The sequence below is a fragment of the Lysinibacillus sp. AR18-8 genome (assembly GCF_001705465.1).
GTDB classification, from domain to species: domain Bacteria; phylum Bacillota; class Bacilli; order Bacillales_A; family Planococcaceae; genus Lysinibacillus; species Lysinibacillus capsici.
The window spans coordinates 288,357-383,755 of the sequence record NZ_MDGU01000006.1 but is presented as its reverse complement, the minus strand read 5'-3'; the positions used below and the strand labels follow the sequence as shown (position 1 = coordinate 383,755).

Sequence of the window (95,399 nt, the reverse complement as noted above, 5' to 3'; positions counted from 1 at the left end):
ATATAGTATGTATATTTAAATCTATTTTCTGTTCATTATAAGTAGACTCTAGCTGAACAAAATAGATTGTAGTAATATCAATGTATTAGATTGTTCATTATAAGTTGTTCAATTAAAGGAGTCGATACATAATGATTTTTGGTTATGCACGGGTTAGTTCTGTTGATCAAAATTTAGATCGCCAGCTGAAGGAGCTTGAAGCTTTCGGATGTGAAAAAATTTACAGTGAAAAAAAGTCAGGAAAAGATTTTGCTCGTTCTGTTTATGGTGAAATGAGATCGAAAATGCGGTTTGGTGATGTGTTGGTCGTTCATGATTTAAGTCGGTTCGGGCGGAACAAACAAGAAATCCTTAATGAATGGAAGCAAATAACAGAAGATGAAATTGATATTGTTGTTTTAAATATGCCAATCCTTGATACACGAAAATATAAAGAACTAGCAGGTGTTGGCCAGCTAGTGTCCGATCTCGTTTTGACACTTCTTTCGTGGATGGTTGAAGAAGAACGGAATCGAATTAAAACAGCACAGTCAGAAGGTATCGCTATTGCTAAAGAGCGTGGAGCTTTCAAAGGCAAGCCTAGAAAATATCATGCTGAAGCAAAGGGAAAGGATCGTCTTATCTATAATGTAGTGGTCCAATTATTAAAACAAAATGAATCAGTAGTGAATATTCATCGAGAAACAGGTCTTGCTAGGAATACTATTTATTCCATTAAGAAGCAATTAGAATTTGAAAAAAATACATCCCAGTCAAAGTGACTCTAGCCTTTGAATGACTGCTTGGACTTTTTCTGGACTTTTTCTGGACTTTTTCTGGACTTTTCTTGGACTTTTTTTCGGAAAATCTGTGCTAAAGTATTAGTATCAGAAGATTATGTCCTGAAGAAAGAAAAAATTTTGACAGGATACATAAAGGGTCTTTCCTATTTATAGGAGAGATCCTTTTCGCTTTTGAAATATTAATATTTTTGATGGGAGGGAAAAGAGAAAATGGAAGAACGTCCAAAGCAACAAATCTATGGGTATGAACTTGAGCCAGTGGATATTTCAGATATGTTGTCTTTTGTAGAAAGTAGGCAGGAAGTACACGGCAATAAACCAAAAGTTACTTTGAGCATGTACGGAGATGATGGAAAATGGCATGTTGACGCAGCTGTACGCTACAAAGGTCGTGAAGGAAAGGATGAGTTTCAACCTTTCTTATTAAAATCCTATAAACAACTGTGGCGTGCGGAAAAATATGCGAGGGAAATTGCTGAAGAATATGGCTTTTCAAATGAAGGACTTAATCCTTCATTAACTAATACAGAAATGTTCTTACAGTATCAGAAACGAAAGCATGTAAAGGATACATTCACAAAAGACATGCAAAATGAAATCGAACAACATGGTACTGAATTAATGAAGGTTGTCGAAACACAGGCAGTTGGTGAAGAAAATGACCAATCTTTCTTAACGAAGAAAGAGGTGGAACATTTAATAAGTGAGCAATTTAATCGTATTGAAATAGGTATCGAACAAATGCTCAATTCTGTGGATCAACAATCAAAGAAGAAGACATTCGCTGACTATCGTGATGAAATGAAAAATCTTCTAAAGGAATGTCGCCAGCATTTCAAAGATTCTATTATTGAACGTACATTAACATCCAAACAAAAAATGGATGACAAGGTAATTGGGCTACGGAATGGTGTTCGCGATAGTATTTCTGAAGTAAAAGATTCAGCTAAATCAAAGTTGATGCAGAGCATTCTTTATATGAACGAACGCTTAAAGGACTTTACAACTGTTATCGATCAAAAGTTGTACGAGCATGAGCCAGTACAACTTGATAGGAAGCAAAACAAAGCTATGGCTGCACAAGCTCATGAACGATAGGGATTCCCCAAATTTGGGGAGTCCTTTCTATTTTAAAAAACTAAGATACTAAAAAAAGGATGGGGATTATAGTGAAAATGACAAAAAACCTTAAACGTAAAGTGATGGCTGTGCCATTCGCTGCTGTGGCATCTATGATGCTAATGACATCAGCATTTGCTGCAGAAACAGAAACAAAACCAGTTAACCAGGTAGATCCAATTGTAGAAGTAGCACCAGTAAAAGCAACAACGCAGCAAAAACTACAATCAAACAATGATAGTGAGCGTCGACAAGCATTAGAAGAAACGTTTAACGTGAAGCTTTCTGACACAGATATTTGGGCAGATAAAGCAGGTGAGTATACTTATGATATGTATGGAAATAAGCATGAGTATACACCACACGAAGCACTTAAAGCATTAAAAGTTTATGCAACAAATGCAAATCGCCAAGAGTTAATTCAATACGGCATTCGAGAAAATGACTGGCAACCATATCGTGCATTTGAAGCTGAAAAAACACCAGCGTACTTTGAACTTGTCGATGGTAAATACGAGTACAATAAAATTTTCTGGGGAAATTTAATTGAACATGATCTTACAAATTTTAAAACAAAATTGGCCGATAACTGGAATGACCTTGAAAAGCGCGCTGTAATTGAGGCTGAAATGAAAGCCTACATTAAAAAGCAGGCTGCTATTTTTAATGAAGCTCCTGGAATCGTTCCTTACGTAATTGGACTTAATCACACTGTAACTTTGGCGAAAGAAAATGGTGTTGCTGAAGTAGCAAAAGATTACTTTGACAGTAAATATAATCATCCTGATGTTATGGCAAAAGGTATCTTTAAAGATGGTTCTAATCCATTTAAAAAATAATGTGTTTGATAGTTTATTAATGTTCGACAGGCAGCTTGGGGCTGGAACTAAATATTAATGCATTCAAGAGAGGGGGCGTTGGCCACTCTTTTTTTATTGCCCTTGAAGGGAGGTGGAGAATTTTGAATAACTACAAAGCAGAGATCACTCTAGCTATTATCGTTTTAGTTTTATTTGGTGGGATGGTAGCCTTTGCTACTGGTGTAGTCGATCCTCTAATGGCGAAAATCGGTGCTGGATGGACGAAAATGGTAGACAACGTATTTGGCGGAATTGGCGTTTAAAAAGACAGCCTTTTAGAAGAGATCGTGAGGGACTCTTCTTTTTTTATTGCTCTAACTCAATTGAAGGGAGGTATAGGAATTGAATAACTACAAAGCAGAGATCACATTAGCCATCATCGTTTTAGTTTTATTCGGTGGAATGGTAGCCTTTGCCACTGGCGTAATCGATCCTTTAATGGCGAAAATCGGTGCTGGATGGACGAAAATGGTAGACAACGTATTTAGCGGAATTGGCGTATGATAAAGGCTTAATTTAGCCCTAGGGGCAGGGAGTCATGAGGAGCAGAAGATAACGATCTTCTGCTTTTTTATTTTATCGAAAGGAGAATTACAAATTGACACCATCAGAAAGAAAGCGTCAAAGCAAAGTAAAGCCAGAAGGATTTGCTGAAACTGAGGCCTTAGTAAAGGAAATATTTGAGGCACAGGGACAGTCTTATTTTGATTGGCTACATCAGCAACATCAAGCTCTAATTCTTGAATTTAGCTTAGAAAATAAAGGAATGATAGCTTCTCTAGCTAAGGAAAAGGAGGTATAAAGCATGGATAATGCCATTACACTTATAAATGAGATTGCAAATGACGTACAAAAATTTGCGCCTGCAGTAGCTGGCTTGGTTTTAATTATTATTGGCCTTGTTTGGATGTTTGCAAAAGATCCTCAAAAGAAAGAAAGTGCGCAGTCTTGGATGATGAACGTATTTATCGGATTCGCCATTGTTTATCTAGCTGCATCTTTCGTTGCTTGGATGACAGGAAAAGTATCTGGATTCTGATCTAATATTTTACTGAGGGAAAGCAAGGGAAGGAGAAAACAATGTGTTACGAAAATTATTGATTCGTTTCAAGGATGACGGTGATTACTTTCGAGAAATTGATGAAGAACGGAATTATTTTTTTACCGAAGCAGAAGGAATTATTGATAGGATTCGTGACAGAATTGCAAAAGAAAAAAGGGCAGCCTCTACCAAGTCTTTTGAGTTTTGGATTGATGGCCAATGTTTAGTTATCAGCCAAGTTCATTTTGACAAAAAAGATAGCCTCCAAAAACAGCTTGAGCATACAATTCTAACATTTGATAGTTGGGAAGAAGATATACGACATAAGTATGTCAACACCCTAAAGGAGTATGTTGAGGAGGAAAAGCAGCTGTTTATTAATAAAGAGTTTGCGACATTTGCGATTCGCTTTGATCAACTATTCGGTGTTTCTGCTTTTGAACCGTTCCCTATTTATTTAGATGGTTCACAACTAAATCAAGTATATGGGACCATGCAACCACTTGTTAGAACAGGCTTTTATGCAGAACTTGAGCAAATGATGGCAGCTATAAAAACTGCTTTAGAAAAGTTAGTCCTCGATGCTCAAAAGACTTTGCAAGGTGAGCAAACAGACTTTCTTCAACAGCAAAAATTGTTAGAGGAAAAGGTAAATTTGATATTGCAAGAGGATACAGCTTTCAAACAATTTACTCAATATGCTGGTGCAAGTTTTCAGTCTGTAGGAAAACATCGCATTGAGGCTTTATGTCCCAATTTCAAACTATATCAGTCTGTTCAGCTAATCCTTTTTTCAACTTTTGTAGAACAATATAGTTTTGCTGAAGCTTATGAAATTCATTTAACACTGGTTACGGCTTTAAAAGAAAAATATGATGCTATTTTATCGCAAGGCTTCTCGCTTGCTAATGATGAAATGATTGAATCTCTTGTTTTAAGTCCAATTCTACAACAATTTAAGTTGGATATTGAAAAGCAATTACAGAGAGATGAGGTGAAGGAGGATGAGCCACAATAAATTACTTTATCAAGATATAAATGAGATGTTGGCCGAATTAAATGCAAAGGATCGAGGCAGATATTTCATTTGTACGTGTCCAGAGTGCCAGCAACAGGAAGCGTTTATCTATAAAAACAATATGAATTTCATTCAATGCAATCGAGAAAATAGTTGTGGTGAGCGTTTTATTTTATCCTACGAAGAAAAAGAGGCTGAAATCTCTTACTCTACTGATCAAGATAAAAGAAAGGGACTTAGCGTTAAGGAGTCTAAGCAGCTGGCCGACTTTACAAAATTAATGAATCATGTCCTACAAAATATCGAAAGTGACACCTTAGACAAGGGTTATCGAGGACTTTCACGTGCAACTACTTCCCCGTTCATTGCTGATTTTTCTAATCCAGAAGGCGTGAAATTTATGTTTGAATATGCGAATGGATTATTACCGAAGAATTATGCGGATAATCATTGGATGTGTCAAAGAAACCTTGTCTTTCCGTTATTTAGTGAGGATGGTCGTATAGATCGAATTTTGTTACGTTCATCCATTAATCCAAATATTGAGCCTAAAGAAATACAACTAGTTGTGAATCCCTCAAATGAAGCGAGGGATTTTTTTGTTGATATTCCTGAAGAGGCAAAAACCGTTGTTATTGGTGAAGCTATTTTGGACAGTTTATCATTTCGTGAAATCGATAAAACGCTTGGAATTATGGCATTAACAGGTTCTCGGAAATACCGAACTCTCTGCAACTATATAAAAGAAAATCCAGAAAAATTTAAGAATAAGCGATTTCTTATTGCTATGGACGATGATGTTGCTGGCTATAAAGCTTCCAAAGAAATCGCTAGTTGTCTGGAAGAAATACATGCTGATTATCAAATTTTTATATACCCTGAAACGTGTAAAGATGGAAATGACTTTTTAGTAAAGGAAAAGGAAAAATTTCAGCGATATGTTCAGTTTTTTGATAAGAAATTTGAGTCAAACAGCAGAAATTATATTGATATTAAAAAGTCCATGCAACATGTAGTAATATGCAATTCGAGAATGGATGCTTTATCGTTCCGAAGTGTTGATGCAGAATGTGGCGTATTAGTTATACAGGGAGAGGACAATGTTGATTTTAAAGAACCTATCCAGAAACTAATGTTAAACAGGGATTTACAGCATAAAACATTTATTCTAGCTATGCCACATACAGCTGAAGGTCAGAACAAAACACATGAGTTGATTGGATTTTTTGAGAAAATGAATTTAGAGTACAAAGTTTTTGAATATCCTGATGATGCCTTATCGCCAATAAAATTTTCTCTGGATGATCATAAGTCTTTTGAGAAATGTGTTAATCAACAACTTTTCAAAAAAGAAAATCAAGTGCGGAAACTTCAATATGAACGATAAGACACAAGGAAGGAGATATTATGACGACTTTTTTGAAATGGTTTGTACCACTACTAGCGTTCGTAGCTTTTATAGGGTTTATTGCCTACGGGGCATCAGTTCAGAATATAACGACACGTACAATGGCCGAAACTGAAGTGGTTTTGGAAACTGCTCATGTAGGAGCCATTCGAACAGGCTTAAATGAGCAGGGACGATCAGAGAAGGACGCTTTGTATATAGACAAAAAGGAATTAGTAGAAAATTTGTTGACTGAAATTGCAGCAACTCAAAAAAATCTTACCTACAAGCTCCAAGTAAATTATGCATTTGTAGATGCAGGAGGTAAAGTAACATCCATTGATAAAGATATTCGCGGTATCCAATACCGTATTCGATATATTGATGAAAAGGGTAAAGTGAAGGGTACTGCTGAACGACACTTAACACTGAATGAATTAGAGTAGGTACTCACCAAATTTGGTGAGTGCCTTTTACTTTAAGGGGAGGGTGGTGAAGCACAGGCATGTCAAATCTAAAAGGTGCAATTTTGGCGATGGCACTATGGGTTGGTGTAGTGTTTCCTTTCTTATTAAGTTTTGGAATCGACTCTTTGCAACAACGTGCTTATCTCAGTACAACAGAAAAAATAGCAGAGCTTCTTAAACAAGAAGGTGGCGTTTCCGAACAAGTACAACAGGTAGCGAATAATTTAAAGGGCAAAGGCTACATAGTGACCTTTTCTAAACCTAGTTTAGTTCAGTTTGGAGAAGAAATTGTTATTAATTATCAATATGAGTATCAAAATGTACGTGGTAAACAAAAGTTAGCTACACAAAATAAAGTGGTAATAGACAAACGTATAGTCGCAGGTGGCGGTAATCCTACCACGCCAAAGGAACCTCAAACATATTCTGTGACAACGCCTGAATCGTTAAATGCCAATGGTGAATTTACGTTTAACATACCAGGATTAAAAAATATACTAAATGTAACTTCAAATACTGGAAATGTTGAAATTGTGCGTGTTAACGGTGAAGAAGTAACAGCGAGAGTTTCTAATGGAGCCATCTCAAAGAAAGTTCAAACAGGTGGAGCATTTATTCCAGCTGATACGAAATTTGTTCGAGTTACAGAAAAACGAAGTAGTCCTAGAGTAGCGAAATACTTGAATTATAACCAAGATGGGTATGTAGGTAAGTTACAATATGTTGGATACTCAGGAACAGCACCAAGTAAACAAGTAACAGGTGATAATTTGTGTATACATTTGGTAGCTGGAAGTTTTTCAAATTATGTTTATAAAGATGGAGAATGGACTCGTTCTAGCGGAACAACAGGTTGTAGTAACACTGTTTTCAAGTACAAAGAAACAGATCCAAATGGTGTAACTTGGGTAGGCGATTTAATTGATTATGTGGATACTTTCTTTGATGAACCTAAGTATGTTTATAGATCTGGGGAATCATCACTAGAATTATTAAACGGTGTCGAATATCCAAATAAACCTGATCTTAATTCCATTGTCCCTAATCCTAAAAATGGAGATACCCTTGAAATTTTAGCTACTAAGGGTATTCGTAAATTTACTGGTATAGTTTATGACAATTCTAAAGGTAATCCAAGTTGGGATTACGAAGGATACGTCACAAGATCAGAATCAGATACACGTACTTACGCCAACTACTATCAATATCAACTACAATTTGAGTATATGAGTAATTGAGTACGATAAAACTTTCTACCTTTAAGTGCTTGAACCGAAAGGTTTAGCAGAATGGTGAGTCATTTCACAAGAAGGGAGTGAGAGATTTCATATGTCTAACCTAAAAGGTGCTATTCTGGCCACAGCGTTGTTTGCAGCTGTGGTTTTTCCTTTTCTTCTCATGATGTCTATCGATGCTTTCCATCAACATGCCTTTTTAAAGATGACAGAAGAGGTTACAGAGCTTGTCAAAGAAGAAGGCGGTGTATCTGAACATGTTTCACAAGTAGCTGAAAGATTAAAGAAAAAGGATTTAACGGTGACTTTCTCTAAGCCAGGACTTGTTAAATTTGGAGAAGATATTGTTATTGGGTATGAATACAACTATCAAAATGTGCGTGGTAAGAAAACGCTAGATGGTCAAGATAAAATCGTGATTATGAAGCGTCCCACTGGTAAAAATGGTGGTAATTCTAATGAACCTAATCTGCCAACTGAAATTGCAAAGTCATACTCTACAAAAACACCTGAGTCATTGCAGCCAGATAAAGAGTACACATTTACGGTACCAGGATTAAAAAATCTACTGGGTGTATCTGCAGATATGGGGAAAGTAGAAGTTGTACGTGTTGAAGGGGAGAAAGTGACCGTTAAAGTATCAGGTGGAAAAGTAGTAAAAACAGTACAAACAGGTGGAACAAATACGCTGGCAGACGAAAAATATGTGACAGGTGAAGATACAGCTGCGTATAACCAAAATGGTTATACTGGCACCCTAGAACGCTATCTTTATAGTGGGAAACTTATGCCAGCTGATAGTAAGGTGATCACGACAACCAAAACATCGTTATTTACTAGCATTTTCCCAGGTTCTATTGATTATGGATCAGATGGCTATCATGGTACTTTGTTGAAGAATGGAGATCCAGTTAAAACGATCTTTAGTGGTGAATACACACCTTCAGATACTAAATGGATAGAAGGTGCTACAGCTGAAGATTACAATAAAAACGGTTATACAGGCAAGCTTGAAAGATATGTTGTAAGTGGCGTATACATCCCTAGCGAGAGTAGATATGTAGAGGGTCAGGATCAAGCCTATTACAACCAAAATGGCTATACAGGTATGTTAGAACAATATGTTGCTGGTTGGAAAGAGGTATTAGTAGATCGTTATGCTGATTATGTTGTACCTACGGGATTGAGCTGTCCTGCGGTATATCCAGGTGGCAGTTATCCTTTGTATGACTACACAGAGGATGTAATGGGGGCAAAAACATGTTATTACAAGTATACTGTTTCTGAAAATATCATTATTAACAAATATCGTGGCACAGTAACAAAACCAGGTATAGACACACGTGTATATGCTTATAAGGGAACAGTAACGAAGCCAGCTACTGATACACGAATATATGAATATGTACAGGATTACACTGGTACGGTTACAAGACCTGAAATGGATACACGTATTTATAAATACCGCGGAACAGTGGTAAGACCAGCCTCTGATACGCGTACTTATGAGAATTATTACCAGTACAATCTTAATTTCCAATATAGGTAGGTGAACTGATTAGATCAGATCAACTACTTCAATTAAATCAAGTGTACTGTAGAACCTTCTTTTAATGAAAGGGGTGAGAGATTTCATATGTCTAACCTAAAAGGTGCTATTCTGGCCACAGCGTTGTTTGCAGCTGTGGTTTTTCCTTTTCTTCTTATGATGTCTATCGATGCTTTTCAGCAACATGCCTTTTTGAAGATGACAGAAGAGGTTACGGAGCTTGTCAAAGAAGAAGGCGGTGTGTCTGAACATGTTTCACAAGTAGCTGAAAGATTAAAGAAAAAGGATTTAACAGTGACTTTCTCTAAGCTAGGGCTTGTTAAGTTTGGAGAAGAGATTGTTATTGGGTATAAATACAACTATCAAAATGTGCGTGGTATGAAAACGCTAGATGGTCAAGATAAAATCGTGATTATGAAGCGTACCACAGGTAAAAATGGTGGTAATTCTAATGAACCTAATCTGCCAACTGAAATTGCAAAGTCATACTCTACAAAAACACCTGAGTCATTGCAGCCAGATAAAGAGTATACATTTACGGTGCCAGGGTTAAAAAATCTGCTGGATGTATCTGCAGATATGGGAAAAGTAGAAGTTGTACGTGTTGATGGGGAGAAAGTGACCGTTAAAGTATCAGGTGGAAAAGTTGTAAAGACGATACAAACAGGTGGAACAAATACGCTGGCAGATGAAAAATATGTGACAGGCGAGGACTCAGCTGTGTATAACCAAAATGGTTATACAGGCACCCTAGAACGCTATCTTTATAGTGGGAAACTTATGCTAGCTGATAGTAAGGTGATCACGACAACTAAAACATCCTTATTTACTAGCGTTTTCCCAGGTTCTATAGACTATGGATCGGACGGGTATAGAGGTAATTTGTTGAAGAGTGGAGATCCAGTTAAAACGATTTTTAGTGGTGAATACACACCTTCAGATACAAAATGGATAGAGGGTGCTACAGCTGAAGAATACAATGAAAATGGTTATACAGGAAAGCTTGAAAAGTATCTTGTAAGTGGAACGTATACTCCAAGCGATACTAAGTATATTCAAGACCAAAATTCAGCCAATTATCATCAAGATGGTTACTTTGGATATTTAGAACGTTATCAAGTTGAAGAATTCACTACAATAAGCGAGGTTTATCCTAACTTGGGGACGGGTGGTTGTTCTCATTTTTATTATATAAATGGACAATCTTTAACTTTAGTAAATCGCACGATTGATGGGGATACTACAACTTGCTTTTACAGTGGATATATTTTGGTAGATAAGTATAAAGGAATGGTCACAAAGCCTGCAGTTGATACACGCGTATATGCTTATAAGGGAACAGTAACAAAACCAGCTACAGATACACGTATTTATGAGTACGTCCAAAATTACACTGGTACAGTTACAAGACCTGAAATGGATACACGTATTTATAAGTACCGAGGAACAGTGGTAAGACCAGCCTCTGATACGCGTACTTATGAAGATTATTACCAGTATGAATTGAATTTCCAATACAAATAAGGTGAGATATATGAAAAAATTTCTCAAAAAGTCAATTTGGTTTTTGTTTTTTGTATTTGTAGCTGCTATAGCTTATATAAATACGGACTATGGGAATATTGCCCCTCAAAGAGAGCAACAAGAAATCAAACACGTTCAGATGTAACTACTACATCCAGAGCGTGTTTTTTGTTGGAATTTGAAAGAAAGGAGTAAGGTCTATGAATGAAACAAAATATTTACAACGTTTAGCACAACCTAAAGGACTTCTTGTTTTCTCTATAGTTTTTTGGTCACTCATGTTTTTTGTTTCGAATTTTGTGCTTGCATTCCTTCAATCTATACTGGCATCATTTCATCAATTCCAGGCAGATCCCAAGAGTGTATCTTTTTCGATTGATTGGCGAAGCTTTTTAGATTTTCAGTCAACTTGGATTCCGTTTTATATAGGGTTTGCAATTCTAAGCACGATAGGATTTGTGAAATTTATCTATAAAATTCGCTTGAATTTTGTGGATTTGAATAAAGGGCAGCACGGCACTAGTGAATTTGAACAGGTGCGTGAATTAAAAAAGCAATACAAAATTATACCTGCTGCAGAAAAAGAATATGACGGTGATGGTGGCGTCATTATTTCAGCTTTACAGGAAAAAGGGCGTCCGTACCGTCTATTAATCGATGAAGGACCCATTCATACGATGGTTATTGGGATTACGAGATCGGGTAAAGGGGAAACTTTTGTATTTCCTCAGATAGATGTACTGAGTCGAGCCAAAAATAAGCCCTCCTTAGTTGTCAACGATCCAAAAGGGGAACTTGCAGCTGCTAGTTATGACACGCTAATTGCTCGTGGTTACGAAGTGCATGTATTTAATTTAATACAACAATACATGGGAATGGGATTTAATCCATTACAAGTAGTTATCGATGCGTGGAAATCAGGAAATACGAGTTTAGCGCAACAGTATGCGAATAGCGTAGGGTTTATGCTATACAATGATCCATCAGCAAAAGATAAGTTTTGGTCCAACTCAGCTCAATCTTTGGTGACAGCAATCATTTTAGCCTTGACTGAAGATGCGCTCCTGACTGGTAAAGAAGATACGATTAACTTATATTCTGTGGCTAATTTCCTTTCTACACTTGGAAGTGATAATAACGAGGAGACAGGTGAAAACGCATTAGATTTATTCTTCCGAGCCAGAGATGAGGTCAATCCAGCTCGCATGATGTATGCAACAAGTAACTTTGCTGCTGGTAATACACGCGCAGGAATTTTCTCATCAGCGATGGATAAATTGCAAATTTTCACATTAGAACCCAATGCAAAACTTACAAGTTACAACAGTTTAGATTTAACAGAAGTCGGATTTGGCGACAAGCCAATCGCGATTTTTATGGTAACGCCTGACTATGATAAATCGAACCACGTTTTGGCCAGTATTTTTGTGAGTCAATTATATCGAGTAAATGCTGAGAAGGCTACTATGAGTCCTAGTGGCAAAATGAAACGCCATGTACATGCTTTACTTGATGAATTTGGGAATATGCCAGTAGTGGATGGTATGGACGGTATGGTTACTGTAGGGGCTGGCCGAGGGTTTAGGTTCCATTTAATTATACAAGCTTATTCTCAAATGAAATCCCTATATGGTGATGACGCAGATACAATCATTGGTAACTGCTCTAACCAAATATATATTTTAACGAAAGATAAAGCGACAGCAGAACAGTTCTCCGCGCTCATTGGTACAAAAACAATTACAGATGTGAGTCGTAGTGGGAAATTACTGTCTACAGATAAGTCGCATAGTGAATCCGTGAAAGAACGTGCATTACTGATGCCAGATGAATTAATGCAGTTAAAAGAAGGGGAATCTGTAGTCGTTCGTGCTAATAAGCGTCAAGATAATGAGCGTAGAAAAATTGTGCCTAAGCCTATTTTTAATACGGGCGTTACAGCTGCTAAGTTCCGTTGGGAGTATCTAGCAGAGGACTTTGATAATAGTAAGTCCATATTATCTCTACCCATTATGTCCACTAAGTATCACAATTTAAAGATGTCTGAAATGGTCTTCACTTCAAAAAGTGAAAGAGACCTTTTTGTTTGTATGTCTTCAGCGATGAGTACAGCAGAGTTTTCTAATTTGACAAGTACCTTGTATCAACTATTACAATCAACGGATGATTATTTAGATGAAATCCCTACCTGGTCATTTTTACAGCTCTTTAGTTATCTTACTTACGGATCAACGATTGAATCAATACCTATTGAACGTAGAATTTTCAAGGATTTAAAAAAATACTTACCAGATAAAGTTTTGAGGGAATGGACAAGTATTTTACGAAATCAACGCGAAAAAACGATGCAAAATAAAATGTCTTCAGCTCAAGATGAAAAGATAACAAATATTCAAAAATTGATTATGGAAGGAAGCGAATGAAAGCATGTTTGAACAGGTACAAGAATTAAAAAGACAATATCAAATTATTCCAGCTACCTCCAAAGAATTTGAGGGCGATGGTGGTGTGATTATTTCTGCCTTGCAAGAAAAATTTCGCTCTTACCGTCTACTGATTGATACTAGACCAGTTCATACGATGGTTATTGGGCCTGCACGCGCAGGCAAAGGAGAATCCTTTGTTTTCCCAATGATTGATGTACAAAGTCGTGCTAAAAATAAACCATCCTTAGTCATCAATGATGCTAAAGGAGATCTTGCGGCTGCCAGTTATGAAACTTTAGTTGCTCGGGGTTATGATGTTTACGTTTTTAATGTGAGTCAACATTGTACAGAAATTGATTTAGATTTAACTGATGTAAGATTTGGCGACAAGCCAATTGCTATTTTTGTGGTTTCAACTGATTGGTCAAGTCGCATGTTAGCGAGTAAGTTTATAAGTCATCTATATCGTGTCAATGTAGAGAAAGCGAAAATGAGTCCTAGTGGTAAAACGAACCGCCTAGTACATTTTTTACTAGATGATTTAGGTAATATGCCACCAATTGAAAATATGGGTGAGATGGTGGCTTGTGGTGCTAAAATGGGGTTCAGATTTCACTTGATTTTTCAATTAATGTATCAAATAAAAAATTTGTATGGAGAAGAAGCAGATACGATAATTGGTAACTGTTCCAACCAAATTTTTATGGGAATTAATGATATAACTACTGCAGAAAAACTATCAGCTTTCATTGGGATGAAAAAAATTATAGGTGTGAGTCGAAGTGAGAAACTTTTGTCTATAGATGAATTAATGCATTTAAAAGCAGGGGAGTCAATAATTGTTCGTACCAACAAGGGGCTTAAACCGATTTTTAATAGAGGCATTACTGCAGCTAAATTTCGTTTTGAGTATTTAGCAAAGGACTTTAATAAAAACAAGTCAATCTTATCCTCACCATAAAATTAGAAAATTACTTGGAAGGAGTTATTAAAGATGTTTAACGAGTTGCTTAAAGAACGGTTGCTTGACGCTCATTTAGAATTTTTCGGAAAAGATAAAAAGAAATTTCTAATCCATCGTATTTTATACGCTGTGGTTGTAACCATGCTGTATACAATGATCATTATGGTGATTAAAAAACCAATATTGTTAATTGGTTTGCCAGCTGGCTTTTATCTAGGATGGAAATTTGCTTATATCAAATTGCTGGCAACCAAAAAAAAATATTGATGTAAAAAATTCCTTTTTGTTTCCGCAATTTTTGCAGAGCTTCATAGCATTACTGCCAAGTTCAGGAAATGTCTATCAAACATTGAAAGTAGCGTTGAAATATACGCCTGATCCATTGGATAAAGAATTGATCAAACTTATTCAGAAAATCGAGAATGGAAATGATCGAAATGCCTATTTAGAATTTGCGGATTATATAGGTTCTAGTGAGGCTTACATGGTTATGAATATGATTTACCAATTTAGTGAACAAGGTGTAGAAAAGGAATCTATACAGGAATTAGAGCGATATATCCAAAACCTTCAGGAAAATAAGGTTGATGAATTGATACAACATAAGATGAATGCAAGCGATAAATTTGGTTTATTTCCAATTCTAATATCGCTTTTTTTAGTGGGTGGATTTGCTGGTGTCATTTTCTTGCACTACATGACGAATGTGACAGATGCATTAAATACCATGCCTAAATAGACTTTAAACAATATGACAAAGGAGGATGGTGGTGAATGTCTAAGGAAACGTTTGAAATTATTGAAAATGTTGCCCTTTTGCGAACTGCTGATACGGGATGGACAAGGGAATTGTCAAAAGTAAGTTGGTATCATAAACCAACTACTATTGATATACGGTGGTGGTCTCCTCAAAAAGAAAAAGCAGGAAAAGGCGTATCACTTACGATGGAAGAAGCCCAACTATTGTTGGAAGGATTGCAAAAATGTTTGTCTATTGAACAAATGGAGGTATAAAAAATGAACGTAATGAGCGATCAGGAACGTCTAGAAGAAAGAATTAATGAAATATTGGAGCAAAGTTTTTTAGGGCCTTATTTGAAACAATTAACTATCACAGATATTAGATTTAATGGAACACAATTGAGGATACAAGATAATGAAAAAGGACGATATTTAGCGCCAGACCAGCCAAGTAAAGAAGACGTGCAAAGACTTGTGAAACAAATATCAGATATTCAAAAAGGTAATTTTTCGCACACTGAGCCACAATTGGATACAGAAATCGGTATTTTACGGATCAGCGGCACACATCAACGTATTAGCATTGACGGTGTTAATCTTGCCATTCGTGTTTCTCGTCCTCATTTAGCGATTAGTTCAATAGCTGCTTTAGTGACAGGAGATCATGAGCCCGTAGAGCAATTGTTTAAAGTATTAACGCTTGCCGAAAGTAATCTTATCATTTGTGGACAAACAGGTTCAGGAAAGACAGAATTTCAAAAACTGTTAGTTGGATATACAGCTGAAGATGCAAACATTGTATTAATTGAAGATACACGGGATAGTCATATAAAAACATTATACCCTGAAAAGGATATTACAAGTTGGAAAACAATACCTGGTGTGTTTGAAATGAGCGATGGTGTGAAAGCAGCACTTCGAAATAACCCTGATTGGACCATTATCGCTGAGATCCGAGGTGCAGTAGCTGCAGATGTATTAGATAGTGCTAAAACCGATCATGCCATTATCTCTACTTTACACGCTAAAGGGGCCATGAATATCCCATCTCGCTTGATTCCGATGATTCGACAATCACCAGCTTATGCGATTATTGATGATCAATTAATTGGAAATGAAATCGTAGAATTTTTACGTTGGGGTTGCTATTTACAAGGGACAAGGACCAAAGAAGGAAAAACTGTTCGAAGAATCAAAGAATTGGCCGAGTATACGGAGTTTACTTCTAAAGGAACAGTAGGAAATTATGTGTATAGAGAAGTGAAAGTAAGGGATCAAAAGACAGGTGAATATCGTATCGAACAACGTTATCATCCTTTATCAGAAAAAACATTGGCGGAACTAGAAGATAAAGAATTAATTCATTTAGTTCCAGACGTATTTTTGCCAAAAGGGAGGCAGTAAACTGTCATGAAACAATTATTAAAAGAAGCTCGTGTTTTGTTCTATGGCTGGGAAATCGCGTTTTATTTACTAATATGGTTCTTGGCCAACTATCAGTTTTTCTATCTCATTTCAAAAGAGCGCACCATTAGTATTATTGTTGGCTGCATAGGTGCTCTCTTTTTCTTTTTTGTCTTTACGGTACAAAATCGCCAATTAAAAAAATATCAAATGCATTTAAGTGAGCTATTAAAGTATGTCACGAACATGATCTTCTTTCTACAAACAGGTGAAAATGTGCTTCATGCATTTAAGGAAACGAAAGCAACTGTCCATCCAGACATACAAAAAGCAATTGAAATCAGTATTCAACAGTTAGAAAAAGAGGCTCAATTAAATACAAAACAGTTTGAAAAGTATGATTTTCCTACCTTAGATCAGTTTCATCAAAATTTAAAGATTCAATATGAGCATGGCGGTAATCCAGGTGACTTATTTAGCCAAATACATAAAAACATGATATTTGAGCTAAAGAAACGTGATGAATTATACCGTAAACGTAGAGGTTTCGCGATGGCCGTGTACATGTTGCTAGGCATGGTAATGGGGATCTCATTAATGCTGCGTTTTATCGTTGGGGAACTATGGGACACGTTTTTAAACGTTGGTTATGCTGGTCTAGGCGTGTTACTAATAACACAAGTATTTGCTTTTTTAAACCTATACTTTTTACAGAAAAGAAGTATGGATATATCGATTCGCTACTAAATATATAAAACAAAGGGATTCGCCAATTTTGGGGAATCCTTTTAAAAAGGGGATTATACAATGGTATTGCCGTTTGATACACATGAAATTTATATTTCAATTGACCGTTTTGATGAAGAAGGAGGTTACGCTGATTATTATAAGTTGAAAAGTGATTTTACTAAAATAAGTGTTGAAAAAATACCTATGACAACAAGGGATAAACCTTTAATAGTATTAAACGAGTCGCAATTCCTTTCAGCAAAGTCATTTTTAATGAATAAGCAAAACCCATTTCAAATGAGTAAAGATGAAGCGATTATTTATTATAAAATTGGGTTTATTACTAAAGATGAGCTAGACAACTTCATTCATACCTAGTCATTTACTTTAATTATAAAATTAGTTTTGTTGTAATTAGCAACAAATTGGGTTATACTAATACTATCAAATGAAGTATATACAAAGGGGTGTAAAACGATGGAGAAATCTTTAAATTACGAACAAACTTTCAAAATCGAAGTATTAAACGAATTTTCTAATGGTGTCTATGCACGATTACTAAATTTTATCTTGAAAAATGGTGTTGATAAAAACGATAGTAATAACTTTTATGTTAGTCTGTTACAACAGTTCTCAGAAATGCTTAATGTAGACTTATTTAAAATGTCAAATGTTGAATTAGATAATGTTAAGTCTTATTGGGAGAATATGAACGATTACATTAAAGGAATCACAAAGGAAAAATCAGCATGAATAAGTTTGATCTCGCTTATTTTTCAGAAGATGAGTTCCAGGAACGTTTGCAATTTACCATAGATAGATTAAGTAAAAAAAAGAAGCCTTTTCAAAAGCCAGTTGCTTATCTTTTAGGGGGACAAGCAGGTGCAGGGAAAACTACATTACATGCTATTATAAAGGATAAATTGAACAACGATGTTATAACCATCGATAATGATACATTTAAACAAATGCATCCTAATTTTGATTTACTGGTTGAAAAATACGGTAAAGATTATGTGGCACATGTTACGCCCTTTTCTAACAAAATGACTGAAGCCTTGATTGAACATTTTAGTAGCCAGGGTTTCAATTTAACTATTGAAGGCACTTTACGAACAATTGAAACGCCTATGCAGACTGCTACATCTTTAAAAGAAAAAGGCTATGAAGTCAACCTTTATGCAATGGCAGTATCAAAAGATTTGTCTTATCTAGGTACAATAGAGAGATATGAATCAATGTATTTAATCGATCCACAAACAGCAAGATCAACTGATAAGGTTATCCATGACACAATAGTTTCAAATTTGCCTGATAACCTCGATATGCTTTTTAATAGTGGTTACTTCGCTGAAATTAGTCTTTTCACAAGAGAAGGAACAAAAGTATATTCTAGTGTTGATACGCCTTCTATTAGTCCAAAACAAATTATTTATGAAGCTTTAAATCAAGAAATACCCAAAGATGTATTGATTAATAAAATTGATCATATTATCCAATTGACTAAACACAACAATCATCAAGTGCCAGATCTGTTACATTGGCGGAAGGAACTGATACGACAACCTATTTCTCCTTTCCAAGACGATGAGAAGAAACAAGACAAAGTATTTAATAAAGTAAATAAAAATAAGGTTTTTGAACGTTAAGGAAGAGATGTCATTGGAAAAAGTATATTTAAGCCAAACTGATATTGGAAAATTGACCGAAAAAGTAGGCTGGGGAGATCGTCGGAAAATTGCTGTTCTAATAGGCAGAAATCAATTTCCTCCACACGATGTACGAATAGGAAGTACGAAAGGTTGGAAAAAAGAAACGATTGACCAGTGGTTCGAAGACGTAGTGGAGAAAGATTTAAAGAAAAAGCCAAAAATACCTCTGAAGCCACAAGTCTAAGGTAGCCTAAAACTATGAGAAAAGTACACATAAAAAAAGAGGATTCGCCAAAAATGGTGAGTCTTTTTTCATGGAAATAAATTGATTATTTTAACATATATGGTATAATGTAGTTATAGAAACTTCCTATTTAATAGTTATTGGTTAGAAATATAGATTGAGCAAAAAAATACCATTTGTTGAAGGAGGAAAACGAAATGAGAAACAAATTATTTATGGCGACATTAGCAGCTGCTATTGCTGTTCCAGTGATGGTGGCACCTATTCCGACTCATTATGCTGAGGCTGCAGGAACAAAAGGAACTGTAGTATTGGCCAATAATCCTTTCAAAGATGTAAAAGTAAATTCTCCATACTATAAAATTATTCATGAAATGCGAGATGCTGGGATCATTCAAGGCTATGAAGACGGTACTTTCCGTCCAGATACAACAATCAGCCGTCAACACGCTGCTGCATTAGTTAGCCGTGCGCTGAAAATCAATGATTTAACACTTGAAAAAACAAAGGAATTTAAGCAGCCAAAGGATCTACGTACAGATAGTCCTTTTTACAATGACATCAAGGACTTAGTAGAGGCAGGGCTTTTAGAATTAGACAGCCAGGGCAATGTAAACCCGAATAAGCCTTTGACACGTGGGGAAATGGCGAAAATTATTGCTGTAGCTTTCAATCTTGAAGTGAAGGCAGATTATGTGTTTGGGGATGTAAAAGGTTCAAAATATGAGGAATACGTGAAAGCATTATATTCAAATGGCGTAACGACAGGTTATGAGGACTATACGTTTAAATTGAATGGTTCTTTAACGCGTGTTCACTATGTCCTTTTCATGCACCGTGCTATGAATATAGATGCTGATTTCGTAGCAGAGCCAATTCCAACACCAACACCGAAACCAACGCCAGAACCAAAACCTGATCCTAAACCAACAACTAAGAGTCCAGTTAAGTATAGCGATTGGAGCTATCAGGATATTAAAACAAAAATCCCTCGTCCAGCTGGCTATGTAGCAGGTGAACATGAGAAGAAGAATGCTGAAATTTTAAAAGAGCTTATCATAGAAAATGGACATAGAGGTAAGGGGAGTTTTAATATAGAGTCCAAATCTTGGAATTCTTCTTCATTTACATTTGAAGAAAAATTACGTTTCAATGCCGAATATGCTGGTGTAACTTACGAGGAATACGTCTCCATTATTAATCAAGTGATTAAAACAGGAGAGGTTTATGATGGTGGAACCTTTGCAATGTACTTTAATTATCAAAACGGAATGATTTATGAATCTGGAACAGATCAAGCTCGGTAATAAAATATCAAATTTCAAAGACCTTTATTTTAAAGGTCTTTTTTGTATGGAGAAAGGGTGAATATACGTGTTAAAACGGGTTATTTCTATTTTTTGCTTAATTATTTTATTATTTTCTATCTTTAACTTTGAAGGTAATAAGCCCCTAGAAGTGGCTGCTGCTACCACAGCCCCCATTAAGGACACTATAACTCTTACAGTGAAGTTTCCTGATACTGTTGGAGAAGGGTTTGGAATAGAACCCACTGATCCTGAAGAAATTCATCAGATGGTGGATAGTAAAGGAAAAACGCACCCACACCGTACAGGATGGGGAGCTATTAAATATGAGTGCGTAAGAACAGATACAGATTACATTGCTGGTTATGACTACTATGGGAACCCTATATGGGATGTTCATACAGTGTCAGGTTGGAGACAAAAGGAAGACTACAGCACAGAAGATAGCCATGTTCCACATCAGCCTGCTGAAGTTAAAAAAGAGATCGTTGAAAAGTATGGAGAAGAGATGTACGAACTAGCAGAAGCTGCAGGCGCTGTATTCTATTATGACGACACAACACCCATTCCTGCTCGTTTCCTTACAGGAGATATAGGGGACTATAACCGACGAGTAAACGGTACAACAGGTCGCTATTCGATTTATTATAAAGACACTACCTATACTGATAGTCATTGCCAGAATGGAGAAAAGGCTTATTTTTATAGAAATAATGATTTCTTTGTCACAACAACTTTTGATGTTGAGTGGAAAGAGCCAGAAGATAAGCAAGGAACAGGTTTAGGGAGAGCATATTGGGAATTAGAAAGAACGGATAAAAATGACCTCAGTGAAGTAGCTGTCTATAGTAGCTTTAAGGGAGAATATGATAAACATGTTGCAGTTCGAAACATTAAACATACAGTAAATCTTGATACGAAACATGTTGAACAAGAAGGAGCGATTGAATTTACGATAAACGCAAAACAAGTCCAAAACAAGGACATGCAGTATGGCTTTGAATATGAGTATACCAACAAAGAAATTGGGTGGGTTTGCACAGGGAAAGGCGAAGATCAAGAATGTCATTGGGATGATCGTCCCGATTGGCGAGCTGTCCAAAAATTTGAGTTGAACGGTTCTATACCAGTTGATCATCAACAAAAGAAAACTGAAAAATCGGATAAACTAGATAACATTTTAGTAAAAAAATGGGTCGTTGGTAGAGAAGATAAGTATGGTCCATCGAAAGAATCAAAAGCGTATTATGAACAATATCATCGTGCTGAAGGGAATGAATGGCAGGATGAGATAAATTTAAAAACACAAACTACTTTGCCTATGACACCAGGAAAATTATTGTATAGCGTAGAGCTACCTTCAGGTAAACATAAAGACGGTGACTTTTATCCACTTATGAAAACACAAAGTTCGGGTACTTATAAAGCAGCTGAATTAGACGAAAGCCTACAAGCTGAGTTTGAGGATGGCGTACAGCTTCAACAAAAAGTAATGAAAGATATGGGGATGAAAGGTGATCAACGGCAGTTCGAAGGGGAATTTGTTTCTGATTTGTTTTTCACGGCTTCAGGAACTGGCTTTATGTCAGGTTATAAATATGCTGAAAAAGTGAAGCAAGCTATTAAGAGCGATCAAGGACTACCGAGTTTCGCGCAAGTAGTACAAGAGGGTGCAGCTAAAGGGGAAGCAGACTTTGTTCAATACACAAACGTGCCATTTGAGGACGAATGGGTCTTTACAAGTTCAGAAGAGGATCTTCCTCACTTACAACGTTATTCTTTACCTATTACACCGTATTCTCAATTAATGCCGAATGAAACGTACAAAAATCAATTAGAATTAGTGGATATGGGATTAAGCGATCTGAGCTTTACATTTGATCAATCCTTTAGCTTTGAACATTTCTTATTTGGTTCGGGGTATGATGATGCCTGGATTATTGAGCAGCCAGAATCGAGGGTACCTGTGACAGAATTTGAGACGGTGGAGTTAACGCATGAACAAGTGAAAAAACTTGCTAAAGCTGAACGACAACACTCTAATAACAAAATTCATAACTTCCGATTTGTGGATCGGACTTTTCCTGATAAAGTAAGAGAAATCCGAGGCGCGCGATAAAATGACTATGATTTATCTGATAATCACTCCTATCCTAGTCTTTGTTATTTCATATTTTTGTGCAAGATATGTCGTATGGCCAATTTTTAAGATGATTAGTCAAAAAGAGGATTCACCAAAAATGGTGAGTCCTTTTTCTATTAAAAAGTTTGAATGTAGAAAATAAGAAGGGAGGATTCGTTCATGGAAGATAATGAAATTATCGAGAAACATAAGATACTGGAATCCATTTTGCATGTGAGTGATGGCTTTCTTTGGCAAGATGTGTTTAGGGCGCTTGGAAGTGGCATTATCTACACATTAAGCTGGTTGAATCAATTATTAGAAGACATAGTGACCAAAATTATTACACTCAATGATTTTTATGCTACGGGCGCAATGGGAGAGTTTATGGATAAAGCAAGACCATTAATATGGATTGTATTCTTTATAGCTCTTGTGGTTCTGGGCTTTCAATTTATGTTAAATAAAGTGGAAAAACGGAATGAAATTCTACTGAATATTGTGATGGCCGTATGTTTTATCGTCATCATTCCAGATTTAATGTCTAATATGCAGAAGATTATTGGTGTCGGAATTGAACAAATGAATCCTGAAAATGAGACGCTTGCTAGTAATATGATCAAAAGTAATGTGGCTGACGTTTTGTATTATGCCGAACATGATTTTCAATTTGCCAGTAGTACACGTGGGGATGAAAGTTCACCTCCAAGACCTGCAAGTAAAGAAAATAGTTCCATAGGAACTACAGATTATACCTATGCAAATCGTTTTTCGGATTCATCAGCGTTGCACATCCCCTTTTTACAAAAGCTTGACTTGCACGAAGATGATGGCTGGCTTTTTAAAGAAGATTGGGTAAAGCAATTAAGTGATGAGTCAAAAGAGGTTTTAAAAACGAAATCAGTTCCGACAGGTGTTGGCGACAGTTATCAAGTCGAAGAATTACAAGATAATGCCGTCCCTATGACGAAAATAGGTCGAGAAACTTATTATCGTTATCATGTCAATTGGCTGTCTTTAATTGTGTCCTTACTGGTAACGTCTATTGCGTTAGGTATCACAGTTTTAAAAATTGGCCGTGCAATTTTTGATCTAGCGTTCCATCAAATTTTTGGTATGTTCATTGCAGCTAGTGACCTTACAGGTGGACAACGGACAAAAAAAGTATTGGTGGAAATGGTCAATACTTTTGTCGTGATCTTTATAATGACGGGCCTCCTCCAACTATTCGTTTTGTTTGTTAATTGGGCAAACGGATTAAAGACGGATATTGGGATGTTCGGTGTCGTCATACTCATGATTGCTGGTGCTTGGGCATTGATTGATGCTCCTGATATTGTTCAACGTATGCTTGGTATTGACGCAGGTTTACGCAATGGATGGCAAGCGATGATGGGAGCTTATGCAGGAGGTAAAGCATTGACAGCTGGCGCACAGGCTCTTAAAAACGTAGCTCAAAAAGGTGCTGCTACTGTAGTAGGTGGCGCAAATATGGCGAAGAGAACTGTCGAAGGAATGCGTACAGAAACACCGTCAGAGGTAGGAAAACGTACTTCTGTGCCAGCGATACCTGGTAGTGGCGATGTAAAAACCATGCCAAAATCAGATGAACAGCATTCAAATTCTACTATGGGGGGTACTTCAGATTCTATCCCGTCATCGGTTGAAAGTGATGGATTGAATGCACATGATCAGATAGCTGCAACTTCACAAGATTATGAGCCAATTCCATCTAGTGATAACAGTAACCAAGTGGGTATGCCAGGCAGTATGGGAAGTGTTCAACCTGGTCAAATACCAAGTCAAGGTGGAAAGGAAAAAGGAAGTCCACCAATCCAACCAAAGACAGTAACAACACCAGCTAAACCACCAACAAATACAAGCACAAGTGATGTTTCACAACGGGGTGCTATGCAACGTCAAGAAAGTCAACCTATATCAGGAAGTCCTAGTGTTGATTCTTCAATACAAAGTGTAACTGGTCAAGATGACAATATGCATCATGGACCAATTCAGCGACAAGAACATGAGCCAATTCCATCTAGTGAAGCAATCCCGTCTGAAGGGATCTCACTACAGCCAAGTACACCAGGCGTGACAAGACAAGTAGATACAGCAGCAACTATTCCAACAGGAGGTCCAAACGTTCGTCAAACAAGTGAGGCAATCCCGTCTGAAGGGATCTCACCACAGCCAAGTACACCAGGCGTGACAAGACAAGTAGATACAGCAGCAATTATTCCAACAGGAGGTCCAAACGTTCGTCAAACAAGTGAGGCAATCCCGTCTGAAGGAATCTCACCACAGCCAAGTACACCAAGTTCGACAAGCTCAGGAAATGTTCCAATAAGGTCGAACGTCCGACAAACGAGTGAAGTAATCCCACCTGGAAGGGTTACACAACAGGCAGGCACATCAGGAGTAATAACACCATCGAGTACAGGAAATGTGTCGACAGGTTCAAACAAACGTCAAACAAATGAAACAATCCCATCTGTAGGAGTTGGACCACAGCCAAATACACCAGGAGTGACAGCTCCAACGGTTATAGGAAATGGGCATCAAACTGTTACTAGTGGAGTAATTCAACAAGGTTCATCAGGAAATGTCCAACATGTTGCACCGCAAAATTCAACACAGGCACAAGTAGTTAGTCAACCAACAGGAGGATCAAACGTTGTACAGCAAGGACCAGTTGTTTCGACTGTATTAGGACAAGGTGGTACTGTTCAGCCTAATCAAAAGTCAACTACCATTGATCCTAAAACATATGGACATAAACAGGTGGTGCATACAAATACCATTCTTGGTGGTAATCCATCTGTACAACAATTGAAAGAAAGCGTGACACGTGCTGGTAATAGTGGTTTTACACTTGGTCAAAATATTCGTCGTATGACCAATAATATAGGAAAAAGAAAAAGACAAGGGAGTGACCAAGAATAATGTATGATATTCCAAAAGAAATTAAGGCAAAGCCTAAAATTGTTGGTTTAGAAGTAAAGGAGTTAATCATTTTATTGGTTAGCTTCTTTCTTTTTTTCACCGTATTAAAAGATTTAGTACATGGTATTTTGTTTATTCCTTATATATTGATGGCAAGTGGTACCTTGTTTTGGATGGTATTACCTTCCAGAAATAACTCTCGACTCAAAAATTACATGTCATTGTATTTATATTTCAAGCGTAATAAATACACTTATCATGCAGTAGATGTCAAAAAAATAATGAATGATTACTTATATGGAAAGGGGGATCATCGTGAATAAAGAGGAAATCAAGCCTATTATTGTCCCATCTTATACCGAGGAAAAAGTGTCTAAAAAAAACTTCCTTAAAAAGTATCCTTTTTTTCTAAAAAATAAGAAGGCAAAAAAGAAGGTTGAAAGAAAATCTCATGTTTTACGGAAGACCCCTATGATTATGCCATTTTTAGATATAACTGAAGAGTACATTGTGATGAAGAAAGGCTACTTTATGGACATCTTTCAAATTACGCCAAATGATTTGCATTCACTAACGGATGACGATATTACAATAAAACTGTTAGAAAAAGCTCGCTTTTACCGTAGTTCGGCATCTCAACATAAAGTAGTAGGGCTAAACTTTCCAGCCAATACAGAAAAGCAGAGGCTCTATTGGGAGAGAAAAAAAGAAAGAACGACAGATCCTTTACGCATACGTTTTATCAACCGTAAGTTATTTGAGTTAGAATTTTTAGAGCGTGAAAGAACAAATCGTGAATTCTTCTTGTTCATCTATGCTGAATCAGCTCAGACTTTAGAGGATGAAAAGAAGCAAGTAGTGAGAGGGCTACGACAATCATTCCCTTTGCAAAGTTTATCAATTGAAAAGAAGCAAGACATTTTATTTATGATGTCAAATCAAAACTCAAAATAATCAGGAAGGAGAGGATTAACAATGAAGCTATTAGACTCTGTTTTGAAATTTAAACAGCCAGTTGAAACAAAGCGAGAGAAACAAGAGAGAGAGTATAATCCCACTTTTTTAGCTGCCATACAGCCACAAGGCGGTATTCAATTTAAAGATAAATACATCCAAAAAGGAGATGGTTATGAGGCCTGTATACATATATGGGACTATCCAACGGGTGTATCAAAATTATGGTTAGAAAAAATATTTTCCATGCGTGATGTCATTGTCACGATGGATATTGCCACAATGCCTAAAGATGAAACCGTTAGTTCGATTAATAAAAGTATGTTAGAGCAGACCGTACGTTATTCAAGTGGTAAACATCAATCTGAAAAAATGGATGCTCAAAATAGTTATCAAGAGTTAGAAAGACTTTATCAGGAAATTTCACAAATGGGTGAGGTCGTAAAACTTGTTGATATTCGTTTATTTGTACATGCCAAAACAATGCATGAACTGGAACAAAAAATACAAGCAGTTGAAACGGATTTAGTTTCGTATGGATTTAAGGGAACGACATTCCTTAATGAAAGTAGTTGGGAATGGCAGTCCCTTTTTGTTCCTTATCAAGAGCAACAAACATTTCCAAATAAAAGAGAAAGTAAAGGCATACCAGCGCTTTCATTAGCTGCAGGTTTGCCTTTTCATTTTTCAGAGCTTAACGATCCCACAGGCAGTTATTTAGGCACGACATTTAGTGGTGGTAATGTTATTTTTGATCTGTTTCATCGAGACAAACAGCGTACATTTTTTAATGCCGTTGTTGCTGGAACGATGGGGAAAGGAAAATCGACACTGCTGAAAAAGCTGACAACAGATAATGCTTGTCGTAGTAATGTGATACGGGGTTTTGATGTAACAGGCGAATTTGCCACGTTAGTAGAAGAATCTTTGAATGGCCAATTAATTAGTTTAGATGGCAGTCAAGGTATCATAAATCCTTTGCAAATTTATCGTATTTCAGACGGCACAGATCAAAAAAGTGAAGAACTTAGCTTTATGCAGCACCTTTCTAAAGTTACAACCTTCTATCAATTTTTAACGAATAATCCTTCAACGGAAGACTTAGAAGAATTTAAAAAAGTATTACGTTTGTTTTATGTATCTTTAGGTTTTCAAGAACGGATTCAAAGTACGGGTGTAACCCAGTTAGCGAATGAAGAATATCCGACATTCAGTGAATTTTTACAGTATGTGCGGAATGAATTATATGAGGATTTACCGCAACGTATTATTCGTAAAGAGTTGTCTATGACTAGAGCCAATCGTCTAGAAAAAATTGAATTAGTAATTGATAATTTAGTACACAGTTATGGTCATTTATTCGATGGACACACATCCATTCCAGCTTTTACAGATGAACAAGTGATTTTCTTTTCTGTCCGTAATCTAACAAGGTTAGAGAAAAATATATTTAATGCCCAAATGTATAGTGCATTAACGTTGATATGGGATAATCTTATTCAAATTGGTACACCTCAAATGCGAGCAATTTATGAAGATAGTAATTTCAATGAAGAGGATGTTATTCGGTTTTTCCTGGTTATCGATGAATCTCATCGTTTTATCAATGCCAATAATCTTTTAGCTGTGGACTATTTAATCGATTATGAACGAGAAGCCCGTAAGTATTTTGGTGGAATTGTATTAGCTAGTCAATCCATTCGAGATTATGTACCTGACCATGCAGATTCGGAAGTTGTGACAAAGATTCGTACTTTATTTGAATTAACACAGTACAAATTTATCATGGGACAAGACGCCAATACATTAGATGCTATGCGAACGATTTTTGAGGGACAAATCAGCGAAAGCGAATTGGCTCAAATACCGCAGTTCCAACAAGGAGATTGTCTATTGTCTATTAATGGAGTAGGGAATTTAATGTTCAGCGTAGAAGCATCAGAAGAAGAGTTGGCAATGTTTAGAGGGGGAATGTAACGTGGAACGTTCTACAATGTCAAAATTAATCTTGGTACTATTCATTGGTTTGGTCATGTTAGGTTTCATGATAAAAATGTTCTTCTATGATGGTAAAAATAAAGATGATACAGGCTTTGAGGGAGAAAATGAATACAGCTACACAGAACCAGTAGAGGAAGAAAGAACAGACTCAGAGACGGAAACCGATAAAGATCAACAAATACCTGTAGGGAATACTGAAATTGATTATGACGCTGAGTATGGGGCTAAATTCGGTGAAGATAAGGTACAGGCAGCAGAGAAATTAGCGGAAAAAGTTATGCAAGCTTGGTTAGAAAATAATACAGATATGGAGATGTGGAAGGAAATTTCTACAGCTCCTTTTTTAATTGTTGTGCAAAATGAAGTAATGGCTCCAAAGGATCAACTAACAAGGAAAGTCCAGTCACTTGATGTTTCTCCTACAAAGGCTTCAGGAGATCAAGATATACAATTCATGGTCTATGCCACATGGGATGTGCTTTCTGCAGGTAAAAAAGTTAGAGAACAATCCAACATGTATAAAATATCTTTGACACTTTCTGAGTCGGGAGAATGGTTTGTAAAAGAGTTGAGTCGTGTATGAAGCAACTCATTAATTTTATTGGACAGCAGATTGGTAAAAAGATTTTGGTATGGATTGCAGGGTCGTTAGGGTTTTCATTCTTTGCGTTTGTAGCTGTCATTTTGTTGGCCATCATCATGATAATAGGTGCAGTAGGAGGCTCAACAAACAATCATTCTATTGGAGGAAATGGTTTATCAGCTTGTTCTGTGACAGGAGAAATCGATGAAGTAAGCTGGAATGCAGCCTTTTCAAATGCAGGGGCTTTCACTGGAAAAGGAGATTTATTTATAGAACTTGCTAGATTAAATGGCATTGATCCTGTATTGGCTGCAGCCATTGCTTTTCACGAAACAGGTCGAGGTACATCCAATGCGGTTGTAAATAAAAACAATCCAGGAGGCATCATGGACCCAGCTACAGGTTGGTCTAAGTTGATGCATTTTTCCACATTAGAGGAAGGGTTGTCATACACAATGGCGAATTTAAAGCGTCGCATTATTGATGACGGACTCTCAACAATTGAGTCATTAGGGAGTGTTTATGCACCCATCGGGGCAGCAAATGATCCGAACGGATTAAATGCACATTGGGTACCAACGGTCACGAAATTTGCTAGTGAGTTGGGTGGATTAACGATGAATTGTTCGCCTATGGGTTCTCAAATTGTTGGAAATGAAGCTTTTAAAACGATTTTAAACGAGATGTTAAAGTACGAAGGATGGTCCTATGTTTGGGGTGGTTACAATCCAAATATGGGCTTTGATTGTTCAGGATTAATGCAATGGTCTTACGCAAAAGCAGGCATCCAACTTCCACGTACAGCCTATACACAATACAAATTTGCTCAACCAATAACACGGGATCAATTGCAACCAGGCGACTTAATTTTCTTTAAAAGTGCTAATTACGCACCAGTTACACATGTCGGTATGTATGTAGGAAACGGAAAAATGTTTAACTCGCAAAACGATGGTGTGCGTTATGATGACGCGTTAACAGGTTATTGGGGATCTGTCATTGTGGGTTATGGAAGAGTGGCCGATTTCTCTGAATAAAGGAGGGCGTTAAATTGTGAAATTAAAAATAAATAAAGGCTTAGAAAATAAATTTTATGTAAGTCTGATGTCGTTTCTCATCATTAGTTTTTTGATTATCTTCACATCCAAGTTGTGGATGTATGATGATAATCCAATTAAACAAACACCTTTTAACAAAGACATAGTTGGTTTAGAACAAACGACATTAATCTTAAAAAAATGGCACTATAATCCCGAAAAAGGGTTCATGGAAGTATTGCTGGAAACACGACACACAGGTTCAGATAACGTAAAACCTACATTTGCATTTGCGGCCAAAGCGTCCAAATCATTGGAGTCTTACCCTGTGAAAATTATCTATCAAAAAGATAATCAGTACGTTCTTCATATTTCAAAAGTGCCTGAAGAGTATTCTGTTATTGGTTTATTTGTTAAGGAAATTCGTGATCAAAAAATACTTGAAAGTGAGGCAAGGGACAAACTGTTGGCTGAAAAAGGCGCTGTCGATCCATCAGCTGTTTTAGATTTACCACAGCCGAAAGAAAAGATTATTGTTGGCGATTATCGAAAAATAAGTGAGGATAAAACCTTGAAAGAAAAGACACAGTTCGCCTATCAAGAAGAATTTATTGCGCTTGAAATTGACCAAATTGATAAGAAGATTCGTACATTGGAAGGAGAACAGATTCCCTTACAAGATGACATTATTGCATCAATACAAAACGAAATGAAGCATCTAGAAAGTGAGCTTGCCTATAAGACGGAAGACGAAAAACAAGAAGTACGTCTACAACTTGTAAAGAAAAAAACAGCGATTGAAAACGTCAATGAGAAGAAAAAAGACTATCAAAATCGACTAATAGAATTACAAAATAAGCGAAAGAAGTTGCAAGAAAAAATTGACATGATTGGCTCCGATGAAATGAAAAAGAATGTAGTTGAAGTCGAATAATACTAGTAGTAAATGGATTGATTTTAGCAAAAAAGCTAGGAAGAAAACAGGAAGAACGTAAGAAATTTCAGGAAGAAAACAGGAAGAATTGCTCTTTTTTATGGGGACACCGAAATACTAGGCTCTGCCTAGTCTATCACCCCAGGTGATAGCAGATTTCCCTTATGCTCTTTCACTCAATAGCCTGCGCTCGCAGGCTATTTTCAGTTTCGCCTCTTTTAGAGACGAAACGCTCAACGCCCTAGCGACTTTGAAGTAAAGGAGAGATTGCACAATGGCCGAAATAAAGGCACGGGTTGATCCAGCATTAAAGAAAAAAATAACAAGCATGGCCAAAAAAAAGAAGATGACACAAAATGATTTTATTAATCTTCATTTGAAACGAATAACGACTCCAAATTTATTTCAAGAAGAAAAAAATCGCTTCGAAGAAATGCTGGGGATGCATATAGAAGTGTTTGCAACATTTGCAAAATCGAATGAAGAGTTGCTGAAGAAACTGATTTCAATTGAGGGCATTTTAAACCAAGAAGTTCAAAAGGTTTTTGAGCAAGAGGTGAACGAATAATGAGTGACATATTAATTCGAGATGTCGATGAATTAGCAATAGATAAAATTGATAAAGCTGCTAAAAAAGCAAAGGTGTCACGCCAGGTTTATTTAAAATCCTTGCTTGAACGAATTGCATATTTTGATGTGTTCATTGAAGAACGAGATCGCTTTGAAAAGGTTGTAATGTCTTCACAGAAACAAATGGAACAATACTTACTACAGCAAAGTGAACTATATGAAAGTGTATTGCGAATTGAATCCATGCTGTACTTATTATTAGATAGTGATGCAGAAGAAATAAATCAACAACTGACAGAATTAGTAGGAAAGGAAGTGAAGTTAAGTGACAGTAACGAAAAATAAAAAAAATTTCTGGTTAACGGATTCTACAATACTAAAGCTCGAACAGTTAGCAACTGAAAAAAATTTAACTCTTGGTGGTGTTATAGAGTACCTAATTGAGACTCTTTATGCTCATGAAACTTCTCAAAATCAAGCCCTTTTAGCAGAAGTAGAAGCAATGATGCACAAACATTTACACAGTATATTGGAGCCAATTACAGAAGACTTAAAACGAGTACGTATAACAGGGAATGTTATTGATCGTAATACTCAGATGATGCTTGAATTTTGGAATCACTATTTCATTATGACAGATGCAAAACAGTTAGGTTCTACTGATCGATTAAAAACAGTGCCTTTTACTCAAGCTGAGGAATTAATAAAAAATCGTATTGCACATAATCGTCAAAAGAAAATCGATCAGGAAACCAAAAGAGCTTTGCCAGATAATCAAGGTTCTTAATGGATAGAGGGAGATAAAGATGAATAATTCTCCTGGCGTTGTTTTAAAAAGTCGCTTTGTTATGCCATCCAGCGAGGAGTATCAGGATTTTATTAGTTATATTGATCGTGATGCTGCGAAAGTGAAGGAGAAAATTATTACTGATGAAAATGATTCCTTTTCTGTTTTTTATCAGTATATGGACTATATGGGAGATGAAAACAAGCAAGGTGCATTGTTTTCATCTACTGAAGATATTATCAATATGGATCAAAAAAATTCATTAAAAGATTTGTTCAAGCAGGCTCAAGAAAATGGTTCTCCACTATGGCAAGATGTGATTAGTTTTGATAACACTTGGCTACAAAAGTATGGATTAATGGATGAGGGTGGACAGGTTAATGAAGTGAAAATGAAAAATATTGTGCGCGCTGCAGTAAACGAAATGTTAAAAGGAGAGAATATGATCGATAGTGCGGTATGGTCTGCAGCTATTCACTACAACACAGACAACCTTCATGTTCATATAGCGACAGTTGAGCCGATACCTACACGGGTTAAAAAGTGGACAAAGAATTTTGAAACAGGTAAATGGGAAGAACAACTACGTGCCAAACGAAAACAAGGTTCCCTTGATAAAATGAAGTCGAAAGTGGCCAACCTTATTATGGATCGCACAAAAGAACGTAATCTTATAACCGATTTGATACGAGGTAGTGTGAATTTAAAAAAGGAAAAGGGAGTCGATTTATCTACACATCGTCAAACGAAAAGGCTTTTTCGAGAGGCACTTCAACGATTACCGCAAGATCGTTCTCAATGGAGGTATGGTTATCAGTCAATTGATGGGGCAAGGCCGTATATTGATCAGATCGTTGATATATATTTAAAACGTTACTATAAAAATGAAATGATAGATCTTCATCGGCTACTGGATGAAGAAGTTGAAGTCATGAAAGAAAAGTATGGAGAAGGTAGCAAGTATCAAAACTATAAACAAACAAAATTAGATGATTTAAAAAAACGTATGGGTAATGCGGTTTTAACTGAAATGCGTGCCTATCAAAAGGAAGCCGATCATCGTTGGTTTGAACTATCTAAATCCCAAAGGAAGTATCAAGCTCCTATGTATCGTCAAAATTTACATGTTTCTAAAGGGTTAAACCAGGCACTAAATAATTTGAATTATCGGTTACGAAAAACGTACCACGACTTTAAAAAAGAACGAAACATGGAAGAATTTGACCGCATGTTAGATGGATACGAGCGTTAGAGGAGGTTGTTAAATGTCCTACCAAGTCAAATGTGAATCATGTAATAAAGTGCTTGATGTAATTAGAGAACCTTATCATGGGGCAATGTGTATGTCGTGTATTGATAATAATCTAGATATTGTTGTGATGTCTGCTCCAAAAGAAATTGGTTTCTTTGACGAAAATAGTAGATGGATTTCCCCCATGAACTATTTAATTCAGAACCTTGATGGAAAAAATTATCTTATACATCGAGAGCTGGCTTTGGATGAACTATGTGAGTACGATGATGACCAAACTTTTTATTATCGATCACAAAAATATCTAAAAGAACTTACAAACATGCCCTCGAAAGAGGCTGCAGAAGAAATCATTAAAAGCTGGTGGAATGCATTTAATGAATTAAAAAATTTTGAAAATAAGAGGGATGGCAAAAATGAACAACATTCAATATGCGTTTATTAAAGAGTTAGAAGAACAGCATGTTACGCTTCGAGTAAATAGTGTAGATCTAAAAATAGATCTAACAGAGGATAATCGACAGTTTATCTTTGGGGCAATTCAACAAGGTACATTTATTGTGCCATTCAATCAAGAAAGCCATGAAATAATTATGGATACCTCATTACTTGAATATTTTCCTGAAACAGAACGTCATGAATTAGCAGATGCCCATTTGATACCTGAAGAACTTTAAAGGAGTAGAGATTATGGTGATGACACGTAAAAAATATACAGCAAAAACAGCAGAGGAAAAGCAAAAAGAGATCGAAGAATTATCAGAGAAAATGACCAATCAACTAAGCTCCTATTTTATAACTGAGGATGCTTTAAAAGAGCATTTAGCTTTTATGTCAATATTTTATAACTATTCCTTGCGTAACATGGCTTTGATTCAAAATCAGTTCATGGGTGCAAAAGCAGTAGGTTCATTTAAGTTTTGGCAGGACAAGGGTGTATCTGTTAAAAAAGGTGAGAAGGGGATTCAAATATTTGTCCCTACACCTGTCACATATTTTAAACGGGATGATGAATGGATACAGATGCAATTCGCTAATTCAAGAGAGAAAGCACAAATTAAAAATGGCGTGCTAGAAACTGAAAAAAAGTTGTTTTTTAAAATTGGCCATGTATTTGAATATACCCAAACAGATGCAAGAGAGAAAGGGATGCCTGTCTCTGAAATCTTTGGCCAGTATCACCAGGATGGAGTGATAGAAAATGAAGGTGAAATGTTAGCAGCCTTGCATAAAGTATCTAAAAATATTGGGTTTGAAATATTACCAGTACCTCCACGTGAATTAGGAGTAGCGAAAGGAGTTGCTTATCCATATGAAAAAATAATTGCCTTAAACCCACGAAATACAGCTTACGAAAATGTTACTACGTTACTTCATGAGTTAGCACATGCTAGGCTGCACACTCCTGATGTTCGAGATAGCTTTACTACAGCAGAACGTGAATTTCAAGCAGAAATGGTGTCCTATGTCGTGGCCAGTCGATATGGAATTGATACTGAAAATTTTAGTCTTTCTTATTTGGCCAGCTGGACACAACAAGGTAAAGAATTAAAAGATAAAGAGATGTTATTAAATGGTGTGAGAACAGCAGCGAGTGAATTTATAGAAACCATCGATAATCATTTTTTAGAAATACGACGTGCAAAAGAGAACGAATTAATGAAGCCTGTGCAGCTGCTATTAATCGAGTACGGGGCTTTATCGAATGCCAGCTTGCGTGCAATTGAAGCTGAGGACTTAAAAGAAATTATTCATGACATAATCACTAATAAGGTTGAGCAATTACAACATCCAGCATTTAAACAGGAATTGGATCAACTTAGAAGTGTCAGTGATGATTTACTTACCTTTGAGCAAGTAAATGCAGATTTTATCCAGGTGTTTAATAATACGTTTAAAGATAATTTTGCCCTCATTAATCAGCAAGAAGTGACTAATCCGAAGATCCTAATCCAATGGTCTGAAAGTGAACTAATGTCTAATGAATTAATGGGGTTTGCTGAAGGAAATGAACGCATGGCGCTGCTTGAAAAGGAAGTGTTTTCTGATAAAGAAAAAGCATATAGTTATCTCAAAACTCGATACCATGTATTAATTCCAAACGGAGATACAGTCGATCTAGTTAATCCAGATCGATTGGATATTGGTGATGGAGAGTACAAGAGTCCATATGATCAACTCATTGCAGAAAATAAGCTAACTGATCCGCAACATCAGGAAATTTTAAAGGAACTCGCTTTGTATGCTGATGAAAAGCAGCGTGGTGGCCAATTAACTGAGTCAGTCCAGGTAGAGAAAGAGTTGCAACAAAAAATACCTGGTGCTCATGATGAAGTATTGAAAAATGAAGTGGGTACCAAACACAAGCGAAGATGTATTGCATATGAACGTTAAGGAAGCGCAGTCAATTTGACTAGCGTTATTTTTATTGAAAAATTAAAGAGGCTTGTCCCTTCAAGCCTCTTAAAAAGTATGTAAAAGAACGCTTGTTCTCCTGATTTAATTATAATATGTCGGGAGGAAAAAAGCTATGAACATTAACAAAAATACTATTTATAACATGGATTGCCTAGAGGGTATGCAGTACATACCAGACAAGTCGGTTGATTTAATCCTGACAGATCTTCCTTATGGAACGACTACCTGTCGTTGGGATACGATTATTCCGTTTGAGCTTTTGTGGGAGCAGTACGAGCGAGTTATCAAAGATAACGGAGCTATTGTATTAACGGCAAGCCAGCCATTCACTAGTAAATTAATTATGTCCAATCTTAAACTGTTCAGATATGAGTGGATTTGGAAGAAAGGAAAGCACACAACAGGATTCCCAAATGCCAATAAGATGCCACTAAAAAATCATGAAAATGTATGTGTCTTTTATAAAAAACTGCCGACATACAATCCGCAAGGAGTTATATATTGTAAGCCTGTATTAATAAAAAATTCTCCTAAAATGAAAATACTAGGAGATAGAAATGAAACATTAAGTAAACCACATATCGTGAAAAGGAAAAACTACCCTAAGTCAGTAATTGATTTTCCACGTGACAGCAAAACTTGGCACCCGACACAAAAACCATTATCACTATTTGAGTATCTTATCCTAACTTATACAAATCCAGGTGACACAGTGTTAGATAACTGTATGGGAGCCTTTACTACAGCTGTAGCATGTGACAATACAAAACGTTCCTGGATTGGTTTTGAGTTGGATTCAGAATACTGTGAAGGGGGGAAAGAACGAGTAAACGAAAATAGACAAAAGTTAGGTTTAAAACCAGTTGAAATTTTGTCCTTAAAAAAGTAAAAAGTAATATTTCATTTTAAAGAGATCAGGACTCATCAAAATTGGTGAGTCTTAGCAGTTAAACGACTATTGTTTTTATCATTTTATCGAGGGAGATGAGTGTATGGCTGAAAAAATAAAAATGATTGCGGTAATAGAAGTTGATGAAAAAATAGCGAAAGATCACAATTACAACATTGAAGAGGAGTTCAAATGGCTAGTTGATAGTGGTATATCATTAAGAAATCTTGTGAGTGTTCCTCCTGATTTTGATATTAATGATTATCTGCAGCAAGAAAATAAACAAATGAAAGAGAAAAAAATAATTAGAAAACAAGACAAAGGATTTTATGAACGTTAATGATAAGATTTCTTAAAATCTAACAAATATTCAAAGGTTAAGGATTCATCAAAATTGGTGAGTCCTTTTTCTTATCAAAGGGAGTTTTTTCAGGTTTTGTAGATCGAATTAAATTATTAGAACGGTAGGAGCGTGTAATATGGTAATTTTAAATCCTTTAAAGAGGTTGAGTGCGTGGTTTTTGATATTAGTAATGCTTTATTTAAGTATCGATGGAATGTGTGTTTTAACAACCATTATTAGTGGATTTGATGGGAAAGAACGTGAATGTATTGAGGGCCTTATGAGCATTTTAGTGACAATTTCCATAACCGTATCACTAATTTTAAAATTTGTGTTTCGGATGTCAAAGAGCTTATTAGAAAGCTTTTTGCTTTGTTTATCTTTATGTACATTGTTAGGTTTATCGTTTTTAGGAAACGAGGGACGTACAACATTATTAATTGTACTTTATCTTGTTTTGAATACGGTTCTATTTTTAGTTCAGAAAATAATTTTTCATAAAAAGCAAAAAAAACATAATTTAAACAATCAACTAGGATAGTGGTTGCTGTGCTGATCTACTTGTAAAACGAGATCTTGATAAATTTGACACTCTAACTTTTAAGACGGCAACTAATCATATTAAATTTCGAATAGGTGGTTATCAAAATGGGATACGTATGTATTTTTGCAGAAAAACCTTCACAAGCAAAAGCTTATGCCGAAGCTTTTGAAGTAGCAAAAAGGGAAAAAACACACATTGAATTAAAGCCATGCAGTACATTTCCAGATGGAGCAGTCATCACATGGGGAATTGGACATCTTGTTGGCTTGAAAATGCCAGGAGAATATCGAGAAGAATGGAAGAACTGGGATATTAAAAATTTACCTATCATTCCAGTGCAATTTGAGTATAAGGTTTCAGAGGATAAAAAAGAACAATTTAATGCTGTAAAGAAGCTATTTAATAACGCTGATGTAGTGATCAACGCATGTGACATTGATCGTGAAGGTAGCAATATATTCTATTCTACTTTGAACATGACAGGTGCAAAAAATAAAACGATTAAACGGCTCTGGATTAACTCACTTGAAGTAGATGAAATTGTCAAAGGCTTTCAATCCTTACAATCAAATGAGAAAGATTTATTAATGTACAGCGAAGCAAAAACTCGTCAGATTTCTGATTGGTTGGTTGGCATGAATGCTAGTCCGTTGTATAGTTTGCTCATACAAGGAAAAGGTCTTAATACTAGTCTAAGTGTTGGTCGTGTACAATCTCCGTTGGTTTATATGATTTATCAACATCAAAAGGAAATTGAAAATTTTGTATCTAAACCATTCTTTGAATTAGTTGGCCATTTTAAAACAGTAAATGGAGCATATTCAGGAAAGGCAAAGGTTAAGACCTATACATTAGAAGAATTAACTTCATTTTTAATAGGAAATAGCCTTGCACTTGAAGAAAAAAACGAAGGTGTTGTCCTGGATTTAGATAAAAAAGAAAAACGTACAAAATCACCCAAATTACACTCCTTATCGACTTTACAGGAGGTTGCGAATAAAAAGTGGAAGTATAGTCCTGCAAATGTCTTAAAAATAATGCAGTCACTATACGAAAAAAAAATCTGCACTTATCCACGTACCGATACAAACTTTATCACTGAAAACGAATTTTTATACTTGTCAAATAACGTAGAGCAATACATGAAATTAATTAATGTTGACTTTTCACCTAATAAAGAAGCTAATAAACGTTATGTAGACGGTTCTAAGGTCCAGGAGCATTATGCCATAATACCAACTAAGACAATACCAAATGAAAGTACAATAAATGCTTTATCTGCTGAAGAAAAAAATATTTATGATGAAGTGCTGCGAAATACGTTGGCTATGTTCCACAACGACTATATTTATGAGGAAACAAAAATTATAACAGCTGTACATGATATTGAATTTGAAACAGTTGGAAAAATCGAGCTACACAAGGGTTGGAAATCTTTATTTATGCAATCAAGTAACGATGAGAATAATAAAATAGAAGCCGATAAGGTACTTCCTAGCGTTTCAAAAAATGAAAAGGTGTTAAGTGTCCTCCAAAGTAAAGAAGGGCGTACAACGGCTCCAAAGCCCTATACAGAAGGTGATCTAGTTAAAGTAATGAAAAACGCTGGGAAAACAGTAGATGATGAAAGTGATAAGGAAATCTTAAACGAGGTGGAGGGATTGGGGACTGAGGCCACACGTTCTAGTATCATCGAAACCATTAAGAAAAATGAGTATATTACAGTAACGAAAAATATTGTTTCTGTGACGAATAAAGGCAAGATTTTATGTGAAGCAATAGAGGGTACTTTACTTGCAAGTCCTGTAATGACTGCTAAATGGGAGGGAAAGCTAAAAGAAATCGGATCTGGAAACAGTTCACCTGAGAATTTTATTTCTAATATTAAAGCTTTTATCATGAGTTTAATTCAGCAAGCACCGCAAAAAATAGGACAAGTCAGTAACATAGAGCAAACAATAAAGATAGAACAAGCAAACAATAACAAAAGTAACTGTCCTTGTTGTAAGAAAGGTCTAATGATAGATCGTAAAACTTTTTTAGGGTGCAGCGAGTATAAAAATGGTTGTAAGTTTACGATTAATAAAATAATCGCAACTAAAAAGCTTACGGAGAAAAATATCAATGATTTATTAGAAAAAGGGATTACGTCAATCATAAAAGGTTTTAAATCGAAAACTGATAAATCGTTTGATGCAAAACTAAAAGTAACTGGTGACAAAGTGACATTTGAATATTCTAAATAGGTCATTTTATTAGCGAGTCATTTCTTGAAAATGGACCGTAAGAAAGGAGACTAATCGTGCTAGGAACTAAGGCAAGACAAAAAGTAAAAAATCCTACTTTAATTTTGGGTTATATAATTGCTACTTTAGTGGGATGTTTAGGTAGTTACCTGGTCTTTTTATGTCTATGGTCATTATATGGAGTGCCACACTTGATGTTTTCGTTATTGGCTATAAGTAGTGGTGGAATTATTAGCTTTATTTTAGCTATTTTCTTGATGGGTAAAATATTTGATAAGCTTTATTTTGACTGACTATATAGTGAGTCTTTTTTGTTTTAAGGAGGTGATTTAGAATTTCTTATTTTTAATCACATAATGTATGGATGGCAAAGTTACATTTTAATTATTATTAGTTATTTTTAGGATTCATCGAATTTGATGAATCCTTTTAATTTGAGTTAACTGGATAAATGATGAATTAGTATTTCTTTTGTATAAGGCACTGACATATTTCAAAAGAATAAAGCTATAACACATGTGATTTAAAATACTTAAAGGGAGTATCAGGATTGAAATTTTTGAATGCTGAGATGTTGAATTGTTTGAAACCATAATAAGAATATTGATGGTTAAAAGAATTCTATAAATAGTTTTCTATATAGTCTGCGTTGAAAATAGATTATATATGTAAAATATATTTTAATATTGATTTTATGAGAAAATATGGTTATTATATTTTGGAGGATATATTAAAAAGAACTACTTATATAATATTATAGAACTACTTATATAATATTATATTCCTATTTTATGTATTACTTTTTATATTTATAACTTTATATAGGATTTTGGTTATAAATTAAATTAAACTGAAAAGGAACTACAATGAAAAGATACAATTAAAGCTCTTAGGGATACAGATTTTATGGTTAATACAAAGTGTTCACCTGACAGATATTTTTATCCAGAATGATTATTTACTATAAGGCAAAAGAATTAAACAATTAAAGTTATTAATTTCAAAACCTTCAATAAGTATAGCCCCGTTCTAAGAAAAGAACGGGGCTAAAAATATAGTTGTTTAATTTGTGCGAAAAGAAATTACTTTGAATTCCAAAAATTTTAACACATCTTACATAAGTGTGTAAGAGAATTAAGAGATACAAATAAAAGGGAACAGGAATTAAAGTTAAATAAAAACACCTTTAATTTCTCTTATGAAGCTATTATAAGCAGCATACACAAACAACTTGAAGCATTTAAAGTGAAAGGTGAGGAAGGAACTGAAATATGAAAAGTGGAATTGGTTACTTTAAGATATCCAAAGGAACCCAAAAGTTCGATCTGGACAAATTGAAATTCCTTTTAAAGTAAAAAATTGAATATTTTAGCTTATTTAATTTCAATAAAACCAGCAGAACAATAGCACTGCATGGATGTCTGATATACTGTAGACGTATGTAAAATGTGTACTTATTACCTCTTACAAACTATCTTTGAAATGCAGAAGAACATATAATCAGTCAGCTAGATGTCCAAATGATTATTACCATAATCCAGAAGAAATATAAAGGCGGTATAAGAAAGGGAGATTATTTAAAGATGGTTTATAGGTAGTTTTCAGAAATGCTTTACCTTATAATACTTCACTGGAAGGTTTGCCTCTAGTCTACTTTGTTTTAAAATAAAATTACCTATTGGATCCATTATTTTTATATTTTAAAGGACACGTTTCAGAGACAGTTGTCATTCTTCCCTACTACTTCACTCCTGTGGTGTATCAGCAGTCACTCAATATTCACAGTAGTTGCCCCATGACCATATACTTAATAAATACGAAAAATAAATCATGTATGAAAGGTGAATATAATTGAATACTACATCATCGATTATCTTTTTAAAAACTATTGCTCCTAAATTTATGTCCTATCTGCTTCCTAAAGTTACAAATACAAAAATTTTTCGTGATATTAAAGATAAATGGATAAGAGACAATTATACGCAAAAAACTACACTTATTTTTAAAGCAGCTATTGAAGACGCAAAAGCAGTATTGAATATTCCTGATGAATTAGCAGTAGCTTTATTAGACGATTCTATAAACAGAAATGAGGTATTCCGCTGGATTTTAGAAGAGGCACCAGCAAGTATTAATACACACGAACTAAATCTCGACCCCTATATGGAATCGTATCGAGAGTACCAAGATTTAATAAAACCCTTTTTTGAATTAATAGCTCTTTGTATGAATGACTATAAAACAAAAAATTGGGATCCAGAATTTTTAGAACTACTATACAAAATCGGAACTTTAGAAGAAACAATTAAAGAAGGCTTTAATACAGTGATTGAAAAGCAAGCTTTAACTACTAATTTAGTTGAAGAGAATAATAGTTACTTAAAAGAAATAATTACCCCTACTGAATTTAATGATTTAAATGATCTAATGAAAAAAGGTCTCTTAAAAAGTGCTCGAGAAAAAGCTATTGAAAGATTAAATAAACCAAATCTAAAGCCCGACGAAACTTTAGAGCTACATATAGTAATAGCAAATACTTTTATTGAAACTAGAGAATTTGAAAAGGCTATTCGACACCTCTACACTGCCATCACACACTGCAAAAACGAAGCTAGAAAAGAACGTTTTTTAGCTCTTATAAACATATTTGAAGAACGTTTTAATAAAGCAGAAATTCACATTGGAAAAGCTATTGAAATAGGTGGAGAGACTTCTGAAAACCTTAGTGTCTTATTAAATGTATTAATAGGCCAAAATAAATATAAAGAAGCTATTGATATTATTGAAAGTCAATCAGACGGAAAATTCGAGGAAACAAAAGCTAGTATATGGATTCTTTTGCAAGAGTTTGAAAAAGTCATTAATCTTGCAAGTGAAAAACTACAAGATAATCAATTTAATATAGTTTGGTTATTAATAAAAGCTGAAGCATTAGTATTACAATTAGAGACTAATCTGTCTAGAAATAAAATTGTATATCCAGAACTTACATTTAAAGGGGTGCTACCACTTCTTGAAAGTATTGAAAAGCAAACAACCGAGAACTTTTATATTTTAGATAGAATAAAAGAGTTAAAAGCTTGTCTTTACTTTAGAACAAATAGGTTTTCAGAAGCTAAGATACTGTATGAAGAATTATTTCAAAAAGACAAAAATTACAGTAGTAAAATATTTGACAATCTACTTCTTAATATTATTGGTTCTAATGAATGGGAAAAATCTATAGTTTTATTAGAAGAGAAAAAAACTATCGATGGTTTAGACTTAGATGAAATGTTACTCTTAGCTGATTCATATATAAATTCAAGCATTCCTGCTAAAGCAGTACAACTTCTACAAGAAAACCAATTACTGGGGGAGCCTAACGATACTAACTTCTCATACTATTTTAAATATATTGATGCGTTGTTTGCACAATTAAAGCATGCGGAAATTATAGAATTAATTAATACATTTAATATCGACGAGTTTAATAGTTCGTTCAAAGACATTTTAAATGGATATTATGCCTTTAAAAAACAAGATTGGGAAAAGACGATATCTCTTTTAGAACCCAATTTAGATAAATTCAATTATCAAGATAAGGTATCTATAAAAGTAATCTTAAGTATAGCTTATTACAATAAACACACTAAAGATGATTATATAAAGTTAAAAGAAATTATAATTACAATTCCTAATTGGATACAACACGAATCTATAGTTAGTCGCTATATCCAAACTCTCTATGAACTTGGTGAATACAAAACAATAGTTGACTTTGAGGAGAAATTGCCTTTTAAATCTGTTATCCTATCTGAGGTAATTGCAACTATTTATTTCAATTTTGGATGGTATGAAAAGGCAAAGCTTAATTATTTATCACTATATCAACAAACTAGAGAATTAAAATACCAATTAAGTTACGCAAATTGCTTTTATCAACAAGGGGAGATTCAAACTTGCCTTGAAATTTTATCTGCTGCGGAAAATGAAGTAAATAAACGTGGAAATATAGAAGATTACCAGTTAATAAGTTTTGCCTATAAAGAAGCAATGGAATATAGGAAATCAATGGAATATGCGTATAAAGCTCTCCTGGTAGGAAAAAATTCCGCAAAAATATGGGGATTTTATTTTTACAATTTTTCAACGCTGAATCAGTTCATTAATGCTCCTGAAGAAAACTGGATAAAAGAATACCAAAATATTATTAAAAACTTTGAAAGTACATTTCCAGATGATGATCCTATTTTCAAAAAAATTACAGTATTAGAAAATGATGAAGTATCTTCTGAATTAATTTCTAACTTAAAACAGCCAAAGGAATCTACAGAAGAACCTATTTCATTATTTATTAAGTATAAACTACCTATAAATTTTCTAGTCAATATCTTAAATCGAAACCCCTTTGAAACATGGGCATATGTAATTAATAATAAGGATCTTCCTATAAAGGTTATAAATGGGTCTATAGAGGAATTAGTGTCAGGTTTAAAAATTGCTTTATATTCAAAAGGAATATTATGTGATTTTACTACCTTACTAATGTTAAATCATTTAAATTTACTTGACATGCTTAAATCAGAATTCAAGTTATATATTCAACAAGAACAATTTGATTCAGCCTTACATGAATATTACAATAATAAACTTTCTATTCACAATGGTATTAAGACAATGTCATATGAAAATGAAAAAATACAAGTAATCGAATACTCTCCAAGCCAAGTAAAAGAAGCAGTACAAAATCAAGAGTATATACTTAACTGGATTAAAGAAAATTGCATAATGGTTGGTAATGTTATTAAAGATCAAGTTTCTAATCCTAAAGACATTCCATTCTTAGAAAACATTTTTGAAATATGTAAAAATCAATCACTAAATCTGTTAATTGATAGTGCAACTGTAAGAGATATAGCTAAAAATGAATTTAATATTAACTGTATTTCTACGCTAGATATAATGAATTTATTAAAATTCAGAAAAATTCAAACGCAAGAAGAACAAAATTTCTTAATGGGTAAACTAATAATGGCTGGTTATACATTAATACCAATTACAGATGAAGTTTTCACTTGTTATATAAAAGAGAAAAATTACGTTACGGATTATGAAATGCAACTACTTTTTAATTATTTTAAAAATGAAGATTTAAAGGTAGAATTTTTGATAGATTTAGTCTCAAATATTCTTTATTGGCTATGGACTGAAATAATCCAAATAAACGATAAACATACAATAACTAGGTTTATTTGTGAGTATATTTGCTTTAACCGAAATAAAGACTTTATCATATCTAATATAATGGTGAGGACTGAAACAAAATTCAATCCTTTTTCAGTACATCAAAAATTACTGTTGAAACAATTTTTAACGGAATGGCTTGCTAAGTCCTAAACATTTCAAATAATTTAGTAAAATTTCAAATCGTATTTACAATGAAGTGGGAAAGTATAACCTACGATATTTTAAAATATCAGTACTGATTCACACCACCTAAGTGGTTTTATAAAAGAAACACAACACTCGTTTACAATATGGGTGTTTTTTTGTGGTTTAACCAAGAGGAAATAGGGTAAAGCATGTACTCCCAATCATTAGATATTTCAAATTATTTTAAAGTGATAATTTCATCCATACGATTAGATACGTGTACCTCCTCTTTTTTTAATGAATGTGCATAAACTTTATAAATCGTCTCTGGAATATCGCCAACTAAAGCAGCAACTGTAGATATCGGAATATTATTAGATAATTGTATCGTCATGAAAGTGCGCCTTAAGTAGTGAGGTGTAAAATGATTATTTTTGGGGGAGTTAGGGAAGAAAGTGATTAGTTGAAAGAAATTGTACAGTAAAAATTTATAATTTAAATAACTTTTCAAATTCTTCTTCTTAATTTATGTTTTTCGACCTATATAAAATAATAGTCTTATCTGAAATTAATTTACCTTATTAGAAATTAGCTTTATTTATTTTAGCTATTTACTAATTTAATTTAAAATTTTGCTTAACGCGCTGCCAAGTATTAGTAATATTATATTAGCCCCAACAAGCCCCAACATAGTCCCAAAACGAGCCCCAACTGTGTGCATTATTTTGCGTTACTATGCATTGTAAAGAAAAATGAAAAACCCCAAAAGCTGCATATAACAGGCTTTTAGGGCTTTGTAGGGTACATATTACAAAATAAAAAAATTAGTCCGTGAAACATAAAGATGATAAGTAACCTAACATTAATAAAAGACCAATACCCATTGCGATGCTCATGCTTTGTACCTCCTTTAAAAAAACGACACATTATTCATAAATATTGTACAATGAATTATAGAAATATGAAACCTTTTAATGGCGAGAACGTATATAATAATAGGAGAATTACCAATTTGTACATAAAGAGTAGGTGACAATAAATGAAAACGTGGGTTAAGAAAAGTATAGTCATCATGGTTGCGTTTTTAACATTTGGTTTAATAACGCCTACACATGAGATTTGGGAAGCATTTGATCAAAATCCTTCGAACCGTGCATCTATCGGCCCTTCATCAGGGACAAGCACTGCTTTAGCGGCTGAGCATGATGACAGCAGTGACGAGCAGCTACAGATACAAGAGGAAGCGATTGATTATAATGCCTTACTGGTGGATGCAGCTAGAGAACAATCGTACATAAAATTTGGCACAAAAATTGGTCCAAAAATTAGCAATGAATTCGACAGCATCATCTTCCCAAAAATGGAGGAAGCTATTGCAATGACAGTGGCTAATCTTGATGATCAAACTGCTGCATCTTTAACCATCTCTGAAAGGCCAAGTGGTAATTACGGTGAGAAAATTTTCAATGTCATCAACAATGAAACAGGCACAGATTTAATTCGTTTCCATGTGCGCACAGAAAAAAGACCGCAGGAAGGCTACTACTACAACTTCCATTACCACAGTGTCGAGGACAACTTCATGGCACACAACAACCTTGGCGATATCTATTGGGAAAAAAACACACCACCTAAGTGGTTGTCATAATAAGTACGAAACACTCGTTTACATGACGAGTGTTTTTTTGTGAATATCTCAGCGTTTGTAAAATGTCATTGAGTTATAACTTTTAATTTTTCAGAGTGGGGGAGGTAGGGGAAAGCATGTACCCTAAAAAGTACCCCAAACTCTTAAGTTTTTGATTTTCTTAGATTTATCAATTGAATTGTAGCGATAGCTGATATCAATAGCTACATTGAGCACTCTCGATTGAAGGTGCTTTCCATCAATATGAACAGGACTTTTGTTTATGATTGATTACCCTATATGCAAGTCCTTTTGTTATGCTTTCACAGCCTCTCCCGTAACTCCACATAGGGCTTTATAGCACCACTTATAGATAGCAATTTATTTATTGAATATTTGCTCATAACGGTGGAAGAATGCCACAGCGTGCGCTCTTGTTAGAGAATCATTTGGTTTAAACTCTGCATCCGTTTTAGTAGTTGTTAAGTCGAAGTCACGTAGAAACTGGATGGCTTCTGGCTGAGATACTGTTTTTCCATAATGCATAGATGCTAGGATACGAGCAAAATTACCACGTGTGATGTCTTTGACAGCATATACCTGTTTAGACGTTGATATACCACCAAGCGTTGGTAGAGCGTACTTACTTGCTAGTTGATAGTTTACATCTGCACTCCATGAAGAACTAGGTTTTGTTGAAGCTAATTCATCAGACTTAAAGTAACGGAAAAGTACAGATAACATCTGATTTTCTGTTAAATTCGTGTTTGGTTTCAGTAAGTTTTCGTATTTCTTTGTTGCAGGGTTGTATACGTTTGGATAACCGCTGATAAGTCCTTTGTTTACTGCCCATTGAAAATCCTCTGCCCAGTACTGGTCTGCCTTGTAATCAGCGAACTTTGATACATCTATACTACCTACTGGAGTTGTAGGAGTTGTAGGTGTTGAAGCTGAGTAGTTTAAATAACTTGATGCTACATACCCCTCTGTCCCGTCATTTCTTTTCACAGGATACCAAACAAAATGGTTTTTCTTCGTTGATACGGCTTCATATTCAAAAGGGCCCGTAATGGTAACAATTTCGCCTTTACGTAAAGTACCCATAGAAGGACTATCCGTAGTAGGTTTTGTCCTAACTGTTACATTAGTTGTTGCATTAACTTTTTGATTTGTTTTAAAAAAGTACTTTGATTTTGTTAAAGGTAAATCAAAATCATAGTTCATCGCTGAAAATTTAATATTTTCCCTGCTGTTAGAGTCATATTGAAAATGTTCGCGTGTAAAAGGCAGCTCTGTTAAGTCTATTAATTCTAATCTCTCAATAATTTGGAGAATTTTTTCTTGATAGGCATTTGCATTTCTTTCCCCAGTTGCTTGGACAAATGGACTATTTACCGGCTTAGTACCGTTATAAGCCATGATAGCGAAGTACCAATGTTCCAATATATCTCTTTTCCCACCGTTGATGCTAGGCAAATCCTTACGCTTAAACATATCATCTAGAGTCTCCACACCAGCTCGAATATTATAGACAATATCGCTTTTTAGTCTATCTTGATTGTAGTCAGCTTGATTGGTAATTTGCATAATGCCAATTCCATTATCAGCTGTCACAATCGCTTTACCATTCATATCGAAATGACGCCAATTTCCACTTTCACCTTCCGCTATTGCCTTCACAATTTCAGGAGGAACATTATAACTCAGTGCTGTTTCGGTTAACAAACAGTTCATTGTGGAATAATCAGGGTTGACCTTCGATGCCGAATCATACTTACATGTATTTGCAATATCATTAGCTAATACATTTTTATCTATATTTATAGTTAGAGAGAGGGCACCAATGACAATACCACTAATCAATGGTTTCAATATCTTTTTCATATCTGGTTATTACACTTCCTTTCATATTTTCCAAAGTTAAAAGATTCAGATATATGTTATCATAAACCCAATATTTGGGATAGGGGTAATATTCAATGTTTCTTTCATTTAACAGGGTAGAGTGATAAATGATAGTCCTAACATATGATTCGGGGAAAGGGGTGTTAGTGTAACAAAATCTGTCATTTGGAGTATATGTATCAGTAAGTCAGCCGAATCTGCTTCTACGGGTTTTTATATTCATGCAGATTATAGTAGGTGGAGTCGTATATATGGTGACAAATTATAAAGAAGTAAAATACAACGTTGCTGGAAAATTTTTTCAACAACTTATAAAAACTATCCATAGGCTGATAGAACTTATGAAAAAATATTATATGAATACTAAAAAATAAAAAGATGCAAAAGAAGATTTGGTTAATACCCTCATCTTCTTTGGTGGAGGAACAAATATGATAAAAAGATCAATTTTGTTATTTTTAGTTACTTTCCTTCTGTTAACTGGGTGCAATGAACGAAATCAAGACAATATTTCTTTCCCTGTATTTAATTGGAATGGTCATAATTATATTGTTACTAATGAACCGATCCCAAATGATAAAATAGAAGAAAAAGTCGGAGAAATAAAAGAACAAACAACAGATTTACCTACAAAACACGAAGAGGGTTACAGGCTGAATACCGGAACGAATATATATAAAATAAGGGCTGTGGAAATTACGAATGATATTGATAGCAATATGGCGATAGAGATAGAAGAAGGTGAATATAGAGTAGCGAGAATAATTGTTGACATAAAATAATAGTATTTAGCTTATGCCATTTGATGCTCATTTTTGGAGAAAAAGTTACACACCTATAATATTTTGATAAATTAAAGGATTCACATACACAAAAAAACTCAAACCATTTTTGTCTGAGTTTCAGTACAAAAGGTATTGGTTAAACGAAATATGCTGATTGATGAAACAGCTAAATGACTGGGATGGACTTAGTATTTATTAAAAGGAAAAATGTCATGGGCAAACTCCTATCTTATGTACAAACGAATATGACCTAAAAAACATAAAATATTCTAATCGAAATAATAGAAGTGAGGATACATTTGTCTAATAATCATGGATTCAATAAGCTTTGCAATGATTGCGAGGGATGTGAAGACTGTAAAAGTTTCTCCAAGTTTAGGGTTTCTAGTTGTCCCAATGTGCCAACTCAAGAAGAACCAGTACAATTTATCCCAGCTTATGGTTCAATATATAACGTAGCTGGAGGAAATCCTACTATTGATCCAAATGTTAATTTCGACACAGTCGGACCTTCCAGTGGAACAACACCAAGTACAATTGATGATTCTATTACTGTTAATAGTCAAGGGGTATATACTGTTACGTTTACAATTGAATTAAGAGCAAGTTCAGGAGGCATATCGAATAATATTATTTTCCGCCTCTCTATAAATGGGACTCCTCTTGCAACAAAACAGATTGAATATCAAACCTTTGTAACTGCTGCTAATATTGAAGTAGATTTAGTATCAAGAACAGACCAATTAGCGTTAAACCAGGGTGATGTTATACGAGTTGCCATAGTAAGTTCAACGGGAGTCATAACTTATGATAATGCTGCATTGGTAGTAACAAAAGTTGCATAGGTTAATCAAATACAATGAACTATGCGATATAGTGAATTACGTTAATAAACGGTGTAAATTGATATTATTAAGTTTTATCAAAAGTATACGAAATACGCTAATCAAATTTCCATTACAAAATAAACACGTTCACTGTACGTGTATGTTGGAAACAAGTGAAAGACCACTCAATATTTAACCCCAATCTTAATAAACTTGCAAGAATTTAAAAAGCCTTAAAAACCTACACAGCACCTAAGTGGTTATCATACTAATTACGAAACACTCGTTTACATGACGAGTGTTTTTTGTGCGAAAAAACAATACTGAGAGAGGTAAGTGAAAGTATGTACACTAATAATTTTCTAAGATTGCATGGTCATAGAAGACATTTAACAGGAAATAATTATAGCCCCTGCCTTCTGCCAGTATTTCAAAAGGCAAGGAAAAGGAAGAAATCAGTCGCTTGATGGAGGAATGTGGGATTGAATTTGTCTTTTCTTGCGCTTCCCCGGGAAATTTTTTTATTTCCTAAACAAACATTTGAACATTTTGTTAAAGGGAGATAGGGGGGACTGCCAAATGAAAGTACGACTCAAATTGATATCCAACTACTATAAGAAAAATAGCTACCTGTTAAGGCAGCCATTTATTATTCCGCAACATTGCCCATAGCAATAGAAATTCGATTCCAACTGTTAATTTGATTAATCAAGATAACCAAATCGACATAAGCCTTTTCATCAAAATGCTTGCGCACACGCTCATATAATTCATCAGGAACGCGTTTTTTTGGAATAAGCGTAATATGTTCCGTTAATTCTAATGCTACTTTTTCAGCATCTGAATAAAAAGTACATTCTCTCCAAGCGCTAATGCAGTATAAGCGCTGTTCAGTCTCTCCCATTTTCTTCGCATCAGCAGTGTGCATGTTGATGCAATAGGCACAGCCATTAATTTGAGAAGCTCTAATTTTAATAAGCTCACGAAGCTTTCTCTCAATACTACTTTTTTTAGTGTATTTTTCCATTTCCATCATTATCTTCATAGCATCTGGTGCAATTTCATAATAATTCATACGTTGTGTCATTGTGAATCCCTCCATTATTTATTAGCTAATTCAACTGATAATTGATCCGCTTGATAAAGTGCATTTTGCAAGACATCTTCTGTATTCAATAAGGCTGTTCCTTGGACACGAAGAATATTAAAATCTTCTATTCCAAGAAAGGCAAACATTGATTTAAGGTATTTGTAGGAATACTCCACTTCGGTATACCAATCGCCATTTGTATAAATTGAACCACTTGCCTGTATGATGATCATGCTCCTTCCATCATTTAATAAGCCCACAGAACCATTTTCCGTATATTTGAATGTTTCTCGCGCAATTAGAATGTTATCCATATAATCCTTTAGCTTTGAAGGAATATTAAAATTATGCAAAGGCATTACAATTAAATATTTATTAGCACTTTTAAATTGAACTAAAATTTCATTCATGCGTTCCAAAACTTCATTTTCTTCGTGTGTTAAAGGATCTCCATTTCGTGAATGTTCCCAGCCACTTAAAACAATTTTATCTATCATCGGAACAACGTTTTCATATAGATTAATTTGCTCAATTACTTCATCATCCTGTTTATTTTCTTTGTATGTCCCTAGAAAATGATCTAATACTTGAAGGCTCAAAGATGTCTTTGACTCCACTTCAGGGTGTGCATTTATCACAAGTAGTTTACGCATAAAAATCCTCCAGTTAAATAAAGTTGTTACTAATCGTCGATTAATTTAATCGTTGATTAATTTTGTCTACAATATACGCTTTTCATTTTCGTTTGTCAATCTCATTCATTTATGTATAGCTAAAATGTGTTACTATCATGGTAAGCAAAATGTTTTTTAAGAGGGTGAAATAATGAAATATAGTGTGATGGTTGAATATGCCCTACACAGTCTTGTTTATTTAATTGATGTACCAAAAAATGAAAGTATAGGAATAAAGGATTTATCAGAATTTCAAGGATTATCGGAGACCTATCTTTCAAAAGTTTTAGGGAAATTGTCCAAGGAAGGCATTGTTAGTTCGGTATCTGGTGTTAAAGGGGGTTATCGACTCAATAGAAAACCTGAAGATATTACATTTTGGGATGTTGTACGAGCTGTTGAAGGTGAAGATCCGATATTTCAGTGTAAGAATATTAAAGCGAATTTTGCTTATCAAAATAAAAAACAAAAGTGTGAGTCTTGTTCAAGTCAATCGAACTGTACGATCAATAGTGTCATGCTGGAAGCGGAAGAACACATGCGAAATTATTTAAGAAGCAAAACGATAGCGTGGTTAGAAGAAGAATTACTTAGGATTCTACCAAAGGAGCAAATAGAAGAAGCAAAAAATTTTTTTAAAAAAACAAATTGATAACTTGAATCGAATCATTTTGAATGTATGTAAATTCGGTTTACCTGAATGAAAATCTAAAGCGGGAATTTTATCCTGAAGGAATTAACCAAAATTGTGAAAAACAAAAAACCGGCAAGGATGCCGGCTGCGGATGTTGAATAAAAGCTATTTTGAATTATTTTCGTTAGCAAATTTACCAGAAGCAAATTTTTTGTTTGCTTCAGCTTGTTGAATTTGTTGTCTGATTTGGTTAACATCAGTTTCATTCCCAAATTCAACGTTCGTTGACTTCATTGCATTCATAGAACCAGAAGCCTGTTGCTTTTTAGCTTCAGCTTGTTGAATTTGTTGTCTGATTTGGTTAACATCAGTTTCATTCCCAAATTCAACGTTCGTTGACTTCATTGCGTTCATAGAACCAGAAGCCTGTTGCTTTTTAGCTTCAGCTTGTTGAATTTGTTGTCTGATTTGATTAACATCAGTCTCGTTCCCGAATTCAACATTCATTGAATTCATTGCGTTTGGAGCTGCATTAGGAATTTTTGAGTTGAAATTTTGGTTGTTGTTATTATTCGCCATTAAATATCACCTCCTGAAAAGTAGTGTGTGCAGAAGGTTTTTTACTATCCATACATTTTAGAAAAACCTAACCGATTTGGACTGGCACTACAGAGTGAGGACCTCTAGTATCAAATTTGCATAGTTTAAGAAATCTAGTTTTCCTAGTATAATTGTAGTAAGTTCGTTATTGTGTTTAGAGATTGGAGAAATGTATGAAAGATCGTAAACAAATCGTTATCGAATCAACATTACAATTATTTACTGAAAAAGGGTATCAGCATACATCGGTTCAGGATATTTTAGATAAGGCAAATATTTCGAAAGGTACATTTTATAATTATTTTTCATCTAAAAACGAATGCCTGAAAGCCGTATTAGAGCAAAATCGTCAAGAGCGAAATGTTTTAAAAGAGGAAATTTTAGTTGGTAAGAAAAAAGATGATGTAGACGTTTTAATTGAACAATTAATCGCCACATTAAAAATTAAAGAAAAATATAATTTAATGCCATTATTTCGAGAAATCTCCTTTTTGCATGATGAAGAGCTGCAAGAAATTCTTGCGGAACATCGCTTTCATGAAATCACCTGGTTAAAAAACAGATTCTATGATATTTATGGAGAAGAAGGAAAGCACTATTATTATGAGTGTGCGGTCGTCTTTTTTGGCACATTCCAATATTTATCTTTTTATTGGAATTTGGCTACTAATATGACGATAGATCTAAAAAAAGTGGTTACTCGGTCATTGAAATATGTAGAAAGTTTTCTGCCAGAAATGATTAAGAGTGGAGAAATTCTATTAGAGCCACAGGAAATGTTTTTATTAGAAAAGGATCTAGCCTATAAGTCCATTACTAGTAAAGAAATACAAGAGAAATTAGAGAAATTTTGTAAAAAAATCTCGACAATCGAACTTCCACAAAAATCACTCGAACTCTCTAGCTTGCTTTTGGATGAAGTGAAGAGAGAAACACCCCGCATGAGTGTTTTAGAGATCATGCTACAGCCATTTCGTGCTTCTTTCGCTGAAACGATTTATAAATATGAAGCTGAAGAAATAGCCAACCTTTTCTGGCTCTTTATGAAGATGAAAAACAGCAAGTCATAAATGAATGATTGAATAACTAGACCAGCTTTTTAGCATAAAGTTGGTTTTTTCTTTTGTATTCGCTGGCTATTAATACTAGTGAGGGCATTAAGTTTTTTCACTCTTTTGTCAGTGAATATAAAGCGGAAATAATAAAAGTATACATTTCCCACCAATTATACTTTGTTCTATAATTCCTACCCAATTCATGTTGAAACCGTATTAAGACACAACAAGTAAGCTCACCATAGACGACAATACATTCTCGGTTTAAGTGAATTACTAATTCAGGAAGTGTTATAATAATTTTACAGATTGTGGAGGTGGAGAGAGCTGGTGAAGGAAATAAGAGAACTATGGATGATTACATTTAAAATATTTTTAGAATTAATAAGAATTATTATCCTTTTTTCCATTATTGGATGCGTGATGTGGGGAGGCGCCAGGCTTATTTATACCTCTTTTGGAATAAATGTTGATGGTTCATACGCTGGGTGGCTGGGGGGAATCGCCATATATAGTTTATTGTTTGTCCTCTATCGTAATAAACTGCAGTTTTCGGGATTTTATAATGGTCCATATCGCCAAAAATTATCCCCTACAACCACTACCATTTTTATTACGATTTCCGTTTTTTTATTAATACTGCCACTTTTTTGGCGTCCTCATTTTTAATATAGTTTCATTTGATACATCAAAAAGAATGAAAAGAGGGTTACTACTGTGAAAGAATGGAAGGATAGGGCAGAAGTATCTTTTGTCACGGATATTTCCCGATTCGATTACCTGAGACAGCAAATTCAAGAAGTGGCTGAAAAATTCAGTTTCAATCATCAGCAACTTGCGAAAATATTTGATTTACCAATGAATGAGCTGGATAGTTTATTGAATAACAAGGGCAGCATCACGACGGAGCAGCTAGATAAGATTGAACGAAAAATAGTTATGTTATGTGTTGGCTTTGAAGGCTTTGATGCAAGGGAAAGAGCCGCATTGCTTTTGAATGACCTCATTAAGGAATACATGTTTTCAACGGCTAGTGTCGCGAAAATGATTCATGTAGAGGAAAAGGACTTAATCGATTTTAGACAAGAGATATCGATCGATAAGAACGTAGAATTGAAAATTTGCGTGAATAGTATCATGCTTCATTTTGTATTACATGACTAATGACAAGCCCTGGTATTTTGGACTAAATCATTCACGAAGGAAGAAAAAAAATCTTCTCTTCTTCGCTGGCATTCTTCATCACTTCCACGATTTCCTTCATACATAGTAATGATGAGAACCACACACATTAACTTCAAAAAGTATGGGGGTTCCAAAATGAAAAGTGCCAATAAAGTGTATGTGCTTTTATTTATCGTAGTTTTCTCATTTTCAACCGTATATGCAGAAGAAAATAAGGAAGGTATTCTTGTATACCATGTGAAATATGATTATGAAGCTATAAGTAAATTTTTGGGCATGACCGTGCAGGAATACGACCAAGAGTGGAGGAAAGGTCTTTCGATTGCAGAGATGGCGGAGAAAAAAGGAATTGCTAGAAGAGATGTAGAAGGCTATTTTTATCAATTTCATTATGAAGAAATGCAAAAATGGCGAAAAAAGGGTGTCATGACGGAGAAACACTATTTCCATCTTGTGTACGGATTAGCCGATGAAATAGAGGAATTTATTGATCGTAATCCCAACCGATAACATTTCTCTATACCCTAAGAGTAATTCTTTTAAAGTTTAAAGGCAGAAATGTTGCTTGCACAACATTTCTGCCTTCGTTCATTTATTTTTGTGTAATACGCTCGAAAAACTCCAGTGTTCTGTTCATATCCGTAACATGTTCATTGCATGTTTGACTATCTGCACAAATGTAATTACTGTGGTTGGTAAACGTGCCTACCACCTGTCCTTTAATGGACGTAGTAAATAGGCCTACATCTGAATGGCGATTACAGATAGCGCAAATGCCGCGAACCGTGTTATTGGCAAATATCCCTTTGATCCCTTTTAGCTGCCCATTTTGCTCAAGGACAACATACTTTCGATGTGTGCCAGCATCATCCCAAGCAAGATAACAAATTTGCTGAAAATCGAGTGCTTCTAGATTTGGTAGCTTGAGCTTCTTTTCTTTTTTAAATAAGGCTTTAAGCGTACTAGCGGTCACCGGCTTGAACGGGATGACATATGGTTTTAATTGCTCTAAAAATGCATCACCTTGTGCACGATCTGTGACAGCAAAAAGCTGGTCTATCAGCATTGTTTCTGCTGCTGATAATGCTAATTTTGTTGTTACCTCCGTATCAACAAGGCCACGTACCGCTAGGATAACGTTTTTATCCTTTGTTGTTGTCAGTGCATGTAAAATTTTATTTAATTGCTGTTCTAGTAAATGATAATTGGCAACCGTTAAAAACGGCTGAATTTTTTGTTGTTCCATTTGAAATCTCTCCTGTTTATTAGGCTATTTGATTACTTTTTGGCCTAAAGAGATCATTCAATTTCTGTTAGTTTATAACTTAATCTTGACCTCTTTGACCTAAAGAAGTCGTTCTAGAGCATGCATTACAAGTGAATGCGATCATTTAGATCCCTCCTTTAAAGGAAACGTTGATTTATATGGGTTTACATGAGGTTTTATAATAGGTTGAATTAAATAGGCAACCAATTTACATTAATTTGTTATAAATTATAAGTGTCTATAGATATAGTAACATGTGATTGCCCTAATTGCTCTTGAATTGTTTTGAAATTACTCCCTTTACAATGGTATAAGATGCAAAGGTTCATGCAAATTTATTAGACGAAATTGTTTGTCTATAATCAACATTTCCATCTTCATTATATGTAGGACACAATTTATTTTTCTTTTGATAGGCTAATTTTTGTAATCTTGATGTATAAGAATTAGGATTGTTTAATTAATTTTAATGAACTAATTATATTTCTACCATAAAAAAGAATAAAGTAAATTAGTGTAACATTTATAAAGAAATAAAGTATATTAAAGTTATTTTGAGTAATGCCATTTTTAGTAAATAGAGCAATTGCGGATGATAACTCATTCTCACCGATGTAACTTATAAAGGGGAATGGGGCTCCAAATCTGTTAGAACCAAAAGATGCAAAGAAAATGGACATTAAGCTCATTATAATGCTAATCCATAACAACGCCTTTTTGTTTGTACCTTGCATTAAGTCATCTCCTTTTATATTTTAACTACCCAGTATTATAATATAGTAAAAAGTTGAATGTGGTAATATTTTGGTAATTTATAATAAAATATTATCCAGAATGTTTATTGTAATTTTTATACATATTGATATTATAACAGCTTATGAAAATTTGAAAATTGATAAAGCATTGTTTATTTTCTGAATTGTTGAAAAGGTAATAAATTGGTATAATGGACTGAATTGGTTAATGAAGGGGGATTTATGATGAAACAGATGACTGAACGTAAATTAATGAATGCTTGGAGAATTTATACATTGTAGGAGGCACTATGCTATTAAATAAAGAAGGTTTTGATTTATGGGCCGATGGATACGACCAAACGGTACAACACAGTGAGGAAAAGTATCAATACCCATTTGCAGGCTATAAAGCGATTTTAAATAAAATTTTCAATGAAGTGATGGCTGTTCCCGCTTCCACAGTTTTAGATATTGGCTTTGGAACAGGGGTATTAACGGCGAAGCTTTATGAACAGGGGCATTCGATTTATGGCTTTGATTTTTCTGCGAACATGATTGCCATTGCCAAGGAAAAAATGCCAGAGGCTCACTTAATGGAGTGGGATTTAATGAATGGCTTGCCACAGGAGCTATTACAGCAGCCCTATGATGCGATTATTAGTACGTATGCGCTCCATCATTTTACAGATGAGCAAAAGTCTTTGTATATCACACAATTATTACAGCACCTATCACCAACAGGGAAAATTTTAATTGGCGATGTAGCTTTCCAGACAAGAGAGCAGCTGGAGCAATGTCGTCAAGATAGCAAGGGATACTGGGACGAGGATGAATTTTACTTTGTCCATGAGGAGCTAAAGGTTGCCTTACAGGAAATTTGTGAGTTAACATTTTACCCACTATCGCATTGTGGTGGAGTCTTTGTGATTAGTCGGAAGAATATAAATGCTGATTAGTGACCCCTTATATGGGGAGTTCGAGATAGATGGTTTGTTAGATGAATTGATTGTAAGTAAGCCAGTTCAACGCTTAAAGGAAATTCATCAGGCTGGGGCAGGCTTTCTAGTAAATAGCAGGTGGACTATTTCAAGATTTGAGCATTCTGTAGGTGTCATGCTGCTTATTAGACAGCTTGGCGGTTCATTGCAGGAGCAGGTGGCAGGCTTATTACATGATGTGTCCCATACCGCTTTTTCCCATGTGGTGGATGTTGTCCTTGAAAATGAGGCGGAAGATTACCATGAAGCGATATTCATGGATGTTATCAAACAGTCTTCGATACCTGCGATTCTTGAAAAATATGGCTACGAGGTAGAGAACATACTAGATACATCCAGATGGTCGTTACTTGAACAACCTGCTCCAGCATTGTGTGCGGATCGTATAGATTATACATTAAGAGATATGTATTTTTATGGAATTTTAGCCTTGGAAGATATCCAAAAATTTTTACAGGACTTATTCGTTTTTCAGGGGAAATTGTGTGTTAAAACGATTGAACGTGCAGAATGGTTTGTAAAAATTTATTATCAGGAAGTGTTAGATTTTTTCTTGCACCCTTTAAATATCTATGCGACAAGTTCGTTAGCGCATGTATTAAAGCTGTCACTAGCAAAACAAATTCTAACGCTTGAAGATTTCCTAAAGACTGATCATGAGGTATTGCAGCAGATGAAGGCTTCACATGATCGAGACGTTCAAGCTCTTGTACAACAATTACATGAAAATGTAGAGGTAAGAGAAGAACAAGCGAATTATGACATTCATTTTCGCAATAAAGTGCGACTCATCGATCCAGCTATCTATCATCAACAGCGACTATGGAAGGCGAGCGAGGTATCTAACTATGTCATAGCAATGAATGTCTCTGCTTTGGAAAGGTTTGAGCAGGGTGTTTATGTGAAAATAATCAATGAGGAGCTGTCATAGGGCAGCTCCTTTTCTTTAGGCAAACATGGATAAAATATATTTGCCAGAAAGCATAAATAGGGCATAGACAGCGAGCGCGCTCATAACAGAGATGCCTGGTTTAAACCAGCTTGTTAGGAGGAACGTGAGCACGGTAAATAACAGCATGCCAACCGCTCCAAATACCGTGTTTTGAAGAACAGTATGAAAGGTATCTTCTTTCATATTTTTCATTTGCATGCCCATATTAATGAGCGTCAATATCGGTAAGGCCGTAATAATACCTGATAAAAATAAATACTTAGATTGGCTAAGTAGTAGCGCTAGCACCATGATTGTGCCACCTACTAAAAAATAGAGAAAGTATAACATGGGATGCCCTCAATTAAATTCAGAATAGAGTAATAATACTGTAGAACGTAAGTGTTCACAAGTACCCATTGATACTATTTAGCAAGAAGCGCAGAAAGATAGATGTTTATGAAAAATAGATAGAATTTTTGGGAGGGGGTGAGTAATAATGTCCATTCTATCCTTTATGCTTTTATATGTAGTAGGCATACCAATCTCTACTCTGTTGCATGAAATTGGGCATGCATTGGGTGTTATAGTATGTTCAAAGGAACGAGCCCATGTTTATTTAGGTGCAAAAAATCTTCCTGAAAACTTGCGTATAGGTCGTATACATTTCCATATTCGATGGGGATTGTTTGGCTTCTGTACCCCACAAAAAGGGAGTAGCTTAACGCGCAAGCAGTCGCTCGGATTTATAGCGGGTGGTCCTATCATGACTTTAGCAGTATTACTTTTTGCCAGCTATCTAGCCCGTTATTTTGCTGCTTATGCAGGGATACACTATTTTTTCAATAGCCTTTTTTATTTGAATACTTTTCAATTTCTTGCAACAGCAGTCCCGCTAATTTATCCAAAATGGTATAAGCCCTATGCAGGTTTACCCTCAGATGGCTATCAGATGCTAAGCTTACTGAAGAAAAATATCTGAAAATAAAAACTTTAACGAGGTCACTTTTAATATATCGTTGTATACGATATAATCGTTTTGAACGATATATTAAAGGGGTTATTACAATGATTAAAGATATAAATGATTATTTTACAACGATATTCTATCATCTACATACAACCCATGAAGATGTTATTTCCCATCAGAGTGTGCGTATTTTGCAAATGATACAAAAGGAAGAGGAAGTGACGGTGCGTGATATAGCAGGGTTACTAAATATTTCTCCTAATACGGCATCAGAGCATGTGAAAAAGCTAGAGCGTCATGGCTGGGTGATGAAGGAGCGTGCAAGTGACGACCAGCGTAAGGTCATGCTACATTTGACAGCAGAAGGGCTACAAGTGTTGAAGAAAAACTCGGAGCTAGATGATGATAAGCTACAGCATGCACTTAATCAGCTAACTGAGCAGGAACAGCAAGCCATTCTACAGGCGTTTCGACGTCTAAGTGAGGTGGCAAAATAATGTATACATTCTTTAAAATTTTGAGTTCAGCAGCCATCATTGGCGTTGTGACGGAGGTTGCACGACGATTCCCTACCTATGGAGGAATTATTGCTGCGTTGCCATTGGTGAGTATTTTAAGCATTATTTGGCTGACAGTGCAAAGTGAGTCGAGTGAGCATATTCAACGCTTTACGGTAGGCGTTATCGTTGGCTTGCCCGCAACGATGTGCATGCTATTTGTGATTTACATGGCGATGAAATCCTCTGTACATATTGTACTAGCTATTGGACTTGGTGTGCTATCCTGGGCTGTATTTTTAGGCATACAAAAAGCGATTGCAGGGGTTTTTCATATTTCCATTTAAGAAGGAGTTTATAAAATGACGATTATTGCCATACATCAACTACCAAAACGAACTGTAAGCGAATTTTTTCAGGAACATTGGGGTACGACAGAGATGGTCATTTCCAGTGGCATTTATGATTGTAGTGAATTAGCGGGCTTTGCTTTTATGAATGAGCAACAAATGATGATCGGTTTAATCACCTATATCATGCAGGAAGAGGACTGTGAAATCATTTCGTTAGATAGTACGGTTGAGGGGAAAGGTATTGGTTCTGCTCTTGTGAAAGCAGTAGAACAAGCAGCAATGGAGCAGGGCTGTACAAGCATATCACTTATTACAACAAACGATAATTTGCATGCATTGAAATTCTATCAAAAACGAGGCTATTGTTTAATAGAAATACTGCGTAATGCAGTGGAAAAAGCAAGAGCCTATAAGCCTTCTATCCCACTCATTGGTAATGATGGTATTCCAATACGAGATGAAATACGTTTACAAAAACAACTTGACTGTCAATAAGTCAGGTTGTTTTTGTTATACTAGTTGGGAGGAAAGAGAGGGAAAGTATGAAAAAAATACTATTTATTTTAGTACTGAGTGTGCTAGTGGTCGGGGCAATCTTTATGATTTATCTCAAGAGCAATCCACCACTTGTTATTCAAAGCTATAGCAGCAAACAAGGCAATGAAGCAATCAAAATCATCGCACTTGAAAATACAGGGCTGCGTGAAATTAAGCTAAAGCAAATACTGGTGAATGATCAGCGTCCTGATAACACGAAGCTTGTAATAAGTATGTCAGAACCTTTTGAGGCGGAAACAAAGCTAGAGGGAAATGATCAACTATCTTTTCATAAATTAGCACAGCGAACGATCGTACCTCAAAGATACATAAATCAACAAGCTATTGGCGAGCAGCCACAGCATTATGCAGTACAAGTTCTAGCATCTAACAACCAGAAAGTAACGATACACTATGAATACTTAAAAATACCTTTTACGCTTACAGTTGAGCTTCAAGCCAACAAATAATCACTTTTTGTCTTATCCTTTATGCCTGTGTCAATTTCTAAGATTGTTTGGTGAAAAGCTCCTATCCCTCCTAGAACATGGTAATATTGTATTAACAGCAATTGTGATACTAGGAGGGACCTAATGGCATTTATCATCTTGGGTATAGTACTATTTATCTGTGTTATCACTGTGACATTAGTGTTTATGAAAAAGCTTTTAAAAAATGATATTATGCTTGAAGTGACAGCCACTTGTGAAGGAAAAAATGAAGACAATCAAGCGATTATGAAGATATATTTTAGGTATTCCATTGGACGTCTTGCCAGAAGGAAACGAGAAATGATAGGCAGTATTGAATGGTCTGAAGGGTGGATGCCTGTCAGCTATAATTTAAAAGAACATGGCGTGTATGATGAAGAACGACTTCTGTTTGCAACGAATGAGCAAACGTATTCCACCTTTGAAATCAATGCGACGAATGCGCTTGATGAGCAAGGACGTGGAGAGGGCTACGTGGTCCTTGTATTGGAAAAGCCAAATACCTCTCATATGTCCCGAGCGGGTGTTATTCTCGCTGTGACAGCCAATATGGTTACATATCAATTATCAGACTCGACTAGCTGGCACAATGATATGCTAGCGAACTAGCTATCCAATGTATTGGATAGCTTTTTTTGTATTTACAAGTAAAAATAGGCTGTTTATGGAACCAATTGCGGAAAATAACGTATAGAAAGAAGAAGGACTTGCAGGAGGAAGGAGGATATAGATGTCCGAACAACATAGCAAATACAATGATTCAAGGCTTGTCACAATAGATGAGCAAATATGTGCACTTTTGCAGCAACGAAAAGAGCAAGCTGCTCTTACTCCAGGCTTGCCTTCGGATGATACCATTTCGAAATGGGCACAGCAATATGGTTTCGATGATACTTTTTTAGCGTTGTTCTTCCAGTTGATTAAATCAGAAAAATACTATACTTCAAAGGTAGAACCTTCAGGCTTCCGTCACTATATCCCTGTATTGAAAACGGTAACAAAGGGAGAGCGTTTGTATACGGTTTCTTATGTTCGTCAATATGACAATGCAAGTGTGGTGCAATTATTAATCGATTGGGATGAGCAGCAAGAACCTCAGCTAACGATTCAGCAAAAATTAGAACGAAAACATTTTGGTCTATACATTGATGCGTCCTATGAATGCCGAAGTAAAGGTACAGGTGGCTCAAATGGACATGAAAGCAGTACGTATGTGGTGACACCACCCTTGCCAGATGATTTAAGGGGACTTCATTTTGTTTTTACAGAATACGAGGATGCCTTTGAAGAAAAGCCGACAGGGTGGGCTATCACCATACAAGGTTAGGGGGATATTTAATGAAAAAATGGATGTTTCCACTTGCCCTCATCATCCTATTGACAGCTTGTCAAAGCCCCAAGCAGGAGATACATTATATCGCCAAAAGTGAACATTGGAAAGCCATCTATCATAGTAATGGTGAGGTGGGCTTACGCTTATTTTATCTGGGAGATGATGATGATTTGGGGCCTTTAGAAATTACAATTGAGGGGACAAAAGAATCCCAAAATTTAAGTGATGTTCAGTTAAATAAAGATGGCTATTATTCCTTCACAAAAAAAGAAAGTGAGAAAATCTTTAAACGAGAAACAAAGCCAATGATCCATGTAGAATGGCAATCTGAAGATGAGACCTTAGAAGTGAAAAATCATTAGGAGATAATAATAAAATGCGAATTGAACAGCGCGAAGATATAGTGATTATTGATGGGCTAGAAATCATCGGTACGATTCAAAAAAATCAACAATGCCCGAGTTGTCAAAATTCCATCATCTATGATGACACGTTTGATAGTTATTTTTGTGCGATGTGTAATGAGTGGCAAGAGGAGGCATGTGATGACCCGCATTGTCACTATTGTGTTCAACGTCCAGAACGCCCATTGCAAGTCCGTCGCTAAATTTTTTTCTTTTTTAGTGTTTGACAAAGAATTCACTATTCGTTATAGTAATTAACAATTTCATACAAAATGAAATGGGCAATGATAAGGACAAGAGATGCGATTAACCATTTATAGAGAGGGGGGCCTTGGCTGCAAGCTTCCTAATGTCGTACTCCCATCTTACTACCTTGGAGCCGTGCTTGGAAACTTGCACCGTTTTTTGCGGCGTTACAGCAAAATCAATGAGCCACTAGCTTATAAACTAGTGGGAATTTGGGTGGAACCACGGGTAATCAACACATACTCGTCCCTTCTTAGGGGCGGATATGTGTTTTTTTTATCTACACAATTATGCCAAGGTGTAATTGATTTTATTACTAAAAGGAGTAGAGAAACATGTCAAATCAACGTATTCACATTCAATTTCCAGATGGTCAACAACAAGCATTTACTAAAGGTGTGACACTAACCGATATTGCACAAGCGATTCGTCCAGAGCTTCGTAAAAAGGCAGTCGCAGGGAGTGTTAACGGAACCATCATTGATTTGACGCGCCCGATTATGGAAGATGCACAAATTACATTGTACGATGCAAGCTCAAAGGAAGGGATCGAGGTCATTCGCCATTCTACGGCCCATTTATTAGCTCAGGCAATTAAACGACTTTATCCACATGCACAATTTGGAGTAGGACCAGTCATTGAAAATGGCTTTTATTATGATATAGATATTGCTGATACACTGACACCGAGTGATTTACAGCAAATTGAAAAGAAAATGAAACAAATTGTACAGGAAAATATCCCGATTCATAGACGCGAGGTTTCACGTGAAGAAGCAAAGCAATTATTCGCCCATGATGCGTTAAAGCTAGAGCTGTTGGAGGCAATTCCTGTAGATGAGCTAGTTACGATTTATGAGCAGGGAGATTTTTATGATTTATGTCGTGGTCCACATGTCCCGTCTACAGGCAAATTACAGCATTTTAAATTAATGCATGTGTCAGGCGCTTATTGGCGAGGCGATAGCAAGAATCAAATGCTTCAGCGTATTTATGGCGTTGCCTTTGCTACAAAAGAGGAACTGCGCGATCATTTTATCTTCTTGGAGGAAGCAGAAAAGCGAAATCATCGCAAGCTAGGTAAAGAGCTATCGTTATTTATGTTTTCAGAGGAAGCACCTGGCATGCCCTTCTATTTAGCCAATGGTCAAATTTTACGCAATGAACTGGAATCGTATTTGCGACATTTACAAGCAAAATATGACTATAGGGAAGTACGAACACCGCTGATGATGAACCAACGCTTATGGGAGCAGTCAGGTCACTGGGATCATTATAAGGACAATATGTATTTCACACAGGTGGATGACCAAAGCTTTGCCTTAAAGCCGATGAACTGTCCTGGGCATATGCTGATCTTCAAAAATGCCTTACATTCCTATCGGGATTTACCTATACGTATGGCAGAATTTGGGCAAGTGCACCGACATGAATTTAGTGGCGCCTTGAATGGTCTGTTACGTGTACGAACTTTTTGTCAGGATGATGCCCATATTTTTGCAACACCACAGCAAATTGAGGATGAAATTGCACTGGCCTTAAAGATTATAGATGAAGTGTACAACGTCTTTGGATTTGCGTATACGATTGAATTATCGACACGACCAGATGATTATATGGGTGATTTGGCACTGTGGGATCAAGCAGAAGCAGCACTTGAAAATGTCCTAAACAATTTAGGTATTGCCTATACAATTAATGCAGGGGACGGGGCTTTCTATGGACCGAAAATTGACATCCATATTAAAGATGCGATTCAGCGCAGTCATCAATGTGCAACGGTTCAGCTTGATTTCCAGCTACCAGAGAAATTTGATTTAACGTATATTAATGAGCACAATGAAAGGGTGAGACCTGTTGTCATCCATCGTGCAGTGTTTGGCTCAATTGATCGCTTCTTAGGTATTTTAATCGAGCATTTTGGCGGAGCATTCCCAACTTGGCTGGCACCACAGCAAGTCCAAGTGATTGGAGTAGCTGAGGCACATCAAGGCTATGCCAAGAAAGTTGTTGAAGCTTTACAACAAGCAGACATCCGTGTGCAATTAGATGATCGCCAAGAAAAGCTCGGCAAAAAGATACGAGAAGCCCAATTGCAAAAAATACCATATATTGTGGTTATCGGTGATCGTGAGGTTGCCAACCGAACTGTAGCTGTTCGCAGACATGGTCAGCAAAATTCCACTGATAAGTCACTACAGCAATTAATAGAAGAAGTCACAACAGCCATTCAACAAAAAAGTTTAGCTTAATTCAAGTAAAGAAAGCTTGCGATGAATGTTCGTCATTCATCGCAAGCTTTTTAATTGTTAAGAAATTTTTACTTCTATTTTTTTGAAATGACTACTAGAATCTACATGGTGTGCATACAATGAATTAAAGGTGCTTGGAACTTTCTTGAAAATGCGAATGTCCCAGTATTACTTCTTGTGTTTCAGCGTCGATGACAAGAAATTTGCGATAAGATTCATCGGTATTGTGCTGAAAGGATGCTAAAAAATAAACTTGTCGATTGGGATGAATAAAAGTATGTTGAGAGAGGTCTATTGTTTTCTGTTTACCATCTGTTTGTAAATAAAAACGTTTTGTCGCATTTGCTACATCTTTAAAAGCCATCTTTTGACGAATATTCAATGAAGCATTGGTATATTCCTCATAAATCGCACGATTAAGCTGCTGATAAAATGTGTCCTCATCACGAAACGATTGAAATTGGTTGTTTGGGTATTGATATAGTGTATTTATTTCAGTTGGTGTGCAAAGTGTGGGTGATGTATGGTCTACTGAATGTTGAGGTGGCAATAATATTTTGGAAACAACCATAAAAGTTAAGATGAATACGTGCATCATTCAACCTCCAAATGTTTTCTTATCAAAAACATCGCCTACTTTTTCATTCTCTATACATTCTGAGAAATGGCTAGGTGAATGCATGTATCATCCCCGATAAAACCAGCCAATAAAACATGGCCTGGCTTTATCATATCTATACTTTCTTCTATTATATGCCTCGTTATGATTAGGAAGCTTGTGCTTGTTTTAAATATCTATTAAGTAAGACATCCAATTCTTGACTGTAATCTACTACAATAGGGTGGGTGAAACCAAGATCCTTTGCTTTTTTATACATAATTCTTCGTTTGATCTCAATTTCCGCCTTCAAGAATTGTTTAAGTAATAAGTTAACCAAGATATTTTCCTCCTAATTTTTTATCCATATTCTTGAAATAAATTTTTATGACCTCGATTCAACTTTTTCATTGTATATCACTTATATTAAAAAAAATGTCACATTGTGTATCGTTTCTTAAATTCGTAATTTAGTCATAGATAGGGTACTTCATCCTATTTAGCCTGGTTGAAAATTTTTATATATTATAGATAAAAATTACTGTAAAATTCCCCTTTTATAGAAATTAATATATGACTTAAAACCCTATTCATGTGCTGGATAGGGTTATTCACGTTCTTTGTTTTAGAAAATATTAAGGGGAAAATGGAGAAGTCTTAAGTCTTTTATACTAAGAAAAAAGTTGTGATTAGAGATTGAATTTTCCGATAATTAATCACAGAATTCATATCTTGTCACATTTTAGCAAATTCCCTTTTTTGTTGTTTAGAAATGGGGACATTTCATTGTCTATGGTGAAATGTTGAGAATTTTTGAAATTAATGGAATAATGGATGGTAGATGAGGTGATGTAGCGCATGGTGAAAAAACTGGTTTCCATCATTGCTTTTTTAAGTTTACTAACGGCATGTGAAAGGGAGAAGCCCTTACAGGAATCGACCATTGTGTATGACATGGATACGACATCGACATCCACTGAATTTAGCTATGTAGCCGATTTATCTTTGGAAAAAAGAGAGGCCTATCAAGCATTTTTAAACGATGGAGAAATTCGTCATTTGCAGACCTTTTCGCCAGAGGAAATGCTGCTAATTATGTTTGATTTAGTGGAGGAACCTCGTATGGATGCATTGTATGCGATTACTTACAGCAATGATGCATTCCCCACAAAAGAATTGTTTGAGCAATACTATACGGATTCACTTGCAGGTGATTTGCTTGTTACCTATTTCATGTATAGATTTTATGATCGAATAGTGATTAATGAATCGAGCACCCCTGATTTACAGGTCGTTCAACTGGAAATTTCCGTTGGGAGTCAGCGCTACATAAAAACATACGCCCTGCAACAGCAAGAGGGGATTTGGAAGGTTCATTTAGCTAAAGATCAAAGAGGAGAAACAGATGACTGAAATTTATTTTGTTAGACACGCACATGCTCATTATTCAGAGGATGAATATCATCGTCCACTATCTGCTCAGGGACAAAGGGATGCAGAGTGTGTCACAAATCTTTTGAAGCATCAACAAATCGACGCAGTTTATGCTAGTCCTTATCGTAGAGCCATTCAAACAGTGGAGGGGATTGCACAGACTCGTCTTTTACCCGTTCAAACGATAGATGCTTTAAAAGAAAGACAACTTGCTACTGGGAAGCTGGAGGATTTTCATGCAGCAGTTCAACGGGTGTGGCAGGAGCCAAGCTTTGCATGGGCAGGTGGGGAGTCCAATCAACAGGCAATGGCTCGCGCTATTCCAAGTTTGCGAAACATCCTTCTCACGCATCCACAGGAGTCTGTCGTTATCGGTACACATGGCAATATCATGGCATTGATGATGCAATATTTTGATGCCCAGTACGATTATGCATTTTGGCAAACGTTAAGTATGCCAGATATCTATCGATTAACATTTCAAGGGCTATCCTTACAGGAAGTAACACGCGTGTGGCAAGAGGACTGAACAAAAAAAGAGATACTACAGCAATCATAGTATCTCTCTTGTGCTATTCTGTTAATTCCTCTCCCAATCGGAGCGTAAGAGGCCAAATAAAACTACGTCATGGAATGTACCGAAGCGGAAAATTTCTTGGCGTAAAATGCCTTCTTTTGTGAAGCCACATTTTTCATAGGAGCGAATAGCTGCTGGGTTAAAGCTAAAAACCTGAAGCTTGATTTTCTGAACAGCTATATATTGGAAGATAAAATCAATAAGCGTTTTCATTGCATCCGTGCCATAGCCCTTGCCGTGCCACTCTTTCCCAATTGAAATGCCCACTGAGCAAGTGCTATTTTGCCAATTCACTGCATAAACGCCACAGGAGCCTATTAACTGTTGTGACGCTTTTTCATAGATACCGAAAAAGTATTCCTCCTTCTTTCCGCTGATACTGTTAAAGAAAGCGGTGTGATCCTCTACAGTTTGTGGAAAGGGAATCTCATCATTAGCAAGTAGCAAAGAGGTGATTTCGCTTTCGATTGCTATAAAAGCCTCTAGGTCAGCAGTAGTCATTTGTTGTAAAGTGATCGATTGACCTGTTAAAAATGTTTTCAAATAATGTTCCATTATTGTATTCTCCCTTATATAAGGGCTGCAAGTAGCGTTACAACCCTACGATTGTTGGTAATATTTTCACGTCTACTGCATCTTTCACACTCATAAACCCACCCCTTTTTTGTGCATACTTCCATAGTAGCATGAGGGACTAAGAGAATGGAAGAAATTATGTTAAAATATGTCATAGTTAAAGAGAGAGAGGGATTAAGATGCGCACAACATATTTTGCGAATTTATTACAATACTTACCACAAGAAGAGCAGCAACAATTACAACAGGCTTTTGGTGCTTCAGAGACACAAATTCAGGCCTTGTTAGAAGTATTTCCGAACTGCCCACAAGCTTTGGTGGAGCTATTACAGGATGTCAATGGTACATATTATTGTCAGCATGGGCAAGAAACGATCTGTGTTTTAGTGCTAGGCTCTGATTTAGGGGATTATCCGTATTATTTAAAGTCGGTGGAGCAAATCGTGAAAGATTATCATGATAAACGTGAAACAATTTATGAGCGCTATCAGGAATTTTTAGCGTATGTGGAAGTAGATGAAAAGATTAATATGCATGTCCCGTTAAATGAACGGCTATGCTTTGCAGATTGTATGAATAATGGGGGCACATCAAGCCTATATATTGATTTTACGCCAAATGAAGCGGGACAAGTTGGCCAGGTGGTTCGTTATGTCCATGATCCTGATAGCTTTGAGGTAATTGCAGCTTCGTTTGAGGATTATTTACAGCAACTTATAGAGGGAGAATATGAATTCACCGCTATTTACGAGGAGGAATTCGAGTGACTATGAAGCTCATGTTCTATGAGGACGAAGCACAAAATTTAGTAGAACAATATACCCTAACAGAAGAGCAGCTACGCTATACAAAGTCTCCAAAAGAAAGCATTGCACTTGCTAAGCAGGATAATAGTCGGCATGCCATTTTAGCAATGGACGGTAACAAGCTAGTCACGTTCTTTGTCTTACATGAAAAAGAGGGGGTGACGCCTTACTCCTCCAACGAACAGGCGCTATTAATCCGTTCCTTTTCCACTGATTTTTATGAGCAGGGCAAAGGCTATGCCAAGACAGCACTCCAATTATTGCCTGACTTTGTTCGCAAGCATTTCCCATACATCAATGAGCTGGTGCTCGGGGTCAATGTACCAAATAGAGCTGCTCAAGAACTTTATAAGCGATGTGGCTTTGTCGATGAAGGCAGACAGGCAATGGGACTTCGAGATGAGCTAAAGGTGATGAGCTACTATATGAAGGAGGTTGAAAATTGAGCCATCATATAATTGAAGCAAGAATGGAGCATTTACAAGCACTTTGTACAATCGATCAAGAAGTAATTGGAGATTCATCCAGAGCGGAAGAAATTCAGCAAGCTATCAAAGAGAAACGCTGTTTGCTATACCAATCCGCCGATACCATTGGGGGGTTTTTGCTATTTAGCAATGACTTTTTTGGCTATAGCTTTATTTCCTTAGTCATTGTCAAGCCGTCCGAGCGCAGAAAGGGGATCGCATCTGCCTTAATGACCGCTTATATCCAAATGGCTAAAACAGCAAAGGTTTTCTCCTCTACAAATCAGTCCAATAGGCGTATGCACCAGCTTTTTCATAACCTAGGCTTTGTCAAAAGCGGTTTTATCGACAACTTGGATGAGGGAGACCCGGAAATTATTTATATGAAACAAGCCTCACCACAAACATAGGGTGAGGCTTTCGTTTATTTTTTTGCTTTGATGAATAAAAAGGATGGTCTGCGTAGCTCCTTTTCAATAGAAGGAAGCTGTTGAATGGCTGCTGTGCTTGGAATTGGTTCTACGATTTTATCAATGGTTAACCCATGGGTAATCAATGTATTGACCAGTGTCGCTATAGTGCGATGATATTTGACAACACCATCCACCAACCATGTTTGCTCACGCAAGCCTTCTTCCTGGTAATGATCCACAGCATAGTGCAGACGTTGATGATTGTCATCATATACCCAATTATCATCTGTTGTATGACGAGCTGTAGCAATAGGATGCTCTACAGAGAAAATAAATACACCGTTAGGACGTAGCATGTGAGCAATTTGACCAATGACCGCATCGAAATCTTTGACATAATGAAGAGATAGGGAGCTGGTTATACAATCAAAACTAGCCGAAGGAGCCTCATAATCCTCTATTGCCTGTAGCTGATAGTCAATTTGTGAGTGGGCATGCTCCTGTTTAGCGACGGACAGCATATTGCTCGAAACATCTAATGCGGTTACGTGCTTGGCTTGATGGTCGATACAATACTTGGCGAAATCCCCCATACCACAGCCAATATCGAGTACCTGTAAATTTGTCAACGGTGGAAGTAAAGCCTTCATCGTGGGCTGCTCCAAAAGACGGTTATAATTAGATGCTTTTTGTCTCAATGTCTTGTAGTGATGAAAAAATATCGGATTATCATAAATATTTTGTTTCATTAAAAGCCTCCAGTTTATGAAACATAACGTTATGTTATTTGTGCGCATCATTATTGTCCCATGTAGATAGAAAAAGAAATAGACTTTTATTACAATTTTTTGTAAGATGTAGATAGAGGCATACCATTTTTTGATACAGTTATCTTCCATTTAATGGGATATTTTATCGTTCCCTCTACATAATGATTGATCCTACCAAGCACATCCCCATTTCCATGTCATAAAAATGTAACAATTTGAAAAAATAAAAATATTTAAAGGGAAAACATGGCACTTCTTACACGCTATAACGTTCTTACTATTTGGAAGCATATTCCGAAAAAGAGACGTTGGAGGGATTCTATTGAATCAAGAAAGTTTATTATCCATTAGTAGCAATGCCTTATTTATTGCCTTTATTCTACTACTCATTGCTATTGTGCCATTAGGGCTAGCAGTCAAATCAAAGAGAAAAACATTCGGTAAGCTAGGACTATTGCTCACTTATATAGCCTTTGCCCTACAGCTCGTGTACTTTGTTGTCAGATGGGTGGCGGTTGACCATGCACCTGTCAGTAATATGTATGAATTTATGACGTTCTTTGGCATCATGCTTACAGGAAGTTACTTAATTATCCATTTCTTATATAAGCAAATCGTGGTTGGCTTATTCACGATTCCTGTATCCTTAATCATCCTTGGTTATGGAAGCGTTTTCGCGAAGGAAGTATCGCCGCTTGTTCCATCATTACAAAGTCACTGGTTAACAATTCATGTCATGACTGTGGCCTTTTCTAGTGCCATTTTATCTGTATCCTTTGCTACAGGTTTAATTTACTTATTAAGAACGCTGGATGTTTCCAAAAAATCTATCAGTACATACGGGCTTGAGTTTGTGTTGTATTGTTTGGTGGTTGTCATTGGCTTTATTGGCGTATCGACGTTTTTCAGCCTTGCCACAGAAGATGTGCAGGTACAATTCGATAATGCACAGGGACAGCAAGAAAAAGCCACTTACTCCATGATGCCCCTGATTGTAAGTAAAGGAGCCGTCACCGAGAATGGTGAAGCAATCGGTGGTGTCGAAATCACAAATAAAATAGATGCCAAGAAATTAAACTCGATTGTCTGGGCATTTATCGTGGGTACTATTTTATATGGTGTCATTCGATTCATCACAAGAAAATCAGTGAGTGCCTTATTAAAGCCATGGACAAGCCGCGTACAGCCACAATTAATGGATGAGATTTCCTATCGCGCAGTTGTTATCGGCTTCCCATTATTTGCATTAGGTGGCCTGCTATTCGCCATGATTTGGGCGCAAATTGCCTGGAGTCGCTATTGGGGCTGGGACCCGAAAGAGGTGTGGGCATTAATTACCTTTTTATTCTACGCAGCCTTCCTCCATTTTCGCTTATCCAAAGGCTGGGAAGGAGAAAAAACAGCCTGGTTGGCCATCATCGGCTTCGGCATTATTGTGTTCAACCAAGTATTTGTCAATCTAGTCATTGCCGGCTTACATTCCTATGCCTAGTTAGAGGTAGGGGGGTCTTGACTCCTAAGTGATCCTGACTGAGTGAGGAGGAGCCCGCTCTAAAGTGAGGAGAGAGCGCCCAAGCTAGTCAGGTAATCGCTCCAAAGTGAAAAGAAAGCGCTCAAACTAGTTAGGTAACTGCTCCAACTAGTCAGAGAACCTCTTAGCTTTGGCCATCCTTTTCTTCTTATTAAAATATTCAACCGAAAAAAGCATTACGAAATGCATGTAGCACTTCGTAATGTTTTTTATTAATTATTTTTTGCGAAATAGTCTAGCGTTGCTTGACCTAAAACGTTGGCGGCAATTCGTAATGAGCGTTCGTCGATATCGAATTTCGGATGATGGTGTGGATAGACTTCCTCCCAATCAGGGTTTTTCGCCCCTGTGAAGAAAAACGCACCGGGGATTTCCTCTAAGAAATAGGCAAAGTCCTCACCGCCCATATTGGGATCAACTATTTCAACAGTCTCAACATCTGCAATTTTCTCTGCGGACGCCATTATATGCTCAGTCTCTGCATCATGGTTCACAACAGGCGGATAGCCTCGCACATACTCATACTCGTAATCGGCTTTTGTTAAATAACAAGTTGCCTTTAAAAGCTCTTCGATTTCATGCTCTAACAAACTACGCTCCTCCTCGTGGAAAGTGCGCACCGTACCCTTCATGTACACTTGATCAGCAATGACGTTGAATGGATTTAATGCCTCAATATGGCCAATTGATACTACTGCTGGACGTAATGGGTTGATGCGACGTGCCACAAGCTGCTGTAAATTTGTAATAAACTGAGCTGCAAGGACAATGGAGTCCTTGGTGTCACTTGGGTTTGAACCATGGCCGCCCTTGCCTTTTATCGTTATATAAATACCATCTGCTGCAGCCATTAATGGTCCTTTAGCTGTTTGCACTTTGCCAAGATCAGTGGGTGCCCATAAATGTGTCCCAAAAATAACATCTACACCTTCTAAGCAGCCATCTCTAATCATCGAAATAGCTCCACCTGGCGCAAGTTCCTCAGCATGTTGATGAATAAAGACGATTGTTCCTTCTAAATCATCCTTCATTTGATTAAACGCCTTCGCTAAGATTAAGAGGGAAGCTGTGTGTCCATCATGGCCACAAGCATGCATACGCCCTTTAATTTTCGATTGGAAAGGTAAGCCGGTTTCTTCCGTAATGGCTAAAGCATCAAAGTCTGCTCGTAACGCTACTGTTTTCCCTGGTTTTCCACCAACTAGCTTTGCCACAACTCCATTGCCACCTACACCTTCACGAACCTCATGACCTAATGCACGATGAAAGGCAGCAATGGTTTTTGGCGTTTCAACTTCCTCAAAGGAAAGCTCAGGATTTTCATGGAAATGACGACGAAGCTGTATTGTCTCTTCTTCATAATGTTTTAATAAATCTGCTAACTGTTGTTGTAATGTTGTCATTCTCTAACACTCCTTATTTTAAGTAAATATAATCTCCAGGGCCAAGCGGTAAACCTAGTAGGAACCAAATGGCGAAGAGGATAATCCAACCGATTGCGAAAAACACCGAGAACGGTAATAAAGAAGAGATAAGCGTACCAATTCCGATATTTTTATCATAGCGCTTTGCAAATGATAGTAAAATCGCGAAATACGGTAACATAGGGGTAATTGGATTTGTAATCGAATCCCCTACACGATAGGCCATCTGCGTAACCGCTGGGGAATAGCCTAAGTATAAGAACATTGGTACGAAAATTGGTGCAAGTAAAGCCCATTTTGCAGAAGCACTGGCGATTAATAGGTTGACAAAGGCACATATTAAAACAAAACCTATCATCATTGGTAAACCTGTAAAATTCAATGCTTGTAAAAGCTCTGCACCTTTAATGGCTAAAATAGAACCAATATTGCTCCAGTTGAAAAAGGCAATCATTTGTGAAGCGGCAAATGCTAATACAATAAATGGTGCCATATCTGCAATGGATTTAAAAATTTTCTCTGCAACTTCCTTATCGTTTTTAACCTCCTTCGCTGCTATCCCATAGGCAAGCCCAGGTAATAGGAAGAAGAATAACATGATAGGTACAATGCCTGCCATGAAAGGTGAGTTTAAAAAGCCACCTGTGGCAGGATCTCGTAAAAGACCGTTCGACGGTATGACTGTAAAAGCAATGACTAAAATATAAACTAGCGTTACGATTCCAGCCCACTTTAATCCTCTCTTCTCTAAAGCTGTCAATGGCTCTAGCTTTTCAATTTCACCGTGAAAAGAACCAAAGCGAGGCTCTGTAAACTTCTTTGCAACCCATGTACCAATAATGACTAATAAAAACGTCGAAGCAATTAAGAAATAGTAGTTCATCGTTGCACGACCAGTGTACGCGGGGTCTGCTATTTGTGCTGCTGATTCTGTAATCCCTAATAATAATACATCTAGAGAGCTAATTAATATGTTCGCACTGAAGCCTCCAGCTACAGCTGCATATGTAATAATTAAGCCTGCTAATGGATTTCGACCAATACTCATAAAAATCATGGCTGCAATTGGTGGTAAAATGATAAATGCCGCGTCAGCCGCTAAGTTACCAACTAAACCTGTAAAAATGATAAAAGGTACAATTAATTTTGTAGGTGCTGACATCACAATTTTCTTCATGACAGCTGAAATTAAGCCTGTTTGCTCAGCTAAACCAATACCAATCATTGTCACGATTACTAGCCCTAATGGAGCGAAGCCTGTAAATGTTGAAACCATCTGCGTTAAAATTAAGATAAGTCCTTCTTGACTTAGCAGATTTTTTACTTGAATGACATCTTCGGTCCCGGGTTGAACTGCTGAAATACCGAGCATGGATAAAACCCATGATAAAACTAGTACTACACCTGCTAGAATAATAAATAACGTGATAGGGTCCGGTAGCTTATTACCTGCACGCTCGATTTTATCTAACATATTGTCAATCCAAGATTTTTTCTTAATTGTTTGTGAATTCCCTTGCATAAATTTCATCTCCTTTTATACTTTATTAGACTTAACCTTTAAGAATCCAATGTCTCTATTTTAAGACATTGAAAATCTATGTCCTTTATACAAAGAAACCATATTTTCTGACTATTTTCAATATTTATTTTTTATTAAGGAGCTATATGTATGTATAAAATTAATGTTTTTACCGCAAAACGCTCACTTTCATGGGTTCAACAGCTTGAAAAAATTAAACCCTCTTTTTGTGAATTTCATTACTATGCTTATACTGATTTTGAACATTTGAATGAGCTTTTAGAAAAGTATTTGGAAGGGGGAGATGGAGCGCTTTTTAGCGGACAAATTCCATATTTTTATGCTCAAACGCATTTTCAAGAAGCAACGGTACCTATGCATTATTTTGATATTTCAGAGCGTGATTTTTACCGTACCGTTACGGAGCTTTTTTATGAGAAAAAGATTGCTATGAATCGCATTGCCATCGACTTTTGCTATGAGGAAAACGGCTATTTGGGCATTCATGAATGGTCGATAGGAAAAAAACCTTATCTTTTTAGCCAAACGATGAGCGAGTACGCAAGTAGCGATATTGTCGATAAAGCTGCTGAATGGCATCTACAATTGCATAAGGAAAACAAGGTTGATTTGAGCTTTACCCGCATTGCAGAAATACGTGAGCGCTTAGCTGATCAAAATATACCATTTATCGCTTTTTACCCGTCTCAATATGCAATGCAATTAACATTAGATCATTTTCTCAATCAACTGCGAATTCGACAGCTTAACCAAAATAAAGTAGTGGTAGTGCATATTTTAATTCCGATCGATAAATCGAATATAGAAGACCTAGAATATCGGCAAATTGCCTTATATAAAACTATATTAGATTTCAAACAACTGTATGCTAGCTCATTTATCGTACATCGTGAGGCATCCTTTATTGCAATTATCACGACGTATAAGCAATTTTTAAGTACAACGAATCGTTATTCACATTGTCATTTAGTTGATTTTTTAAATGAGAAGCTATCGTTTCCTGTCAGAATAGGGTGGGGAATTGGTGACTCTCTAATTGAAAGTCAGGAGTTTGCTAAAAAAGCCGCAACCCTCTGCTCTTCAAAGGAAACACAGGGATACATTATTGAAAATTCACGAGAAATCGGGCCTTTACTATATGGAACGATGCTACAGTTTGACGATGAAAAACAACAGCATCTAAAAAATTTAAGTACGACATATGATATTCCCTTATTACAATTACAAAAAATAGAAGCGATGCTGGAAAAACTAACGACAACGATTGTTAGTGGGGAACTGCTCAGCACACATCTCGGCATTACTGTACGCTCTGCAAACCGCATTTTAAAGCAGCTCCATGAGAAAAATTTAGCACACGAATTACCAAGCAACACGTCCACCACGCGTGGACGCCCAAAAAAGTATTATCAAATTCATTTATATTAGTCAGGATGGAATGGCTCATACGGTGGGGGCTACCTGTGCAAGTTGATAGGATGAATAAATCCTGACACAGGAAAAAGAGACATCCATTTACGAATGTCTCTTTTTATATGCACGTCTATGTTAAGTGAAGATTATAGTTTCACTACATTCGTTGCTTGAGGTCCACGGCTGCCTTCTTCTACGCCGAATTCAACTTTTTGGCCCTCTTCTAAAGTTTTGAAGCCATCAGATTGGATAGCTGAGAAATGTACGAATACATCATTGCCACCTTCAACTGCGATGAAGCCAAAACCTTTTTCTGCGTTAAACCATTTTACTGTACCTTGTGTCATGTAAACACCCTCCCAAAAAAATTCAACAATCAATTGCTTCTATCACATATAAAAAACGTATTCAAAAGCTCGTATTACTTTTGAATACGTGTTTTTAATCATAGCAATGAAGTAATGTAATTATTACCCTTATTATAGTACAGAATTGTTTGTATATCCAGTAAATTCCGTTTTTAGTAAGGAAAAATTTACATTTGTAATCTAATAGTAAAGAAACGCTATTTCCTCATTATTTAATCCATGCTTTTTCCTTCGCAACAATGACAGCCTCTGCCCGCGATTCTACATTCAGCTTGACGAATAGCTTCGATAAATAGTTCTCCACCGTGCGCTGGGTGACACCAATTGCAGAGGCGATGGCTTTATTTGTACAGCCTTGGGCAACGAGCTGTAGTATTTCCTGTTCCTTATCGCTCAGTAGAACCTCCTGCTGCACATTCGGCAGGTTGGTGCGTTGCTGTACAAAGTCTAAGAAATCGGCTGCCAGTAAAATCTCACCTCTTATGGCTGCTTGAATGGTTTGGATCACTTGCTCCTTTGTCGCTAGCTTTGATAATAGACCGTCAATTTTTTTCTCAATCAATAGCTCATAATAATCGGAAAGTTCGTAGCCTGTGTAAAGAATAATCAATGCATCTGCTTGTTTTTTCTTAATCATCTCTGATAGTTGAATGCCGTTGATTGGCTTCATATTAATATCAATGAGAAACAACTGAAAGGTAGCTGTATCCATTCTTGATAAAACGGCTGCGCAATCCTGTTCTGTTTCGATTTGAACATTGGCTAAATCCTGCAACAATGTTTTCGTACCATCTAAAACGACAGGATGGTCATCTATAATAAGTATGTTCATCATATGAATCCCCGTCCTCTTGTATTTGTATATAAATATGCATGCCCTCGTTAAGGCTCGATTGAATGGTAATGTCACCATTAAAAGCACGGACACGTTCGCGAATGCCATTAATGCCCATTGATGCAGAGGACTGTATTAAATCGTCAATGTCGCAGCCTATACCATTATCATCGTATCGAAGGATAAAGCCTTGAGGGATTGCTTGTAATTGAAGCGAAACCTCTGTTGCTTCAGCATGCTTGATTGCATTATTTAACAGCTCCTGAACAAGACGATAGACTACGAGATGCAGGGTGACATCCTGAAATTCTACACGATCAATTTGGGCGCTTAATAAAAAATCAGCCCTTATTTTTACCTTTTGAATGAGTTTTTTTAATGCCATTTGTAAACCAAAGGTATCCAATAGTGGGGGACTTAAGTTCTCGCAATATTCTCGTAAGTCCTTCGTTGCATTCAATAGCTGCTCGCGTATAGCTAGCACGGTCTCCTTCTGAATAGTAGGGGAGCCAGCTAGGACATCAAGCTCTCTGGCTAAATGAAGCTGCTCCTGCAAAATGGTATCATGTAATTCCTGTGCTAAAATACTCTTTTCCTTCTCAATAATATTCCATAGCAATTTATCGAGCCAAGGAAGCGGTGTATCGCTGGTATTTTTTATATGCTGAATTTCACGCACTAAATCCTCAATTTGCTGTAAGTTATTGATAAACATGGACACATACAGTGCAAGCAATTCTAACCAAAGTAGCTCTTCCTTTTGCAGAGCATGGCGTATTTCTAACATAATCTTTTCCTCACCAGCATCATGTAACAGTAATTGCGGATAGTAGCTTACATGCTGTGGAGAATCGTCTGTTATTGTCCGGATATGAAACGCTGTGGTTCCAAGCTTCTCGGTGATTTCATATTTAAAACGATCCAATAATTCTTGTTGGTTTTTTGCTTTGCCCATACGCTGAACGGCTGCATATAAATTATGTACATAATTTCCAGTAGAAGAGAAGATAATTTTTCGATACTTAAAATCAATGCGTTCTTTTATATAAAAGCTTGCAATGATCACCATAAAGACAAGTAAAAAAATACTTGTGACATGGACGATGGATAGCTCCCCCATGAATAACAGGGCAATCCCTGCTGTCAACAGAAGCGCACTGAAAAAGGCTAGCGTTGAATAATAGCGTAATCGTGATAATTGGTATTCAATATCGAATAATCGTTCGTTCACCTGAATGAACAGAAAAGAGAACGGAATAAATAATAAAAATAATGCGGCGATTTCAGCGTGTAATATCGGCTTATGTCCTAATATTTCAGGTGTAACGAAGAATAATAAAAAAGGTAAAAACGGCACGATAAAGGCAAGCGCAATTAAACGAATTTTGGCCAATTTAGTACGTAAATAACTCGTTACTAAAATAAAAATTGCATAGACTACCAGGACAGCAAATAAACTTAGGTTCAATATAGGTGTGAACTCACGTAATGATGGCTCAATTTCCTCCATTAGATAAAAGCCAGGGATGAACAGTATTAATAAGTACAGCCATTTGCTGTGAGGGTAGGTCCACTTAATTTGTAGGTATTTGAAAAAGTGTTGTAAAAAGTGAATAAAGAGAACCATGCATAAAATAATACAGCTACTAATGACAAACATCCCAATCATATTTCCTCTAGCTGATGCGCCAGTACTGATATAGGCGGTCGAACAAGTTAATAAAAATAGGATCAATAAAAATGTTGAAAGATTATTTTGATTGCGTCGCCAAACATAAAGTGCGACACCAAAAGCTAGGAAAAAATAAAAGATAGGGAACAAAATTTGCAAATATAATTCTTCTGGCATGTCTCGATGTTTGACAGCAATGGTTTGAATACTCTTATCAGCCTTTTGGATCGTTAATGCATTGGCGCTTCTAATGATCATTTGCTGTTGAACGTAGCGATTCTCCATGGCAGGCTGCCCATCGATAGCCACAATAATATCCCCTTTTTCTATATTTTTTTGCTCTGCCCATAGAGGGTAATAGCTATCCACAAAAACAGGCTGACCGTTTGTCGTATCGAGAGTGAGACTCACAAAGGGTGTTTTGATGGTAATACCTAACACATAAATACCGAGTATTAAGTATGTAAGAAAAATACAATAAGTACATTTTTTCATTGTAAAACCTCTTATTTGCTTATGATCATAATCTCCTATATATTATCGCTAATTATTGATAAATTTGGAATACCGAAATAACGAGTTTCGGAAAACCACTATTGTTTTTTCGGAATAACGAAATAGTGTTTTCGGACATGGCTATGATAGGGTAAATTTAATCATTAGTGACGATAGGGGGACTTCTGCGTGAAAAAAGGCATTTTAACACTTTTACTTTTTTTTCTCATCGCTATGATCACCATTCCATTGACCCCGAAGGCCAAAACGGTGAATCAGGATAAAGTCGAGGTAGAAATTGGTCTCATAGGTAGTGATCATCATTTTGTCTATAAGATTCCGAAGCATTTACATAAGGATATGCCCTATACAGAAATGAAAAATGGCATTCAAGCTTCCTTAGCTAATCATTGGAAAATTGGTGAGACTCGTTATGAGGCCAATAAATCCGATGTTGCCTATACCTTTTATATTCAGGATTTATTTCAAGAAAAGCAGGATGGTCAGCTAAAAGTAGCCATTCCCTATCGTCATCTAGTAGGGATGTTTGGCGAGCAAGATCCTATTCAATTGCGTATTTTAGCAAGTAAATTATCCAAGTGGACTGTCAATACAAAGGATTGGACAGCGCTTGGCTTTATGGAGCCCTTTACTTTTTTAAGTGAACGTGAATATGTCTATGAGGGAGCAGTCCAAGAGTTATTAAACCAAAGAGTGGGCCATTTTGATGGCACCATTCAAAAAAGTCAGTTGCTTTTATACAGTGTCATTTATTTTTGCTTTATGGCTATCCAACTGCTTGCTTGTCTTATTTTATCCAGACGGTTAAAAAGGAAAATCATTAAAAACCCAGACAATATGCATCAGTTCCGTAAACTCAATTACCTGTATCAATTGGTGCCGATTTTGATCATTGTCGCACAAATCGTGTTCCTTGTATTATCGGGTCTGATTACAGCATTTGGATTATACTTTAGTCCTGGCATTGATTTATTAGTGATTGTTGGACCTGTTTTATTAAATATCATCCTGCTGCCCACTTTTTTCGTCACAACAGAGAGTGAAATTTCAAGGGAGCTCAACAATAATTCGTTGTGAAATGGTATAATGATCAACAGCAAACTTGAAGGAGCTGTTGAAGAAAAATGACGCATCCAGAATTCGCGTACTTAAATTTACTACAACATATATTAGAAAATGGCACAAAGAAAGAGGATCGAACGGGGACAGGTACATACAGTGTCTTTGGGTATCAAATGCGTTTTGATTTAAGCAAAGGTTTTCCTCTTCTAACGACAAAGCGTGTGCCCTTTAAGCTTGTAGCAAGTGAATTATTATGGTTCATTAAAGGGGATACCAATATCCGTTACCTATTGCAGCATAATAACCACATCTGGGATGAATGGGCATTTAAAAAATGGGTGGAATCTGATGAGTATAAAGGTCCTGATATGACAGATTTTGGTCGACGCTGTTTAGTAGACGAGTCATTTAACGCATTATATCAAAAAGAACTTGCCTCATTTTGTGAACGTGTCTTAACAGACGATGACTTTGCACAGCAATACGGAGATCTCGGAAATGTCTATGGCAAACAATGGCGCCATTGGACAACCTCTGATGGCGAGAGCCTTGATCAGCTACAGGATGTCATTCATCAGATTAAGCATCAACCTGATTCACGCCGTATCATTGTCAATGCATGGAATCCTGAGGATGTCATTAATGCGGGCGCAAAGGGCAGTAAAGCTGCATTACCACCGTGCCATGTGATGTTCCAATTTTATGTAGCAAATGGTAAATTAAGCTGCCAGTTAATGCAAAGAAGCCTTGATACATTATTAGGCTGTCCATTCAATATTGCGTCTTACGCCTTATTAACACATTTGATCGCACATGAGTGTGGCCTAGAGGTTGGCGAATTTATTCATAGCATTGGGGATGCACATATTTATGCAAACCATGTGGAGCAAGTGAAAGAACAGCTATCACGTGAGCCAAGAAACCTACCAACATTGCACATCAATCCAAATAAAGCATCCATCTTTGATATAGAGCTTGAGGATTTATCGATTGAAGGATATGATCCACATCCTGCGATTAAAGCACCAATTGCCGTATAATGCTAACAGCAGCCATTTTGGTTGCTGTTTTTTCAAACAAAGATCTAGGTCTAACTATTTGTTTTACGAAATAGGAGTTGGATGACTGGATGAAAAGAAATTAATTATAGTTATTATGGTATAATTAGCATTATTTGGTATAATGGGAATAGTCCATTATATTGTAGGGGTGATAGTTGTGAAAAATACAATGGTACTTCTAGTAGATGAATATGATCGACAGCAAAGCGAGCCAGAACAAAGCATGGGTTCTGTGCAACATGCATATTCTTGTAACAAGATCGAATTGTCGCAGCAGCAAATTCAAGAAATGATGCAAATCATCGAAGAGATTCGTTTGAAAGGTTATAAAGATACACTATAAATGTAAGCGCCTCCTAAGCTATAATGGCTATGGAGGTGTTTTTTTATGAACGTTATTTTTATCGATTCTTATTCTGGGGAAGAGCTGCTACATATGGTGTCACAAGATGTAGCAGGCATTTTGGCAGCAGCGCAAGGAGAAAGTGTGACATTTCCTGTAGGTCACTTTAAATATGAATTTCATAATTTAGATTTTTATGAGGACAACGGTCAAATACGACAGGAATTAGTCATTTACGTAAAAAAAATATAAGCGATACATTAGCAACAGCATAACGGGGAACAATATATACAGGTGACAGGGCTTGACTTTTTTCTGCACCTGTAACTATAATAGTTACAACAGGTGGTGATACATATGGTGAACAGTCGATTTTCGGTGGCGATCCATATTCTTTCGCTCATTGCTACAACCTCTGATAAAAGTCTCCTTACGTCCGATTTTATAGCTGGAAGTGTGAATACCAATCCAGTAGTCGTAAGAAGAATGATTGGTGTGCTAAAAAAAGCAGGCTTACTTTCTTCTCATTCTGGCATGGCTGGCTATGAGCTATTAGTAGAGCCAAAGGATTTAACACTGCTAGCGATTTATCAGGCAATTGATGGGCCAGAGCAGCTATTTGCCATTCATGATGAGCCCAATCCAGCGTGTGCAGTAGGTCAAAAAATCAAGCATACATTAGAGGGTGTCTATACATCTGTGTGGCTGGCAATGGAAGAGCAATTACAAGCACAGACGCTACAGGATGTGCTAGATCAGCTTCGTACTTAGACGGAGATGGTCTTCTTGTATCTAACCTGTAACTAAAATGGTTACAACTAAACCTTAGGAGGAATAAATCATGAAAATTGCCGTAATTGGTGCAACAGGAAAAGCTGGACAAAAAATAGTAGAGGAAGCGGTACAACGTGGTCATGAGGTCACAGCCATCGTTCGTTCAGCAGCAAAAGTGACAGCTGCTATTCCAGTAATTGAAAAAGATGTGTTTGATGTGACGCAAGATGATGTAAAAGGCTTCGATGTCGTTGTCAATGCATTCGGTGCTCCAGCTGGACAAGAAGATTTACATGTCAAAGCTGGTCGTCATTTGATCTCGATTTTCCAAGGTATTCCTACAAAATTAGTGGTTGTAGGGGGAGCGGGCAGTCTATTTGTGGACCCAGAGAAAAAAGTACGTGTGATGGATACACCAGATTTCCCAGCCATGTATTTAGCAACAGCGCAAAATCAAGGACAAAACCTACAGGATTTACAACAATCATCCATTACTTGGACATTTATTAGTCCATCTGCATTTTTCGATCCAGAAGGACCACGTACAGGTCACTATACAGCAGGAGTCGACCACTTATTAGTAAATGGCGCGGGGGAAAGCTATGTCAGCTATGCAGATTACGCAGTGGCTGTCGTCGATGAATTAGAAAACCCACAGCACGTTAATAGCCGTTTCACAGTAACGTCAAATAAATAATAAAATGCAACCGAGCGTAGGAAATGCGCTCGGTTTTTTGTGATTTTTTTGCTTTTTTGAAGGATTTTTTTCGTTTACAGAAAAATGACTGTTTACAATACGACTTTTATTAGCTACTATCAAGTGTGAGTATTACATAAAAGGAGACGACAATAATGTCAACACAACGAATAGAAAAAGATTTTTTAGGTGAGCGCGTATTACCAGCAGAGGCGTATTACGGAATTCAAACACTACGTGCTACGGAAAACTTCCCAATTACAGGCTACACAATTCACTCTTCACTTATTAAAGCAATGGGGATTGTGAAAAAGGCAGCTGCATTAAGTAATATGGAAGTACACCTATTATCAAAAGAAATTGGTGAGGCAATTGTCGAAGCAGCGCAAGAAGTGATTGATGGCAAATGGGATGCTGAATTTATTGTAGACCCAATTCAAGGTGGTGCAGGTACATCCATCAATATGAATGCCAATGAAGTCATCGCTAACCGTGCCCTAGAAATTTTAGGGAAAGAAAAAGGTGACTATCACACAGTAAGCCCAAACAGTCATGTCAATATGTCACAATCAACAAATGATGCTTTCCCAACAGCTATTCATATCGCTGTGTTAAATTTAATAGATGAATTATTAGTAACGATGGATTATATGCAATCCGTTTTCCATCAAAAAGCAGAGCAATTTGCTCATGTCATTAAAATGGGACGTACGCATTTACAGGATGCCGTGCCAATCCGCTTAGGACAAGAGTTTGAAGCTTATTGCCTCGTTATCAACCGTGACATCGTACGCATTCGTCAAACTCGCCCGAATTTATATGATGTGAACATGGGTGCAACGGCTGTCGGAACAGGCTTAAATGCCTTCCCAGACTACATTAAATCTGTTGATGAGCATCTTGCTGAAATTTCTGGTTTACCATTAAAAGGTGCAACGCATTTAGTGGATGCAACACAAAATACAGATGCCTACACAGAAGTATCAGGCGCTTTAAAAATCTGTATGATTAATATGTCTAAAATTGCTAATGACTTGCGTTTAATGGCTTCTGGTCCTCGCGCAGGCTTAGGAGAAATCCTGTTACCAGCTCGTCAACCAGGTTCTTCAATTATGCCAGGTAAAGTTAACCCAGTTATGCCTGAGGTGCTGAATCAAGTAGCCTTCCAAGTAATTGGGAATGACCATACAATTTCTCTAGCATCGGAAGCTGGTCAATTAGAATTAAACGTAATGGAGCCTGTATTAGTGTTCAACCTAATCCAATCGATTAGCATTATGAATAATGTATTCCGTGCGTTTACAGAAAACTGCTTAAAAGATATTGAAGCAAATGAAGAGCGCATGAAAGAATATGTAGAAAAAAGTGTAGGCGTGCTAACAGCAGTTAACCCTCACATCGGTTATGAAGTAGCTGCTCGTCTAGCACGTGAAGCTATTTTAACAGGTCGTTCAATTCGTGAGCTTTGCATTGAAGAAGGCGTCCTAACAAAAGAACAATTAGACTTGATTTTAGATCCATATGAAATGACACACCCAGGTATTGCGGGTTCTAGTATCATGAAATTAAAATAAAACGAGCAATGATGGACTGTAGACATGCCCTAAAAGGCTGTCTATAGTCTTTTTTTGTAGACCTTTTCTCATATAAAATAGAGCGTATCCTTATGTATTTTAGGATTATTCAACTATAATAATGGTATGGAAGACATATTTTAGTTGGGGGAATTTGTAATGAGTTTACGAAAAAAGAGTTTACTTGGCTTTTCCGTTTTAAATGTTTTAATGATCGTTATTTTATTTATCGATTTAGCCAATGTAACGACATTAGATTGGTTTTCTACCGTGTTAACGATTGTAGGCATCGCTATTACACTATCTTACACAGTGTATGTCCACTACAAAGTGATACAGCCTATCAAACAAATCACAGAGGCTGCACAAGGAATTACGGCAGGTCAATTAGATACCGTTGTCATTGAGGTTCGTGATAATGATGAAATTTCTCAACTAGCACAATCCTTTTTAGAGATGCAGGAACAATTACGAACAATGACACAAAAAATTGCGCACAGCTCTACAGATTTATCGGCAAGCATCGAGGAATTATCTGCGAGTACGAATGAAATTACGCTTGCTGTGGAAGAAGTAGATCAACAAATGGAGAAGACGTCAGAGGGCTTGAAGCAAGCAGCACAATCGGCTAATGATAGTGCTAAATCTATGCAAGAAACCGTTGATGGCATTGAGCGAATTACAGTAGCCACACAAGATGTGTTTGTGCATGCGAAAGATGCTAGCGAGATAGCAGGAAATGGTGCAAATATTTTACATGTGGCAAAAGAGCAAATGCAATTTATTTCCTCTTCAACAGAAAAAACAAGTGGATTGATGCAGCAATTATCCCTTAAAATGTCAGATATTAAATCAATGACAGATATGATTACTACCATTACAGATCAAACAAATCTACTAGCATTAAATGCGGCCATAGAAGCAGCACGCGCTGGGGAGCATGGTAAAGGCTTTGCCGTTGTAGCTGAAGAAGTGCGTCAATTAGCAGAACAATCAAAGCACTCTGCTACGCAAATTGTGGATTTAGTTGTAGGAATAGAAAGTGATACAAAACAAGTAGCCTCATCAGTAGAAGCTGATTTGAAAAATGTTCAACAAGGAGTGTATGTCATTGACGAAGCGACAAAATCATTTGGCACAATTTCACAGCATGTTAGTCAGATGACAAGTCAGCTGGAGGATATTTCGACGACAGCTGAGCAGCTTTCAAGTAGCGCCAATGAAGTGGCATCCACTGTGACAACCATCGCAGCTGGCATGGGCAAGCTATCGAATTATACAGAAGCTGTTTTACATTCAATGGATGAGCAAACAGCCTCAATGCAAGCAGTTAATCATGTCACACAGGATTTAAGTGTCCAAGCGGATAACTTACAAAAGTTAACTAACCAGTTTCAGGTTTAGGCAATGAAAAGGTATGTTGCTAGGTTTTTAAGCCCTAAATAAGCCTTTTCATCAATACTACGAAAAGCCGCACAATGGCACTAATTGACCATAAAAACACTTTCCTAGAATACATGGAAAGTGTTTTTATGGTCGAACCAGCGCAATTAGTTTCCCAGTGAACTCCTCAGATAGTGTGTAGATCGTATGCGTATCCTAGACATGCATCAAACTACTGTTTTGACCTTTATCACCTAACCAAAGATGATAGCCATATTTGTTTCCTGCCTTATCCACTATTTGTACATCATATTCTGGCGAAGCCATATTGACAATACCCTCGTCTTTGACAGCTGTTGCAATGGCTTGTTGGAATAGTGTAAGTGATTCTTCATCCGTATATTCTTTAAAAAAATCAGTGTTCACCTTGTTAAATTTAGCACCAATAGAAATGCTGACCTTAGCTAATTCTTCATCTGGTTTTTCATTACATCCTAGTAAAACAACGGCTAGTAGAGACACTAAGGCAGCTATCATTATTCGCAACCACTCACCCCCTTTATAGGCTAAATAATACCACCATTTCCTGTCGTAGCTCTCACTTCTTTGTAATACATTAAATAAACGAGAGTGAAAGGGGACAGATAGTGGGCTTATTTGATGGATTGATCGGCAATGCAAGCGAGGTGAATTTAGAAAAACTACAGGAGGAGGTCCATAATTTATTAATTCCAAACGAGACAGTCAAGAACGCCTATAAAATTATTAGAGACACGTTTATTTTTACCAATAAACGATTGATCCTCATTGATAAGCAAGGAGTGACTGGCAAGAAAACAGAGTATCATTCCATTCCCTATAAAAATATCGTTCATTTTTCAGTCGAAACAGCTGGAACATTTGATTTAGATGCAGAGCTTAAAATATGGGTGTCTGGCAGTCCATTACCGATTCAAAAAAACTTCAATAAGGCGACAAATATTTATAAGGTGCAAAGCGTCTTAGCACAGTATGTGTTGGGGACGTAATGAAGGTGCTAATAGTACATGTGCACAACCAAAAGCCCGCAAATATGCGAGGCTTTTTTGTCGTGCCAGAAGAGGACGGCGTAAGGGATTTTAAGTCGGCTTCATGATTACGGTAGGCTCGAAAATACTGATAAGCGTAAATAAGAACGCCTTGCCGAAGTCTTATTCAAAGACAATCATTTCTCCAACTTCTTTAAACCCGAAGCGTTTGTATATATTCTTTCCATCCTCTGATGCCTGTAAGACTACGGGCTTTCGCTTATCAATTGTTTGACTGAGTAGGAATTGAAACATCTCACTGCCATACCCCTTGCCCCTATACGCATCTTTTGTCATCACATCATAAATCCCATAGCTATGTTTACTGTCTATTAATAATCCCGTAGCGATAGGTATTTCCTTTAAACAGCCAATAAACATTCGAGCATTTGATGCTAACTTTTCCTGTGAGAATTTATGAAAATAAGTTTCTAATGCTTCTCTTTCTGCTGTTTCTCCAAATAAACTTAGAAAAACTTCCTTATATTGTAGAAGCTCTTCCTTGTTGCTTACTTCTGTGATGGTAAGATGATTGGAAATTCGTGGACCTGTGTGAAGTGTATGGTCAAGCTTCATCATCATATTTCGTTCAGCTTCCTGTAAATTGCAGTCTTTTATCAGCTGTATCCAATCATCGCTTAGATAGTTGGCATCCACCCACGTGTTGAAAGGAAGTTTATTAACAATGAAATGATTAATCCTTTGTTTAAGATGATTTTCCTTATGAATCATAGGCGATTTCACTACTAGCAAATTAAATGTATCAGTTGGAATATTTGTATTGGCTATGACAAAATGAGCTTCCTCTATAATTTGTCCAGAAACAGCTTGAGTAAATAGTTTCATTTTTTCCTCTAAATTACTCGTCACTAATTGTTGACTTGCTTTCATATCTTTCATCCTTTCACTATTAGTAGTGCGCACTATCTTTTATTATAGAGTCATTGAAAGATTAAAAATACTGAGTTCACCGTTTTTATATCCTCCCATAATTTTCAGAAAACAATCAGGCACGAAAAGCAAGGATGATTAGTAGTTTGGAAAATATTGTGATATTTGACTTTAGAAAAACACTACTTTACAATTGATTTTAGTAATCTAATAGGAATGTGCATATACTCATTCCTTTGACAACTGAATAGCGTGTAGTAATAGGTGCAAATTGCGTGCAATTTGCTTAAAAGGGAAGTCGGTGCAAATCCGACACTGTCCCGCAACTGTAAATGTGAGCGACTTTTCAGTATCCACTGTCTTTGGACGGGAAGGAGAAAAGAAGCGATGATCATGAGTCAGGATACCTGCCTGTTACGAGTACACACCATAAACCTACGAGGAATAGGAGGTGGCATGTTGACAAAACAGAATGCTCTGTTCGTCACAGTACGTCAAACGCCCATAGTAAATGAAAGGGTTCACAATCGAACTCGTTCACACATACTTAGGGTTTGTTTGGCATTGTGTGATGAAAGAAGATAAAATGAAGGATTTCCTCAAAAGTAGGGAGTCCTTTTTGTTTTGAAAATATGTACGCAAAGGGGATGCACGTATGACAAATATTCATGTAACGACAACGTTGGAAACGCCTTATGAAGATCTGAACATTTGTAAGCAACCACGAACAGAAGTTGCCAAGAAAGCGAAAACAAGAATGGTGGTCGAGTCTCTGATCGATCAATTATTAGCAACGAAGCTGATTCGCAATGATCGCTTCTTTGAGCAAATCTTATATAATAAAGAAATTATTTGGATACAAAATGGGGATGTGGACGGTCATCTTTTAGCGAAAGCAGCCATAGCAGATGAACTAAAAACAAAGACGAATAGTTTTATGATGTACATGCCGACCAATCCGATTGTCTATGAGGTCAACGGAGAAGCGTATCACTTAATTACGCGCATTGATTCTACACGCGCAAAGCCCAACCTCGACCGTCTATCATTGGAGCCAAAGCCTGTTTTAAGTGCCGCTCGTGTCAATGACTTATTATGCTCGATTGTCATGCGCTTTTACGAAACATATTTATATGATTTAGCATCTCATCATGACAAACTCATTGCATTTGTGCAGCAGGAATATGCCCAATTTATTGAAGCGGTGCAAGCGTTAAATGATTATCATTTCAACTGGCATCCACGTGGCAACGGTCACGAGCTTTTACTGCAATTAATTGATCATCTACAACTATTAAAAAGTCAACCTGGTAAGGTACTAATTGATTTTACGAACAAGCATGACTATGTAATAGTTGAACCCGCATATTTGTTGGACAATCCAACAAAGAAAGCTGTCGGTGCACTATAAAAACAAGCCCTCCATTTTTTGGAGGGCTTGTAATATCTTATGGCAGGGTAGAGATATATTGATGCCCAAGCAAGAAATACCCGCGCTAGAGCGATGGATACCCGTGGAAGCCGAGGAAATACCAGAAGTGCCCACCCTACAGGCAATGCATGGCTGCCTGTGCTTCTTGCCATGGAACCGAATATCCTTTGCCCTTAGCACAAAAGATACTAGAGGAACTATACTCAGGGTCGGCATTTTTATCGTAGCCAATCTGTGCAATCACATCCTCTGTATTATGGCACACATCATAGCCATCAAATTGGAGTGTGAGTGCACCTTTCCCATTTGTATAGGCGGCAAAGGTTGTGCTGTAGCTCATTAAAGTGGCAACAGGTGCACGACCTGTTAGGATAACATCCGTTTCGGATAAAATCGGGTCATCGAACGTGCCAGCTGCTTGCTGAATATCAGTCATCATACGACTGATAAAGTCATTTGAAGCTTTCATTTTAAAGCGATAATAGGGTTCAAGTAGGACATTTTGTGCCTGCTCCAGCCCCTGACGCAGGGCACGGAAACTGGCTTCACGGAAATCTCCCCCCGATGTATGTTCATTGTGCCCGCGACCTGTTAGAAGTGTAAAATGAATATCTGTTACAGGGAAGCCTGTTAGTAGCCCATGATGGTCACGCTCAAACAGATGCTTTTCAACAAGGCGCTGATTGCCTACAGATAAATGATCGGCATGACAGGCATTGGTGAAGGTATTACCTGTTCCACGTGGATTTGGCTCCATTAATAAATGAACTTCTGCATAATGCTTGAGGGGCTCGAAATGACCATAGCCCGTTACGGTCGTTTCAATGGTTTCCATGTATAAAATTTGCGGCTCACCAAAGGAGACAGCTAATGAAAAACGCGTCATTAATACCTCTGTCAGGACCTCCAATTGAATGGCACCCATAATATGCACATGGATTTCCTGAAATTTTTCCTGCCAGACCACACGCAAGGACGGCTCTTCTGCTTCGAGTAACCGGAAAATCTGTAGCACTTCCTTGATATGCTGATCACCCTCATATTGAACCTTTGCCTGTAAGGTTGGGACAAGTTCATAGGGCTGTGATAGCATCGTTGTACCGATTCGATCCCCAATGTTTGCCTGGCTCAGTCCTTTGATAGCGAAAATTTCTCCTGCCTCTACCTGTTGAACGGTCTCAAAGCGACTGCCGTTATAAAGGCGAATTTCGGTCACTTTTTCTGTTACTTCGTCAAATGAAAATTCATCTCGTACATGCAATGAGCCCTTGGTTGCCTTCATAAAGGTTAAACGCTGGTGACCATCATGACGAATCTTAAAAACCTCGCCCTCAAATGGGGCATCCTTGTCAAAATGGGAAGCCGTTAACAGCGGGAGCTGGTCAAGAAATTCCTGAATGCCCTCATCCTTTAAGGCCGAGCCAGCAAAGCAAGGGAAGGCACCTTCATTTTTAATCATTTCCTTTAATTGAGCAAGACACTGTTCATGCTCCAATGACTCATTTAGAAAGGCATCAAGCAATTTTTCGTCGCGCTCCGCCAGCCATTCCATAATATTATTTGATACATAGTCTGCTCGCAGTGGCTCATCGATGAGCAATACATGCTGAGAGCAATCTTTGCGAAGCTGTCTGATGACAGCCTCCATATTGGCACCCTCACGATCCATTTTATTGATAAAGAAGAAGGTAGGGACATGGTATTGACGTAAAAGTTGCCACACTGTTTCTGTATGGCCCTGTATCCCTTCGACAGCGCTAATGATAATAATGGCATAATCCATCACACGAATAGCACGCTCCATCTCAGGGGAGAAATCGACATGCCCTGGCGTATCAATCAATGTGTATGTATCATCGCCAATATTCATGCGCCCTTGCTCGGCAAATATCGTAATGCCTCGTCTGCGCTCTAGCTCATGATGATCAAGAAAGGTATCCTGATGATCAACTCGCCCCCGTGCTTGAATACTATTTGTATGAAAAAGCACTTGCTCAGAGAAGGTCGTTTTTCCTGCATCCACGTGCGCAAGTACACCGATCGTTTTGTACATAAGAAATCCTCGTTTCTATAGAATGCTATCTTTTTATTGTAACAGAATACTAGCTTCTATATTTCTTGTAAAATAGTTCGTCTTTATGTCAAAATAGTGCTAATATAATGATGATTATACTTTTAGTGTCATACTACTGATTGCGCGATAAATTTTCTTCTGCTAGTCTATCAATAGTATTGACCATTATAGAACGTATTGGTGCAAATGGCATTTGTCATTTGCTTAAAAGGGAAATCGGTGCAATTCCGATGCTGTCCCGCAACTGTAAATGGGGAGTCTATACAGAATGCCACTGTAGTGAAACTATGGGAAGGCGTATAGATGATGAACCTAAGCCAGGATACCTGCCAGTATGTATTTTTTGACTAAGAACCACGAGGATGGGGATAGTGATGAAGGTAATGATACCGTTATTTCACTATGCTACTCTCTTGGCGACAAGAGGGTTTTTTTATGCCCTTCCAACTACCTTAGTAGTAAAGAAGTCTCTGATTTCTTTCTATATTTTAACAGCAAAGGAGAAAAGGACATGAAGAAATGGAAAAGTATATGGCTGATGATGATCATTGCCTTGGTCGCTGTTTTAGGGGCTTGTAACGCAAAGGACAAAACGGAATCAGCTGCACAAGGTGAAAAGGTTGAGCCATCTGAGGCGGCAGCAGCAGTAACCATTGAAAATAATGACACAACTCAAACATATACGGAAGCACCAACAAAAGCGATTAGCTTAAATCAGCATGTGACAGAAATTATGCTAGCACTTGGTTTAGAGGATTCTATGGTAGGGACAGCTTACTTAGATGATAAAATCTATGAACCACTGCAAGAGGCATACGATAAGGTCCCTGTTCTTTCCGATCAATACCCAACGAAGGAGCAAGTCATCGATGCCGAGGCAGATTTCCTATATGCTGGCTGGAAAAGTGGCTTTGGCGAAAAGGGTGTAGGCACACCAGAAGAGCTTGAAGAATTAGGCATCCATACGTATTTACATACGGCTTCCAACATGACAAAGCCAACAATAGAGGATATTTTCACAGATATTCGCAATATCGCGAAGATTTTCCGTATTGAGGATCGTGGCGAAGCTTTAATTGAGCAAATGACGAAAGATGTAGAGGCAGTACAAGCTAAATTACCAAAAGATAGCGAAAAATTACGTGTTCTTGTGTTTGATAGCGGTGAAAAGGATGTATTTACAGCTGGTCAAAACTTTATGAATGAGCTTGTGACAATCGCGGGTGGACAAAATATCTTTGGTGATGTGGAATCAGGCTGGACAACTGT

At 36.5% G+C, this 95,399-nt stretch carries 103 protein-coding genes and 2 riboswitches (1 of these 105 only partly in view); of the genes, 84 read left to right on the top strand and 19 right to left on the bottom strand.

Annotation, left to right across the window (positions count from 1 at the left end):
* The first annotated feature begins 131 nt into the window (after positions 1-131).
* The 46 genes from BFM98_RS06605 (at position 132) to BFM98_RS06395 (ending at position 45,455) form a co-directional block, all read left to right on the top strand.
* A complete protein-coding gene (locus tag BFM98_RS06605; protein ID WP_066036891.1) occupies positions 132-761 on the top strand; it encodes a recombinase family protein in 630 nt (209 codons plus the stop codon).
* A 231-nt stretch (positions 762-992) separates the two neighbouring features.
* The gene (locus BFM98_RS06600) at positions 993-1,880 is read left to right on the top strand and encodes a hypothetical protein (protein ID WP_066036890.1); all 888 of its coding nucleotides are present in this window, start codon (positions 993-995) and stop codon (positions 1,878-1,880) included.
* A gap of 71 nt (positions 1,881-1,951) precedes the next feature.
* Positions 1,952-2,740, top strand: coding sequence for a TrbC/VirB2 family protein (locus tag BFM98_RS06595; protein ID WP_066036889.1), 789 nt, complete (start codon positions 1,952-1,954; stop codon positions 2,738-2,740).
* Between the two features lie 122 nt (positions 2,741-2,862).
* Entirely contained in the window at positions 2,863-3,024 is a 162-nt protein-coding gene (locus BFM98_RS23840; RefSeq protein WP_004224145.1) for a hypothetical protein, read from the top strand.
* A gap of 79 nt (positions 3,025-3,103) precedes the next feature.
* The gene (locus BFM98_RS23835; RefSeq protein ID WP_004230910.1) at positions 3,104-3,265 is read left to right on the top strand and encodes a hypothetical protein; all 162 of its coding nucleotides are present in this window, start codon (positions 3,104-3,106) and stop codon (positions 3,263-3,265) included.
* A gap of 94 nt (positions 3,266-3,359) precedes the next feature.
* On the top strand, positions 3,360-3,563 hold the full coding sequence (locus BFM98_RS06590) for a hypothetical protein (protein ID WP_004230914.1): 204 nt from the start codon (positions 3,360-3,362) through the stop codon (positions 3,561-3,563).
* 3 nt (positions 3,564-3,566) lie between these two features.
* Complete coding sequence (locus BFM98_RS06585; RefSeq protein WP_004230916.1) at positions 3,567-3,800, top strand: pilin; 234 nt, start codon at positions 3,567-3,569, stop codon at positions 3,798-3,800.
* Between the two features lie 43 nt (positions 3,801-3,843).
* Positions 3,844-4,821, top strand: coding sequence for a hypothetical protein (locus BFM98_RS06580; protein ID WP_004230917.1), 978 nt, complete (start codon positions 3,844-3,846; stop codon positions 4,819-4,821).
* Entirely contained in the window at positions 4,808-6,208 is a 1,401-nt protein-coding gene (locus BFM98_RS06575) for a toprim domain-containing protein (RefSeq protein ID WP_004230919.1), read from the top strand. Before BFM98_RS06580 ends, BFM98_RS06575 begins: the two co-directional genes overlap by 14 nt.
* A gap of 20 nt (positions 6,209-6,228) precedes the next feature.
* On the top strand, positions 6,229-6,654 hold the full coding sequence (locus tag BFM98_RS06570; protein ID WP_004230920.1) for a hypothetical protein: 426 nt from the start codon (positions 6,229-6,231) through the stop codon (positions 6,652-6,654).
* Positions 6,655-6,713: 59 nt separating this feature from the next.
* Complete coding sequence (locus BFM98_RS06565; RefSeq protein ID WP_004230922.1) at positions 6,714-7,913, top strand: hypothetical protein; 1,200 nt, start codon at positions 6,714-6,716, stop codon at positions 7,911-7,913.
* A gap of 91 nt (positions 7,914-8,004) precedes the next feature.
* On the top strand, positions 8,005-9,459 hold the full coding sequence (locus BFM98_RS06560; protein ID WP_004230923.1) for a hypothetical protein: 1,455 nt from the start codon (positions 8,005-8,007) through the stop codon (positions 9,457-9,459).
* A gap of 87 nt (positions 9,460-9,546) precedes the next feature.
* Complete coding sequence (locus BFM98_RS06555) at positions 9,547-10,983, top strand: hypothetical protein (protein WP_004230925.1); 1,437 nt, start codon at positions 9,547-9,549, stop codon at positions 10,981-10,983.
* Between the two features lie 200 nt (positions 10,984-11,183).
* The gene (locus tag BFM98_RS06550; protein WP_004230928.1) at positions 11,184-13,406 is read left to right on the top strand and encodes a VirD4-like conjugal transfer protein, CD1115 family; all 2,223 of its coding nucleotides are present in this window, start codon (positions 11,184-11,186) and stop codon (positions 13,404-13,406) included.
* Between the two features lie 4 nt (positions 13,407-13,410).
* A complete protein-coding gene (locus BFM98_RS06545) occupies positions 13,411-14,370 on the top strand; it encodes a type IV secretory system conjugative DNA transfer family protein (RefSeq protein ID WP_004230930.1) in 960 nt (319 codons plus the stop codon).
* A 33-nt stretch (positions 14,371-14,403) separates the two neighbouring features.
* Complete coding sequence (locus BFM98_RS23330) at positions 14,404-14,640, top strand: hypothetical protein (RefSeq protein ID WP_083225261.1); 237 nt, start codon at positions 14,404-14,406, stop codon at positions 14,638-14,640.
* A 31-nt stretch (positions 14,641-14,671) separates the two neighbouring features.
* Complete coding sequence (locus BFM98_RS06540; RefSeq protein WP_175400721.1) at positions 14,672-15,112, top strand: hypothetical protein; 441 nt, start codon at positions 14,672-14,674, stop codon at positions 15,110-15,112.
* A gap of 35 nt (positions 15,113-15,147) precedes the next feature.
* The gene (locus BFM98_RS06535; RefSeq protein ID WP_004230933.1) at positions 15,148-15,387 is read left to right on the top strand and encodes a YdbC family protein; all 240 of its coding nucleotides are present in this window, start codon (positions 15,148-15,150) and stop codon (positions 15,385-15,387) included.
* Positions 15,388-15,390: 3 nt separating this feature from the next.
* A complete protein-coding gene (locus BFM98_RS06530; RefSeq protein WP_083225257.1) occupies positions 15,391-16,518 on the top strand; it encodes an ATPase, T2SS/T4P/T4SS family in 1,128 nt (375 codons plus the stop codon).
* 6 nt (positions 16,519-16,524) lie between these two features.
* A complete protein-coding gene (locus tag BFM98_RS06525; protein ID WP_004230936.1) occupies positions 16,525-17,265 on the top strand; it encodes a type II secretion system F family protein in 741 nt (246 codons plus the stop codon).
* Positions 17,266-17,325: 60 nt separating this feature from the next.
* Positions 17,326-17,625 (top strand): hypothetical protein, encoded by a 300-nt coding sequence (locus tag BFM98_RS06520; protein ID WP_004230937.1) that lies wholly within the window; start codon positions 17,326-17,328, stop codon positions 17,623-17,625.
* Positions 17,626-17,724: 99 nt separating this feature from the next.
* A complete protein-coding gene (locus tag BFM98_RS06515; RefSeq protein WP_004230939.1) occupies positions 17,725-18,000 on the top strand; it encodes a hypothetical protein in 276 nt (91 codons plus the stop codon).
* Positions 17,997-18,896, top strand: coding sequence for a zeta toxin family protein (locus BFM98_RS06510; protein WP_004230941.1), 900 nt, complete (start codon positions 17,997-17,999; stop codon positions 18,894-18,896). Before BFM98_RS06515 ends, BFM98_RS06510 begins: the two co-directional genes overlap by 4 nt.
* A 13-nt stretch (positions 18,897-18,909) precedes the next feature.
* A complete protein-coding gene (locus BFM98_RS06505) occupies positions 18,910-19,143 on the top strand; it encodes a hypothetical protein (RefSeq protein WP_004230943.1) in 234 nt (77 codons plus the stop codon).
* A gap of 197 nt (positions 19,144-19,340) precedes the next feature.
* Positions 19,341-20,450, top strand: a complete 1,110-nt coding sequence (locus BFM98_RS06500; protein ID WP_066036888.1) for an S-layer homology domain-containing protein — start codon at positions 19,341-19,343, stop codon at positions 20,448-20,450.
* Positions 20,451-20,517: 67 nt separating this feature from the next.
* Positions 20,518-22,569, top strand: a complete 2,052-nt coding sequence (locus BFM98_RS06495) for a hypothetical protein (RefSeq protein WP_066036887.1) — start codon at positions 20,518-20,520, stop codon at positions 22,567-22,569.
* A 183-nt stretch (positions 22,570-22,752) separates the two neighbouring features.
* Complete coding sequence (locus BFM98_RS06490; protein WP_066036886.1) at positions 22,753-25,518, top strand: pLS20_p028 family conjugation system transmembrane protein; 2,766 nt, start codon at positions 22,753-22,755, stop codon at positions 25,516-25,518.
* On the top strand, positions 25,518-25,841 hold the full coding sequence (locus BFM98_RS06485) for a DUF5592 family protein (protein ID WP_066036885.1): 324 nt from the start codon (positions 25,518-25,520) through the stop codon (positions 25,839-25,841). Before BFM98_RS06490 ends, BFM98_RS06485 begins: the two co-directional genes overlap by 1 nt.
* Positions 25,834-26,472: a hypothetical protein gene (locus BFM98_RS06480; RefSeq protein WP_066036884.1), complete on the top strand. Its 639-nt coding sequence runs from the start codon at positions 25,834-25,836 to the stop codon at positions 26,470-26,472. The genes BFM98_RS06485 and BFM98_RS06480 overlap by 8 nt, the downstream gene beginning before the upstream one ends.
* Before the next feature lie 21 nt (positions 26,473-26,493).
* The gene (locus BFM98_RS06475) at positions 26,494-28,449 is read left to right on the top strand and encodes a VirB4 family type IV secretion system protein (protein WP_066036883.1); all 1,956 of its coding nucleotides are present in this window, start codon (positions 26,494-26,496) and stop codon (positions 28,447-28,449) included.
* Position 28,450: 1 nt separating this feature from the next.
* Positions 28,451-29,056 (top strand): hypothetical protein, encoded by a 606-nt coding sequence (locus BFM98_RS06470; protein WP_066036882.1) that lies wholly within the window; start codon positions 28,451-28,453, stop codon positions 29,054-29,056.
* On the top strand, positions 29,053-30,093 hold the full coding sequence (locus BFM98_RS06465) for a C40 family peptidase (RefSeq protein ID WP_083225255.1): 1,041 nt from the start codon (positions 29,053-29,055) through the stop codon (positions 30,091-30,093). Before BFM98_RS06470 ends, BFM98_RS06465 begins: the two co-directional genes overlap by 4 nt.
* A gap of 16 nt (positions 30,094-30,109) precedes the next feature.
* Positions 30,110-31,027, top strand: a complete 918-nt coding sequence (locus BFM98_RS06460) for a hypothetical protein (RefSeq protein WP_066036881.1) — start codon at positions 30,110-30,112, stop codon at positions 31,025-31,027.
* A gap of 274 nt (positions 31,028-31,301) precedes the next feature.
* On the top strand, positions 31,302-31,595 hold the full coding sequence (locus BFM98_RS06455) for a hypothetical protein (RefSeq protein WP_066036880.1): 294 nt from the start codon (positions 31,302-31,304) through the stop codon (positions 31,593-31,595).
* The gene (locus tag BFM98_RS06450; protein ID WP_066036879.1) at positions 31,595-31,942 is read left to right on the top strand and encodes a hypothetical protein; all 348 of its coding nucleotides are present in this window, start codon (positions 31,595-31,597) and stop codon (positions 31,940-31,942) included. The genes BFM98_RS06455 and BFM98_RS06450 overlap by 1 nt, the downstream gene beginning before the upstream one ends.
* A complete protein-coding gene (locus tag BFM98_RS06445) occupies positions 31,923-32,384 on the top strand; it encodes a hypothetical protein (RefSeq protein WP_066036878.1) in 462 nt (153 codons plus the stop codon). Before BFM98_RS06450 ends, BFM98_RS06445 begins: the two co-directional genes overlap by 20 nt.
* Before the next feature lie 19 nt (positions 32,385-32,403).
* A complete protein-coding gene (gene mobP2, locus BFM98_RS06440) occupies positions 32,404-33,636 on the top strand; it encodes a MobP2 family relaxase (protein WP_066036877.1) in 1,233 nt (410 codons plus the stop codon).
* 13 nt (positions 33,637-33,649) lie between these two features.
* Positions 33,650-34,081: a hypothetical protein gene (locus BFM98_RS06435; protein WP_083225254.1), complete on the top strand. Its 432-nt coding sequence runs from the start codon at positions 33,650-33,652 to the stop codon at positions 34,079-34,081.
* Positions 34,053-34,313, top strand: a complete 261-nt coding sequence (locus tag BFM98_RS06430) for a hypothetical protein (protein ID WP_066036876.1) — start codon at positions 34,053-34,055, stop codon at positions 34,311-34,313. Before BFM98_RS06435 ends, BFM98_RS06430 begins: the two co-directional genes overlap by 29 nt.
* Before the next feature lie 13 nt (positions 34,314-34,326).
* Positions 34,327-36,030, top strand: a complete 1,704-nt coding sequence (locus BFM98_RS06425; RefSeq protein ID WP_066036875.1) for an LPD25 domain-containing protein — start codon at positions 34,327-34,329, stop codon at positions 36,028-36,030.
* Positions 36,031-36,166: 136 nt separating this feature from the next.
* A complete protein-coding gene (locus BFM98_RS06420) occupies positions 36,167-36,943 on the top strand; it encodes a DNA-methyltransferase (protein WP_066036874.1) in 777 nt (258 codons plus the stop codon).
* 103 nt (positions 36,944-37,046) lie between these two features.
* Positions 37,047-37,283, top strand: coding sequence for a hypothetical protein (locus tag BFM98_RS06415; protein WP_066036873.1), 237 nt, complete (start codon positions 37,047-37,049; stop codon positions 37,281-37,283).
* Between the two features lie 139 nt (positions 37,284-37,422).
* Complete coding sequence (locus tag BFM98_RS06410; protein ID WP_066036872.1) at positions 37,423-37,827, top strand: hypothetical protein; 405 nt, start codon at positions 37,423-37,425, stop codon at positions 37,825-37,827.
* A 107-nt stretch (positions 37,828-37,934) separates the two neighbouring features.
* The gene (locus BFM98_RS06405) at positions 37,935-40,076 is read left to right on the top strand and encodes a type IA DNA topoisomerase (RefSeq protein ID WP_066036871.1); all 2,142 of its coding nucleotides are present in this window, start codon (positions 37,935-37,937) and stop codon (positions 40,074-40,076) included.
* 56 nt (positions 40,077-40,132) lie between these two features.
* On the top strand, positions 40,133-40,369 hold the full coding sequence (locus BFM98_RS06400; protein ID WP_066036870.1) for a hypothetical protein: 237 nt from the start codon (positions 40,133-40,135) through the stop codon (positions 40,367-40,369).
* Positions 40,370-41,927: 1,558 nt separating this feature from the next.
* Entirely contained in the window at positions 41,928-45,455 is a 3,528-nt protein-coding gene (locus BFM98_RS06395; RefSeq protein WP_066036869.1) for a tetratricopeptide repeat protein, read from the top strand.
* Between the two features lie 214 nt (positions 45,456-45,669).
* Here BFM98_RS06395 and BFM98_RS23830 read toward each other — a convergent pair whose 3' ends face one another.
* The gene (locus BFM98_RS23830) at positions 45,670-45,825 is read right to left on the bottom strand and encodes a hypothetical protein (protein WP_175400720.1); all 156 of its coding nucleotides are present in this window, start codon (positions 45,823-45,825) and stop codon (positions 45,670-45,672) included.
* A 645-nt stretch (positions 45,826-46,470) separates the two neighbouring features.
* Here BFM98_RS23830 and BFM98_RS06390 point away from each other — a divergent pair.
* Positions 46,471-47,079 carry a YpjP family protein gene (locus tag BFM98_RS06390; protein ID WP_036080766.1) on the top strand — a complete coding sequence of 203 codons (609 nt, stop codon included), beginning with the start codon at positions 46,471-46,473 and terminating at the stop codon, positions 47,077-47,079.
* Between the two features lie 360 nt (positions 47,080-47,439).
* Here BFM98_RS06390 and BFM98_RS06385 read toward each other — a convergent pair whose 3' ends face one another.
* Entirely contained in the window at positions 47,440-48,942 is a 1,503-nt protein-coding gene (locus tag BFM98_RS06385) for an SH3 domain-containing protein (protein WP_066036868.1), read from the bottom strand.
* A gap of 452 nt (positions 48,943-49,394) precedes the next feature.
* Here BFM98_RS06385 and BFM98_RS06380 point away from each other — a divergent pair, with 452 nt between their 5' ends.
* Both BFM98_RS06380 and BFM98_RS06375 read left to right on the top strand, forming a co-directional pair.
* Entirely contained in the window at positions 49,395-49,745 is a 351-nt protein-coding gene (locus BFM98_RS06380; protein WP_066036867.1) for a hypothetical protein, read from the top strand.
* 302 nt (positions 49,746-50,047) lie between these two features.
* Positions 50,048-50,593, top strand: a complete 546-nt coding sequence (locus BFM98_RS06375; protein ID WP_139111219.1) for a hypothetical protein — start codon at positions 50,048-50,050, stop codon at positions 50,591-50,593.
* Between the two features lie 631 nt (positions 50,594-51,224).
* Here the strand turns inward: BFM98_RS06375 and BFM98_RS06370 are convergent.
* Together BFM98_RS06370 and BFM98_RS06365 are read right to left on the bottom strand one after the other, a co-directional pair.
* Positions 51,225-51,662: a carboxymuconolactone decarboxylase family protein gene (locus tag BFM98_RS06370; RefSeq protein WP_066036865.1), complete on the bottom strand. Its 438-nt coding sequence runs from the start codon at positions 51,660-51,662 to the stop codon at positions 51,225-51,227.
* Positions 51,663-51,676: 14 nt separating this feature from the next.
* Positions 51,677-52,318: an FMN-dependent NADH-azoreductase gene (locus BFM98_RS06365; protein WP_066036864.1), complete on the bottom strand. Its 642-nt coding sequence runs from the start codon at positions 52,316-52,318 to the stop codon at positions 51,677-51,679.
* A gap of 172 nt (positions 52,319-52,490) precedes the next feature.
* On the opposite strand from BFM98_RS06365, the gene BFM98_RS06360 reads away from it, so the two are divergent.
* Positions 52,491-52,991 carry an RrF2 family transcriptional regulator gene (locus BFM98_RS06360; RefSeq protein WP_066036863.1) on the top strand — a complete coding sequence of 167 codons (501 nt, stop codon included), beginning with the start codon at positions 52,491-52,493 and terminating at the stop codon, positions 52,989-52,991.
* Between the two features lie 147 nt (positions 52,992-53,138).
* On the opposite strand, the gene BFM98_RS06355 is transcribed toward BFM98_RS06360, so the two are convergent.
* Positions 53,139-53,552, bottom strand: coding sequence for a gamma-type small acid-soluble spore protein (locus tag BFM98_RS06355; protein WP_066036862.1), 414 nt, complete (start codon positions 53,550-53,552; stop codon positions 53,139-53,141).
* Positions 53,553-53,746: 194 nt separating this feature from the next.
* Here BFM98_RS06355 and BFM98_RS06350 point away from each other — a divergent pair, with 194 nt between their 5' ends.
* The 4 genes from BFM98_RS06350 (at position 53,747) to BFM98_RS06335 (ending at position 56,323) form a co-directional block, all read left to right on the top strand.
* Positions 53,747-54,643 (top strand): TetR/AcrR family transcriptional regulator, encoded by an 897-nt coding sequence (locus BFM98_RS06350; RefSeq protein ID WP_066036861.1) that lies wholly within the window; start codon positions 53,747-53,749, stop codon positions 54,641-54,643.
* A gap of 339 nt (positions 54,644-54,982) precedes the next feature.
* Positions 54,983-55,297 (top strand): hypothetical protein, encoded by a 315-nt coding sequence (locus BFM98_RS06345; protein WP_048394610.1) that lies wholly within the window; start codon positions 54,983-54,985, stop codon positions 55,295-55,297.
* Positions 55,298-55,345: 48 nt separating this feature from the next.
* Positions 55,346-55,792: an HTH domain-containing protein gene (locus BFM98_RS06340; protein WP_066036860.1), complete on the top strand. Its 447-nt coding sequence runs from the start codon at positions 55,346-55,348 to the stop codon at positions 55,790-55,792.
* Between the two features lie 156 nt (positions 55,793-55,948).
* Positions 55,949-56,323: a hypothetical protein gene (locus tag BFM98_RS06335; RefSeq protein ID WP_066036859.1), complete on the top strand. Its 375-nt coding sequence runs from the start codon at positions 55,949-55,951 to the stop codon at positions 56,321-56,323.
* An 82-nt stretch (positions 56,324-56,405) separates the two neighbouring features.
* Here BFM98_RS06335 and BFM98_RS06330 read toward each other — a convergent pair whose 3' ends face one another.
* A complete protein-coding gene (locus BFM98_RS06330; protein WP_066036858.1) occupies positions 56,406-57,059 on the bottom strand; it encodes a FusB/FusC family EF-G-binding protein in 654 nt (217 codons plus the stop codon).
* A gap of 1,066 nt (positions 57,060-58,125) precedes the next feature.
* Here BFM98_RS06330 and BFM98_RS06320 point away from each other — a divergent pair.
* Together BFM98_RS06320 and BFM98_RS06315 are read left to right on the top strand one after the other, a co-directional pair.
* Positions 58,126-58,773 (top strand): class I SAM-dependent methyltransferase, encoded by a 648-nt coding sequence (locus tag BFM98_RS06320; RefSeq protein ID WP_066036856.1) that lies wholly within the window; start codon positions 58,126-58,128, stop codon positions 58,771-58,773.
* Complete coding sequence (locus BFM98_RS06315; RefSeq protein WP_066036855.1) at positions 58,763-59,746, top strand: HD domain-containing protein; 984 nt, start codon at positions 58,763-58,765, stop codon at positions 59,744-59,746. Before BFM98_RS06320 ends, BFM98_RS06315 begins: the two co-directional genes overlap by 11 nt.
* Positions 59,747-59,761: 15 nt before the next feature.
* Here BFM98_RS06315 and BFM98_RS06310 read toward each other — a convergent pair whose 3' ends face one another.
* A complete protein-coding gene (locus tag BFM98_RS06310; protein WP_083225253.1) occupies positions 59,762-60,058 on the bottom strand; it encodes a hypothetical protein in 297 nt (98 codons plus the stop codon).
* A gap of 187 nt (positions 60,059-60,245) precedes the next feature.
* Between BFM98_RS06310 and BFM98_RS06305 the strand changes: the two genes are divergently transcribed.
* The 10 genes from BFM98_RS06305 (at position 60,246) to thrS (ending at position 66,829) form a co-directional block, all read left to right on the top strand.
* The gene (locus BFM98_RS06305; RefSeq protein ID WP_083225252.1) at positions 60,246-60,728 is read left to right on the top strand and encodes a hypothetical protein; all 483 of its coding nucleotides are present in this window, start codon (positions 60,246-60,248) and stop codon (positions 60,726-60,728) included.
* 86 nt (positions 60,729-60,814) lie between these two features.
* Positions 60,815-61,213, top strand: coding sequence for a MarR family winged helix-turn-helix transcriptional regulator (locus BFM98_RS06300; RefSeq protein ID WP_036219134.1), 399 nt, complete (start codon positions 60,815-60,817; stop codon positions 61,211-61,213).
* Positions 61,213-61,560, top strand: coding sequence for a DUF3147 family protein (locus tag BFM98_RS06295; protein ID WP_016993931.1), 348 nt, complete (start codon positions 61,213-61,215; stop codon positions 61,558-61,560). Before BFM98_RS06300 ends, BFM98_RS06295 begins: the two co-directional genes overlap by 1 nt.
* A gap of 15 nt (positions 61,561-61,575) precedes the next feature.
* Complete coding sequence (locus BFM98_RS06290; protein WP_066036853.1) at positions 61,576-62,061, top strand: GNAT family N-acetyltransferase; 486 nt, start codon at positions 61,576-61,578, stop codon at positions 62,059-62,061.
* A 47-nt stretch (positions 62,062-62,108) separates the two neighbouring features.
* A complete protein-coding gene (locus BFM98_RS06285; RefSeq protein ID WP_054549271.1) occupies positions 62,109-62,573 on the top strand; it encodes a hypothetical protein in 465 nt (154 codons plus the stop codon).
* Between the two features lie 123 nt (positions 62,574-62,696).
* On the top strand, positions 62,697-63,203 hold the full coding sequence (locus BFM98_RS06280; RefSeq protein WP_066036852.1) for a hypothetical protein: 507 nt from the start codon (positions 62,697-62,699) through the stop codon (positions 63,201-63,203).
* Positions 63,204-63,324: 121 nt separating this feature from the next.
* Complete coding sequence (locus BFM98_RS06275; protein ID WP_066036851.1) at positions 63,325-63,921, top strand: hypothetical protein; 597 nt, start codon at positions 63,325-63,327, stop codon at positions 63,919-63,921.
* Positions 63,922-63,932: 11 nt separating this feature from the next.
* The gene (locus BFM98_RS06270) at positions 63,933-64,289 is read left to right on the top strand and encodes a hypothetical protein (protein WP_054549268.1); all 357 of its coding nucleotides are present in this window, start codon (positions 63,933-63,935) and stop codon (positions 64,287-64,289) included.
* A 14-nt stretch (positions 64,290-64,303) separates the two neighbouring features.
* Entirely contained in the window at positions 64,304-64,534 is a 231-nt protein-coding gene (locus tag BFM98_RS06265; protein ID WP_048394522.1) for a hypothetical protein, read from the top strand.
* A gap of 378 nt (positions 64,535-64,912) precedes the next feature.
* A complete protein-coding gene (thrS, locus tag BFM98_RS06260; RefSeq protein WP_066036850.1) occupies positions 64,913-66,829 on the top strand; it encodes a threonine--tRNA ligase in 1,917 nt (638 codons plus the stop codon).
* Positions 66,830-66,953: 124 nt separating this feature from the next.
* Here the strand turns inward: thrS and BFM98_RS06255 are convergent, their stop codons facing one another.
* Together BFM98_RS06255 and BFM98_RS06250 are read right to left on the bottom strand one after the other, a co-directional pair.
* Complete coding sequence (locus BFM98_RS06255) at positions 66,954-67,424, bottom strand: hypothetical protein (RefSeq protein ID WP_066036849.1); 471 nt, start codon at positions 67,422-67,424, stop codon at positions 66,954-66,956.
* Between the two features lie 172 nt (positions 67,425-67,596).
* Positions 67,597-67,767, bottom strand: a complete 171-nt coding sequence (locus BFM98_RS06250) for an aspartyl-phosphate phosphatase Spo0E family protein (RefSeq protein ID WP_004230265.1) — start codon at positions 67,765-67,767, stop codon at positions 67,597-67,599.
* A gap of 518 nt (positions 67,768-68,285) precedes the next feature.
* Here BFM98_RS06250 and BFM98_RS06245 point away from each other — a divergent pair.
* Together BFM98_RS06245 and BFM98_RS06240 are read left to right on the top strand one after the other, a co-directional pair.
* Positions 68,286-68,840 (top strand): hypothetical protein, encoded by a 555-nt coding sequence (locus BFM98_RS06245; protein WP_254659994.1) that lies wholly within the window; start codon positions 68,286-68,288, stop codon positions 68,838-68,840.
* Positions 68,833-69,390: a histidine phosphatase family protein gene (locus BFM98_RS06240; RefSeq protein WP_066036848.1), complete on the top strand. Its 558-nt coding sequence runs from the start codon at positions 68,833-68,835 to the stop codon at positions 69,388-69,390. The genes BFM98_RS06245 and BFM98_RS06240 overlap by 8 nt, the downstream gene beginning before the upstream one ends.
* A gap of 51 nt (positions 69,391-69,441) precedes the next feature.
* On the opposite strand, the gene BFM98_RS06235 is transcribed toward BFM98_RS06240, so the two are convergent.
* The gene (locus tag BFM98_RS06235; protein ID WP_048394516.1) at positions 69,442-69,993 is read right to left on the bottom strand and encodes a GNAT family N-acetyltransferase; all 552 of its coding nucleotides are present in this window, start codon (positions 69,991-69,993) and stop codon (positions 69,442-69,444) included.
* Between the two features lie 200 nt (positions 69,994-70,193).
* On the opposite strand from BFM98_RS06235, the gene BFM98_RS06230 reads away from it, so the two are divergent.
* From BFM98_RS06230 to BFM98_RS06220, 3 genes are read left to right on the top strand one after another with little or no spacing between them, the layout of a single operon-like run.
* The gene (locus BFM98_RS06230; protein ID WP_066036847.1) at positions 70,194-70,781 is read left to right on the top strand and encodes an SMI1/KNR4 family protein; all 588 of its coding nucleotides are present in this window, start codon (positions 70,194-70,196) and stop codon (positions 70,779-70,781) included.
* Between the two features lie 2 nt (positions 70,782-70,783).
* A complete protein-coding gene (locus BFM98_RS06225) occupies positions 70,784-71,266 on the top strand; it encodes a GNAT family N-acetyltransferase (protein WP_066036900.1) in 483 nt (160 codons plus the stop codon).
* Positions 71,263-71,697, top strand: a complete 435-nt coding sequence (locus BFM98_RS06220) for a GNAT family N-acetyltransferase (RefSeq protein WP_054549263.1) — start codon at positions 71,263-71,265, stop codon at positions 71,695-71,697. Before BFM98_RS06225 ends, BFM98_RS06220 begins: the two co-directional genes overlap by 4 nt.
* A 14-nt stretch (positions 71,698-71,711) precedes the next feature.
* Here the strand turns inward: BFM98_RS06220 and BFM98_RS06215 are convergent, their stop codons facing one another.
* Complete coding sequence (locus BFM98_RS06215; RefSeq protein ID WP_066036846.1) at positions 71,712-72,449, bottom strand: class I SAM-dependent methyltransferase; 738 nt, start codon at positions 72,447-72,449, stop codon at positions 71,712-71,714.
* Between the two features lie 343 nt (positions 72,450-72,792).
* Between BFM98_RS06215 and ccsB the strand changes: the two genes are divergently transcribed.
* Positions 72,793-73,962: a c-type cytochrome biogenesis protein CcsB gene (gene ccsB / locus BFM98_RS06210; RefSeq protein ID WP_066036845.1), complete on the top strand. Its 1,170-nt coding sequence runs from the start codon at positions 72,793-72,795 to the stop codon at positions 73,960-73,962.
* A gap of 251 nt (positions 73,963-74,213) precedes the next feature.
* On the opposite strand, the gene BFM98_RS06205 is transcribed toward ccsB, so the two are convergent.
* Together BFM98_RS06205 and BFM98_RS06200 are read right to left on the bottom strand one after the other, a co-directional pair.
* Complete coding sequence (locus BFM98_RS06205) at positions 74,214-75,404, bottom strand: amidohydrolase (protein ID WP_048394504.1); 1,191 nt, start codon at positions 75,402-75,404, stop codon at positions 74,214-74,216.
* Positions 75,405-75,417: 13 nt separating this feature from the next.
* Positions 75,418-76,947 (bottom strand): AbgT family transporter, encoded by a 1,530-nt coding sequence (locus BFM98_RS06200; RefSeq protein WP_016993914.1) that lies wholly within the window; start codon positions 76,945-76,947, stop codon positions 75,418-75,420.
* 150 nt (positions 76,948-77,097) lie between these two features.
* Between BFM98_RS06200 and BFM98_RS06195 the strand changes: the two genes are divergently transcribed.
* Entirely contained in the window at positions 77,098-78,396 is a 1,299-nt protein-coding gene (locus BFM98_RS06195; RefSeq protein ID WP_048394501.1) for a hypothetical protein, read from the top strand.
* Positions 78,397-78,527: 131 nt separating this feature from the next.
* On the opposite strand, the gene BFM98_RS06190 is transcribed toward BFM98_RS06195, so the two are convergent.
* From BFM98_RS06190 to BFM98_RS06180, 3 genes are all read right to left on the bottom strand, one after another.
* Positions 78,528-78,728 (bottom strand): cold-shock protein, encoded by a 201-nt coding sequence (locus BFM98_RS06190; RefSeq protein WP_004230248.1) that lies wholly within the window; start codon positions 78,726-78,728, stop codon positions 78,528-78,530.
* Between the two features lie 229 nt (positions 78,729-78,957).
* Positions 78,958-79,584 carry a response regulator transcription factor gene (locus BFM98_RS06185; RefSeq protein WP_048394499.1) on the bottom strand — a complete coding sequence of 209 codons (627 nt, stop codon included), beginning with the start codon at positions 79,582-79,584 and terminating at the stop codon, positions 78,958-78,960.
* The gene (locus tag BFM98_RS06180) at positions 79,559-81,751 is read right to left on the bottom strand and encodes an ATP-binding protein (protein ID WP_066036844.1); all 2,193 of its coding nucleotides are present in this window, start codon (positions 81,749-81,751) and stop codon (positions 79,559-79,561) included. The genes BFM98_RS06185 and BFM98_RS06180 overlap by 26 nt, the downstream gene beginning before the upstream one ends.
* Positions 81,752-81,940: 189 nt before the next feature.
* Between BFM98_RS06180 and BFM98_RS06175 the strand changes: the two genes are divergently transcribed.
* From BFM98_RS06175 to BFM98_RS06140, 8 genes are all read left to right on the top strand, one after another.
* The gene (locus BFM98_RS06175) at positions 81,941-82,849 is read left to right on the top strand and encodes a hypothetical protein (RefSeq protein WP_066036843.1); all 909 of its coding nucleotides are present in this window, start codon (positions 81,941-81,943) and stop codon (positions 82,847-82,849) included.
* 47 nt (positions 82,850-82,896) lie between these two features.
* Positions 82,897-83,874, top strand: a complete 978-nt coding sequence (locus BFM98_RS06170) for a thymidylate synthase (protein ID WP_066036842.1) — start codon at positions 82,897-82,899, stop codon at positions 83,872-83,874.
* Between the two features lie 190 nt (positions 83,875-84,064).
* The gene (locus BFM98_RS06165) at positions 84,065-84,238 is read left to right on the top strand and encodes a hypothetical protein (RefSeq protein WP_254659993.1); all 174 of its coding nucleotides are present in this window, start codon (positions 84,065-84,067) and stop codon (positions 84,236-84,238) included.
* Positions 84,239-84,283: 45 nt separating this feature from the next.
* A complete protein-coding gene (locus BFM98_RS06160; RefSeq protein ID WP_036080672.1) occupies positions 84,284-84,490 on the top strand; it encodes a hypothetical protein in 207 nt (68 codons plus the stop codon).
* A gap of 105 nt (positions 84,491-84,595) precedes the next feature.
* Positions 84,596-85,009, top strand: a complete 414-nt coding sequence (locus BFM98_RS06155; protein WP_048394490.1) for an Rrf2 family transcriptional regulator — start codon at positions 84,596-84,598, stop codon at positions 85,007-85,009.
* Positions 85,010-85,079: 70 nt separating this feature from the next.
* Positions 85,080-85,709 (top strand): NAD(P)-dependent oxidoreductase, encoded by a 630-nt coding sequence (locus BFM98_RS06150; protein ID WP_066036841.1) that lies wholly within the window; start codon positions 85,080-85,082, stop codon positions 85,707-85,709.
* A gap of 155 nt (positions 85,710-85,864) precedes the next feature.
* Positions 85,865-87,283, top strand: coding sequence for an aspartate ammonia-lyase (gene aspA, locus BFM98_RS06145; RefSeq protein WP_066036840.1), 1,419 nt, complete (start codon positions 85,865-85,867; stop codon positions 87,281-87,283).
* Between the two features lie 159 nt (positions 87,284-87,442).
* Positions 87,443-88,687 carry a methyl-accepting chemotaxis protein gene (locus BFM98_RS06140; RefSeq protein ID WP_066036839.1) on the top strand — a complete coding sequence of 415 codons (1,245 nt, stop codon included), beginning with the start codon at positions 87,443-87,445 and terminating at the stop codon, positions 88,685-88,687.
* A 195-nt stretch (positions 88,688-88,882) separates the two neighbouring features.
* Here the strand turns inward: BFM98_RS06140 and BFM98_RS06135 are convergent, their stop codons facing one another.
* A complete protein-coding gene (locus BFM98_RS06135; RefSeq protein WP_483306196.1) occupies positions 88,883-89,203 on the bottom strand; it encodes a YhfM domain-containing protein in 321 nt (106 codons plus the stop codon).
* 110 nt (positions 89,204-89,313) lie between these two features.
* On the opposite strand from BFM98_RS06135, the gene BFM98_RS06130 reads away from it, so the two are divergent.
* Positions 89,314-89,694, top strand: coding sequence for a PH domain-containing protein (locus BFM98_RS06130; RefSeq protein WP_048395723.1), 381 nt, complete (start codon positions 89,314-89,316; stop codon positions 89,692-89,694).
* Between the two features lie 162 nt (positions 89,695-89,856).
* On the opposite strand, the gene BFM98_RS06125 is transcribed toward BFM98_RS06130, so the two are convergent.
* Complete coding sequence (locus BFM98_RS06125) at positions 89,857-90,624, bottom strand: GNAT family N-acetyltransferase (RefSeq protein ID WP_066036838.1); 768 nt, start codon at positions 90,622-90,624, stop codon at positions 89,857-89,859.
* A 245-nt stretch (positions 90,625-90,869) separates the two neighbouring features.
* Positions 90,870-91,053, top strand: a riboswitch (cobalamin riboswitch).
* A 226-nt stretch (positions 91,054-91,279) separates the two neighbouring features.
* Between BFM98_RS06125 and BFM98_RS06120 the strand changes: the two genes are divergently transcribed.
* Positions 91,280-92,035, top strand: a complete 756-nt coding sequence (locus tag BFM98_RS06120) for a hypothetical protein (RefSeq protein ID WP_048395717.1) — start codon at positions 91,280-91,282, stop codon at positions 92,033-92,035.
* A gap of 136 nt (positions 92,036-92,171) precedes the next feature.
* On the opposite strand, the gene BFM98_RS06115 is transcribed toward BFM98_RS06120, so the two are convergent.
* On the bottom strand, positions 92,172-94,109 hold the full coding sequence (locus BFM98_RS06115) for an elongation factor G (RefSeq protein WP_066036837.1): 1,938 nt from the start codon (positions 94,107-94,109) through the stop codon (positions 92,172-92,174).
* Between the two features lie 182 nt (positions 94,110-94,291).
* Positions 94,292-94,478: riboswitch (cobalamin riboswitch) on the top strand.
* Between the two features lie 163 nt (positions 94,479-94,641).
* On the opposite strand from BFM98_RS06115, the gene BFM98_RS06110 reads away from it, so the two are divergent.
* Positions 94,642-95,399, top strand: the 5' portion of a protein-coding gene (locus BFM98_RS06110; protein WP_066036836.1) for an ABC transporter substrate-binding protein. Its footprint extends 235 nt past the window's final position; the window shows 758 of its 993 coding nt (coding positions 1-758); its start codon is at positions 94,642-94,644; its stop codon lies beyond the right edge, outside the window.

Excerpts from the sequence above, each read along its gene's own strand:
- BFM98_RS06565 (WP_004230922.1), top strand. The coding sequence starts at position 6,714 with ATGTCAAATCTAAAAGGTGCAATTTTGGCGATGGCACTATGGGTTGGT.
- BFM98_RS06465 (WP_083225255.1), top strand. The coding sequence starts at position 29,053 with ATGAAGCAACTCATTAATTTTATTGGACAGCAGATTGGTAAAAAGATT.
- BFM98_RS06275 (WP_066036851.1), top strand. The coding sequence starts at position 63,325 with ATGTCCGAACAACATAGCAAATACAATGATTCAAGGCTTGTCACAATA.
- BFM98_RS06435 (WP_083225254.1), top strand. The coding sequence starts at position 33,650 with ATGTCCTACCAAGTCAAATGTGAATCATGTAATAAAGTGCTTGATGTA.
- BFM98_RS06135 (WP_483306196.1), bottom strand. The coding sequence starts at position 89,203 with ATGATAGCTGCCTTAGTGTCTCTACTAGCCGTTGTTTTACTAGGATGT.
- BFM98_RS06510 (WP_004230941.1), top strand. The coding sequence starts at position 17,997 with ATGAATAAGTTTGATCTCGCTTATTTTTCAGAAGATGAGTTCCAGGAA.
- BFM98_RS23330 (WP_083225261.1), top strand. The coding sequence starts at position 14,404 with ATGTTTAACGAGTTGCTTAAAGAACGGTTGCTTGACGCTCATTTAGAA.
- BFM98_RS06120 (WP_048395717.1), top strand. The coding sequence starts at position 91,280 with ATGACAAATATTCATGTAACGACAACGTTGGAAACGCCTTATGAAGAT.
- BFM98_RS06295 (WP_016993931.1), top strand. The coding sequence starts at position 61,213 with ATGTATACATTCTTTAAAATTTTGAGTTCAGCAGCCATCATTGGCGTT.
- BFM98_RS06185 (WP_048394499.1), bottom strand. The coding sequence starts at position 79,584 with ATGATGAACATACTTATTATAGATGACCATCCTGTCGTTTTAGATGGT.
- BFM98_RS06170 (WP_066036842.1), top strand. The coding sequence starts at position 82,897 with ATGACGCATCCAGAATTCGCGTACTTAAATTTACTACAACATATATTA.
- mobP2 (WP_066036877.1), top strand. The coding sequence starts at position 32,404 with ATGAATAATTCTCCTGGCGTTGTTTTAAAAAGTCGCTTTGTTATGCCA.
- BFM98_RS06370 (WP_066036865.1), bottom strand. The coding sequence starts at position 51,662 with ATGACACAACGTATGAATTATTATGAAATTGCACCAGATGCTATGAAG.
- BFM98_RS06240 (WP_066036848.1), top strand. The coding sequence starts at position 68,833 with ATGACTGAAATTTATTTTGTTAGACACGCACATGCTCATTATTCAGAG.
- BFM98_RS06570 (WP_004230920.1), top strand. The coding sequence starts at position 6,229 with ATGACGACTTTTTTGAAATGGTTTGTACCACTACTAGCGTTCGTAGCT.
- BFM98_RS06180 (WP_066036844.1), bottom strand. The coding sequence starts at position 81,751 with ATGAAAAAATGTACTTATTGTATTTTTCTTACATACTTAATACTCGGT.
- BFM98_RS06300 (WP_036219134.1), top strand. The coding sequence starts at position 60,815 with ATGATTAAAGATATAAATGATTATTTTACAACGATATTCTATCATCTA.
- BFM98_RS06190 (WP_004230248.1), bottom strand. The coding sequence starts at position 78,728 with ATGACACAAGGTACAGTAAAATGGTTTAACGCAGAAAAAGGTTTTGGC.
- BFM98_RS06360 (WP_066036863.1), top strand. The coding sequence starts at position 52,491 with ATGAAATATAGTGTGATGGTTGAATATGCCCTACACAGTCTTGTTTAT.
- BFM98_RS06155 (WP_048394490.1), top strand. The coding sequence starts at position 84,596 with ATGGTGAACAGTCGATTTTCGGTGGCGATCCATATTCTTTCGCTCATT.
- BFM98_RS06450 (WP_066036879.1), top strand. The coding sequence starts at position 31,595 with ATGAGTGACATATTAATTCGAGATGTCGATGAATTAGCAATAGATAAA.
- BFM98_RS06410 (WP_066036872.1), top strand. The coding sequence starts at position 37,423 with ATGGTAATTTTAAATCCTTTAAAGAGGTTGAGTGCGTGGTTTTTGATA.
- BFM98_RS06205 (WP_048394504.1), bottom strand. The coding sequence starts at position 75,404 with ATGACAACATTACAACAACAGTTAGCAGATTTATTAAAACATTATGAA.
- BFM98_RS06305 (WP_083225252.1), top strand. The coding sequence starts at position 60,246 with ATGTCCATTCTATCCTTTATGCTTTTATATGTAGTAGGCATACCAATC.
- BFM98_RS06280 (WP_066036852.1), top strand. The coding sequence starts at position 62,697 with ATGGCATTTATCATCTTGGGTATAGTACTATTTATCTGTGTTATCACT.
- BFM98_RS06225 (WP_066036900.1), top strand. The coding sequence starts at position 70,784 with ATGAAGCTCATGTTCTATGAGGACGAAGCACAAAATTTAGTAGAACAA.
- BFM98_RS06335 (WP_066036859.1), top strand. The coding sequence starts at position 55,949 with ATGAAAAGTGCCAATAAAGTGTATGTGCTTTTATTTATCGTAGTTTTC.
- BFM98_RS06430 (WP_066036876.1), top strand. The coding sequence starts at position 34,053 with ATGAACAACATTCAATATGCGTTTATTAAAGAGTTAGAAGAACAGCAT.
- BFM98_RS06605 (WP_066036891.1), top strand. The coding sequence starts at position 132 with ATGATTTTTGGTTATGCACGGGTTAGTTCTGTTGATCAAAATTTAGAT.
- BFM98_RS06290 (WP_066036853.1), top strand. The coding sequence starts at position 61,576 with ATGACGATTATTGCCATACATCAACTACCAAAACGAACTGTAAGCGAA.
- BFM98_RS06425 (WP_066036875.1), top strand. The coding sequence starts at position 34,327 with ATGGTGATGACACGTAAAAAATATACAGCAAAAACAGCAGAGGAAAAG.
- BFM98_RS06550 (WP_004230928.1), top strand. The coding sequence starts at position 11,184 with ATGAATGAAACAAAATATTTACAACGTTTAGCACAACCTAAAGGACTT.
- BFM98_RS06390 (WP_036080766.1), top strand. The coding sequence starts at position 46,471 with ATGAAAACGTGGGTTAAGAAAAGTATAGTCATCATGGTTGCGTTTTTA.
- BFM98_RS06560 (WP_004230923.1), top strand. The coding sequence starts at position 8,005 with ATGTCTAACCTAAAAGGTGCTATTCTGGCCACAGCGTTGTTTGCAGCT.
- BFM98_RS06420 (WP_066036874.1), top strand. The coding sequence starts at position 36,167 with ATGAACATTAACAAAAATACTATTTATAACATGGATTGCCTAGAGGGT.
- BFM98_RS06230 (WP_066036847.1), top strand. The coding sequence starts at position 70,194 with ATGCGCACAACATATTTTGCGAATTTATTACAATACTTACCACAAGAA.
- BFM98_RS06115 (WP_066036837.1), bottom strand. The coding sequence starts at position 94,109 with ATGTACAAAACGATCGGTGTACTTGCGCACGTGGATGCAGGAAAAACG.
- BFM98_RS06365 (WP_066036864.1), bottom strand. The coding sequence starts at position 52,318 with ATGCGTAAACTACTTGTGATAAATGCACACCCTGAAGTGGAGTCAAAG.
- thrS (WP_066036850.1), top strand. The coding sequence starts at position 64,913 with ATGTCAAATCAACGTATTCACATTCAATTTCCAGATGGTCAACAACAA.
- BFM98_RS06385 (WP_066036868.1), bottom strand. The coding sequence starts at position 48,942 with ATGAAAAAGATATTGAAACCATTGATTAGTGGTATTGTCATTGGTGCC.
- BFM98_RS06315 (WP_066036855.1), top strand. The coding sequence starts at position 58,763 with ATGCTGATTAGTGACCCCTTATATGGGGAGTTCGAGATAGATGGTTTG.
- BFM98_RS06545 (WP_004230930.1), top strand. The coding sequence starts at position 13,411 with ATGTTTGAACAGGTACAAGAATTAAAAAGACAATATCAAATTATTCCA.
- BFM98_RS06345 (WP_048394610.1), top strand. The coding sequence starts at position 54,983 with ATGATTACATTTAAAATATTTTTAGAATTAATAAGAATTATTATCCTT.
- BFM98_RS06200 (WP_016993914.1), bottom strand. The coding sequence starts at position 76,947 with ATGCAAGGGAATTCACAAACAATTAAGAAAAAATCTTGGATTGACAAT.
- BFM98_RS06270 (WP_054549268.1), top strand. The coding sequence starts at position 63,933 with ATGAAAAAATGGATGTTTCCACTTGCCCTCATCATCCTATTGACAGCT.
- BFM98_RS06575 (WP_004230919.1), top strand. The coding sequence starts at position 4,808 with ATGAGCCACAATAAATTACTTTATCAAGATATAAATGAGATGTTGGCC.
- BFM98_RS06455 (WP_066036880.1), top strand. The coding sequence starts at position 31,302 with ATGGCCGAAATAAAGGCACGGGTTGATCCAGCATTAAAGAAAAAAATA.
- BFM98_RS06525 (WP_004230936.1), top strand. The coding sequence starts at position 16,525 with ATGAAACAATTATTAAAAGAAGCTCGTGTTTTGTTCTATGGCTGGGAA.
- BFM98_RS06285 (WP_054549271.1), top strand. The coding sequence starts at position 62,109 with ATGAAAAAAATACTATTTATTTTAGTACTGAGTGTGCTAGTGGTCGGG.
- BFM98_RS06500 (WP_066036888.1), top strand. The coding sequence starts at position 19,341 with ATGAGAAACAAATTATTTATGGCGACATTAGCAGCTGCTATTGCTGTT.
- BFM98_RS06235 (WP_048394516.1), bottom strand. The coding sequence starts at position 69,993 with ATGGAACATTATTTGAAAACATTTTTAACAGGTCAATCGATCACTTTA.
- BFM98_RS06555 (WP_004230925.1), top strand. The coding sequence starts at position 9,547 with ATGTCTAACCTAAAAGGTGCTATTCTGGCCACAGCGTTGTTTGCAGCT.
- BFM98_RS06140 (WP_066036839.1), top strand. The coding sequence starts at position 87,443 with ATGAGTTTACGAAAAAAGAGTTTACTTGGCTTTTCCGTTTTAAATGTT.
- BFM98_RS06475 (WP_066036883.1), top strand. The coding sequence starts at position 26,494 with ATGAAGCTATTAGACTCTGTTTTGAAATTTAAACAGCCAGTTGAAACA.
- BFM98_RS06490 (WP_066036886.1), top strand. The coding sequence starts at position 22,753 with ATGGAAGATAATGAAATTATCGAGAAACATAAGATACTGGAATCCATT.
- BFM98_RS06330 (WP_066036858.1), bottom strand. The coding sequence starts at position 57,059 with ATGGAACAACAAAAAATTCAGCCGTTTTTAACGGTTGCCAATTATCAT.
- BFM98_RS06530 (WP_083225257.1), top strand. The coding sequence starts at position 15,391 with ATGAACGTAATGAGCGATCAGGAACGTCTAGAAGAAAGAATTAATGAA.
- BFM98_RS06600 (WP_066036890.1), top strand. The coding sequence starts at position 993 with ATGGAAGAACGTCCAAAGCAACAAATCTATGGGTATGAACTTGAGCCA.
- BFM98_RS06265 (WP_048394522.1), top strand. The coding sequence starts at position 64,304 with ATGCGAATTGAACAGCGCGAAGATATAGTGATTATTGATGGGCTAGAA.
- BFM98_RS06515 (WP_004230939.1), top strand. The coding sequence starts at position 17,725 with ATGGAGAAATCTTTAAATTACGAACAAACTTTCAAAATCGAAGTATTA.
- BFM98_RS06485 (WP_066036885.1), top strand. The coding sequence starts at position 25,518 with ATGTATGATATTCCAAAAGAAATTAAGGCAAAGCCTAAAATTGTTGGT.
- BFM98_RS06310 (WP_083225253.1), bottom strand. The coding sequence starts at position 60,058 with ATGGTGCTAGCGCTACTACTTAGCCAATCTAAGTATTTATTTTTATCA.
- BFM98_RS06150 (WP_066036841.1), top strand. The coding sequence starts at position 85,080 with ATGAAAATTGCCGTAATTGGTGCAACAGGAAAAGCTGGACAAAAAATA.
- BFM98_RS06195 (WP_048394501.1), top strand. The coding sequence starts at position 77,098 with ATGTATAAAATTAATGTTTTTACCGCAAAACGCTCACTTTCATGGGTT.
- BFM98_RS06415 (WP_066036873.1), top strand. The coding sequence starts at position 37,047 with ATGGCTGAAAAAATAAAAATGATTGCGGTAATAGAAGTTGATGAAAAA.
- BFM98_RS06165 (WP_254659993.1), top strand. The coding sequence starts at position 84,065 with ATGGTACTTCTAGTAGATGAATATGATCGACAGCAAAGCGAGCCAGAA.
- BFM98_RS06535 (WP_004230933.1), top strand. The coding sequence starts at position 15,148 with ATGTCTAAGGAAACGTTTGAAATTATTGAAAATGTTGCCCTTTTGCGA.
- BFM98_RS06405 (WP_066036871.1), top strand. The coding sequence starts at position 37,935 with ATGGGATACGTATGTATTTTTGCAGAAAAACCTTCACAAGCAAAAGCT.
- BFM98_RS06380 (WP_066036867.1), top strand. The coding sequence starts at position 49,395 with ATGATAAAAAGATCAATTTTGTTATTTTTAGTTACTTTCCTTCTGTTA.
- BFM98_RS06125 (WP_066036838.1), bottom strand. The coding sequence starts at position 90,624 with ATGAAAGCAAGTCAACAATTAGTGACGAGTAATTTAGAGGAAAAAATG.
- BFM98_RS06245 (WP_254659994.1), top strand. The coding sequence starts at position 68,286 with ATGGTGAAAAAACTGGTTTCCATCATTGCTTTTTTAAGTTTACTAACG.
- aspA (WP_066036840.1), top strand. The coding sequence starts at position 85,865 with ATGTCAACACAACGAATAGAAAAAGATTTTTTAGGTGAGCGCGTATTA.
- BFM98_RS06255 (WP_066036849.1), bottom strand. The coding sequence starts at position 67,424 with ATGCACGTATTCATCTTAACTTTTATGGTTGTTTCCAAAATATTATTG.
- BFM98_RS06160 (WP_036080672.1), top strand. The coding sequence starts at position 84,284 with ATGAACGTTATTTTTATCGATTCTTATTCTGGGGAAGAGCTGCTACAT.
- BFM98_RS23830 (WP_175400720.1), bottom strand. The coding sequence starts at position 45,825 with ATGACGATACAATTATCTAATAATATTCCGATATCTACAGTTGCTGCT.
- BFM98_RS06520 (WP_004230937.1), top strand. The coding sequence starts at position 17,326 with ATGGTATTGCCGTTTGATACACATGAAATTTATATTTCAATTGACCGT.
- BFM98_RS06320 (WP_066036856.1), top strand. The coding sequence starts at position 58,126 with ATGCTATTAAATAAAGAAGGTTTTGATTTATGGGCCGATGGATACGAC.
- BFM98_RS06585 (WP_004230916.1), top strand. The coding sequence starts at position 3,567 with ATGGATAATGCCATTACACTTATAAATGAGATTGCAAATGACGTACAA.
- BFM98_RS06355 (WP_066036862.1), bottom strand. The coding sequence starts at position 53,552 with ATGGCGAATAATAACAACAACCAAAATTTCAACTCAAAAATTCCTAAT.
- BFM98_RS06350 (WP_066036861.1), top strand. The coding sequence starts at position 53,747 with ATGAAAGATCGTAAACAAATCGTTATCGAATCAACATTACAATTATTT.
- BFM98_RS06215 (WP_066036846.1), bottom strand. The coding sequence starts at position 72,449 with ATGAAACAAAATATTTATGATAATCCGATATTTTTTCATCACTACAAG.